This window comes from Bacteroidota bacterium (genome assembly GCA_035506275.1).
In the GTDB taxonomy this organism is placed as follows: domain Bacteria; phylum Bacteroidota; class Ignavibacteria; order UBA10030; family UBA8401; genus JAGVPT01.
This window is the reverse complement of record DATJPT010000003.1, coordinates 57,672-173,014: the sequence shown is the minus strand read 5'-3', so window position 1 is coordinate 173,014 and position 115,343 is coordinate 57,672. Positions and strand designations below refer to the sequence as shown.

96 protein-coding genes (2 of these 96 cut by a window edge) are annotated in these 115,343 nt (G+C 52.9%); 9 read left to right on the top strand and 87 right to left on the bottom strand.

The window, feature by feature from the left end; all coding sequences use genetic code 11:
* From VMF88_02050 to VMF88_01955, 20 genes are all read right to left on the bottom strand, one after another.
* Positions 1 to 800, bottom strand: partial view of a protein-glutamate O-methyltransferase CheR gene (locus VMF88_02050; protein HTY09830.1) — the 5' portion only. It extends 82 nt beyond the left edge of the window; only the first 800 of its 882 coding nucleotides appear in the window; it begins with the start codon at positions 798 to 800; the stop codon falls past the left edge of the window.
* A 9-nt stretch (positions 801 to 809) separates the two neighbouring features.
* Positions 810 to 2,252 (bottom strand): HEAT repeat domain-containing protein, encoded by a 1,443-nt coding sequence (locus tag VMF88_02045; protein HTY09829.1) that lies wholly within the window; start codon positions 2,250 to 2,252, stop codon positions 810 to 812.
* Between the two features lie 39 nt (positions 2,253 to 2,291).
* The gene (locus tag VMF88_02040) at positions 2,292 to 3,671 is read right to left on the bottom strand and encodes a FapA family protein (GenBank protein ID HTY09828.1); all 1,380 of its coding nucleotides are present in this window, start codon (positions 3,669 to 3,671) and stop codon (positions 2,292 to 2,294) included.
* A 212-nt stretch (positions 3,672 to 3,883) separates the two neighbouring features.
* Complete coding sequence (locus VMF88_02035) at positions 3,884 to 4,840, bottom strand: sugar phosphate nucleotidyltransferase (protein ID HTY09827.1); 957 nt, start codon at positions 4,838 to 4,840, stop codon at positions 3,884 to 3,886.
* Between the two features lie 153 nt (positions 4,841 to 4,993).
* On the bottom strand, positions 4,994 to 6,640 hold the full coding sequence (locus tag VMF88_02030; GenBank protein HTY09826.1) for a methyl-accepting chemotaxis protein: 1,647 nt from the start codon (positions 6,638 to 6,640) through the stop codon (positions 4,994 to 4,996).
* Between the two features lie 18 nt (positions 6,641 to 6,658).
* Entirely contained in the window at positions 6,659 to 7,219 is a 561-nt protein-coding gene (locus VMF88_02025) for a hypothetical protein (protein HTY09825.1), read from the bottom strand.
* A 110-nt stretch (positions 7,220 to 7,329) separates the two neighbouring features.
* A complete protein-coding gene (locus VMF88_02020; GenBank protein HTY09824.1) occupies positions 7,330 to 7,833 on the bottom strand; it encodes a chemotaxis protein CheW in 504 nt (167 codons plus the stop codon).
* Between the two features lie 22 nt (positions 7,834 to 7,855).
* Positions 7,856 to 9,601 carry a methyl-accepting chemotaxis protein gene (locus tag VMF88_02015; GenBank protein HTY09823.1) on the bottom strand — a complete coding sequence of 582 codons (1,746 nt, stop codon included), beginning with the start codon at positions 9,599 to 9,601 and terminating at the stop codon, positions 7,856 to 7,858.
* A gap of 219 nt (positions 9,602 to 9,820) precedes the next feature.
* Positions 9,821 to 10,033 (bottom strand): hypothetical protein, encoded by a 213-nt coding sequence (locus tag VMF88_02010; protein ID HTY09822.1) that lies wholly within the window; start codon positions 10,031 to 10,033, stop codon positions 9,821 to 9,823.
* 48 nt (positions 10,034 to 10,081) lie between these two features.
* Positions 10,082 to 10,351, bottom strand: a complete 270-nt coding sequence (locus VMF88_02005; GenBank protein ID HTY09821.1) for a hypothetical protein — start codon at positions 10,349 to 10,351, stop codon at positions 10,082 to 10,084.
* Positions 10,352 to 10,623: 272 nt separating this feature from the next.
* Entirely contained in the window at positions 10,624 to 15,012 is a 4,389-nt protein-coding gene (locus VMF88_02000) for a PAS domain S-box protein (GenBank protein ID HTY09820.1), read from the bottom strand.
* Positions 15,013 to 15,115: 103 nt separating this feature from the next.
* Positions 15,116 to 17,806, bottom strand: coding sequence for a PAS domain S-box protein (locus tag VMF88_01995; GenBank protein ID HTY09819.1), 2,691 nt, complete (start codon positions 17,804 to 17,806; stop codon positions 15,116 to 15,118).
* A gap of 8 nt (positions 17,807 to 17,814) precedes the next feature.
* Complete coding sequence (locus VMF88_01990) at positions 17,815 to 18,255, bottom strand: response regulator (GenBank protein ID HTY09818.1); 441 nt, start codon at positions 18,253 to 18,255, stop codon at positions 17,815 to 17,817.
* Positions 18,252 to 20,777: a PAS domain S-box protein gene (locus tag VMF88_01985; protein ID HTY09817.1), complete on the bottom strand. Its 2,526-nt coding sequence runs from the start codon at positions 20,775 to 20,777 to the stop codon at positions 18,252 to 18,254. Before VMF88_01985 ends, VMF88_01990 begins: the two co-directional genes overlap by 4 nt.
* Positions 20,778 to 20,897: 120 nt before the next feature.
* Entirely contained in the window at positions 20,898 to 22,313 is a 1,416-nt protein-coding gene (locus VMF88_01980; protein ID HTY09816.1) for a sigma-54 dependent transcriptional regulator, read from the bottom strand.
* Complete coding sequence (locus VMF88_01975) at positions 22,306 to 23,955, bottom strand: ATP-binding protein (GenBank protein ID HTY09815.1); 1,650 nt, start codon at positions 23,953 to 23,955, stop codon at positions 22,306 to 22,308. The genes VMF88_01980 and VMF88_01975 overlap by 8 nt, the downstream gene beginning before the upstream one ends.
* 266 nt (positions 23,956 to 24,221) lie before the next feature.
* Positions 24,222 to 24,911 carry a response regulator transcription factor gene (locus tag VMF88_01970; GenBank protein ID HTY09814.1) on the bottom strand — a complete coding sequence of 230 codons (690 nt, stop codon included), beginning with the start codon at positions 24,909 to 24,911 and terminating at the stop codon, positions 24,222 to 24,224.
* Positions 24,901 to 26,472: a histidine kinase gene (locus VMF88_01965; protein HTY09813.1), complete on the bottom strand. Its 1,572-nt coding sequence runs from the start codon at positions 26,470 to 26,472 to the stop codon at positions 24,901 to 24,903. Before VMF88_01965 ends, VMF88_01970 begins: the two co-directional genes overlap by 11 nt.
* 134 nt (positions 26,473 to 26,606) lie before the next feature.
* On the bottom strand, positions 26,607 to 26,915 hold the full coding sequence (locus VMF88_01960; protein HTY09812.1) for a hypothetical protein: 309 nt from the start codon (positions 26,913 to 26,915) through the stop codon (positions 26,607 to 26,609).
* A 4-nt stretch (positions 26,916 to 26,919) separates the two neighbouring features.
* Positions 26,920 to 27,186 (bottom strand): hypothetical protein, encoded by a 267-nt coding sequence (locus VMF88_01955; GenBank protein HTY09811.1) that lies wholly within the window; start codon positions 27,184 to 27,186, stop codon positions 26,920 to 26,922.
* 204 nt (positions 27,187 to 27,390) lie between these two features.
* Here VMF88_01955 and VMF88_01950 point away from each other — a divergent pair, with 204 nt between their 5' ends.
* A complete protein-coding gene (locus tag VMF88_01950) occupies positions 27,391 to 27,579 on the top strand; it encodes a hypothetical protein (protein ID HTY09810.1) in 189 nt (62 codons plus the stop codon).
* Positions 27,580 to 27,589: 10 nt separating this feature from the next.
* Here the strand turns inward: VMF88_01950 and VMF88_01945 are convergent, their stop codons facing one another.
* From VMF88_01945 to VMF88_01910, 8 genes are all read right to left on the bottom strand, one after another.
* The gene (locus tag VMF88_01945; protein HTY09809.1) at positions 27,590 to 27,919 is read right to left on the bottom strand and encodes a flagellar protein FlaG; all 330 of its coding nucleotides are present in this window, start codon (positions 27,917 to 27,919) and stop codon (positions 27,590 to 27,592) included.
* Between the two features lie 23 nt (positions 27,920 to 27,942).
* Positions 27,943 to 29,454: a flagellar filament capping protein FliD gene (fliD, locus tag VMF88_01940; protein ID HTY09808.1), complete on the bottom strand. Its 1,512-nt coding sequence runs from the start codon at positions 29,452 to 29,454 to the stop codon at positions 27,943 to 27,945.
* A gap of 21 nt (positions 29,455 to 29,475) precedes the next feature.
* Complete coding sequence (locus VMF88_01935) at positions 29,476 to 29,886, bottom strand: hypothetical protein (GenBank protein HTY09807.1); 411 nt, start codon at positions 29,884 to 29,886, stop codon at positions 29,476 to 29,478.
* A 120-nt stretch (positions 29,887 to 30,006) separates the two neighbouring features.
* Positions 30,007 to 31,152 carry a flagellin gene (locus tag VMF88_01930; GenBank protein ID HTY09806.1) on the bottom strand — a complete coding sequence of 382 codons (1,146 nt, stop codon included), beginning with the start codon at positions 31,150 to 31,152 and terminating at the stop codon, positions 30,007 to 30,009.
* A gap of 340 nt (positions 31,153 to 31,492) precedes the next feature.
* Positions 31,493 to 34,726: a glycoside hydrolase family 38 C-terminal domain-containing protein gene (locus VMF88_01925; GenBank protein ID HTY09805.1), complete on the bottom strand. Its 3,234-nt coding sequence runs from the start codon at positions 34,724 to 34,726 to the stop codon at positions 31,493 to 31,495.
* A gap of 39 nt (positions 34,727 to 34,765) precedes the next feature.
* Positions 34,766 to 35,725, bottom strand: a complete 960-nt coding sequence (locus VMF88_01920) for a ribose ABC transporter permease (GenBank protein HTY09804.1) — start codon at positions 35,723 to 35,725, stop codon at positions 34,766 to 34,768.
* Entirely contained in the window at positions 35,715 to 37,220 is a 1,506-nt protein-coding gene (locus VMF88_01915; GenBank protein HTY09803.1) for a sugar ABC transporter ATP-binding protein, read from the bottom strand. The genes VMF88_01920 and VMF88_01915 overlap by 11 nt, the downstream gene beginning before the upstream one ends.
* Positions 37,221 to 37,223: 3 nt before the next feature.
* Positions 37,224 to 38,156: a substrate-binding domain-containing protein gene (locus VMF88_01910; GenBank protein HTY09802.1), complete on the bottom strand. Its 933-nt coding sequence runs from the start codon at positions 38,154 to 38,156 to the stop codon at positions 37,224 to 37,226.
* A 245-nt stretch (positions 38,157 to 38,401) separates the two neighbouring features.
* On the opposite strand from VMF88_01910, the gene VMF88_01905 reads away from it, so the two are divergent.
* The 3 genes from VMF88_01905 to VMF88_01895 all read left to right on the top strand — a co-directional run bounded on the left by VMF88_01905 (position 38,402) and on the right by VMF88_01895 (position 41,774).
* Complete coding sequence (locus VMF88_01905) at positions 38,402 to 39,511, top strand: ATP-dependent 6-phosphofructokinase (protein ID HTY09801.1); 1,110 nt, start codon at positions 38,402 to 38,404, stop codon at positions 39,509 to 39,511.
* 110 nt (positions 39,512 to 39,621) lie between these two features.
* Complete coding sequence (locus tag VMF88_01900) at positions 39,622 to 40,566, top strand: PDZ domain-containing protein (protein HTY09800.1); 945 nt, start codon at positions 39,622 to 39,624, stop codon at positions 40,564 to 40,566.
* Positions 40,567 to 41,009: 443 nt separating this feature from the next.
* Positions 41,010 to 41,774 (top strand): phosphatase PAP2 family protein, encoded by a 765-nt coding sequence (locus VMF88_01895; GenBank protein HTY09799.1) that lies wholly within the window; start codon positions 41,010 to 41,012, stop codon positions 41,772 to 41,774.
* 51 nt (positions 41,775 to 41,825) lie between these two features.
* Here VMF88_01895 and VMF88_01890 read toward each other — a convergent pair whose 3' ends face one another.
* Positions 41,826 to 43,535, bottom strand: a complete 1,710-nt coding sequence (locus VMF88_01890) for an AMP-binding protein (protein HTY09798.1) — start codon at positions 43,533 to 43,535, stop codon at positions 41,826 to 41,828.
* 278 nt (positions 43,536 to 43,813) lie between these two features.
* Between VMF88_01890 and VMF88_01885 the strand changes: the two genes are divergently transcribed.
* Complete coding sequence (locus tag VMF88_01885) at positions 43,814 to 44,428, top strand: flavin reductase family protein (GenBank protein HTY09797.1); 615 nt, start codon at positions 43,814 to 43,816, stop codon at positions 44,426 to 44,428.
* A 12-nt stretch (positions 44,429 to 44,440) separates the two neighbouring features.
* On the opposite strand, the gene VMF88_01880 is transcribed toward VMF88_01885, so the two are convergent.
* From VMF88_01880 to VMF88_01845, 8 genes are all read right to left on the bottom strand, one after another.
* A complete protein-coding gene (locus VMF88_01880; protein HTY09796.1) occupies positions 44,441 to 45,526 on the bottom strand; it encodes a hypothetical protein in 1,086 nt (361 codons plus the stop codon).
* A gap of 7 nt (positions 45,527 to 45,533) precedes the next feature.
* Positions 45,534 to 46,634, bottom strand: coding sequence for a PorV/PorQ family protein (locus VMF88_01875; protein HTY09795.1), 1,101 nt, complete (start codon positions 46,632 to 46,634; stop codon positions 45,534 to 45,536).
* A gap of 17 nt (positions 46,635 to 46,651) precedes the next feature.
* Complete coding sequence (locus VMF88_01870) at positions 46,652 to 49,516, bottom strand: TonB-dependent receptor (protein ID HTY09794.1); 2,865 nt, start codon at positions 49,514 to 49,516, stop codon at positions 46,652 to 46,654.
* Complete coding sequence (locus tag VMF88_01865; protein ID HTY09793.1) at positions 49,516 to 51,210, bottom strand: hypothetical protein; 1,695 nt, start codon at positions 51,208 to 51,210, stop codon at positions 49,516 to 49,518. The genes VMF88_01870 and VMF88_01865 overlap by 1 nt, the downstream gene beginning before the upstream one ends.
* 200 nt (positions 51,211 to 51,410) lie before the next feature.
* Positions 51,411 to 53,714 carry a T9SS type A sorting domain-containing protein gene (locus VMF88_01860; GenBank protein ID HTY09792.1) on the bottom strand — a complete coding sequence of 768 codons (2,304 nt, stop codon included), beginning with the start codon at positions 53,712 to 53,714 and terminating at the stop codon, positions 51,411 to 51,413.
* A gap of 82 nt (positions 53,715 to 53,796) precedes the next feature.
* Positions 53,797 to 56,034, bottom strand: a complete 2,238-nt coding sequence (locus VMF88_01855; protein HTY09791.1) for a hypothetical protein — start codon at positions 56,032 to 56,034, stop codon at positions 53,797 to 53,799.
* Positions 56,035 to 56,198: 164 nt separating this feature from the next.
* A complete protein-coding gene (locus VMF88_01850; protein ID HTY09790.1) occupies positions 56,199 to 58,661 on the bottom strand; it encodes a LysM peptidoglycan-binding domain-containing protein in 2,463 nt (820 codons plus the stop codon).
* A gap of 134 nt (positions 58,662 to 58,795) precedes the next feature.
* Entirely contained in the window at positions 58,796 to 59,653 is an 858-nt protein-coding gene (locus VMF88_01845; GenBank protein ID HTY09789.1) for a DMT family transporter, read from the bottom strand.
* A 437-nt stretch (positions 59,654 to 60,090) separates the two neighbouring features.
* On the opposite strand from VMF88_01845, the gene polA reads away from it, so the two are divergent.
* Positions 60,091 to 62,892 (top strand): DNA polymerase I, encoded by a 2,802-nt coding sequence (gene polA / locus VMF88_01840; protein ID HTY09788.1) that lies wholly within the window; start codon positions 60,091 to 60,093, stop codon positions 62,890 to 62,892.
* Positions 62,893 to 62,927: 35 nt separating this feature from the next.
* Here the strand turns inward: polA and VMF88_01835 are convergent, their stop codons facing one another.
* The 18 genes from VMF88_01835 to lpdA form a co-directional block, all read right to left on the bottom strand.
* Positions 62,928 to 63,437 carry a DUF5668 domain-containing protein gene (locus VMF88_01835; GenBank protein HTY09787.1) on the bottom strand — a complete coding sequence of 170 codons (510 nt, stop codon included), beginning with the start codon at positions 63,435 to 63,437 and terminating at the stop codon, positions 62,928 to 62,930.
* A 23-nt stretch (positions 63,438 to 63,460) separates the two neighbouring features.
* Positions 63,461 to 64,120, bottom strand: a complete 660-nt coding sequence (locus VMF88_01830; protein HTY09786.1) for a PspC domain-containing protein — start codon at positions 64,118 to 64,120, stop codon at positions 63,461 to 63,463.
* Positions 64,121 to 64,332: 212 nt separating this feature from the next.
* Positions 64,333 to 64,890, bottom strand: coding sequence for a ribosome recycling factor (gene frr / locus VMF88_01825; GenBank protein ID HTY09785.1), 558 nt, complete (start codon positions 64,888 to 64,890; stop codon positions 64,333 to 64,335).
* 25 nt (positions 64,891 to 64,915) lie between these two features.
* Positions 64,916 to 65,650, bottom strand: coding sequence for a UMP kinase (pyrH, locus tag VMF88_01820; protein ID HTY09784.1), 735 nt, complete (start codon positions 65,648 to 65,650; stop codon positions 64,916 to 64,918).
* Between the two features lie 54 nt (positions 65,651 to 65,704).
* Positions 65,705 to 66,568: a translation elongation factor Ts gene (tsf, locus tag VMF88_01815; GenBank protein HTY09783.1), complete on the bottom strand. Its 864-nt coding sequence runs from the start codon at positions 66,566 to 66,568 to the stop codon at positions 65,705 to 65,707.
* Between the two features lie 41 nt (positions 66,569 to 66,609).
* Positions 66,610 to 67,395 carry a 30S ribosomal protein S2 gene (rpsB, locus tag VMF88_01810; protein HTY09782.1) on the bottom strand — a complete coding sequence of 262 codons (786 nt, stop codon included), beginning with the start codon at positions 67,393 to 67,395 and terminating at the stop codon, positions 66,610 to 66,612.
* Positions 67,396 to 67,545: 150 nt separating this feature from the next.
* Positions 67,546 to 67,938 carry a 30S ribosomal protein S9 gene (gene rpsI / locus VMF88_01805; protein ID HTY09781.1) on the bottom strand — a complete coding sequence of 131 codons (393 nt, stop codon included), beginning with the start codon at positions 67,936 to 67,938 and terminating at the stop codon, positions 67,546 to 67,548.
* A 26-nt stretch (positions 67,939 to 67,964) separates the two neighbouring features.
* On the bottom strand, positions 67,965 to 68,414 hold the full coding sequence (rplM, locus tag VMF88_01800) for a 50S ribosomal protein L13 (protein HTY09780.1): 450 nt from the start codon (positions 68,412 to 68,414) through the stop codon (positions 67,965 to 67,967).
* Positions 68,415 to 68,500: 86 nt separating this feature from the next.
* Positions 68,501 to 69,727, bottom strand: a complete 1,227-nt coding sequence (locus VMF88_01795; protein HTY09779.1) for a pyruvate dehydrogenase complex dihydrolipoamide acetyltransferase — start codon at positions 69,725 to 69,727, stop codon at positions 68,501 to 68,503.
* A 29-nt stretch (positions 69,728 to 69,756) separates the two neighbouring features.
* Complete coding sequence (locus tag VMF88_01790) at positions 69,757 to 70,734, bottom strand: pyruvate dehydrogenase complex E1 component subunit beta (protein ID HTY09778.1); 978 nt, start codon at positions 70,732 to 70,734, stop codon at positions 69,757 to 69,759.
* A gap of 22 nt (positions 70,735 to 70,756) precedes the next feature.
* Positions 70,757 to 71,782 carry a pyruvate dehydrogenase (acetyl-transferring) E1 component subunit alpha gene (pdhA, locus tag VMF88_01785; GenBank protein HTY09777.1) on the bottom strand — a complete coding sequence of 342 codons (1,026 nt, stop codon included), beginning with the start codon at positions 71,780 to 71,782 and terminating at the stop codon, positions 70,757 to 70,759.
* 22 nt (positions 71,783 to 71,804) lie between these two features.
* Positions 71,805 to 72,674, bottom strand: a complete 870-nt coding sequence (gene lipA, locus VMF88_01780) for a lipoyl synthase (GenBank protein ID HTY09776.1) — start codon at positions 72,672 to 72,674, stop codon at positions 71,805 to 71,807.
* Positions 72,675 to 72,679: 5 nt separating this feature from the next.
* Positions 72,680 to 73,954, bottom strand: a complete 1,275-nt coding sequence (locus VMF88_01775) for a dihydrolipoamide acetyltransferase family protein (protein ID HTY09775.1) — start codon at positions 73,952 to 73,954, stop codon at positions 72,680 to 72,682.
* A 263-nt stretch (positions 73,955 to 74,217) separates the two neighbouring features.
* Positions 74,218 to 75,195, bottom strand: a complete 978-nt coding sequence (locus VMF88_01770; GenBank protein ID HTY09774.1) for an alpha-ketoacid dehydrogenase subunit beta — start codon at positions 75,193 to 75,195, stop codon at positions 74,218 to 74,220.
* A gap of 39 nt (positions 75,196 to 75,234) precedes the next feature.
* A complete protein-coding gene (locus VMF88_01765; GenBank protein HTY09773.1) occupies positions 75,235 to 76,263 on the bottom strand; it encodes a thiamine pyrophosphate-dependent dehydrogenase E1 component subunit alpha in 1,029 nt (342 codons plus the stop codon).
* An 11-nt stretch (positions 76,264 to 76,274) separates the two neighbouring features.
* Complete coding sequence (locus VMF88_01760; protein ID HTY09772.1) at positions 76,275 to 78,371, bottom strand: dehydrogenase E1 component subunit alpha/beta; 2,097 nt, start codon at positions 78,369 to 78,371, stop codon at positions 76,275 to 76,277.
* A complete protein-coding gene (gene lipB, locus VMF88_01755; protein HTY09771.1) occupies positions 78,368 to 79,084 on the bottom strand; it encodes a lipoyl(octanoyl) transferase LipB in 717 nt (238 codons plus the stop codon). Before lipB ends, VMF88_01760 begins: the two co-directional genes overlap by 4 nt.
* Before the next feature lie 36 nt (positions 79,085 to 79,120).
* Positions 79,121 to 80,512 carry a dihydrolipoyl dehydrogenase gene (gene lpdA / locus VMF88_01750; GenBank protein ID HTY09770.1) on the bottom strand — a complete coding sequence of 464 codons (1,392 nt, stop codon included), beginning with the start codon at positions 80,510 to 80,512 and terminating at the stop codon, positions 79,121 to 79,123.
* A 346-nt stretch (positions 80,513 to 80,858) separates the two neighbouring features.
* On the opposite strand from lpdA, the gene VMF88_01745 reads away from it, so the two are divergent.
* Both VMF88_01745 and VMF88_01740 read left to right on the top strand, forming a co-directional pair.
* Positions 80,859 to 82,181: a nucleoside transporter C-terminal domain-containing protein gene (locus VMF88_01745; protein HTY09769.1), complete on the top strand. Its 1,323-nt coding sequence runs from the start codon at positions 80,859 to 80,861 to the stop codon at positions 82,179 to 82,181.
* A 39-nt stretch (positions 82,182 to 82,220) separates the two neighbouring features.
* Positions 82,221 to 83,822, top strand: a complete 1,602-nt coding sequence (locus VMF88_01740; GenBank protein ID HTY09768.1) for a hypothetical protein — start codon at positions 82,221 to 82,223, stop codon at positions 83,820 to 83,822.
* A gap of 82 nt (positions 83,823 to 83,904) precedes the next feature.
* Here the strand turns inward: VMF88_01740 and VMF88_01735 are convergent, their stop codons facing one another.
* From VMF88_01735 to VMF88_01590, 30 genes are all read right to left on the bottom strand, one after another.
* Positions 83,905 to 84,165: a hypothetical protein gene (locus VMF88_01735; protein ID HTY09767.1), complete on the bottom strand. Its 261-nt coding sequence runs from the start codon at positions 84,163 to 84,165 to the stop codon at positions 83,905 to 83,907.
* Between the two features lie 43 nt (positions 84,166 to 84,208).
* Entirely contained in the window at positions 84,209 to 84,775 is a 567-nt protein-coding gene (locus tag VMF88_01730) for a 2-oxoacid:acceptor oxidoreductase family protein (GenBank protein ID HTY09766.1), read from the bottom strand.
* A gap of 17 nt (positions 84,776 to 84,792) precedes the next feature.
* Complete coding sequence (locus VMF88_01725; protein ID HTY09765.1) at positions 84,793 to 85,557, bottom strand: thiamine pyrophosphate-dependent enzyme; 765 nt, start codon at positions 85,555 to 85,557, stop codon at positions 84,793 to 84,795.
* A 7-nt stretch (positions 85,558 to 85,564) separates the two neighbouring features.
* Positions 85,565 to 86,656 carry a 3-methyl-2-oxobutanoate dehydrogenase subunit VorB gene (locus tag VMF88_01720; protein HTY09764.1) on the bottom strand — a complete coding sequence of 364 codons (1,092 nt, stop codon included), beginning with the start codon at positions 86,654 to 86,656 and terminating at the stop codon, positions 85,565 to 85,567.
* A gap of 39 nt (positions 86,657 to 86,695) precedes the next feature.
* Complete coding sequence (locus VMF88_01715) at positions 86,696 to 86,950, bottom strand: 4Fe-4S dicluster-binding protein (GenBank protein ID HTY09763.1); 255 nt, start codon at positions 86,948 to 86,950, stop codon at positions 86,696 to 86,698.
* A gap of 204 nt (positions 86,951 to 87,154) precedes the next feature.
* Positions 87,155 to 88,207 (bottom strand): hydrogenase expression/formation protein HypE, encoded by a 1,053-nt coding sequence (gene hypE / locus VMF88_01710; protein HTY09762.1) that lies wholly within the window; start codon positions 88,205 to 88,207, stop codon positions 87,155 to 87,157.
* Between the two features lie 47 nt (positions 88,208 to 88,254).
* Positions 88,255 to 89,340 carry a hydrogenase formation protein HypD gene (gene hypD / locus VMF88_01705; GenBank protein HTY09761.1) on the bottom strand — a complete coding sequence of 362 codons (1,086 nt, stop codon included), beginning with the start codon at positions 89,338 to 89,340 and terminating at the stop codon, positions 88,255 to 88,257.
* Positions 89,337 to 89,624 (bottom strand): HypC/HybG/HupF family hydrogenase formation chaperone, encoded by a 288-nt coding sequence (locus tag VMF88_01700; protein ID HTY09760.1) that lies wholly within the window; start codon positions 89,622 to 89,624, stop codon positions 89,337 to 89,339. The genes hypD and VMF88_01700 overlap by 4 nt, the downstream gene beginning before the upstream one ends.
* Before the next feature lie 9 nt (positions 89,625 to 89,633).
* Positions 89,634 to 89,834, bottom strand: coding sequence for a HypC/HybG/HupF family hydrogenase formation chaperone (locus VMF88_01695; protein HTY09759.1), 201 nt, complete (start codon positions 89,832 to 89,834; stop codon positions 89,634 to 89,636).
* 18 nt (positions 89,835 to 89,852) lie between these two features.
* Complete coding sequence (gene hypF, locus VMF88_01690) at positions 89,853 to 92,183, bottom strand: carbamoyltransferase HypF (GenBank protein ID HTY09758.1); 2,331 nt, start codon at positions 92,181 to 92,183, stop codon at positions 89,853 to 89,855.
* Complete coding sequence (gene hypB, locus VMF88_01685; GenBank protein HTY09757.1) at positions 92,180 to 92,836, bottom strand: hydrogenase nickel incorporation protein HypB; 657 nt, start codon at positions 92,834 to 92,836, stop codon at positions 92,180 to 92,182. The genes hypF and hypB overlap by 4 nt, the downstream gene beginning before the upstream one ends.
* Positions 92,833 to 93,195: a hydrogenase maturation nickel metallochaperone HypA gene (locus tag VMF88_01680; protein ID HTY09756.1), complete on the bottom strand. Its 363-nt coding sequence runs from the start codon at positions 93,193 to 93,195 to the stop codon at positions 92,833 to 92,835. The genes hypB and VMF88_01680 overlap by 4 nt, the downstream gene beginning before the upstream one ends.
* A gap of 185 nt (positions 93,196 to 93,380) precedes the next feature.
* The gene (locus VMF88_01675) at positions 93,381 to 93,854 is read right to left on the bottom strand and encodes a hydrogenase maturation protease (protein HTY09755.1); all 474 of its coding nucleotides are present in this window, start codon (positions 93,852 to 93,854) and stop codon (positions 93,381 to 93,383) included.
* Positions 93,851 to 95,278, bottom strand: coding sequence for a Ni/Fe hydrogenase subunit alpha (locus VMF88_01670; GenBank protein ID HTY09754.1), 1,428 nt, complete (start codon positions 95,276 to 95,278; stop codon positions 93,851 to 93,853). The genes VMF88_01675 and VMF88_01670 overlap by 4 nt, the downstream gene beginning before the upstream one ends.
* A 72-nt stretch (positions 95,279 to 95,350) precedes the next feature.
* Positions 95,351 to 95,887: an oxidoreductase gene (locus tag VMF88_01665; protein HTY09753.1), complete on the bottom strand. Its 537-nt coding sequence runs from the start codon at positions 95,885 to 95,887 to the stop codon at positions 95,351 to 95,353.
* A 39-nt stretch (positions 95,888 to 95,926) separates the two neighbouring features.
* Positions 95,927 to 96,661, bottom strand: a complete 735-nt coding sequence (gene hoxU / locus VMF88_01660; GenBank protein HTY09752.1) for a bidirectional hydrogenase complex protein HoxU — start codon at positions 96,659 to 96,661, stop codon at positions 95,927 to 95,929.
* 12 nt (positions 96,662 to 96,673) lie between these two features.
* A complete protein-coding gene (gene nuoF / locus VMF88_01655) occupies positions 96,674 to 98,326 on the bottom strand; it encodes an NADH-quinone oxidoreductase subunit NuoF (protein ID HTY09751.1) in 1,653 nt (550 codons plus the stop codon).
* Positions 98,323 to 98,847, bottom strand: a complete 525-nt coding sequence (hoxE, locus tag VMF88_01650) for a bidirectional hydrogenase complex protein HoxE (GenBank protein ID HTY09750.1) — start codon at positions 98,845 to 98,847, stop codon at positions 98,323 to 98,325. Before hoxE ends, nuoF begins: the two co-directional genes overlap by 4 nt.
* 349 nt (positions 98,848 to 99,196) lie before the next feature.
* Positions 99,197 to 99,682 carry a hydrogenase maturation protease gene (locus tag VMF88_01645; protein HTY09749.1) on the bottom strand — a complete coding sequence of 162 codons (486 nt, stop codon included), beginning with the start codon at positions 99,680 to 99,682 and terminating at the stop codon, positions 99,197 to 99,199.
* A gap of 42 nt (positions 99,683 to 99,724) precedes the next feature.
* Positions 99,725 to 101,011 (bottom strand): Ni/Fe hydrogenase subunit alpha, encoded by a 1,287-nt coding sequence (locus VMF88_01640; GenBank protein HTY09748.1) that lies wholly within the window; start codon positions 101,009 to 101,011, stop codon positions 99,725 to 99,727.
* Complete coding sequence (locus VMF88_01635; protein HTY09747.1) at positions 101,004 to 101,777, bottom strand: oxidoreductase; 774 nt, start codon at positions 101,775 to 101,777, stop codon at positions 101,004 to 101,006. Before VMF88_01635 ends, VMF88_01640 begins: the two co-directional genes overlap by 8 nt.
* A 1-nt stretch (position 101,778) precedes the next feature.
* Positions 101,779 to 102,642: an FAD/NAD(P)-binding protein gene (locus tag VMF88_01630; GenBank protein ID HTY09746.1), complete on the bottom strand. Its 864-nt coding sequence runs from the start codon at positions 102,640 to 102,642 to the stop codon at positions 101,779 to 101,781.
* An 11-nt stretch (positions 102,643 to 102,653) separates the two neighbouring features.
* Positions 102,654 to 103,118 (bottom strand): cyclic nucleotide-binding domain-containing protein, encoded by a 465-nt coding sequence (locus VMF88_01625; protein ID HTY09745.1) that lies wholly within the window; start codon positions 103,116 to 103,118, stop codon positions 102,654 to 102,656.
* Positions 103,119 to 103,137: 19 nt separating this feature from the next.
* Positions 103,138 to 104,259, bottom strand: coding sequence for a 4Fe-4S dicluster domain-containing protein (locus VMF88_01620; protein HTY09744.1), 1,122 nt, complete (start codon positions 104,257 to 104,259; stop codon positions 103,138 to 103,140).
* Between the two features lie 117 nt (positions 104,260 to 104,376).
* Positions 104,377 to 105,045, bottom strand: coding sequence for a rubrerythrin family protein (locus tag VMF88_01615; protein HTY09743.1), 669 nt, complete (start codon positions 105,043 to 105,045; stop codon positions 104,377 to 104,379).
* A gap of 319 nt (positions 105,046 to 105,364) precedes the next feature.
* On the bottom strand, positions 105,365 to 106,246 hold the full coding sequence (locus tag VMF88_01610; GenBank protein HTY09742.1) for a DUF4340 domain-containing protein: 882 nt from the start codon (positions 106,244 to 106,246) through the stop codon (positions 105,365 to 105,367).
* Between the two features lie 15 nt (positions 106,247 to 106,261).
* On the bottom strand, positions 106,262 to 107,824 hold the full coding sequence (locus VMF88_01605; protein HTY09741.1) for a Gldg family protein: 1,563 nt from the start codon (positions 107,822 to 107,824) through the stop codon (positions 106,262 to 106,264).
* A 39-nt stretch (positions 107,825 to 107,863) separates the two neighbouring features.
* Positions 107,864 to 108,604: an ABC transporter permease subunit gene (locus tag VMF88_01600; GenBank protein HTY09740.1), complete on the bottom strand. Its 741-nt coding sequence runs from the start codon at positions 108,602 to 108,604 to the stop codon at positions 107,864 to 107,866.
* A gap of 109 nt (positions 108,605 to 108,713) precedes the next feature.
* Complete coding sequence (locus VMF88_01595) at positions 108,714 to 109,304, bottom strand: DUF3052 family protein (protein ID HTY09739.1); 591 nt, start codon at positions 109,302 to 109,304, stop codon at positions 108,714 to 108,716.
* Between the two features lie 49 nt (positions 109,305 to 109,353).
* Positions 109,354 to 110,301: an ATP-binding cassette domain-containing protein gene (locus VMF88_01590; protein HTY09738.1), complete on the bottom strand. Its 948-nt coding sequence runs from the start codon at positions 110,299 to 110,301 to the stop codon at positions 109,354 to 109,356.
* Positions 110,302 to 111,072: 771 nt separating this feature from the next.
* On the opposite strand from VMF88_01590, the gene VMF88_01585 reads away from it, so the two are divergent.
* Positions 111,073 to 114,276 (top strand): CHAT domain-containing tetratricopeptide repeat protein, encoded by a 3,204-nt coding sequence (locus VMF88_01585; protein HTY09737.1) that lies wholly within the window; start codon positions 111,073 to 111,075, stop codon positions 114,274 to 114,276.
* 5 nt (positions 114,277 to 114,281) lie between these two features.
* Here VMF88_01585 and VMF88_01580 read toward each other — a convergent pair whose 3' ends face one another.
* Positions 114,282 to 115,061 (bottom strand): hypothetical protein, encoded by a 780-nt coding sequence (locus VMF88_01580; protein HTY09736.1) that lies wholly within the window; start codon positions 115,059 to 115,061, stop codon positions 114,282 to 114,284.
* A 20-nt stretch (positions 115,062 to 115,081) separates the two neighbouring features.
* A protein-coding gene (locus tag VMF88_01575; GenBank protein HTY09735.1) for a sigma-70 family RNA polymerase sigma factor crosses the window boundary here: on the bottom strand, positions 115,082 to 115,343 show its final stretch. Its footprint extends 494 nt past the window's final position; 262 of the gene's 756 nt are visible here — the last part of the coding sequence; its start codon lies off the right edge, out of view; it ends in the stop codon at positions 115,082 to 115,084.

Genomic DNA, 115,343 nt, shown 5'->3' with positions numbered 1-115,343 from the left:
CCGATAAACAGCGACCCGCCGGGATTGAGGTTGTCGTACAGGTCGGACACAACCTGGATTTTCGATTGCTGGTCGAAGTAGATGAGCACGTTGGCGCAGAAGATTATATCGAACCGTCCCACGCCCCGCATCTTTGGACGGTCATAAAGATTCAAATGATAGAACCGGGCAAGCCGTTTCGCCTCCGAAGCAAGATGGAAACGTCCGTCCACGGCGTCAAAATACTTTTCGAGAAACAGCTTTGGGGTATTGCGCACCGAATACTCGCGGTAGATTGCCGCCCGCGCGGTGTCGAGCACCGAAGGACTGATATCAGTGCCGACGATTTCAATGTCCAACGACGGAAATTTCGGCCGGAGCCGTTCGAGGTAGATCATAGCGATGGTATAAGCCTCTTCACCGGACGAACATGCAGCGCTCCACACCCGCAGCGCTGTCTTACCGCCTCCTTTGGCAGCGATGAATTTGGGGACCAGGATGCGCTCGAACGCTTCGAATTGGGGCTCATTCCGGAAGAAAAAAGTCTCGTTGATCGTCACGGCGTCATAAAGAAACTTCATTTCAGCGCTTCTGTCGGTGCCGCACCGAACCATCCGGAGATACTTGTCGAAATCATCGATATCGAGCATCTGAAGCCTCTTGCCGAGCCTTCCTTCAAGCAGGTATTTTTTGTTGTCTTGAAAATAAATTCCGGTGTTCTGATAGATGAAATCCCGCATCGTCCGGAACATCTCGTCGGTCATCTTCGGCGCGGCCGGAACGCCCGGCAATTGCATTGTTGTCATCAAAGGTGCAGTCACAACAATCTCCTAACGGTGGTCAATTGGACTTGAGGCTGCGGACGCTAAACGGGGATTATTCTCTCTTGATGCTAACGTCGCCGCCGCCACCCCGCGGACAATTTCGTCGTCGTCGCCGAGAAAGCGGACGATGAAGTCGGAAATACCCCGGTTTTCGAGCGAAGCGACAAGTTCGATGACATGAATCCGCAGCCACGGGTCTGGCTCTTCGGTGACCTTGGAGAGATATTCGAATGCCCGGTCGCCGTCGAGACGGAACATCGTATCGATGACAGCGCCGCGGGTCTCTTCATTCCCATCCTTCCACGCGGTCGTAACGAAATCAAACGCACGCTGCAACTGGTCCAGCTGCTGGTCGAGTAATTGAGGAGACAGGCTGTGGTAGTCGACGCCTGCCGAGACCCTGCCGATCAGCGTGATGATTTCCTTCACAGGGACGATCCTGCCGCGGCGCGCAAGCTCTACAATGGCGCCAAAGGTTTCATTCCGCCGGAGAAGGATAGGGATAACAAGGTCATCGAGCTCCTCCGACAACCCGACAACGCCGGCAAGCGCCATGGTCACTTCCACGCCATCCATGTCGGCCAATGCCATCGCCGCGCTCATCTTCACCGCGATGTTGTCGTATTCAAGCGCGTGTACCAGATCGCCTTGAAGTTCCTCGAGCTCGCCGAATGGATGCCGGTACCGCTCGAGAATCCTCACCATCGCATGCACCAGAACATACCGGACGCTCCCTTTAACACTTGGCAAGCTCTTCCGGAGGATCGGAAGCGCGTCTTCGGACCCGATGAGGGCAATGGAATCGGCAACCGCATAGAGAACAAGGGGGTCAATATCCTGCCGGCTGACCATCGCTGAAAAATACTTCAGCAGGAATTCGCTCGCTTCGTCACCGCCGATTTTCCCGAGCGCTTCGGCGATCGTCGTCTTGGCAAAATCGTGCAGCTTAAAAATTCTCACAAGGTGGGGAACGGCACGCGTGCTGCGGATATTCCCGAGGGCTTCGGCGGCCGAGACGACGACATTTTCGTCGGCATCATCAAGCAACGGCAGAATATGGTCGACGGTCTGCTCGTTCCCGATGAGGCCGAGGATATCAACAGCGAATTTTCGCACATCCTGGTTGACATCGTACAGGTACGGGAGAAGAGCGCCGACAGAAGAACTTTTCAATTTAAGCAGCAATTCTGCTGCAAGATTTCGCGTTACAATATTCTCATCGGCAATATATTCGACGGCGGCGTGCGCAACGTTCTCGCTACCGATTATCGATAGAGAGCGTAGCGCAGAATCGCGAACTCCTTTATTTTCATCGCGCAACGCGGCGGCCAGCGCAGCGATCGGAGTGAACCCTTTCGTTTCCGCAAGTTCTTCAGCAGCCCGCCTTCGGAGCGACGGATCCTCGGCGGAGAGGAGTGCAGCGAGTTTCTCACGTAATTCATTTTTCATTGTGGATCAGAAGAATTGACATGTAAGAACACTTTCGAATCAGGAAACAGTGGCCGATTGCTCCTCAATTTTCCCATTTTTCTCGGTAAACATAACTTCCCTAAGCGCATTCTGAACGAGCTTTTTTGTACCGTTGATTTCCAGAAGAACGTTGACGTAGACCGTCCCGCGGGCGACAACGCGCGCCGACTCGGCCGCTTGCAACGCTCCTTCAACCTCCGTTTTTTCCTGTTGAAGATTTACGAGCGCAGACGGAAATTCGGATTGAAGTCCTTGCAGCTTCGTGAGAAGGGCATTTTGTTCTGCGCTCAAAGGAGCATCTAACTGCATGCGGATGAGCTTGAAGAGACATTCTTTCACTTCGCCCGCTTGCTTATGAATTTGTGCGACACTGTTGTTGATGGAATTGCATTTTTCCAAAAGCTCTCCCCGCCTTCCGACGCGGACAATCGCCTGCGTGTCATCGCCGTTCCCCAGGTCGTAGACTTCGACCCCGTTTCCTGCGCGAAGAACGCAGCCCACAAATCGCGCTTTCGGCGAAGCGATCACGTCGCCGGCGTTAATTTTAGCGCAGACCGCCTCGCGCTCTATGGTGACGTTTTTGCCGCTGAAGACGGTCTGGTTAAGAACATGCCGTATCGTGACACTCCCCTCCGCCGTGATCGATCCTTTGCCGTAGCCGAGGAAACCACTCTTCACGATCACGTTTCCCCCCGCCATGATCGTGGCATCACCAACATTTCCGCGAACCTCAATGTCTTTCTTAACTTTGAGCGTGAAATCACTCTTCACGTCACCAGTGACAATGAGCGATCCGATGAAATCGATGTCGCCAGTCGAAAAATCAACGTCCCCCCGTATTGTCAGGACAGGCTGCACTTCGATGGTCCCGTCCGACTTCACGAGGAAATGGCCATCTTCCGTGGCCGTCAAGACGTCCGGTTGGTTCGGATCGGAGGCGATACACGTCCCTCGGAATACTCTGGCCTTCTTCCCCGGCTTGGGCAGAATGGGAAACCCCCGGACTGACATCCCCGGAGTTCCGTCTTCGGGGGGATGGATGACCACAAGCCTCTCCCCTTTTTTTACATTATGGATCCGGTGGAGATTATGCATATCGACCACTCCCCCTTTTTCCTCCAGCAGTTCGGGAGTCTGAACGTCGATCAAACATTCAACCCAGCCGTCTTTTCCTACCACGGGTTCAATCCCTTCGGCGATGAGCACCGGCGTACGTTGTGCGGCGGACAATGTGACTGCCGAACACAATCCTTCTTTCAAACCGAACACGATTCCCCTCTCCCCAAAGAATTTGACAAGCTCTTCCTCGGCGGCGACGTGATTTTCTGACAGTTCATCATTTGTCACATACGCCCGGGTACCGTCATCGGAGACTGAAATTTTGAGATGTTCGTGCACCGTTCCGCCGCGATAGTAATGGATTCCTCGGCTCAACCCTGCAATGAACGCCTCGTTGCAGAGGAACTCTTCTTCATCCGTACTATGACAAGTACTGTGCCAGCGGATTTCATCGATTTTCAGCGCGTTTACCTTCTGTTGGAATCTGTATTCGAAATGAGATGGCTGAAATCGTGCAGCTGAGTATATTGGTGCAGAGGAGGCTTCAGATCTTAAGCGCGGCGGTGGGACAAATTCTTTTTGTGGTCGGTGATGATTTCTCCATCCCTCATCAGCAGCGAAAGGTCCATTTCAATACGCTCCGCTCTTCCCCAGTCGCTCCAGTATACGCCTCGGGCCGGGAGAACGACAAGGTCGGCAACCTCCGGCGCGAGGATCTCGGCGCTAAAATTGACGGGTTCAATCGACGAAAAAATCCGACTGATCAGTTCGTTTTCGCATGCGAATCCGAGACCATCAGCAAGGGGCATGAACGATTCAAAGAATCGGGGGGTAATTCGCTTAATTTTTTCGAGCAACCCCGTCACCGTACCGATGATGACCATGGTGTTCCAGAATGATCGGGCTTTTGCCAGCACACAGGCTCTTTCGAAAGAGGGCTTTTCCCAGAACCGGCTAATGCGGTACAGCTCTATTCCTTCGGCGGAAGAAACTGCATCGGAAACCTGAATCCAGCCGTAATCCGTTTCAGGATACTGCGCTTCGGCGCCAAGCAAGACAATATCGCCCTCATGCTGCCGGATATGTCGAACGGCAGAATCGACGTGGACCATGAACTGCGAGTCTTCGCGGACGAAATGATCTGCCGGAAAAATCGCCGCCACTGCATTCGGATCACGCTCATAAATATGCAACAGGCCGAGAAGAATAGCCGGCCCGGTCTCTTTGTTCAGAGGCTGCTCGATGACGTTCGCATCGGGGACATCCTCGAGCTGACCCAAAGCGTACATTCTCTGACTGCTGCGGACCGTCACGAAAAGCCGATCCCGCTCGATACGGCTCCTGACACGCGCAATGGTAGTTGTCAGCATCGAGCGCGTGCCGCGAAAAGCGCAAAACTGTTTGGGCAGCTCGGAATTAAACCGGAGCCGGACGAACTCCCTCAACCTCTTTCCATCTCCACCCGCGAGTATCAGGCCCCAGACATTATCTGTGGGGGGTGTCATCATGTCGGCTTAGTGCGCTGCGATCAAACTCCCTTCCCCCTCAACGCTTCTCTTGTCGCTCAATATCATTGTCTGACCTTTTTGGATGTCTCGATTGAACCTCGGCGAGCCACAAGCTCGATGCCGTCGTCTCCCCGGTCATCTCGTCTTTGAATGTTATGGAGCGGATGACCGATGATCGACGAGAGATCCGTTTGCCCGAACAGCGAGTAAAGATTTTTCCTGCGACGGAGTTTGAACAGCGTCTTCAATCCTGGTTTTTTTGTTGCCGGAATCATCAGCAATCGTGAAGTTCTCGACAAGATGCCTGAGTGCATCGGTAAGCCGGCTGAGATCTCCTGCTGCATGTGCAATTTGCCGTGTGCCGATCGCCGACTCATTGGTGACGGTATTGATCTCTTCTACATTCTTTGAAATCTGCTCACTCGCACTCGATTGCTCCTCGCTCGCAGCCGCAATCTGAGAAATCATGTCCGTCACCTTTTGAGAGATCTCGACGATGTCCCGAAGTGAAGCCCCTGCTTTATCCGCGCGTTCAATACCTTCACTGACTTGTCTCGTCCCCTCCTCCATCGAAAGGACGGCACCTTTCGTTTCGCTCTGGATTTTCTTTATCATCGCGGCGATTTCCTTCGTCGCTTTTGTCGTCCGTTCTGCAAGCCTTCTCACCTCGTCTGCAACAACGGCAAACCCCCGTCCCTGTTCCCCTGCCCTGGCTGCTTCAATGGCGGCATTCAACGCCAAGAGATTCGTTTGATCGGCTATATCATCGATGACCCCGATGATCTCGCCGATCTGGTCGCCTGATTTTCCGAGTGTCCTGACTGTCTCCGCCGATTTGTTGACGACGCCGGCAATCCTTTTCATGCCGGCAACGGTCTCTTCGACAACAACGCCCCCCTGTTCTGCAGAGACCTTGGCCCGTTTAGCCGTTTCGGCCGCAGCGCTCGCGTTCTTCGAATTTCCAATGATGGTCTTTGTCATCTCTTCAACAGCCGATGCTACTTCCGACGACCGTTCCGCCTGGCGGCGCATCCCCTCGTCCATGCTCCCCGAATCAGCGGTAATGTGCTCAACTTGCTTCGAGATTTCGACGGTCATCCCGCGGATCTGCTCCACCGTCCCGCGCAATCCGGCGACAAGATGGTTGAGACTGTTGACAAGATGCCCTATTTCATCATTCGTTTTCTGTTCCAATTGAATCGTAAGGTCCCCGGTCGAGACCAACTCGATCCCGGAGAGGAGAGGCTGCAAGATTCTCATGATAAGACTCACGACAAGAACGCCCGTCAGCGAGAAAACAATACAGATCACGAGAGACCAGAAGACGGAATTCCGGGTATCGGAGCGGAGATTTTCAAGAGTGATCCCCGCCTGGACAGACCCGATCGCGGTCGAATCCCCCTGCCGGGCGAATACCGAACTTCTGAAGAGCGCGATGGCATTACCTGATCCGTCCGAAGTGTCGACCTCCGACGGTTCCTGCCGTTCAAGTTTTCCGGGAACTCCGGTGTCGATCCCGCGCCGCACGATGAGCCGGGAGTTTTGGTCGAAGAATGAAACGGACCGCACTTCTTTGTCCATGAACGCCGACTCCATGATCGACGTCAATTGGGTGGAGTCTGCCATGAGAACTCCGAGCCTGCCGTTGGAGGCGAGGCTTGTCACAACGGAGGAACCGTGTTTATGAAATTGGTCATTCCTCGAGGACCCGACGAGCAGGCTGAGGAGAATACTGAGCGTCACTGTCTGGAATACGACCACGCCCAGAATTGCGATTAGTAGCTGTGTTCGAAGTTTCACAGTTGCGCCTTTGCAATATTATCGGGATACGAATGTTACGCTTTCGCTTTGCTCGGCAGGGACGCGAGCGCCGAGCAACGTCGCAATTTTCTGATTCACGTACACAGTGAGTTTTCCACTCTCCATCTGAACGCTGCAAAGCGCGCCGGACGGGAGGAGGTCAGGATTCGGGATATACAAGGCTATTTTATCCAGAAGGGTTGTGGAACGAAGATACTCAAAGCCAATCCCCATCATCATATCGTCGCTACCTTTCGGAACCCACAGAACTTGGATCTTTTTTTCATTTAACAACCTTTTATAGATATCGGATATTTCACGGGGATTCTGCGGGAGACCGACAACGATTTGCATCCCCTGAGCAAGTCCGGCCCGCGTGATATCTTGAACATCCTTCTCGGACAATGTTGCTCCCATAACGCCGATGATCTTCACGTCCGGCTGCAAGATCTTGATCACGGCAATTTGCTGCCCGTATGACGGTTTTGACTGAGCTTCGATATGGTGAGCGCCGCTGAGGATCAGGCCAAACAACATGAGAGTGATCGTCGGATTCTTATGAACGTGCTTTCTTTTCATAGCATTGTATTCTGTTCTAATAGATGATGAGTGCAAAAAGAACTGGAGCTGGCGAGAGGACCACGCCCTTCCTCCGAAAGCCTATTCAAGAATCTCCGCAAGAGGCCGAGCTATGCGGTTTCTTCCACAGCATGCAATTCCTCTTTGAGAAGAACTTTTTCCAGGTCGAGCAAAATCAGCAGTCTGTCCTCCAGCTTTCCGACGGCTGTGATATAATCTGTTTCTATCCCCGCGACGATGGGGGGCGGCGGTTCCGTCACGCTTTTGGGAATACGGAGAACTTCGCTGACGGCATCGACAACAAACCCGACGACTTTTCCCTCCAATTCCACCACGACAATGCGCGTGTTCTTGTCTTTTTCCCGGCGCTCCATGCCGAACCGGCGGCGTAAGTCGATAATGGGGATCACCTTGCCGCGAAGATTGATCACGCCGTCGACGTACTCCGGAGCATTGGGGACTCTTGTGACCTCAAGCATTCTGTTTATTTCCTGGACCTTGAGGATATCGACGCCGAATTCCTCTTCGCCGATCTTGAAGCTTACAAGTTGAAGCAGTTCGTCGCCGGCCCCGCTGTTCTGCGCTTTGTTTCTGATATCGATCGTGTCCGTCATAATACTTCCTTAGTAAAGAGTTTTAATGTCCATTGTGCACCAGCTTCCCGTTATGACGGACGGCCAGGTTTGATTTGACATGCGGTTTCTCGACGCTCGCGGTGACGTTCTGTGGTGGGCTCACTGCCTTTTTCCCGGTAAGTCTGAATTTACCAAGCATCTGTTGTAGATTTTCCGTCAAACGATTCAGGTCTTCGGCCGCACGCGCGATCTGCTGAACGCCGGAAGCAGTCTGATTTGTGACAGTGCTGATCCCTTCGACATTTTTCGAAATTTGTTCGCTAGCGCTCGATTGTTGCTCGCTTGCAGCGGCGATCTGTGAAACCATGTCGGTCACCATTTGAGAGACCCTGACTATTTCGTTGAGCGATATTCCGGCTTTATCGGCAAGTTTGATCCCTTCGCCCACCTGCTGTGTCCCTTCGGTCATTGAAGCGACCGCGCCCCCAGTCTCTGACTGAATCGCCTTTATCATCCCTGCAATTTCTTTGGTGGCCTTTGTGGTCCGTTCCGCGAGTTTCCGAACTTCGTCGGCTACGACCGCAAATCCCCTCCCTTGCTCACCCGCACGGGCAGCTTCAATGGCCGCATTCAGCGCCAATAAGTTTGTCTGATCGGCGATATCGTCGATCACCCCGATAATTTCCCCTATTTGATCGCTCGATCTGCCCAGCGCTCTGACCGTCTCGCTGGATTTGTTGACCACTTCCGCGATACGCTTCATCCCGATAATTGTCTCTTGCACTACGGTTCCGCCAAGTTCAGCGGCATCCTTCGCCTGCTTTGCCGTGTCGGCGGTGGTTCCGGCATTCTTCGAGTTCTCCACAATCGTCTTTGTCATCTCCTCGACTGCACTCGCAACTTCGCTGGCTTGTGAGGTCTGCTCTTCGGCCCCCGCCGCCATCTCTTCAGTGCTGCTGTTGATCTGGCTCGTGGCACTCGCAATGGAGGCCGAGGCTTCCGTGAGACTCGTCAATATTTCTCTCAAATTGAGAGCCATGCGCGCAAAGGCGCCGGTCAGAACTCCAATTTCGTCGCTGGTGCGCTGAACGACATCGATGGTCAAATTGCCCTGAGAGATCTCCTCCGCATTTTCCACCAGCTCTGCGAGGCCCCGTTTTATGTAACGGGCAATAAGCAATCCAAGAAAGACTGCTAGCGATAAACCCACAATAAGGGAGCTAAGCACGATAATGGTAGCCTTCGATGTTGCATCATTATTTGCCTGGACTGCGGCCCCGGCACTTTGACGCTTGAGTTCAACCAGCTTCTCGATATCCGCCTCAATCGCATGAGCGGCATCGCGCGCATCGCCGACAAGAAACAGCGTTTTCGCTTCCTGCTTTTTCCCCGCCACTGCTAATGCGACAATTTTTTCCTGAAGAGGAAGAAAGATATTTCGAGCCTGGTCGTATTTTGCCATCGTCTCTTTCATCTCTTCGCTTGAAAGGCTTTTCCTGAATGAGGCGCCCAGAGAATCCATTTCTTTTGTCAGAGCGACCACAACATGCTGATCATGCTCGACCTCCCCGTCTTCGGTGACGAACATCAGGAACGCCAGATTTGCACGCACTCGCTGAAAGTCCTTTGCGATCCGTCCGATCTCTCCGACCGGCACTGTTTCATTCTGATAGAGCGATTCGGCGGAATCGTTCACGGCGTAGATTCCTCGTAATCCTGAATACGCGATGATGCACGCTACAACCGAGGCCACAGAAAATCCCAAGAGCAGTTTCGTCGATATTTTCAGATTATGGAACCATGCCATCGAAAGACACTCCAGATTCGTTAAGAATATTGTGATATATCATGAGCAGCACTTGCTTTCATCGGGGCTCCACCGCAGCAGCAGCTCCGCAAGAAGCCATTTCAAACGCTGAGGGAGCCGAGAAGAGAAACAATCGGCCGAACAGGAATCATCACTGGGCCCAAACTTCCCGTCCACGAGGCTCGCTCCGCAGAAGACGTCGGTGCTTGCACACTTGGCCTATGCTGCAGTTTTCATTACGGGCATGTGTGCGTCATCGGGCGATCCTTCGAAGAAATATTCGTCCTCTTCACTGTCGCCTTCAACGAAGAAATAACGGCAGTCATGGTAATGAGCCGTCCCTTCGTCTGTCCATAGATGCCCGCATTCAGGACATTGCTCGCGGCCGTCCACCGTCAGCACAAATTCCGAAACCACCTCTTCAGATTGCATCGTAACCTCCTTGTAATATGTCGTCGGACAACATGAGTTGAGTGCTCGTCATTCATCAGTGCGGGAAGAAACTTTGAATTTTCTTGCCTCTATTCCCAACGTCGTAAAGCATTCTTCTTTCGCATGCGTGAAAATCAATAAGCCTGCGAGATTCTCTCCTGCGCGAAGCCTCTTCTTGTTCCACTGGTATCCGTTCAATCGGATCTCACTATCATCCAGAAAAGCGTCCTTCGTGGACCATTTTTTGCCGCACATCGTGCACTGTTTGAACACCCCGGCGCTTGATGACCGGTCAACTGTCTTCTTGCTTGTTCTCATTGTCCATTAGCCGCGAATCATGATTCTTTTGTCGCTGCAATGCAAGAATTCAAAGCGCGTGCCAGCTGGGAATAATGGGCCGAAAGTGAAATACTTACGAAATCCTTAGAGTTTTTAGCGATATCGAAGAGGGGAAATGGAATAAAGGGGGGGGCAGGCTGGCGGTTATTAGCCACATGTCCAATAGTGCAACGAAAAAAACCTGCAAATCGCGAAGAGAGGATTGTTATGCTGCTTTGACTCCTTACCGGAAAAAAATCCAGCGTAGAGAATTACATCCCGCTGTCCAAGACTTCTCTGATCTTCAGCAGAACGTCTGCAGGCTTATAGGGCTTCTCGATGACATCATGAATTCCGAGCGCCATCAATTCGGATCTTTTCTCCGGCTCGATCAAGCCGGTCAGTAGAATAAACGGTACCGACGGGCTGATCGCTCTCACGCGGCGATAGACCTCTTCTCCGTTGATTTTAGGCAGGCCGAAGTCGGACAACACGAGAGCGATGTCGCCGAGATGGGCTGAATACTGCTCAACGCCTTCGACTCCGTTCACGGCGGTGATGACTGTATACCCTTTATCCTGCAGGAATTCCACAGACATGTCGCGAATATTTTCGTCATCGTCAATGAACAGGATCGTTTCATTCCCTCCGGTCACATTGTCAAGCCCTTGGTCGGCCGTTGGCAACGCGAATCCGGGGCCGTCCATTCCAGGCAAAAATATTCTGAATTCCGAGCCGACGCCGACACACGAATCTACCTCGATCAACCCGCGATGGCTTTCGATGATCGCATGCGCCACGGAGAGCCCGAGGCCGGTCCCCTTGCCGATATCTTTCGTCGTGAAAAACGGGTCGAAGATCCGCTTCAGGACTGATTCCTCAATTCCTTCTCCCGTATCACTGACGATGAGTTCCAAGTAGCGGTGAGCTTCCGCTTCCGGGTGTCTCAAACGCAAGTCAGCTCCAAGAACCATCTTCGTTTCGAGCCGCAGCTCTCCCCCTTTCGGCATGGCATCGCGGGCATTAGAGCAGAGGTTCAAAACAACTTGGTGAATTTGGTTGGCGTCCACGTTAATGAGAGGGAGAGACGGAGCGAGGTTCAGCCGTATTTCAATGGTTTCAGGGAAGGTTTCATCAATGAGCCGGGCCAATTCTTCAAGCATCTCGTTCATGTCAGTCGTTTTGCGCTGGAGCGCCGTTTTGCGCGCCAACGTCATCAGCTGTTTGACGACCTGCGTACCCCGTTCGGCCGATTTCAGAACGCGCGAGATCCGTTGCCGGACCTTTTCGACCTGATCCGGACGTTCCTCGATAAGGCTGGCGCTCCCTACGATGGTGTTGAGAATATTATTGAAATCGTGGGCAATGCCTGACGCCAAGGTACCGATGCCCTCCATTTTTTGCGCCTGAAATAACTGCTGTTCAAGCTCGGCCCGCCGCGCTTCGGCTTTCTTCTTGTCTGTAATGTCCTCCTTGACCGCGACGAAGTGAACAATGTTCCCTTCTTTGTCTACGATCGGGGAGATCGACGCCGATTCCCAGTAGAGATCCCCATTCTTTTTCCGATTACAGAATTCCCCTTGCCACACCTCTCCGGACAAAATCGTTTTCCATAAAGCCGCGTACTCTGCCTGTGGAGTCGCACCCGTCTTTAGAATGCTTGGACGGCGTCCTACCGCTTCATCGAGATTGTATTGGGTCACCTCGGTAAACTTGGGGTTGACGTATTCGATAACGCCGTTGATGTCCGTGATGACAACGGATGCTGGGCTTTGCTCGACCGCTCTCGAGAGTGTCCTCAATCTCTCCTCTGCTTCCATCTTGTCCGTGATGTCTTGCGAGACCGAGAGGAGACAGTCTTTCCCGCCCACGCTGACAATTCTCGCTCCATAGCTGCAGAAGAATGCCGTACCGTCTTTCCGATGCAGAACAAGTTGGATATCATCGACCGTGCCATTTTCCCTCAGTACCCGCGCAATACGATCCCTATCCATTTGAGAGATCAGACCGATCTCGGTTGAGCTTTTGCCTATGACCTCATCGCGGCTGAATCCGCAGAGTCTGACCGCAGTTTCATTGACTTCCAAAAATCTCCCCTCTTCAACGGACGAAAGGCTGACCATCAGGGGGGCAGCCTGAAATATTTTTTCGAATTTTTCGTTGCTTTCACGGAGAAGCTGTTCGCTATTGATTTGTTTGGAAATATCCCGGATAACCACTATCACTCCTGCGGGATAACCTCCTGGCCCCCTGAGGAGCGATCCGCTCATCTCAGACGGGAACGACGTTCCGTCGGTTCGGCGCAGGCGATGGCGTACATTCTGGATACTCCCCTTATCAAAAACTGTTCTCACCGTCCCCATCACGTCCTCCAGATCGGCGGGCTCGACGTAGTCGAGCGAGTTGCGTCCTACGCTTTCGGCTTCGGAGTGAAATCCGAACAGATGGACCGCGGCAGGATTCATCCTCACGACGTTAAGATCATTATCAAACTGGCTGATCGCGTCCGGCGACATTTCAAAGAGGAGGCGATATCTCTCGAGCGCATCGGAAAGCTCTTGCTCTTTGCGCTTCCGTTCGTTGATGTCGAGGAGAACGGAGACACGAACCATTTTCCCTTTCAACTTCATTGTGCGTGCGTGCGAATCTACCGGGAGGGTCGATCCGTCCTTCCGCAACAGCGAGTGCTCGTATTGCCCCACATAATTGTCGCGGATATGCTTCATGACCAGGGGACGATCCTCTGGAGCAATGAATCCGCTCACGGGGAGCCCAATCATCTCTTCCAGGTCATAACCCAGCATCTCGGCAAGACGCCGGTTGCCGTTCACAAAAACGCCGTTCTCAGAGAATCCGATGCCCTCCACCGCGGCATCCGCCAGTTGGCGGAATCGTTCTTCGCTTTCTCGGAGCCTTTCTTCCGCCTGCTTCCGCTCGGTGACGTCCCTCAGCACAACAAGAACCTGCTGACGTCCGTCCAGGACATATGTCGCCAGGGAAACTTCCATATCAAACATGGACCCGTCCGCTTTCAAGCCTCTCGTGATGTACGATGTTGGCGCATCAGCCATGCCTCCACGGCTCCTGACAAATTCGTCGATTCGCGAGCGTTCTTCCGGTGCGATAACACCGAGAATGGATTGTCCGATCAACTCCTTCGGCGAAGAAACTCCGAACAACCGGATAGCGGCGGCATTGCACTCTTCCCATACGCCGTTCACGTGGACTCCGATCGCTTCGCTTGAGTTGTCAAGGATGGCGCGAAGCTTGGTTTCACTCGCCGCCAATGTTTCCAACCATCGCTTCTTATCTGTGATGTCCTGAACCCATCCGATCGTATGAATTATGGTTCCATTCTTATCCCTGACCGGCGTGATGTGTGTGTCCGACCAAACAACTGCCCCGTCTTTCCGGACATAGCGCTGCTCCAGATGGAAGAGGGGGATGCTTCCGTTTCGCAACCGATCGCTCATTGCAAGGGACGGCTCCCAATCGTCCGGGTGGAGCAGGCCCTTTGGTCCGAGGCTCCGAATCTCCGCTTCAGTGTAACCGAGAAAATCCCTGTAGCGCTGGTTGGTCAGAAAGATCTCGCGTTCCTGGCCAAGGAAGGCGATCCCGATCGGGGACTCTTCAAAGAGTTTGCGGAACCTCTCTTCACTGAGGCGAACGTTCTCATCCGCTTGTTTCCGCGCCGTGACATCTTCTGAAAGCCCCAGGATATATTTTTCTCCCGCCACCTCGATCAACTCTGCGATAACTCTGACGTCTTTTATGCTGCCGTTCTTAGTCCGAAATCGAGATTCAAAGCGATCTGCCCTTCCGTTGGTGACAAGGTTGTGGACCATGTTGGCTCTGTCCCCCTCGTCAACCCACATTTTCAGCGCCAGCGGATCGCTCCCCAACACCTCTTCGCGTTCGTACTCCAATAACGAAAGGAATTCTTGATTGACGTCGAAGAATTTTCTGTCCGCCATCCTCGTCAGGCTCATACAAATTGGGTTAGCGTTAAAGACCGTTGCGAAACGCTGTTCACTTTCTCTCAATTCCCTTTCAGCACGAAGCTTCTCGGTGACATCAATTGCCAACGCGTGAACATACTCATTCTCATCCAATGAAACGAGCTCGAGCCAGCGGAGGATGTTCCTCGTCTCTCCCGATTTGGTTCGGAAGAGGCCGCTTGCCGAATGCACCCTTCCCTCAGTGTTCAGTTTCTTCAGCAGAGCGTCGCTATTTTCATCATCGGGATAGATTCCGAGTTCAGAGGCCGTGCGGCCGATAAGTTCCTCTCGGCTGTAGCCGCTCAAACGGATGAAACTGTCGTTGGCATCGACGGTTTTTCCGTTCGAGTACGAACTCACGACGATCGGAATGGGGCTGGAGTCGAAGAGTGCCCTGTACGCCGATTGAGAGTTCGAAATTCTCTTTGCGTTATGGGCCATCAGGCTGTGCCATAACAGAGCGGTCACGGCGACGAAAAGGAAACCCTTCACCGTAGAGAGAAGAGTGATGAGACTGGGGGTTGAGACGGTCCAGAAGAGCACGCGGTCGGAAAATCCTATCCAAAGACAGGAAAAGACCACATACATCAAGGTGTACCGGAAAATAGAGTACTTGCGAAAACTGCGGTAAGAGCCGGGGCGGAACTTTATGGTGGTATCCATCTTCTTATTTCCTCATCCCAGGACCACGAGATCACTCCCCCATCAGCGCTCGGTGATTCTTCCAGCTCCTCGAGATACGTCAGAGGTTCCGTTGTAGGATATTTTAGTTACTGTGCAAGGTAGTTTGAACCATTCTGATGAATTCCGTCGGATGGAAAGGTTTTTTTATCGCCTGCAAATGCTCTTCTTCCAACAGCTGAGTAATAACTTTATCCGACGTAAATCCGGAACAGAAAAACGCCTTAACGCCGTTGTTCATTTTTTTCAGCTCCATGTAGGTTTGTCCGCCGTCCATGCGGGGCATGACAAGGTCCAGAATGACGAGAGAGATTTCGCTCCCCCGTTGTTGGTACATCTCCACGGCTTCAACGCCGTCTTTCGCGACAAGGACTTTATAGCCGTTGTCCTCGAGCAATTCCCTCCCAAGCTCCTGCATCATCTCTTCGTCATCGACGAGAAGAATAAGCTCGCCGTGTCCCTCCGATGGAACAGCATCCGACACATTCGCGGCGGGTTCAAGAGAAGGGAGGTAGACCTTGAATGTTGTCCCTTCTCTTTCTGCGCTCTCGACGAGGATTGCGCCATGATGTTCTTTCACAATATTGTAGACGATCGACAATCCCAGACCGGTCCCTTTCCCCTGCTCTTTTGTCGTGAAGAACGGGTCAAAAATCTTCTCCCGGACCGCTTCCGACATCCCGATGCCGGTGTCGGAGACCGTCACCTCGACGCATCGAACGACGTCCGGCGGAAGAAGCCGGGGATTGACCTCTTCTCCCACTGTGCACGTACGGGCTGCGATGGTCAGCGTCCCGCCGCTCGGCATGGCATCGCGGGCGTTCACTGTCAAGTTCAACAGGACTTGATACAACGATCCTCGGTCTCCTTTCAGATGGAGAAGATCCTCCCCCAGAATCTTCTTCACCGTGATGGTCCGAGGGAATGTCTCGGAACAGAGATTTGTGATCTCGCCGATGAGCGGTCCGACATCAAATTCCGAGTCTTCGCGTTTTTTCCTCCTTGAAACCGAGAGGAGGTGCGAGGACAATTCGGCCCCGCGCGTGGCGGATTTTTCGATTGTTTCGGTATATTTTGCGACCTTCACGGGGTCGTGGGCATACTTCTTCAATTGCATGACAAATCCAAGAATATTGTTGAGAATGTTGTTAAAATCGTGAGCAATCCCTCCGGCCAGCGTGCCGATGCTCTCCATCTTTTGAGACTGACGCAGCTGCTCTTCGAGCAGCCGCCGTTCCGTGTCGTCGAACATGTACCCTTTGATCTGAACCAATTCGTCGTTTTCGTCGAAGATCCCGATTTCGTTCGAAACGAGATAGATCATTTTTCCGTCTTTTCTCCGGGCCGTCTCCTCGTGGTACTCAAGCTTTCGCTTTTTACGAAGGAGATCGATGAAATTCTCCCTGTCTTCGCGGGACAAATAAAACGACTCCGCATTCGTGTTCAGGACATCTTCGACCGAATCAAAACCGTAGATACGCGCAAAGGCCGGATTGCACGAGAGAATTTTTCCTTCAACGGTGCTGATAAAGTCTCCGGTGAGGTCGTCCTCAAAAAACTGGCGATACCGCTCTTCGCTCTGACGAAGCTGCTCCTCGGCCTTTTTTCTTTGGGTGATGTCTTGATTGACTCCGTATCGGCGGATGGTCCTTCCCTGTTCGTCTTTCACGATGAAAATGCTCGCCTCAAGGTAGCCAACGCCTCCGTCGGCGTACAGCATGCGATGTTCGAGATGATGATTCGTCTGATCTTCGGGTGATTTGCTTGCTTTTGCAATTTCGCGCAGTACGAACGGCGCATCATCGGGGTGGACAAAGCGGCGGACATATTCGGACGAAGGCATCGTGTAGCCCCCTGCTTCCTCTGCGGTCGTGTGAAAAACCTCGTAGAAATGGTCGTTGAAGGTATACATATCGCGGGCGATGTCGTATTCCCACGGGGCAAGTTTTGCGATCCTCATTGCATCGGAGAGGAGCGCTTCGTTCCTGCGCAGCCTCACTTCGGCCTCCCTCCGCTCGGTGACGTCGCGCGCAATGCCGAGGAGCTCTATCAACTCTCCGTTCTGCAGATGCCTCGTGACGATAAGCTCTGCATGGGTCGCGCCGCGATCCTTTGTTGTAATGCGCAATTCAGTGACGATGTTCGGTTCCCCCTTGACAATCCTGTGCAGTCGGTCGAGCGCTTTGGGAACGTCCTCCGCCACGAGCAGCTCTTCGAACGACCTTCCGACCCACTCGGCGGTCGGCCAGCCTGTGAACGTTTCGAACGAAGGGTTCAGGGAAGTAAATATTCCGTCAGGAGTCATCGTGAATATTACATCGCGGGCAGTGTTGATGAGCGTGGTGAGCCGCGCCTCGCTTTCCCTCAATGCCCTCTCCGTCAACCTTCGCTCTCTGCGGAGCCGGGCGTCGTCGATCTCCCGTTTCACGATCTGGGCAAGCCGCGCCAGTTTGTCTTTCATCAGATAGTCGTGCGCACCGAGCCTCATAATTTCCACGGCCGTTTCTTCATCCAGCGTCCCGGAGACGACAACGAACGGGATGTCCAGTTCTGCCCGTTGGACCACCTGCAAAGCTTCGAACGCATTGAACTGAGGCATCGTGTAATCGGACAAAATCAGATCCCATTTTTCGCCAACAAGAGACGCCTCCATCTGTGAACGCGTCTCGACTCTTTTGACATCGACCGTAAAATTCGCTTTCTCGAGCTGACGCACGATGAGCGCTGCATCGTTCTCAGAATCCTCAACCATGAGTATTCGAAGTGTGTTGTCCATGAGAGACCTCAAACGATTGGTGGCGGTTCGTTGATGACAAGCCAGTATAGGCCGAGGCTCTTTACCGCATCGGCGAACTGAGAAAAATCGACGGGCTTGGTGATATAACTGTTGACTCCCAGATCGTAGCTTGTTGCGAGATCGCGCTCTTCTTTGGAAGAAGTGAGCATGACGATCGGGAGACGGTGCGTCTTCTCGGCATGCCGTAAGCGCCGAAGCACTTCGAGCCCGTCGACCTTCGGTAATTTAAGGTCTAAGAGGATCAACGCGGGCATTTCCGTTGACATGCGCTGCTTGTATTTTCTTTCACAGAAGAGATAGTCAAGGGCATCCTGGCCGTCCTCGGCGACGACCAAGGTGTTGGTGATCCTTCCTTTTTCGAACGCACGCTTTGTCAGTTCGACGTCGCTTGGATTGTCTTCCACGAGCAGAATTGTTCTTGTGTTCATGCCGGTTCCTGTAAGGTGAAGAAGAACGTCGCCCCGTTTCCAACGGCCGCTTCGGCCCAGATCTCGCCCCGGTGGCGCCGGATGATCCTCTGGACCGTCGCGAGGCCAACGCCGGTCCCCGGAAACTCAGAATTCTTATGCATCCGCTGGAAGGCGCCGAACATTTTTTGGGCATAGGCCATGTCAAATCCTACGCCGTTGTCCTTGACGTAATATACGCGCCTCCCGTCCATATCTCTTTTCCCGAATTCCACTTTCGCCTCCGAGCGGTGTCCGGTAAACTTACAGGCGTTATCAAGAAGATTGGTCATGGCGATCTCAAGAAGATGCGCATCCCCGTCCACCAGCAATCCATCTTCTATGCTGAACTCGATCGAACGCGTACGGTGAAACTCTTGTAACCGCGCGGCGACCGTCCGGACGAGGGCGGAAATATTCAACCGCGTTAAAGAAATATCGGCCCGGGTCACCTTCGATAGCTGCAGGAGGTCGTCGATGAGCGCTCCCATGCGCTGCGCCTCGTTGCGAATCCGTACGACATATTCATTTGCCTTCGCGTCGAGCGCGGGCCCATAATCCTCGGCCAAAGCGAGGCTCCATCCGTCGATGCCGCGCAGAGGGGCGCGGAGGTCGTGAGAGACGGAATACGAAAATGCCTCGAGCTCCCGGTTAGCGCTTTCCAGTTCAGAGGTCCGGTCGCGCACTCTTCGCTCGAGCTCGGCGTTAAGGCTGCGGATTTCCGCCTCGGCTTCCTTGCGATCCGTAATATCCTGTATCGTTCCAACCATAGCTGTCAGCACGCCGCTTGTGTCGAAGCTCAGTTCCCCGCGCCCCCAAACCCAGCGGACGGCTCCGTCGTTTCTCCGCACGATCCGGTATTCCTTATCGAAGGGCTTTGCCGCACGAATCACCTCGTTGGTAAAATACCGGAGCATTTCCTCTCTTTCATCGGGATGAACAATATTCAACCAACCGTTAATGGTCCTGTCATCCTTAGGTCCGATGCCGAAGATGCTGTCAAGAACGCCGGAACTTGTCCAAGAATCTTTTCGGAAATCAAATGCATACGAGCCGATGTGCCCAACGCGCTGCGATTCCTGTATCCAGTATTCTCTTTCCCGTAATTCCGCTTCAGCCCTTTTTCGTTCAGTGATATCGCGCGAGATGGTCTGATAATAGACCGTCCCCTCAATGGTGATGACACGGGCGCTCACTTCGACGGGAAACGTGGTTCCGTCTTTCTTCTGATGCATCGATTCGTACGTGGCGCCGAGAAATAAATTGAGAAACCTCAGTTGTTCTGAAAACTGGTCTGCTCGCTCGGCCGCTTCCAACGTCGCCAGGTTCGATCCGATCAGCTCTTCTCGCAGGTAGCCATAGACCTCCATCGCCTTGTTATTTGCCTCTACGATCTTGAGGTCTTTGTCGGCGAGAATGATAATGTCGTTTGCGAATCGGACGAGATACTCGAAATGCTGGACGAGTGCGCGCCGCTCTTGTTCCGCCGACAATTGGGACCGGAAAAAGCGGACCCGCTGATGTCTCCACCAGAAGCCTGCGATCGCAAGGGTCGCGAGGATGAAAAGGACGCCGACCAGCGAATCCATCAATCCTTGTTGGCGGAGAATTTCGTCGACCTCATCCCGGTCTACTTTAGCAATGAAGTACCAGGAAGTACCGGGAACTTTTTTTACGGCAGCGATGACGTTGACGCCCCGATAGTCGATTCCGGAAACGGCCCCTTCGGCGCCGTTCACCGCAAGGGCAGCGGTGAGTTCTTTTGCCGACGCGGGCTTCCTCAACTGCATCGCAGGCCCTCGCAGATGACGGAGTTCGTTAAGATAAACCACTTCGTCCCCTTCCCTGCGGATCAGCAGCGATTCTGAAGTTCGGCTTTCCGACGGCCATGACCGGACCAGCGGAAAAAGATACGCCCGGGGATCTATATGGAAGAGATATGATCCTACCGGCCGTCCACCGGCCGAATCCCCCATGAGCAAGGGGACCACAAGATCGGCAGCAGGCTGTCCCGAATTTTCTTCGAGATGGAGATCGGATAGCACGACCTCTTTCTTCGTTAAGGATTCATCAATCAGTTCATGGTCCTCCTTCCCCACCTTTTTCCCAAACATGCCGTATGACAACCGAAGCCTGCCGGTGCTGTCATAAAGGCCGGCACCTGAATAGTCATTGTGCGTACACATGATCTTCACCCACTGAAGGATCTCTCCGGCTGAGCGCTCGTCGTCGAAGAAGGCCTTCGCCTGAACGGCGAATGCGCTGTTGTGGGCAATGATAAGGCCGTCCCCTTCGCGTTCAAGACGCCATCGTACAATCTGACCGACTTTGAGGTCTGCGATCGAAGAGAGCTCCGATTGGTGTTCACGGATATTCCAAGCCTCCTGATAACGATAATAGACGAGCGCTGCAGCGACGATCCCGACGACAATGGTAAGCAGTAAAATAGTTATTGTGAGCGGGAGCGATCGGATGACTTCCCATCCCCTTTGGAAAAATCCCATAGCCGCTGCAACAATACCCGCGGACTTTTCGCCTCTGTTATTTCCGTGACGCTCCATCACCGTTTGTCGTAGTGCAAAAATTCTTCCTTCGACCTTGAAGGATGCCGCTGTAATGCCCTCTTATGCCGAATAAACCCGCTGCCCCGATTTGATCTTAAGCTGGTCCATTTTGTACCGGAGCTTCGAACGAGTGATCCCCAAGACCTTCGCCGCCTGCACCTGATTGCCGTCCGTGATCTCAAGAGTCTTGAGGATAAGATCTTTAAGCACCTCGGACATGCCGATCCCCTTCGCGGGTACTTTCAATATGAATTCACCGTTCTCAGGCCGCGCCGATCCATCCCCCTTCCCCTCGTCCCCCGAAAGAAAGGCAATTTCGTTCCTCGTGATCACGGGGGTGTCGTTGAGCAGAACGATGCGTTCGATGGCGTTTCTCAGTTCCCGCACGTTGCCTTTCCACGGAAGCCTGAGAAGTACCTCCTTGACATCGGGATCGATCTGAGGAACCTGTTTGTTGAATTTTCGTGCGAATTCCTGGACGAATGCGTAGGTCAAGGCTTCAATGTCCTCTTTTCGTTCGCGCAAGGGCGGGATCTTCACGACGGCAACATTCAACCGGTAGAAGAGGTCTCCCCGGAATCTGCCAGCCTCGACCTCGTTGGCAAGATTTCTGTTCGATGCGGCGATGACCCGGACGTCGACTGAAATTTCCCTTGTTCCTCCGAGGCGATAGAACTTCCGTTCCTCGAGAACCCTGAGGAGCTTCACCTGCATGTCAAGCGACAACTCGCCGACCTCGTCAAGCAGGATCGTTCCTCCGTTCGCCATTTCAAATTTCCCCTGCTTCATCCTTTCCGTAGCGCCGGTGAAAGCTCCTTTTTCGTAGCCGAAAAATTCGCTCTCCGCGAGGTCTTTGGGAATCGCGGCGCAGTTAAGGGCGATGAAAGGCTGGTTGCTGCGGACCGCGCTCTTCTGATGGATGAACCGCGCGAGAAGCTCCTTTCCCGTTCCGCTCTCTCCTTCGATAAGCACCGTCGTACTTTCCCCAGAGGCGAGCTTTTCCGTCACTTCGAGGACGCGCCGGAGGGCGGCGCTGCTGCCGATGATGCCGCTCCGCGACCGCTGCTTTTCAAGCTCCTCCTGCAGCATGGAAACTCGGCTTTCGAGGTGAGCGAACTCGAGATTCTTCTCGATGAGAACGATAAGGTGGTTGAGGTCGAAGGGTTTCACGACAAAGTCCGCCGCCCCTTCCTTCATCGCCTGCACCGCCAGCGAAACGTCGGAGTGTGCCGTCATCATGATCACCGGGGCCTTCCATCCGTCGAACTTGATCTGTTTAAGGATCTGGATACCGTTTGCCGCCCCGAGATAGATGTCGAGCAAAATGACATCCGGGTTGAACGAGGAGAGCTGCGCGAGGAACTCATCCCTGTTGGAGCTCACTCCAACCGAATATCCAGCATCGGCGAGAACGTTCTTCACCGAAACTGTCAACGACCTTTCATCGTCTGCGACTAAGATTCTGCCTTTATCCATTCCACGCTCCGTTGCTTGTTGGCTGTGATGGTAAAATAATGCGAACCAGTGTTCCCCCCTCGGACGGCGACTCGAGCGCGATGTCGCCGTGATGACGTCCGATGATGTACTTTGATAATGCCAGGCCGAGCCCGGTCCCTCCGGATTTTGTCGTACGGAACGGCTCGAACAGCACTGCTTTCATTTCGACCGGAATCCCGACGCCGGAATCCTGGATGGTCGTCTCGACGCAGGGCAGAGCCGCTTCTCCTGCATGCATTTCTCCAGTTTTCGTCGAGACCGATATCGCTCCGTTCGGCGGCGTTGCGTCGATCGCGTTCTGCAGAATGTTCAGCATTACCTGCTGAATCTGTTTTTGGTCCACCATCACATCGGGAACGTTTTCATCGAAGGAGGTCGTGAGGGCAATCGCTTTTTGCTGAAGCGCCAGAGAGACAAAATGCAGCGAGCGGGCGATGATGGCGTTGATCGAGTGCTGCTGGAGCGACGGCGGGGTCACCCTGGCAAGGCCGAGAGTATCTTCGATGACATGCTGGATTCGTTCTGCTCCTTCGAGCGCAGCGGCGATCGATTCAAAATCGGGGGATGTCTTATCGATTTTCCTTTGAAGATACTGGAGGTTAAGAGTCACCCCTGCCAACGGGTTGCGGATCTCGTGGGCGATGCCGGCGGCCAATCGTCCCATGAGCGACATTTTCTCCATTTGCATTAGCGAGTTCCGGATCTTTTTCTGTTCGGTAATGTCTCGGACGAATAACATGACTCGTGAATCATTCAATACCGAGACCGATCCCGCGCTCACGTCGACGTCAATCGAATCGCCGTCCTTTGTCTTCATCGCCGCTTCCTGTGCGACGATGTCTTTGCTCTGAGAGAGCGAAGCGTTGAAGGGATCGCCTTCAATGAACGGGAGCGAGGGAAGGCCGAGCAGTTCATCCTTTGAGTACCCGAGCAGCGCGATCCCCTGGTTGTTGACGTCAACGATCGACTCTGTTTTGCTGTCAACGACAAAGATCGCGACGCTTGCATTCTCGAACAGCGCGCGGTAGCGGAGCTCGGATACCTGCAATTCCCGGTTTTTCCGGGCGAGGGTGGCGGCGTACATCTCAAGCTCTTTCATCTTTTCTTCGAGTTTTTTCGTCACGAGCGTGTGGTGCTTCTCGAGAAACGATTGATCGTCGATCGACGCCGAGCTTTCCGGAACCTGTTCCGGCTGAATGCCGTAATTCTGGAGGGTGACATCGCGGACCGCTTCGATCAAGGAACCCAGGCCTGCATATTTCATCACGTACCGATCCACGCCGACGTTGCGGGCCAATTCCTGATCCTCCTCATCGACATAGTTCCCCGTGTAAATAATGAAAGGGGTCTTGGCGTTCTTGGGATTTTCTTTCACCTTCCTGCAAAGCTGAAACCCGTCCATCCGCGGCATCATCGCATCGGCGATGATGAGATGGACCGTTTCGCGGTTGAACACCTCAAACGCCTCGACGCCGCTGCGGGCGGCGATGACATTGTATCCGCTTTCGGTGAACAAATCCTGCAGCAGCTCAAGGTTTTCTTCGACGTCGTCGACGACGAGAATTGTCAATGCGCTTGGCTGTTTCTCTACCGGAATACTGGCACTTGGAGATGTCGACATTGGATGCTCTGTGTTTTAGTGAATCGTCTGATGCCGCTATTGTGCAAATGGCTGAACAACGGTATGCAACGTTACAGCATTAGCCATATGAATGCAATCCGCGCCATCGTGTATTTTTTTATTAAGTTATACCGCGTAGAAATTGCGTCGTTTCTTAGGTGGATCGGTGTGATGCGTAGGTGTGGATAAGTTTCTGTGGGGCGAGAGCAGGCGTGTCCACAGTGGCGATGAGCTTTGGAAGGAACCGGTTGGAAGCGGCGAAAGAACTACTTGGGGATGACGGCTATTCCATGTTTGATAGCGTACGTTACAAGACTTGCGGTATCGTGTAAGTCGAGCTTTTTCATGATGTTATTGCGATGGGTGTCTACCGTGCGTATGCTGATATACAAGAGCTCTCCGATTTGCTGGTGCGACCTTCCTTCAGCGATCAACTGGAGGATCTCTCTTTCGCGCGTCGTCAACGGTCCGGCATAGGAAGGGATGATTTCATCCGGTCCGGCTGGCGGTGCTTGAGCGGTCCGCTTGAGATACCCATCCAGCATGATTTTAGAAATCGACGGGCTGAAGAAGGCAAGCCCCTCCGCAACGGCTTTGATCGCCGCATAGAGATCGTCCGGGGCGACATTCTTAAGGAGGTAACCATTGGCCCCGGTTTGGAGGATTTGAGAAACGTATTCTTCGTTGTCGTACGCGGAAAGAACGAGGATCTTCAGGTCGGGGAGCTTTTTCTTGATAAGCCGGGTTGCATCCAGTCCGCTCAATTCGGGCATGCTGATATCCATCAACACAACGTCGGGCTCCTTTGCGAGCGCGAGCTCGACGGCGATCTTGCCGTTTGCCGCCTCGCCTACAACCTCGAAATCCGGGTTGAGCGAAATGAGGGAGACGATGCCCCTCCTGACGATGACATGATCATCGGCGACGACGATCCTGATTTTTTTCTTATCGGCCATTCAAAGGAACTTCGATATGGATGGATGTTCCCTTCCCTTTTTCACTCGCGAGCCTGAACTTTCCCCGGAGCCCTTCGACACGGTCCCGCATATTCACGATGCCGAGTCCGGTCGGCCAGAGTCCCGATTCCCCAGCCGCATTTTGATCGAACCCCTTGCCGTCGTCGGAGATCATCACATGAAGCGTCGCCTCGGGTTTCTCAATCTCAACTTTCGCATTTTTGGCGCCGGAGTGCTTTGCCACGTTGGTCAGCGCTTCCTGAATGATGCGGTAGATCGTGGCCTCGACCTTGGGGTCGAACCGCTTGAGGTCATCGGGGCACGAGAGCGTAAGAAGGATCTTTGTGCGCTCTTGAAAACGGTCCAGATAGATTCTCAGCGCCGACACCAACCCAAGGTCGTCAAGAATCGGAGGACGAAGGTCGAAAGCGATTTGGCGAATCGTGTTCAGCGACTCGTCGATCACCTGTTTCATGACCGCAACCTGCTCGACCGCATCAGGATCGGTGATCGAAGCCTGCCTCACCAACGCATCAAGGTTGAAACGCAGGCCGGTGAGGGCCTGGCCGATGCCGTCGTGCAATTCACGCGTGATTCTCCGCCGCTCTTCCTCCTGGATCATCGTCAAGCGCGAAGAGAGTGCGGCCATCGTTTTCGAATATTTTACGCTTTCCTGATAGAGCATCGCATTTTCCAGCGCGAGTGCGGTCTGATTAGCGAGGTTCGAGACGAGCTGTACATCCTCCTCCGGGATCTCGCGGAAGTTCCGGTAACCGACAACAAGCGCGCCAAACTTCCTCTCCTTGTTCGTGATTGGAACGCCGAAAGCTGAGACAAGCGATTCAGCTTCGACCAGCGGAAATTCCTTCGGCTGAACAAAAGGTCTCTCCGGAAATTTCTCTATAATAAACGGGGCTTGCGAAGCGATCACTCTTCCTGCGAGTCCGCGGTCTTTGCCGGCTGCAACTGAGGGGGTAACATCCGTCCGATCGCCGATCTTTTCACGGTATTCAATCCTCGACGTTTTGCTGTCCAGCAGGGCGACAGCGACAAAATGGCTTTCCAGCAGCCACGCCGTGTTCTTGACGACCAGTTTCAAGACCTCCTCAACGTCAAAGCTGGAGGTCATCTGGCGGCCGATCTCGTACAAAGCCAGGGCAAACCTATTCTTGCGTCCAAGCTCGGCGGCAGGATAATGTTCGCCTGCGGTGCCGATCATGGTCGTCCGAAACTCTCCGGGCTTCACGAGCTCCGATTGAAACCGGGCGTGCAATGTAAATTCGCTCTTCGTCCGAAGCCGCGCGGCGACAGCGGAGGTCCCGGTCTGCGCAAGGAGGTGCCAGTGCTCAGCAAATTTATCCCGGTCTTCCGAATGGAGCAGGTCCGTTAAAAGAATTCCCCTCAATTCGCCGCGCCCATACCCGCTCAAGAAAAGGAAGCGATCGTTGACATCCACTATCTTCTGGTCGGCATCGGTCATGATCTGAGGATGCCCGCCGTCTTCCAGCGTGATATTCGGTTTCATAAAGCCCCCCGCCGGGCTGTGCACTTCTCCATCCATCTCGCCTCCGGCACGATAAGTGACAGAAATTCAGGGGTAATATACAAAACGCATTTTACAATGGAAAGACGGAGCTGCTTGACGGACTGGTATGAGGCCGCGGTTCAGAGAGCGTGAAAAACTGGGGGCGATCGTTACCGGACGATAACGGTATTGGCGGGGAGAAAGAAATCAACATTGACTTCGAGCTGGCGGTTTGGGGTCTCGAACAATAGGTCGTCGCAAACGATCAATTCTTCGATGGTATTCGGGTTGGTATCGCTGAGTCCCTTCAGGTAGAAAGTGTACTCGAGCAAGAGACAATAAAGGTCGAACGAGAGAACGAGTTTCTTTTTCCCCTTCCCGTCGTCGCCATACGATGCGCTTATCGTATTGATGTATGTGCACAGCTCGAGCGCTTTGGTGAGCAGTGCTTCGGTTCCAGACACGGCACGATGTCCCATGCGGTTATTGCGAAACTTGTTTTTTCAGGTCTTTGAGCATCGCATCGGCGACTTTTTCGATCACGTCCTTTTGCGAATAGAAACCTTCGTCGACCTTCTTTTCAATTTGCGACAGCTTATTCGCCTTTTCTGTCTCATACAGCGATCGCGCAGCGTCGGAGACGTTCACTTTGTCTTTCGAGGCTGCTTTTGCTTCTTGTTCGTCCTTCACTTTTTTGGAAACCGACGGTTGAACAGGAGCGCCGCTGCCGGTAACTTCACTGATTCCCATGACCTCCTCCTAACGTAGATAATGAAAAACGTGCCGCCTGTTTTGAACCTCTGTCATCTTCGTCAGCACGATCTTCTTCCTTTCTTGAAGAAGTTTTAATATATGAATATTTTCTTGTAGTGTCGATTCCAGCATGGTTCGCAGCTGGCATCTTAAGCTCTCGCTTATCGGACGATTCTCCGGCCTGCTTCCAGCGGTCAGTTCATGAACACGGTCGAGGATGTGCCGCCGTTGTTGAAGCAGTTCCCGGATGCAGGAGAAGTCTCCGCCCGACGTCTGTCCGTTTGCCGCGGATGTCGCTTCAAAAAGCAGCTGGAAAAGACCTGCGAGCTCTTCGTCGCGTCCGCACGAAGACTTGTCATTCTGAACACCCGCTGCTATGGCCCGGTCTGAGCCTTGTCCTTTATCCTGCGTGGTCAAACAAAACTCCTAATAACTCAGCGATGCGCTCGGAGACTTTCAGCATTTCTTCCGAAGGGATCTGACGAATGACCTCATGGGTCTGGTCATCCGTCACTGTGACAACCGTTTGCTTGGTGATGCTGTCGATCGAAAACGAGAGACGTGTGTTCACAACCTTCATTGCCGCATTAAGTTCCTGTACCGCTGCGGTCATTTCCTCGGCCGAAAGTGAACTCTTCTGCTTGCTGGAAGCTTGGTTTTGATTGTCCGATCCTGTTATGTCCAGCGGCATTGCTCCCGTGGGAGCGCCGACTGGTTGTGTTGTTGTCATGGATCCATCCTGAAACATCATCTCTACCCTGTCGTCGATGTTGACGATGTGCTCGTGGTCGTGCCGGTCGTCGTGTCAGGGTACAGGCTGCCGGTTAAAATACTCGCCATCTCATTTTGCGTTGCAAGCATATCTTCATACTCCGCCTGCAGTTGCACAAGTTCGTTCTGGTACTGCGTTGTCTGGTTCGCGATCTGGGCGTTGAGGGTTTTGATCCTGTCATTGAGGCTCGACACCTCGCTCGTGTCCACGTTATTCATCGAGTCTATCCTGCCCGTCGTCGGTGTAACAAAGGGTTTCAGAAGATTGTTCATCTGCACGGCAACGCCGTTCGACGAATTGAAAAGATCCGTGATCTCGGTCGGATCGGCCGCCATGGCGGCATTGAATTTCGATGTATCCGAGATGCTGAGCGTACCGTCGGCGCCCGGCGTGATCCCGATCTGAAAGAGGTTCTCAGGATTGCCCGGTTTCGCCGAGGTCACTTGATTCCAGATCACGCTCTGAAGATTTACCTTCAGCATCGTGAACGTCGGGTTCCCGGCAAAGATCTGCGGTGTCACGGTTGCAGTGCTCCCCGTCGTGCTGGCCCCGGATATCATCGCAGTTTCATTATTGACGTATGAGAGGGCTGCATTATAGTTTGTGATAAACTGCTGAACCATCGTTTGGATCTGATTCGTGTTGATGCCAACATTGATCGTAGCGGGCGTGTCTGTCGGGCTCTGAAGGCCAGCGAGCCCTAAAGTCACCCCCGTAAGTGCATCGGTGACCGTATTGCTGGATCGGACCATGTCGATGCCGTCAAGCTTGAAGTTCGCATCGAGTGCCGATGTACTCTGGTTCATGAACCCGGCGGTCGTCGAGTTAAAAGCGGTTCTGGCTGAAATGACTGCCGACGAGAGACCGAGATTGGAAAGAAGCGTCCCGGCGGTGTCGGACAGCGTAATAGCGTTCGCCGAGCCTGTCTGAGTCGATTGAAACACCAACCGGCTTGTCGAGGAAGTATCCGTTACGACGGATGCGGTCACATTCCCTTTCATGGCATTGACTGCATTCGCGATATTTGTCAATACCGTGCTGTTGGAATCACCGCTGGAAAGAGTGACGTTGACCGTCTGATTGCCCACCTGGATCGTTTTCACCCCCGTCCCCTCGGCCGTCACAATGCTTCCAGAAGAGCTATTGAGCTGATTGGAAAGCGCCACGTCTGTCTTTGCAAGCTGCGTGACAAGTATTGAATGGTTTCCCGAAGCGGCGGTTGCCGTGGCGGTCGCCGAAACGATATTCGGCATCGAGCTTGTCGCAATGAGGGTCAAAAAAGTAGACGATCTATTTGTTACCGCCATCGCAGTGGACGTGTTATACAGGGTCTGCAGGTTGTTCTTCATGGTCCCAAGGGCGGAAATCTGGGCGTTGATCGCCGTTACCTGAGTCTGCAAAGGCGAGACTTCTTCAGTCTGCAGGTCCGTCTGAAATTGTTGAACAGCAGACAGTATAGTCGATGATACTTGTGTCGCTGGTCCGGTTGCCATTGTCCTGTCCTCACTCCCACTCTAGAGATTAAATGCTTGGGTCCATGCGGAACGTAACTCCTCCAGCACGGTTGTCGCTTCGGCGATTTTGCCTTTGCGAATACATTCTTTTGCGTACATATATAATCCCATCAATCCCCCCGCCATTTCCTCGTAGTCGAAATTCAAACCGAGCATCAGCTGAGTGATCGCCCGGTGCGCAAGGTCATAATCCTTTTTCTTCAGGGCGAAGATCGCCGTGTCGTACAGTTTCTTGATCACTTGAACCGGCATCAGATTCACCAGGTGCTCTCTTCTGTATGAATTCGCAGCGATCGCAATTGCGTGCTGACTGCCGGCCTTCATCATTTGTGCATGCTGTTCAGCGGAAGGTGTTTGCTGCACCTCTTCAGCTTCGAGCGTCGTAATCAAGTTTACATTTGCAGTTTCCATGTCTTCCTCGCCGTTCATGTTCGATTATGAGTAACAGGCTCTTCTCCTCTTTCAACACTCTGCTAAGAACGTGAGGGGCTCAAGCCAGCCGGCCGGAGCCCCTCGCTCGTTCATGGGCTGTTACTTGAACAACGACAAGAAGACTTGCGGTGACTGATTGGCCTGGGCCAACTGTGCCGTCGCAGTCTGTTGCAGGATCTGATCTTTCACCGACGCGATCTGTTCGACCGCAATGTCAGCATCCGTGATCTGGCTCTTCGAAGCCGTAATGTTCGTGATCATGGTCGAAAGGTTAGTCTGCTTCGCCATAAGGCGGTTTTGCTGGGCACCAATACTGCCGATCGCATCGAGAACGGTCGTCATACCGGTGTCAACGGTCAGCCCGGCAACTTGCGCTGCCGTAATGGAGCCAGCTGCCGTTCCGAGGAGAGAGGTGGAATCTACGGCTGTCGTAAGCGACATACCGAAATTCGCGCCCGTATCGCCAACCTGGAACGACGGTGTCGAGCCTGCATTTGTGGTGATCGTAGTGCCGGCACCGACCAACGCTGTCGCACTGGCTGCGCCCGTGGCGGCCGCAGTTCCCATGTAGCTGATCGAAACGCCAAGGTTAGCAAAATTGAGCGTTTGCGCTCCGCCTACCGTCGATGCACCCATCGTCACTGATGCGGTCGCATTATCGCTCGACCGGGTCAATGTAAGCACGGCGCCTACGTTGCTCAGGGTGTAAGTGTCAGATGCTTTAGCTCCTGAAACGTCGACACCCGTTACTGTTCCGTCTGCTGAAGCAACGCCAGACGTGAGACTGCCGCCCGACTGACCGACACCAGCCACAAAGGACCCGTTGATAAGGTTTATCCCGTTGTACTGTGTCTGGGCGATCGTCGAATCGATTTCCTTTGCAAGGTCCGAAATCGTTGTCGCGATTGCGTTCTGCTCGTCTGTGCCGAGTCCGCCGTTATTGAACTCGGTTTGCTGAGCTTTGATCTGCGTCATCAGGTTGGCGATCGTCTGATATCCGCCTTCTGCGACGTTATAGATGTTCTGCGCAGAGCTGACGTTATCCGACGCTGCACTCAACGCGGCGAGGGTTCCGCCCATTTTGCTGGAAATAACGAATCCTGACGGATCATCCGCTGCGGTATTGATGCGTTTACCGGACGCTAACCGCAATTGGTGGACTTGAAGATCCGCGTTCACTGAATTCAACGCGTTGAGGGCGTTCAATGCAGCGATGTTTGTGTTGATTCTAGCTGTGGATGCCATAACTACCTCCTTGTAAGTATGGTTTGTGGATTGAAGTGGGCTTCCGTGCCCGTCTTTTGTGAAAGCCTTGTGAGCTTCTAAGACTATTATCGGCATGTACCGGCCAAAAATTAGAGAGAATAGGATATTTTTTGAGGGGAGATGCCGATCGCGAAGCAAAATGAAGGGGATGAATCGCCCCCGGGTCTAACTGCTTTTATTTGAACTAATTAGAGCGGGGAATGCGGATGGAAATAAACCTGAACGATAACGGGGTTTCATAGCAGCGCCCTTTGCGGCCGGCAGTGTTGCCCGCAGCGGCAAAGGGCGCATTGTGGAGCGTATGTTTCTATTGTGACCTTTAGAAGGTGATCTTCAACGTCACCACTGAATTTTTCTTCGTTTGAACTCTCACCATTCTTCCCTCGACGGCAATTGGCGTGCCGTCCTCTTCGAGGAAATTTGACCTCACGACTTTTTTCGGCGCTGCAGGAAGCGACAGCAACGCTTCGGAATCCTGGCCGCTTGACTCGTACCATTGAACGATCCATGCGTCGGAATCTTCGGCTTTCTTCAACACCGTCAGTATGAGATTCGGCGAATTGAGCTGCACGAGTGAGCCCGAGGAAGCCAGCCTTCCTTTTTGTACTCCGGTCGAGATGACGATCAGCGGATTGTTGTAGTCGTACGCCGCTCCTACCGTGTTTGCCTGCCGCCATGTGCCCGGATGAGGATACAGACTGTATTCGATCGAATGTTTTCCCCGGTCAGCCGTCGGGTCCGGCCACAACGGAGAACGCAGCAGCGACAGTCTCATTGTGCGTCCTTTGATGTCGTATCCGTATTTCGACCTATTCAAAAGGCTCAGGCCGCACAATGCTCCCGACACATCCGCCCATCGGGCAGCGGGAACTTCCACCTTCGCTTTCTCCCAGCTATTCCGCAGTTGCGTGGACCGCTGGATCGTCCCGTATGGAATTTCGTACGTCGCGACAGTGTCTGTCACCGCCAGCGGAAACGCGACCTTCAGCATCGTATGTTCTTCCCACCAATCAACGTCGGTCTTGAAATCGACGCGGTAAATTCCGTTGTAGAGAATGATGTCCTGCGTGAAAAAGGAACTGGGGAAATCGGGCGTCGGGTAATCCCGCCGAAAACTCGGGCCGAGACAATCGTGAGTAACCCGGATGACGGTTCGGACAGGACCTCGTTCGACCACTTCGATCGTGCGGAGCGTGATGGGATTTTCCCTCCCCGTCAAGCCGATGTTCCATGCATCCCATTGTTTCGGTTTGTCTTCGAGGAGCTCAAGCTTGTTGCCGTTGCCCCCAAGGAATTCCCGCCCCGTTACTTTGTCGACGATGCTTCTGACCCAGCCCGAATCACGCCCAACAGTCACCTTGAAGAACTCATTCTCGATCGTCAACGAGCTATCGAGCGGAGTCCGCGCCTGAATAGCGGGCGTCTGTCTGCGCAGTTCATATGTTCTAAATCCGACCGATGGAATGTTCGACGCGACAAAAATTATTTTTCTTTCCAGCAGCCCCGTGCTGATGATCTGGGAAGGGATCTCTTTGCCGTTCGCCTCGAACACTGCGTACTGGTTCGTATCCCCCTCAGCGAGCTTGAACGCGGCAACGTCAGTCCGGTCCCACGACAAGGGGTTGAACACCACCAACGGAGTTCCCTTCGCCATCTTCGCCGTGTTGATAGAGGAAGCAATCGCATCCAGAGAATTTTTCAAAACATACGAACCCTCTTTTTCGGCAGCCTTATGCCGCTCCGTCGCATCGATGTAGTTCTCCCGTATCCCGGACCCGGGAAGGATATCGTGGAACTGGTTGAAGAGAACGTCCTTCCAGGCGTCATTGATCAGCTGGTGCTCGTAACTCTTGCCGTACAAGGTCGCAAGGGTTGAAAATTTTTCGGCGGAGGTCAGCAGCGCCTCGTTCTGCCGGTTATACAGCTTCATCTTGGCCTGGGTGGTGAACGTCCCCTGATGATATTCAAGATACAACTCGTCATTCCATGTCGGAATATCTCGGGGGTTTTGTTTCTTGAGCCAGCCAAGGTACTCGGCCGCCGTGCAGTATTGGATCGAAGGATAGATATCGAGATGTTTCAAATGTTCTATCCGGTCCAGCATTTCGACCGTCGGCCCGCCTCCGTGGTCGCCCACCCCGAACAGAACCATCATATTCAGGAACCCGGTATTGGCCTCGAATTGGCGCATCCATTCCGCGAGCTGGAACGGGTCAGCGATCTCATTCACGTAATCGTACGGGAAATAGGTAAGAATGCGCGACCCGTCCGGCGCCTCCCACCAAAAGACACGGTACGGGAAAATGTTCGTATCGTTCCAGCCCAATTTTTGTGTGATGAACGCATCGATCCCGGCATTGAGGTAAAATTGCGGCATGTTCCAATTGTAGCCGAAGGAATCCGGGTTCCAGCCGATGGTGACGTCGGCATCCAGCTTCTCCTTGAAATATTTTTTAGAAATGAGCAGATGGTGCATCCAAGATTCACCGCTCGGCAAATTGCAATCCGGCTCGACCCACATCCCGCCCACGACCTCCCACCGTCCGTCCTTCACTCGCTGCTGAATTCGTTTGAATACGTCAGGATATTTATCTTCCATCCACTTATAATAGAGCGCAGCGCTTTGGGTATAAGAAAAGTCCGGGTGTGAGTCCATCATGTTCAGCACCGAGGTAAAGGTGTTCTTGCAGACCTCGACCGTCTCTTTGTCGCGCCAGAGCCAGGCGGCATCGATATGAGCATTTGCGTCAAACAAAAGAGTAAAGCGTTTGGCGAATGTTCCGACAGGTTTCAAGTGAGAACGGACATCATTGAGAGAAGCGACAAACTTGTCCATCGACATCGCACGGAGGGCGTCGAGGTCGAGGCGCCCCGCCTGCTCCTGAAGCAGACCGTTCAGTTTTATCTTCTCTCCTTTATCAAGTTTCGATTTATCGATGCCGAAATCCTGCACCTTGTTGTCATAAGGAGTGGATTGCTTTGTATCAAGGCTTAGGAGTTCCTGACCGACGCGAATGCTCAACGAAAAATCCTTGATCACTTGACGGATCGTATCGGTGCCCGGTGTCTCTATCTCTGCACGCCGTAATGTGAGCCTCCCCCACGTCGTGACGGCGCGGATGGCGATAAGAAATCTGTCGCCTGGCTTTGCATCGGTCGAAAGAACGAAAACTCCGTCCCCGGGAAAATATCCTTTGCTTGCCCCGTTGATCCACACGTAACCGTATTCGTCGACCGCCACGACAAATTTTACGGTGCCCCCGACCTTTTTGCCGAGGATATACTCGGGAACCACAATCTCCCTTCTCAGCCAGCACGAATCGACGCGCGCCCGCTGTGAGACCTTCAGGGTTTGCCACTGCGAATCATCGAACCCTTGTTGCGTCGGATCTCCGGTGACCTCGCCGTACTTAAGGTTGGAGCTCATCTTCCAGTCATTCATCTGGAATATCGCCATTGAATCGAGCGCACGGGCAACCCTATCGACGGTTGTCTGTCCCATAAGAACGACCGGGAAAATCAACACGGCACAAAGAGAGATCATTTTTTTCATAACGACTCCTTTAGAATCAAAGTGACACCATGGTGCAGCTTATTTTTTTCTCGTCTGGTCGATCATGACCGTTATAAGAATAACAAATCCGACAACAACTTGCTGGACGTACGAATTGACGTCGAGCAGATTCAATCCGTTCCGGAGCACTCCGATCAGGACAGCGCCGAGCAATGTTCCGACGATCGATCCCCGCCCCCCCGCCAAGCTCGTTCCCCCGACGACAACGGCAGCAATGACGTCCAGTTCATACATGAGCCCCGCGTTCGGCTGCCCGGAATTGACTCGCGACGCCAGCAAAATTCCGCTCAGCGATGTCAACACACCGCAAATGACGTACACTCCGATCAGAACTCGGTCCGTGTCGATTCCCGCGAGCCGGGCCGCTTCTTTGTTTCCGCCGACTGCGTACACATGACGGCCGAACCGTGTCCATTTCAAGACGACATATGCCACCGCAAAAACGACAGCCATGATCAACGTCGGATAGGGAATTCCGTACACCCTCCCGCCGGCAAGCTGGCTGAATTGTGAGGGGAGTTCCCAAATCGGCCTCCCGTCCGTGAAAATATAAGCAGCGCCCCGAAAGATCGTCATGAGCGCAAGCGTGGCGATGAACGGCGTGATGGAAAAGCGGGTGACACATACGCCGGCAAATGCCCCCGAGAGCGCCCCGATGGTTAACCCTGCGGCGATCGCAAGAGGAAGAGTAACACCGACCGGAAGGGAGATTTTCGCAATGCTGGCGGAAACAACTCCCGTTAAAGCGACAAGAGCTCCCACCGATAGATCGATGCCTGACGTGAGGATCACGAATGTCATCCCGGCGGCAATAATAGCGGTGATTGATAGCTGCAGAGAAACGTTCAGGATGTTTTCAGCAGTAAAGAAATACGGGGAAAGCTGGGAGAAAATGATCACTTCGACGGCCAATGTCAATCCTATACCGAACTTTGCGGCCATCGATGAAAACAAATTGCGGCGCGGATCAGCGGCCATACGATACCTCCGCCAACCCGGTTGCCATCGCCATGATCTTTTCCTGCGTTGCCTCACTCCGGCCAAATTCACCGGCGATGGTCCCGTCACGCATGACAATAATTCTTGTGCAGATTCCGAGAAGTTCAGGAAGGTCGGATGAGATCATCATAATGCCGACTCCTTCCTGCGCCAGGGCATTGATCAGCGAGTAGATCTCATACTTTGCGCCAACATCGATCCCGGCGGTGGGTTCATCAAAGATCAATACTCTTGACCGCTTCAGCAGCCACCGAGCGAGGATGACCTTTTGACGATTACCTCCGCTCAAGTTTTCAACCGGTTTATTTCCTCCCTGCGTTTTTATATGGAGCTTTTCTATCAGACGTTGAACGTCTCTGTTTTCTTTGGCAGTATCCAGGAACGGGCCGCGCACCAGATCTGAAAGGCTTGAAAGAGTGACATTCTCGATGACATTCATCTCGGGGATGAGTCCGAGCCGGTTGCGGTCTTCGGTGAGAAGTCCGATGCCGAGATCGATCGCTTCACGCGGCGAGCGGGGGCGAATCTCTTCTCCGTCGAGGAAGATCCGGCCTGATCCTTTCGCGTCGGCTGCGAAGATCACGCGCGCGAGCTCCGTTCGTCCGGCGCCAACCAGTCCGGCAAAGCCGAGAATTTCCCCGCGATGCAGCGAGAAGTTTATGCCCGCGAGAATCCCGGCGTGAACATCTTCGACCCGCAAGAGCTCCTCTCCGGTTGTCAGCGTTGCGGGAGGGTATTCGTCTTCCAGGTCGCGGCCGACCATCCATTGGATGAGCGTGCTTTTCTCCGTTTCTGCGACGGGACAGCTGGCAACGACCTTTCCATCGCGGAGCACGGTGACACGATGCCCAATTTGGAAAATTTCTTCAAGCCGATGCGAGATATAAATGACACCGACCCCTTCCGAAGTCAGTCTTCGAATGATGGCAAAGAGCTTGACAAGCTCCTTGCCGGTAAGAGGGGCCGAGGGTTCATCGAGCGCGAGGATCTTCACCTTCTGGGAAATGGCCTTGGCAATTTCGACGATCTGCTGTTGGGCGACGCTCAGCATCCGAACCGGAAGGGCAGAGTCAAACTCTTCCCCCAATAGGGCGAGTTGAGCCCCCGCACGATCGCGCATGGCCGCCGAATCGATAAAGGGAAAACCTGCACGGAGGGGCTCCTTGCCGAGATAAATATTTTCTGCAGCGGACAATTCCGGGACGAGCTTAAAATCCTGATAGATGATGCCAATGCCGTGCTTGAGTGCGTCCGAGGGGGAATGGATTTGAACGGGAATGCCGTTGATCGCGATCTCTCCGCTGTCCTTCGCGAGGGCTCCGGAAAGAATTTTCATCAGGGTCGACTTGCCCGCCCCGTTCTCTCCGACCAGGCAATGAACCTCTCCCGGACGCAATTCAAAATTGACCTCGCTCAACGCGCGGACGCCGGGATAGCTTTTTGAAACGCATTGCAAACGGAGCAACGTGGGCATGTGCTACGGCGAGGTTGTCCTCTGTAATGCTTCCCTGTCAACGATGCCGACTTCGACGGCATACCGCTTTTGAACCGGGGCGCCGGAAAAATAGTCATTGATCGCGGAGATCGTCGCAGCTCCGATCTTTTTCGGATACTGTATAATGTCGGCTTTCAACGGGGTATCCTTCAGAATGGCGTCGACTGCCGGGGGCGTTGCGTCGTATCCGACGATGACGATATTCATCCGCTTGAAGGCCATTACGGCGTCAAGCGCGCCGAGGGCAGACTCATCGTTGATTCCGAATATCCCGTTAAGGTCGGGGTGCGCCTGGAGGATATCGGATGCCGCTTCGAGCGATCTATCCCGGACACCGTCGCCGTTGACGTCCGACACAAGCTTGATGTCCGGATATTTGGCAAGCGCATTCTTGAAGCCGGCAACTCGGTCGAGGACCGAGGTAAGGATCGGCTGGTCGATGATCGCGACCTTCCCCTTGCCGTGAAGAAGGTTGGCGATATATTCACCGGCCCGTCTTCCGCCTAACTCATTGTCGGAAGCAACATGGCTGACGACATTCCCTTCCATTGCAGTGATATCGGCAGTGAACACGGGAATCTTTGCGTCGTTGGCCCTTTTGATCCCGCTGCCGACGCCTTTAGAATCGACCGGGCAAACGATGATCGCATCGACTTTACGTGCGACGAAATCCTCTATTTGTGCGATCTGCTTTCCAAGATCGAACTCGGCGGCCGTTACGATCAGTTCGTAATCATCCTTCGCCGCTTCCGAGCGAAGGCCTTCTTCAAGGTCTTTGTAAAACATATGGCCGCGCGTCAGAAGCGTTACGCCGATGACCTTCGCGTGCTTCTTCTCGTCCGCTTTTTTCCCGCACGACGAAAATGCAAATAGACAACCGATGACGATCAATCCTGCCGATATACTCTTTTTCATTCTCGACCTGTTTATGCTCCGATCACCACACGCGGCGCACAACACCGCGTCAAAATAATGTGGAAGAATGTAAATAAAGCAGCATCGATATTCAAGGGCTCCGGGCCGTACTCCCTTTTTACCGTTGCAATTACGGCAACGTATTGATACATTCTCACGAACCTATGCTGTCCGCAGCATCGGTGCACCGTCGAACCAAAAGAATCCGCTGTGCAAAGCGACGTACCTTCTCCGGAGAATTCACCATGAGTAAAAACAAGATCAAACGCATTGCAATCAACACGGGGGGCGGCGATGCCCCCGGGCTTAATGCTGTCATTCGTGCCGCGGCGGTTGCCGCGGAAAAACGCGGCTGGGAAGTGTTCGGCATCCGCGACGGATACAACGGATTGTTCCTTCCCGAGCGCTATCCCGACGGAGGTTTAATTCATCTCACCCACGACAAAGTCAGGGGTATCACCCATCTCGGCGGGACCATTTTGGGGACAACCAATAAAGGAAATCCGCTGAAATATCCGACCCAAAGAAAGGACGGGACGTGGTATGAACGGGACCGCTCCGATGAGATCATGAAGGCGTTCAAAAAGAACAAGATCGATGCGTTGATCGCGATCGGCGGCGACGGATCTCTGACGATAGCCAATGAATTCAAAAAGAAGGGACTGCAAGTCATCGGCGTGCCGAAGACCATCGACAACGACCTCGACAGGACGGTCATTACATTTGGGTTCGATACGGCCGTTTCGTTCGCAACTGAATGCATCGACAGGCTCCACTCCACGGCGCAGGCGCATCAACGGGTCATGGTGGTGGAAGTGATGGGGCGTTATGCCGGCTGGATCGCTTTGAACAGCGGCGTTTCAGGAACCGCCGATGTGATCTTGATTCCGGAAATTCCCTACGACATCGCAAAAGTCGCCGCAAAGGTCAGGGACAGGGATAAACAGCATCGTTACTTTGCCATCGTCGTCGTCGCCGAGGGGGCAAAGCCGATAGGCGGAAAAACGTCGGTGATCGAAAAGCAATTGGGGCGCGCAGAGCGGCTTGGCGGGGCCGGCGAAACGGTCGCTCACCAAATCCAGGAGATCACCGGAAAAGAAACCCGGCTGGTCGTTCTCGGGCATCTGCTGCGAGGCGGCACTCCGACAACATTCGACCGGCTCATCTCGCTCCGATTTGGAGCCGCTGCGGTGCGGGCGCTGGAAGAGGGAAAATCAGGAGTGATGGTCGCACTCGACCCGCCGACGGTCCGGTATGTGCCGCTGGCTGAAGCAACCAACCGGATGAAAACAGTCCCCCTCGACTGCGACACCGTCGTGACCGCCCGGGACCTTGGCATATGTTTCGGCGATTGAATTTCCCGAATATTGTTCTTAACAATGGAACGAACGCCCAGCGGGCTCGTCTATATGATTAACGATGGGCCCAAACGAGTTTGTTTACCAAACATCATAAGGAGTGTATCATGAAAAAATCGATGCTCTCTCTTGCATTGATGGCGTGCGTTCCATTCCTTTACTACGGCGCGTCCGCTTACGCGGGAGAACACAACGGTAATATCCAGGTTTTCAGCACCGGCGGCCATCAGCACGGCGGATGGCTCGGAGTTTCGATCCAGGACATTACACCAAAATTGGAAAAGAAGAAGAATCTGAAGGACAACAACGGAGCATATGTCAGCGACGTTCTCGACGACAGCCCGGCAGATTCTGCAGGAGTTAAAGCGGGAGACGTTATTGTCGAGTTCAACGGCAAGGCGATCGACGATGCCGGCGAGCTTTTACACATTGTACAAAAGACTAAACCAGGCACAAAGACCACAGTTGTCGTATTGCGAGATAGTGAAAAGAAATCGCTCGCAATTTCAGTCGGGAAACCCCCTCATGAGAGACACGCGGAAGCATTCGCCTTTGCTCCCCCCATGGCACGGCGCATGAACATTTTCGGCATGGAAAAAACCTGGGGTCTTCAGCTCTCAGAATTGAACGAGCAGTTGGGTGAATATTTTGGAGCGCCGAACGGAAGAGGGCTGCTGGTCGAAGCGGTGGACAAGAAAAGTGCGGGAGCCAAAGCCGGGTTCAAGGCGGGAGATGTCATCACGAAGGTCAACAAAAACACGGTGGAAGAACTGCGTGACCTTTCTGATGCGCTGGAGGACGTCGATACCGGGGATAAAGTCGACGTGCAGGTCATCCGAAAAGGAGCCCCCACGACATTGACCGTGGAGATTGAGGACAACGATGCCCCTTCTTCCTTTAATTTCCGTTTCGAGAATGCTCCCGGCATGGAAGGCTTTGGACCTGAAGGAATTCAACTGAGAGTTCCGCGTCCCGACATTATGCCGGATATGCGCAATCTGGAATTGCAGATCGACCGGATGCGAGACACGATGTCCCGTGTGAAGGTTTAGGTCTATCATTTCAGGAAGAAAAGGGCGGCGTACCATCGCCGCCCTTTTGCTTTCTACCATTCTTCCCGCCTCTCCTTCGCCAACACCATGGCCGGCCCGGGCTGACCGATTTTTTCCCCCTTGCCTTGTACATTCAAACCGATCGACAAATATTGTGTCTAACGAAATTATTCAGTACTTTTACCGATGTACGTTATTGATTTTATTGCAATTTCGCTCTAATTTTTCGGGTCAATTTGAGTAGAACGTTCTTGGGATCGAGTTTTATTGTTAGAACTATTGCGGTGTTGTTCTCCTCTGCTCTTCTGATCTCCATTGCATCGGCCGGCCAGCCTTCGAGCGATCGTCCAGACACTTCTTCGAGTCAACCACCCCGGGCAGATTCCGCCGACTCTTCACTGCCATTCCCGCAAAACCCAAACGGAAAACCGCTCTGGTATTCGATGGTGACGAATGTCCCTGGTGACTGGGCAAAATTCTACAACATCACCTTTCGCAGCGACAAGATTGGCGAGTATTCGGCGATTGCGGCGATGACCGGAATTCTGATGGCAACGGATAACGCGACGTGGCAGGCGCAAAGAAAATGGGACAAAGAATCTGCAACGGTAAGTTCTGTCAGCAATTTCATTACAGAGTTCGGTCAGGGGGATGCACAGGCCGCGCTCGCCAGCGGCTATTTGCTGTACGGCTTGGTGCTGAACGATAACCGTGCTTTGCGAACGGGAGAGGAAGTCGTGCAGGCGATCCTCTCCGGAGGCATCGTTGTGCAGCTAGTAAAACATGTCACCGGGAGAGAAAGCCCATTCGTGTCATCCGCTCCGGCGGGGGTCTGGCGGTTCTTTCCGAATCAGTTCGATTACGCCAAAAGAGTCCCGCATTATGACGCATTTCCAACCGGCCACCTCTGCACTTCGATATCGACCGTCGTCGTCATCGCGGAAAATTATCCGCAGATATCATGGATCCGCCCGGTCGGTTACGCTATCGTGGGAGCGATCGGCGTTACCATGGTCAATATCGGAATCCATTGGTACAGCGATTACCCTCTCGGTCTCGCAATCGGATATACATTCGGGATGATCGCGGCACATCCGGAGGGATACGATGTTGCCGCCTTCGGAAAGGACGGCTCCAACGCTTTATCGATCCAGCCAACCCTTCTGCCGGGGGGTGCCGGCCTAAAAATGAGCCTCAGTCTGAATTAGTTCTCCCGAGATATCCCTTCGTGATCTTCCTTCAGGGGCGCCCCTTCAACGTTAGTTCTTCCCGACGAGATAGCGTTTGATCTTCTGGGTCGTGGTTTTCTCAAATTCCTGCTCGCGGATCTTGAACGTTTTGATCTGCTTGAACCCCGGAAGTTCCGCGTTGGCCTTCTTCACCTCGTCAGCGATCACCTCGTGAATAAGTTCGGGAGTGATCCTGACATTTTTCAGTTCGGAAAGCTCAATGAAAGCCTCCGCATCGACGACGATCTGGGCGGCAATGATCTCATCCAGCTTTGCATCCTCTTCGCCATACACGTATGATTCAAGGACGTACGGGCTCCGGTTCAGGACGTCCTCAACTTCTTCGGGATAGACATTCTTACCGCTTTTCGAAATGATGACGTTCTTTTTTCTGCCGCAGATATGCAGAAAACCCTCTTCATCGATGCGCCCAAGATCTCCCGTCTTGAACCATCCGTTATCGAAGGTCTCCTTTGTCGCCGTTTCATTCTTATAGTATCCGACCATGATGTTTTCCCCCTTCGCCCAAACCTCGCCGACCCCCTCGGCATCCGGGTCATGAATAAGGAGTTCAACGCCCGGCAAGGGGAGGCCGGCAGCGTCATCTTTGAATTGATCCAAACGGTTCAACGTGAGGATGGGAGACGCCTCAGTAAGGCCGTATCCCTGGACAAAATTGAACCCGAATTCACGCAGGCCTTTCGCGACCATCGGATCCTGGGCGGCCCCGCCGGCTATGAAGCAGCGGATCGAACCGCCGAACCGGCGGTGAATTTCCTTGAAGACAATCTTCTTAAAGCTCTTCCACCCGACGCGCTCAACGACGTCGGTGACCTTGATAAGCGGTCCTATCACGAGCGACGTAATTTTCTTTTCGTTGATCGTCTTATAGATCCGCTTGAACATTTTATCGAAAAGGAGCGGGACACCGAGGAGCATTGTGGCCCTCACCGATTGCAGATCTTCAACGACGGTCTTGAGCGACCGGGCATAGTGCGCGGACGCGCCGCCGTACAGCGGGCATAAAAAGCCGCAGGTGCATTCGTACGTATGGTGCATCGGAAGAACCGACAAGAACCTGTCCTCGGAATAGATCCGGAACATCCGCACCATGGCCATTAGGTTTGACGCGAGGTTCTTCTGGCTCAGCATCACCCCTTTCGCCCTTCCGAGCGACCCGGAGGTAAAAATGATCTCAGCCGGTTCATCCGGATGGATGGCCGGCATGTCGTCTTCCCTGCAGCCGGGGCTTTTCTCGATCAGCTCTCTCATGGAATGGAAGCCCCCTTTTGCAAGCGGCAGATCCATGCTGATATAATATTTGAGGTTCTTCAGGGATGACTTCCGCTCCCGGAAGACCGAATCGAACGCATCCGAAAAAATAATGGCCGTAACGTCCGCTTCATGAATGATGTTCAGCACTTCATTGATCGGGAGGTTTCTGTCGATCGGAACGATAATGTAGTTGAAGCACATCGCGCTGAGATACGAGATCCCCCATTGCACTCTGTTCTCGCTGATCACCGCAACATGGCTCCGCTCTTTAAGCCCAAGGTTCTGGAGCGCAATGCCAAATTTGAGAATGTTCTTTAGAAGCGAGCGGTAAGTGACCTTTGCGATCGGAGTCTCTTTGAGGTCTTCAAGGGCGATTTTTTCGCCGTAGCGCGATGCGGCGTCGACGATCATCTGTTGGACGGACGCAATATCCGGCGATTGATAGAGTTCAAAAGCAGTTTTCATAGTGGAGTATTTTAGGAGAGAGATTTTTCCGTGAGCTAATAACGTTGAAGGATTGAATATCGGGGAGGGACCGGCCCTCACGAGTAAAGCAGTGTGATCCTGATCGTTCTCTAATCCGAATATACTAAAAGTTTTTCTTTTAATCTGTCAACTTTTTTATCTATCTTCTGCCATGCCGTTGTATGGTCTGAGGAACTCTTTTCTGTCCGTTATACTCCATACGATGCCGTTCGCCGTCCATGATTGCTGGAGCATCATTTCCATTACCATAAAAAGCCATGATTCTTGACCCAAAAAAACTTTCTCCGAAGGAAGTGTATCATCTTCTGACCGGCGCCATTGTCCCCCGCCCGATCGCCATCGTCACCACGATGAACGCCGACGGCAAGGTCAATACTGCCCCGTACAGTTTCTTTAACGCCGTCACTTCGTCCCCCCCGTTGTTGATGATCTCAGCGGAACGGAAAAACGGAGCGATGAAGCACACGGCGGAGAACATTCTGCGGACGAAAGAGTTTGTCGTCAACATTGTGACGGAGCGATTGCTGGGGTCGATGACCGCCGCATCGGCAGACATTCCTCCGGAGGTTGCAGAGCTTGAGCAAGGCACACTTCCCTACGCTCCAAGCACAAGCCTCAAGACGCCGAGAATTCAAGAAGCGCCGGTAAGCCTCGAGTGCATTTTACATCGTCACCTCGAATTAGGGGACGAACCTGCTGACGTTATCATCGGGGAAATTGTCAGGTTCCACGTAAGCGATGAGGTGTATCGAGATGGGATGATCGACCCGCATGTCTTGCGGCCGATTGCGCGGATGGGGGGAAATTATTACGCAGAGATCGAACTTCTGTTCGAGAGTAAGCGGTTCAGGATCGCGAAGAAGACGCCGTGACCCGCGGCGCCGTCAGAAGCTGGTCGACAAGGTATAAATCACGATTCTATTTTCGTCGGTATCGCAGACATACAGCACGCTTTGCGCAACGGCGATGCCGTGGGGGTGAACAAGGGTGATCTGCGGGGAATGGCCGCCGAACGACGAGCTTTGAAAGAAGCCGCGTGCATTGAACCGGGCAACGCTGTCCTGCTGTGCGTCAACAATAAAAATATCGGACCTGGACGGGTCGATGGCAACGCCTTCAGGGTCGATAAATCGGTTCGGCAGGATAAAATCAATTCCCCCCTGCCCGGCCGCAGGGTCGAACTTCGGAAGCCATCCTTCAAAATCCACGGTCTTTGAGTAGACCATCCACAAGGCCTCGTACTGCACGCCGCTCGATTTTTGGACAACGACAAAATCCGATTTCCCCGGGAATGTCGCGAGCCCGGTCGGGTGATTGAGGGACGTGATCGAACTCCCGATCCCTGTCTGCAAGTCACCCAGCGGCGTGATAAAAGAATCTTTGCGCGCGGTCTGACTTTCATGCACGTACTGAAAGAGCAGAATGCGGGCATCGGGATCGACGGGGCTGCTGTTGTCCGGTCCGTCCCGGGCAACGAGATATTCGTCTCCCGGTATGATCCCTACCCCGACGAATTTCCTCTGGGGATGAGCGCTCTCCCGCCATATCGTGTCGATCGCTGCTGAAGAGAGAACTCCCAGCGCTTCCGAGAGCTTCACGCGGACAATAATGGCGATGGTATCATGGATGACCGGGTCGATGGCTGAAGCACCAACGATTAGGTCAAGCCTGGTATCTTCGGCGGCCGAGAGCGGCTGCAGAATCTTCAGCTCGCTCAACTCGCTCCCCGCCTGATTCAACATGACGATCCGATTGTTGTAGGTGTCCATGACATAGAACAACTGATCGCGTCCATACAGAATGGCGTTCGGCTTATTGAAGCCCGTCCATGCCCCAGTTTGAATGTACGTGGTATCGCCGGTGAAATGGAAGCTGCCGGTTTGCGGCAGGTCATTGATGTCGTACGGCGTTTGGCATCCGGCGACCAGCGCAAGAAGCAAGAGAATTATGGCCGAACAAAATGTTTTCATCAGGCAATCAATACGTGACGGAAACAGTGATACGGTTCACTGCGCCGAGGTCGTTGTAGTTCGCAAACGCATAATCAAGAGATGCGGTCGTGATCCCAAGCGGGATCAGCACGCCGGCTCCCGCAGAAAAATCCTGTGCGGTCGAAGTCGAAGCGCCGAGGAACGATTCGCCGACGGTTCTTTTGACGCCAACGCGCACGAAGAACATCCTGTCGTACGCGTACTCCGCGCCGAACGAGATATTCTCGGCATTGTCGTTCGGATGGTTCAGCTGCAGGGAAACCGTCAGCCGGTTCTGTGCGTCTAGCCACGGTTCCACAGCGTAGCCGAGACGGAACATCGTCGGCGGCGAGAACGACTGGAAGTTGTTGACGGTTGTGCCGTCCTCGCGGGTGACCATGCCAACCGGATGAACATTCGCGCCGAAGTTGGAGACGACAACGGCGAACCGCGAAGTGCCGAGTCCGAGATAATAAAAAGTCCCAAGGTCGATAAGGACGCCGTCCATATGCAGCACGTCGATCGTTTCGCGCACATACCGAACGGTCGCACCGAAGCTGAATTGATCGGTCATCCTCCGCGAATAAGTGGCGGCGATCGCCACGTCGCCGTACGTAAAATAGTTCCCTGTACCGGTCGGTTGCGTCTCGGTCGTCACGCTCATGGGGTCGGTGTGGAGCGAGGTTGCCGCAATTCCGACCGCATCGTTCGTCGTAAGGAAATAACTGGCGCCGAAAAATTCGTGTTGAACGCCGACAAGCCAGTCGGTGTGAGAAAAGATCGCCTGTCCCCGGTACGCAAGGTCGTTCGCCGAGGCGGCGGTATCCCGGACGATTGCCGGGTTCGTTTCAGAATTCACGAGGGCTGCCGGGTTCCAGAAAAGCGCCGACACGTCGTTGACAACCGCGACGTAGGCCTCTCCCATGGACGAACCCCGCGAGTCAGCGCCGATCTTCAAGAATTGATACGCCGATATCCCGACACGCTGCCCCCCTAAATTCGGGACGAGCTGCGCAAAGGCCGCAGAAGACCCAAGCACCAATGCGAAGACCAGCGCGCTTGGTGAAATCCGGTTTTTTTTGTTCTGTGCGATTCTACATTCTCTCATTTTTTTGCAGCATCTCTTTAAAACTGGATCCCCAATCCGACTTTCGCCGTCCGCGGAGCGAGGTAGCGCGAGGGGTCGTACGGGTACGGCGAGATCGGCGCCTGCACCTGCGGAAACAACGGGTTGTTGCCGGTGGTATTGTCTCCATATTCGTACGCGCGCCCGGTCACCGGGTTCACGATCTGCGTATTTTTGTCGTTGAAAAGATTTTCCACCTCAAAGCTCAACGTCATCTTCATGCCCGCCAGATCGATATTCTTATCGAAGTTGAGGTTGATATAGAACCAATTTTGCCCGACCGAACCGTCAATGTTGTTGTAATCGGTAACGTACAGAGGACGGCCCGTATCGTCGTAGCCGGCAGGCAAAAGAGGAGTGTACCGCATGCCGGACTCATAAAAGAACCGGATGAAAAAAGTATAATCGTCCAACACGCCCGGGGCAAACCCGAATAATGGATCGTTTTTCAGGACCTTATACGTAAGGTTGAGCGAAGCTTGTACCGGCCTATCCCACGGCATGTAGCTTTCTTTAATTGTTGTTTCGACGCCGGTTGTGACGAGGTCGTAAAGCGCCTGGTTCGACGCCGAACTTTTTCCGGTCGCGATGGAATATGAACCCGATAACGTCGCGTTGAAGTTATTCGAGATCCTTTTGTCATACTCGAGCTCAATACCGCGCGTTCTCGCATAATCCGAATTGATATACGTCGTATAGGTTCCGCTCGAAAACCGGACGCTCGTCGCCTGGACCGTGCGAGCGGTGATATAATCAAAGATGTCCTTGTAGTACGCGGTCACCGTCAGCACATCGTCCTCGGTGATTTGATTGCGCAGCCCGAGCTCGTATGCAACGGTCGTTTCGGGGTTCAGGTTCGGGTTGCCGACGGTCTGTTCCGTCGTTTGTGCGCTGCTAGAGGTCAGCTTCGAATAGACATAGGTCGGCTGCGGAAGCTTTGAAAAATGGCCGTACGAGAAAAAGAGGGTCTGGTTGTCGGATACAGGGTGCGAAATTCCGAGACGCGGACTGATCCTCCCCTTCCACCGGTGGCCGAAGAACGAAAACGTGCTTTGAAGATATTGCTGCCGAATCTCGTCCGACGCCAGCGGAACGTTCGGGTTGTTGACGGCGTCATCAACATATTTGCCGGGGAACCAGTAGTCGAACCTCATCCCGAAATTCAGGATCATGCCGTGGATCGTAATGTTGTCCTGGGCATAGAGATCGCCCGAGGCCGGATTGACATTATAGATATCGTTGTTCAGGCCCAGCGGCTTGATCCACGGGTCGGTGATGTCGATCATCTGCAGGTGCTGGAAATGGGTTTCGATGCCGGTCTTGAATTTATTCTTTTCGGTAAAATGATTCGTGAAATCCACCTTTGCGCTGTAGTCGCTGATGTAATGGTCCCGCCACTCGAACGGCCCGCCGGTGTCGTAGAACCCGTCTCCCGGTATGACGCCGACCGTATCCTTGCCAAGATTATAGTATTGGATCGGATAGGTGACAATGTCTTTAGGAATATTATACTGCGTGTAATCTTTGCCGTTGGCATCTCCGCGAACATGGGCGGTGTAATGGCTCAAACGAATTTCGTAGAATGCTTTTTGACTCAGCGTATGGGTCCACGACAGCGTCTGCTGAATGTTGACCTGAGTGAACACGTTTGCACTGTCTAAAATATTCTTAAAGTCGTACTGGTATCCAGGCGTCGGCTCCTGGTATTCCAATGCAGTTTGTATCGTGGACGAATTTTGGTCGATCGTCACCGATTGGTTGTACGCGTAGGAGAGTTTCTCGGTCGGTTCAGGCTTCCAGGTTGCCTTTGCCGTCCACGAATAGTCGTTTGCATCGCGCGGTGTAAAACGAGAGCCGTAGAAGATCGACGACTGCAGGTCATGCGGCGCGACGGTTTCATAGCCGATCGGCCTCCCGTCGCCGCCAATCACCTGAACCCAGCGGGTGTAGCCGTCGGAAATATTTCCGTTGAAGGTTCCGAAAAAGCTCAAATCCCCCGGAAGGAGAGCTGTAGCAAACGGGACTGGACCGCCGAGAGTTACGCCCAGTATATCCGTATTAAAATTAGCCCGCGAATCCCCCCAGATACGGTCGGTCTTGTATGACGCCCCGCCATGATACGACGTCGAGCCTTCTTTGGTAGTAATGCTGATAACGCCGGACGTCGCCTGCCCGTACTCCGCGCTGTATCCGCCGGTGATGACCTCCATTTCCTGGATCGCATCCGGGCTCAACTGCAGGCCGAATCCGGTCCCGCCGAGAATATCCTGCACCGGAACACCGTCAACGAGATAGGCATTTTCGTAGCCACGGCTTCCCCGGATGTGAATCTGATTATCGCTTTGAACAACGCCGGTCTGCAATCCGACAATATCCTGAACCGATTGCACCGCCGCAACTTTAATGTCATCGCTGTTCACGGTTTTTGAGCTGGATGTCTGCTCGATGTCGAAGAGAGGCTTCTCTCCGACAATGACCACCTCTTTCCCGAGCGTCAGCTCGGTCTCTTCCATTTTGACGTCGATTTCTACCGGCTTCCCCTGCTCCACTTTGATTCCGGTATACTCGACAGCTTTGTAGCCAAGGAGCGTAAACGAAACATTGTATGTCCCCGGATTTACCTTTGGGATCGTAAATTTTCCGTCAATGTCGCTCGAAGCCCCGTAGTACGTCCCTTTCACAAGCACATTGACGCTCGGAAGTCCTTCCCCTGTTTTTGTGTCGACAATTTTTCCGGTGATCGACCCCGTCGTTTGTGCTGCGGCCGTTGAGACAATGAAGAGGGCGATCAGGAACGGCAAAAGAATCTCCCGCCCCCTGAGGCTGAAATGTAACGCTGCGCTATGTTCCAGAACATGTTTCATCAATGCAGCCCGAATTGATCAACGATCACTTTGCGGAAAAAAGCCGTGAGTGCTGGAGTATCGCCGTTCAGCAAATGGACGGGCAGAGCGATCATCACAAAGGTGTTGTTATTATCGATGACGGCCATCTCGGGCGTTCCCAAATACCTCTCGTTCTTGATTTGCGGCGGAGATGATGAGCTGTCGACATAGACGGAATCCATTTGATAAATATATTGCGCGTCAACCCGCTTATAGATACGCCGCCAGTCGAGCGTGAACACCTGCGTCGGTCCGGCGGTACGCGGCCCGAAGGTCAGGACAGGATATCCGCTTGTCGGATCAACCGGAAGAAGAGTTGTTCCGACCGGCACGCGGTTGTCGGCATTTGTCGGCATCGTTGGAGTCGAGACAGGGTCGGTTGTGATGCTGTCAATCGGCGCAAAGTCGTTCAACGCACTTACGTTGGGGAAAGAAATGTTGTTGGGAAAAGTGGTGGAAAAGATGACTTTTCCACCCCGTTGAGTGTAATTGAACAATCCTATCTGGGCCGCGGCAAAACTCGGGTAAAGGTCGCTGTACCAATATACAAGGTCGTAGAGCTGAAGAGTTAAGATGAAGGCGGGATTGAGATTGTTCGGCACAAGGACGCCGTATTTCTGGTTGGCGATCTGATTTGCCTTGTCGGTAATCGACAATCCGAGCCCAACATCGAAAAGGTCGAAGTTGCCGAATACCCCGCCGTCAATGCTCGGATCGGAAAAGATCTTTTGGTACAGCTGCAACGCGGCAGTGGAATCGGATTTATTATAGTCCTTAACAAGCAGCAATCGCCCCCTGGGCTTCTTCACATACCAGCTTCCCGCCGGCAGCGAGGGCATACGCGCGGCTTTGCTGTACTCGCCGGCGATGTCTTTGTCCTGAAGATAGAGAACGTTTTGCGCGTTGAGCCTCAAGCCGGAGATGGTCCCCTGATATTGGAGCCCCGGGAACGTTCCGGTGTAGACCGAGGCGCTGACGGTCCCGTTGTCCGGAGCCGCATCGCTGACAGAGCGGGGAACCGCCAGCGTTACGAGCGTTGACCTGTTGGTAAGCGTCATCCAGCTTGACGGGGATGAGGTGTCGTTCAATGCGATCCGGTACGAGACGATCGTGTTGTCCCCGTCGGCATCATGCCCGACCCAGGAAAATGTTGCAACGGTAAACGTCGTCTCAGGCTGCTGGATCGTCGATGAGTCAACAATATTGGCGGCAAACTGGATCGTCGGCGGAGTGTTTCGAATTGGAAAAAGGAGGATCGCTCCCTTTGGGTCGGCCGCCGATTCAATATTACTCAGAGCGATGTCCCCGGGATCGAAAACTCCGTTGGTATCTCTGTCCCAATATGGATTCGGCGTCATCCGTATGATCGCTCCCGACGGAAGCATTGGTGCCTGCTTGAACGTGTTATCGACCGCCCGGACGACGACGGTGAAACTATCCCGGATGGCCCGGAGAGGAAGTGCGACAAGGCTATCCGTGACTGTCACCCACGTATACGTCATGGTATCGGGGAAAGGAATTTTCGTCGGCGAAGGCTTAAAATTTCCGATCGCCAGAAGATATCCTTTCACCATTCCGTCGGGGTCTTCACCATACCAGTAAAAATGCTCCCTCGACGTCGATTCCGAGAGCGTCGTATCCGGCGTCAGCCAGAGCCGCGTCGAGGGGGGCATGTTTGTCTTAGGCTCGTTCGTGAATTGCTTGGAACAGCTCCCGAACAACACAACGCCCGCAAAAAATAATACCAGTCGGAAAATATCTCTATTCATTCTCTGAAGTGTAAACCGCAGATCGGCATCAGTGCCTTTTCGCTGCAGTGTGCCGATCTGCGAAATCTGCAATCTGCGTTAAATCCGCGCCATCAGCGTAATCATTATTTTATAAGCATCATCTTCTTCACCTGCGTGAACTTTTCCGAAGAGATCCGGTAGAAATAGACCCCGCTGGCTAGCCTTGATGCATCAAAGGTGACCTCGTACATCCCGGCCTGCTGTTGCGCGTTCACGAGCGTGCTCACTTCCTGCCCCAACACGTTATAGACTTTCATCTGCACTCTGCCTGCCGCCGGCAATGAATACCGGATGGTCGTCGACGGATTGAACGGATTGGGGAAATTTTGATCGAGGCTATACTGCGTCGGGATCGCCGATTTGACCTCCGCAACCCGAGTTGTAACGAGCCCGATGTAGTCTGCGTTGGTCCTGGGGACAACCATGTAATTGTTGTTATTGTAATAGATGATCCCGATAAGAGAAGGAATCTTATCGCCCGTAGCAAGGATCTTGTCGCCATACGAGGTGTCGCTCACTTCGTTGGAGATCTTGTTCCGGCCGTCTCTCCGAACGAGAACTGCCGCGGTACTGTTGGATACTTCAAATTCCGACGGGTCGACAAAGATTGGATAGGTTTGTTCGACGGTACAAGAATCGAATTGCACCAGCATTCCTTCATACGGCTCCGCTCCTAGATTCCCGTTGCCAACTCCCGGGCCGAAGACCGACGTGAGCAGCTTCACCGGAGCCGGTAGAGGATTACCGTGCGAGACGACTCGGACGGAATTTACCAGCTCCATCTCCGTTACGTCAAAGCTCTCGTTGACTTCGCCTTTCACGACAACGCTGTCGCCGTTCCTGACCACACCGAGAATTGAATCGGGTCCTGTCACCCACAAGCCGCTCCACGGCTGGTTCGAGCTCTGGATGTAATAGGTATTCGTCCCTCCGGTGGAGTACGGCGATGTCAACAGACTCGAGGTGTCGGCAGTGACGATGCCCCCGGTCGAGTCGATCGCGCCGACATACGGGCCCCGCCCGTTAATGTACGGCGTGTATTGAATATCATGGATGGTCAACAACGGCTGCGTCGACCGGTCAAGCGACTTATAGAAGAAAAATCCCTTTGAAGTATCGGTCTGGTCCAAGGTTTCGGCGTTCGCTAGGATTGCTTTAATTCCGGCGGTGTCAGCAGCCTGAATAAAGTAGCGGACGAACGACCCGGCAGGTTGAGCAGGAATGTGAGCCTGGTAGGTCGAGTCAACCGCTGCCTGAGGCGCCGTCATTGCCACCGACTGCCAGGCTCCGTTGTTGACACTGTAGTACAACTGCACGGAGGCGATCGGGTTTGTCGGAGCTACCGGATTCGTCAATTGATATGCCTTCACGGTAATAAGCGGCGTACTGTCCTTCGCAACTACAACCGGATAACGTCTTTCGGTGGATATTCCGGGCTGAGCAATTCCATAAACGATGTCCCCCGGAAACATCGGACAGATCCGGTACCCTCTTGCAGATTCCCCCCCCGACGACGTAGAGACATAACCGCGCAGGGTATCAATGATCGTGCCTGCCGGCGGAACATGGTATGCTGTGTCTGCGGGAGTGGTCGGCTGAGCCTGGGCGCTAGGGCTCTTCGTAAAATGATACGACCAATCGTAATCGGAAAGCTGATTCCCGTTTTGATCGGTGAACATGAAAGTGCCGCGGCCCGTATTCACGTTCGCGACGACTGTAAGGTTGGTCAGATAGACATACTGCGATTCCCATTGTTCTCCCGTGGAAAACTTGATCGTGCCGCCGGGATTCGACCCGACGTTGAAGTCGGTCACATTAAGGTGGACAGGCGGGGGGAGCGGGTTTCCGGACGAGAGAATATTTACCCCGGCGCCGACAATAGGGGCAAATTGTGTGAGGCTGTTCATCTGGGTCAGCGGAAACTCAGTTACGACACCGAGCATCTGGATGATATCCCCCTGCTCAACATCGAAAAACCCGTCTGCGGCGAAATCATCGCTGTCGTTGGCGTTAGGATAGCGGACAAGGATCCCTCCCCACGGCTGAGTACCGAGAACTCCCGTGTCCACCACTGCGAGTGTTAACCCATCGTTGGTGTAGCTTATTACTCTCGGAGGCACAGTGACAAGCACCGTGACATTCACGGTATCGTTCATATACGGCGACGTCTGCAGCGTCCAAGAGGAACCGGTATTATAGCCCAGGGTGTCCGCCCTGAGCAATGAATCAAAGGGGACAAGCTGGATATCATGGATCGTCACCGTTGGAAAATCTTTGATCCTCTGCGCAGAAAGCCGGTGAATTAACTTCCTCGGTCCCGGCGTGCGGGCCAGAGCAATGCTCATGCAGAGCACGGACATTATTCCAAGTAATAGAAGTTTTCTCATAACACCGCTTCTCCTTTCCAAAAAAGTTAATTATGATTGAATGAATGAAAAAAAATCAATGCTTTCGACAAAACGGCTGCGCCTACTTTATCACGACAAACTTTCCTCGTTTGATCGTCCCCGTTGTCAAATCTTTTACGGTGAAGAGGTACAAACCTGTCGCGATCGCCTGATCGTACTTCGAGATCAAGTCCCACGCATGCTCGCCGCCGGCGAACTGCGGCGAAACGCCGAGTCCGGAAAAGTTCTGGAACCATTTGATATCCGACCCGGTGTACGTGGCGGCATCATGCGTGATCTCGGTAACCAGATCTCCGCTCAATGTGTAGATCTTGATGTCGGCCCGTGCGGGAAGATTATAAAAATAAATTTTCCGGTCACGTTCCCCCGATCCGTCCCACGCTGCTCCGGCATAGTACGGGTTCGGATAGACGCCGATTTCCGCAGATTTTTCGGAGGTGGGCGGAGTTCCGGGAATGACCCGGACGATCACCTTGGCACTCTCAAGACTTGGCAGCTGATTTGCCGAATCCCCCTGATTGTAGGCGCTGATCCCATAGAGATATTGCCAGCCGTTCAAGCTGGTGATGTTGTCATTGACAGGCGGAAATCGGTACCAATACTGCACCGTGTCTCCGGGGAACATTTTCGGCGATGAAAGTTTGATCGCTGAAAACCCGGTATTGTAGCCGATATTGTCGTCGGCCCGGTCGAAATCTCCGACAAGGTCCATTGAAAGAATGAAATCCGTCGGATCTTTGATGTCAGCGCCTGCCGCAGAACGATAGATCCTGTATCCTTCAAAATCGTATCTTCTGCTGATGGGGTTGAAGCTCTCCTCAGCCTGCGTTCGGTCCCAGTAAATGATCGCCTCCTGGTTTTCCACCACCGCGCGGACCCGCGGCTGGCGCGGCGGCTGCGGAAGAACATAGCGCGTCAGTTTCCCGTCGCCGTTGATGTCCTCACCCGGGTCGAGTTTGTTGTTTCCGTTGAGGTCCTCGCCGTCGTACGCTTGCTGGGCCCAGGATGCGTTGGAGTAAAAAGTTTTTCTGAGCGAAGCATTGTGATAATCCTCGCTGGGTGCCAGGTTGGTGCTTTTCTTTGCGCAGACCACTCCAAAGACAACTTTCATGCTGTCGCCGGGAGCAAGGGAAGGAAACGGTCCGACAGAGATCAAATCGACCGTATTCGAGGGAGCAATACCGGGCGTAACTCCGTCGGACAAGACCGGAGTGTTCAACGGCGTTCCGAAGGATTGAATGAAATTCTTCGGTTGCATCGTCGACATGCGCTGGTATTTTCCGCGCAACGGATCCGATGGGTTATTGTCGACATCCGGATAAAAATATTGCTCCGTTCCCGAGGTGGTGTTGTTGTATTTCCATCCGTTGTAATATGTGTCCAGATGAAGATCGCCGAGCGAGTCGATCGAATGCGAGCCGAACGCGCCGGAAGAATCCCGCTTCAGGGGAAATGGATCCGTCCCCAGCAATTTCATTCCCCAATAACTGTTCGCGGGGGGGCCGTATGGCTGGCCGTTCACATCGAACGTGTACGCGAGCCTCAAACTGTCGATGTACCCCTTCCCGCTGCTGAAGAACGCGGAGCTGGCCTGATAGCCCGACAGGTTCATATTGCGGACCACGCCTTCGTCCCTCATCCCCACGTATATCGCATCGATGGTATCGTTGCTGACATTTTTGATTGTATAATTGAGGATGACAAAGAAATCGGAGAAGGGAAAATTCCACGCATACGTCTCCAGGTGTACACTCACGCCGAGCGGCGTGTGCCCCTGGATCGAATCGCCAGTCTGCGGATCTCTGGTATATCTGTCGGTGAAATCCATCACGAAATCCTGATGGCTCACCGCATTGATGTTAAAATACGTATCCCCCGAAAGCGAAGATCGTTGTCCGATTTGCGATCCCGGTTCATTCGTAAACTCAAACCCGGCTCCCAGGATGAGAGGATTGCCGCCGTCCTGGCATGCGGTTGACACTGTCGCATATCCCAGGCTTCTTCTGATGCCCCCGATCCACAAGCCGCCAAGGGCGAGATTCTCGATCCGGGACCCTTTCGGGTATTCGCACGAAGGCTGTGCCGGCCAGTTGTTAAAATTCGTCCCTAACGTCCCAAAATTCGTGATCGTCATCCGGACATTCCCGATGTCGGTGAATTTTGTCGCGTCGTCATCGGCGAGTTTTTTAAGCCGTGAGGGAGGGAACTGGTCAGAGTTGGTCTGTGAGAAGCTCGGTCCGGAGAAGAAGAAAAAGACTACCAGGCCGAGGATGATATTTCGACGGGGAAAAATGTGCAAGGGGTACCAAAAAGTATAAAGTGAATCTCTCCGTAAGAGTTCTTAACTGAAGAGCGGCGACTTCCGAGGGTCCGCTGAACCACGGGTCAAATATACGCGCAACTTAAAAAAGAAGCAAGGCAGGAAATATTAATTAACAAAAGAAAAATATTGCGGTAACAGGATCAATGATAGATGACGAGCTTGTCCCCGACCTTGATGTTGTCGGCGAGCGGGTTCCAGCGCTGAATGTCATTAACGGAAACCCCGAATTTTTTTGATATGTCCCACAGCGTATCGCCGGTGCGGACGCGATAGTAGTCGATGTTCTCCGACGTCAGCCGAATTTTCAGGCGCTTGCCGGAATAGACCCGCGATGAGGTCAGACGGTTCCATTTCTTGATGTCGGCTATGGAGACATTGTACATGCCGGCGATCTTCTCAAGAGTTTCTCCCCGTCTGACTTTGTGGCGGATGGTTTTCTGCTTAAAAACAATGGCTTTTGCCGGCGCTTGTTTCGGCGAGTTCGACGGGGAAACTGATTCCCGGGCTGACGGTTCGACGTAAACCTCGAGTGCCTGCCCCGCGTAAATCCTGTTTCGACGCAGCTTATTCCAGCTCTTCAGGTCTGCGATGGCAACGTTATAGTCGCCGGCTATCTTCTCGAGCGTTTCTCCCCTTTTGACAACGTGCTGTACCCAATGATTCTGTTCATCAACCTGCTCATGAACGGCAGCGGTCGCCTGGAGTTGAGCCTGCGGCTGAGCTTTGAGGGCGTTCTTCTCTTCAAAACTCAGCGCTAAAACCTTTGTGTACTGTGCCAATTTTTCGGTCGGCACCCACACATTGATCGTCTGGCCGATCTGAATTGAACGTCCGTACGGAATATTGTTCCAGTTGCGCAAATCGCTGGCACGAACGTCAAACCACTCTGCGATATGCCCGAGAGTATCCTTCTTCTTGACGACATATGCGATCTTGTCGCGCCCTGCAGGGACCACCGTCTGCCTCCGATGGAATCTGTGCGCAACCACTTTCGGTTTTTGAACCGGTTCGGATTCCTGCTGCGCAGCCGGCTGACTATTGGCGGCAAGCAGTCTCTTCTTTGAGACCGGAATGATCAGGTAATTTCCGATCCTTAACCTGCTGTGACGATTGAGTTTGTTGACTTCCAGGAGCACGGAGGTCGCAATGCCGTACCGTCGGGCAATCGCGCCCGGAGTGTCTCCCCTCCGGATTTTATGCTCGGCCCACTGGCGCTTTTGATCGTCCGGGATCTGAGCATACTTTTTTTGGAAAGCTTCAGCGGCGCCGACGGGAATTCTCAGTTTATATCCATGATAATTGGGCGGAGTGCACCACTGGATCAATTCCGGGTTCAGTTCCCTCAACGTTTCGGCAGTCGTTCCCGCGCAATCCGCCAGCACATCCAGATCGACACAATCGTCCACTGTCACGTATTCGTACGTCAGGCTGTCCGCTCGGGGCACTCCCTTAAACCCGTAAGCATCCGGGTTCATCGCCATCAGCGAAACTGCGATGTACTGCGGCACATAATTCCGCGTTTCGCGCGGTAAATAGCGGCGCATCGACCAATAATCGCCGCCGTGGCTCCGCCTGATTCCTCTGTTGATCCTCCCCCCTCCCGAATTATACGCGGCGATCGCAAGGTGCCAGTCGTTATATTCATCGTGGAGATCTTTCAGATACCGCGCGGCGGCCCGGCTTGCCTTTTCATAATCACGTCGTTCATCATACCAATAATTCCCCCGTAAGCCGTACAGCGCTCCCGTTCCTTTCATGAACTGCCACATGCCCACGGCTTTTGCCCACGACCTTGCCGACGGGTTCAACCCGCTTTCCATCATGGCAAGGTACATCATTTCTTTGGGAACCCCCTCTTCGGTGAAGATCTTGCCGATGATCGGAAAATATTTACCCGACAAATACAGCCAACGCTCAAAATGGTCACGCCCCTTGTCGATGAAGAACATGATATTCTTTTCGACGAGGTCGTTCATCTCCATTGGGATTGTGGTCGGAGGAATCGGGACATTCGGTATTTTAACGCTCGAAATGTCGATGTTTTCGACTTCGAGATTTAATTTTTCACGCAGCGCAAAAATGGAGCTTTGCGGACCCACATCGTCAATGCTTGCAATGTATTTCTCATAATCTTCAACAACGCTCCGGCTGAGGTCGTTGTATTCCTGATTATTTTCAATATCGGGAAAATAGCTGATCTCGTTCAAAATGCTGATCGCCTCTTCAAATTCGCTCGATGAGAGGACGGAATCGCCGGCTGCTTGTGCCTGAAGCGCAGAGAGATAATGCTGCCGCGCAGATTCGAGGCGCACTGCAATGACGGTCTCATCCCCCTCGTCTGCCGAATCGGGCGATGCAGCCGTCAACGTGTCAACGCCAATTTTCGCAGTCCTAGACTCGGTCGGAATAGCCTTTGGTGAAAGAGAAGAAGAAGTGTCCTTAAGAGCTAAGTTCGAGTGAGATGAATCAGGCTGGGGAGATGCTGACGCATGGAGGGATGAGTTGGGAGAAGAATGATCAAGGGTCTGTGCCTGTACATGGGCCAAACCCGACCAGGCCGTAATATCGATCAATAACAAGAACCACCAAGACCGCCTTACCATCGCTCCTCAACATAGGTGCATAAAATCCTATCTATATAGAAATATAGCAATCAATGGAAAAAAGTCAAGGGGAAATTTTAAGGGATTGCTGGAAGCCATTGATAAATCAATACAAGCGAGACAACCTACGGAAGTCAACCTAACTCTGTAAGAACAACACCGACAAGAGTAACAACAGCCCCCACAGCAAAGCGGACAGTAATGAATTGATGAAAGAAGAAATATGAAAAAATGCTCGTTACGATCGGCTGGGCATTTGCGAAGATGGCAACTTTGGTTGTTTCCATCTTTCCAAGGGCATAGTACCAAAGGAAGTATGACGCGACAGAAGTGCCTAGCCCTAGATACAGGATTCCTTCCCAGTGCGCAGCCGTCAGGGTGGAGAGATCGAACCGGCTGAGGCCGTAAATTCCCAGCGGAAGAAAAAGGATCATTCCTCCGATCATTGATAAAGAGGCGACATGAAATGCCCCGTACTTCACCACCATCGGCTTCCCTTGAATCGTATACAGCGACCAGGCAATCACCGCAACAAACATGATGATGTTTCCAAAAGTATAGTCGGACGAAAGGCTGACTCCGTGTTCAAAGATCACAAGAGTTACTCCGCAGAATGCCGTCAACACTCCCCCGATCTTCATGCTTGTCAATTTTTCCCGGAGGACAAAATGAGAAAAAACAAGCACCAGCACCGGTGTGGTTGCATAGAGGAGCGATGCGTTCGCAGCCGTCGTGTACTTAATTCCATACAGAAATAGAAATTGGTTAAGCGGAATGACAATGAATGAGAGCCACAGCATCATTCCATAATCCTCTTTGCGGATCTTTATTTTCTTTTCTCTGACGATGAAAATAAATGCGAGCGCCGCGGTTGAGACACAGGTTCTCAGCAACGTGAGGGCTACCGGCTCGACGTCGCCCACGACAGCCTTTGCGACGAGGTGAGTCCCGCTCGCCAACAAAACTTGAATAACGATGAGAAAGTAGATCATACGAATTTTCTTAGGAGTAAAATATACGACAGGATGGTGTATTTTCCAAAACACAGCTGGGTTTAACCGTGTTACAGTTTGCCTCTCCCTCGCAAACTCAGTTTGGGAGCTGCTTCGGTACCTTGTCTTTCGGGAAGATATTCACTCCGCTCCCAATCGGAGATTGGGTACGAGAGAGGGAGACATGCTGCAGCCCTTCGATTCAGCTACGACGGCTCATCCTGTCCTCAAAGGTCCCTTAGGGGAGTAAGCGATCCTGCCCGAAGTGCGGGAGAGCGCATCCTCAACGATCCTGCGTAGCGCAGACCCGTTGGGAAGGATGAAGTGATACATTTTTGAGACAGCTTCCCGTCGACGTGGTCCCCCTCCCCGGTTTTGCAATTGGAGCTGGCTTTGGGTATATTTTCTCCATATCCACCCATCACTCTGAACTCTCAATGAAACAAAGACCGACGTTGTACCTCCTGGACGGTATGGCGCTTGCCTATCGCTCGTACTTCGCCTTCATCAGAAATCCATTGATGAATTCAAAGGGGGAAAATACCAGCGCCGTTTTTGGTTTTGTCAACTACCTCAACAAGATCCTGGACGAGAGAAAGCCCGACTACATCGCCGTGGTGTTCGACACCATCGAACCGACATTCCGGCACAAAGCATACCCAGAGTATAAGGCGACGCGCCAAAAAATGCCGGAAGATATGTCCGCAATGATGGACACATTGAAGGATGTCGTCCGCGCGTTCAACGTCCCCGTGATCGAACTGCCCGGCTACGAGGCGGACGATGTCATCGGAACTCTGGCCAAACGGGCCGAAAAAGAAAAGGTGGATGCTTTTCTCGTCACCAGCGACAAAGATTTTATGCAGCTTGTTTCTTCATCGGTAAAATTATACCGTCCCGGCAAAGGGGGGAACGATGACGAGGTCGTCGACGAATCGGGAGTTGTCGAAAAATTCGGCGTCCCGCCGGGACAGGTCATCGAGATCCTCGGCCTCATCGGCGACCAATCGGATAATGTGCCGGGAGTTGCCGGCGTCGGGCCCAAGACCGCCGAGCCGCTGATCAATAAATATAGAACGATCGAGAATCTCCTCGCTCATGTCGACGAAATTCCTCAGAAGGGATTGCAGGAGAAACTACGGGCACACAAAGAGATGGCCCTGTTGTCCAAAAAGCTCGTGACGATCGATACCAATGCTCCGGTCTCGGTCGATTTCCATAAACTGAGATCGGCTGAAAAAAACGTCCCTGTCCTCTATGAATTGTATACAAAGCTGGAATTCCGAAGTCTTGCCCGGCGTCTGAAAGAGGATGCCCCCGGGCCTGTTCCCGAAGTCAGCGTTGAACCAAAAACGGCCGCGGCAACCGACATCAAAACCTCGAAGCATGAATACATCATCATCGATTCGGATGCCAAGTATTTGCGCTTGATCTCCGAGCTCAAGAAAGCCAAAGAGTTCGTTTTCGATACCGAAACAACTTCAACCGATGCGCTGCAGGCGCACATTGTCGGCCTTTCGTTCTGTTTTGAACCGCACATAGCGTATTATCTGCCTGTTGAGGTTGAGCGAGACCCGGAATCCGGCGGCACGTCCTTGTTTGACGCGGCAAAGCCAGCCGCAAAGCGTCCCGCCGAAAAATTATTCCCCTTGAAAAAAGTTCTCTCCGACATCAAACCGATCTTTGAGAATGAAACGGTCAGAAAATACGGACAGAACGCGAAATATGACATGCTCGCTCTCTCGCGCAAGGGCGTATGGACGAGGGGAATAGCATTCGACACTATGGTCGCAAGCTACGTGCTCCGGTCGGAAGGACAGCACAACCTGGACGCACTTGCCAGCGAGTATCTGAATTACACAATGGTGTCGTTTGATGAGTTGACGGGGACCGGAAAGGACCGAAAAGATATCCGTGATGTACCGGTGGCCGAGGTGGGAAATTATTCTGCTGAAGATGCCGACATTACGTTTCAGCTATCGAATGTCCTGCACGATAAACTCGCCGCTCAGGGAATGATCGCGCTGTGCAATGACGTTGAATTCCCGCTTATTGGCGTTCTTGCGGAGATGGAATTTGCGGGGATCACGATCGATGTGCCCTTCCTCTCGGGGATGTCGAAGGACCTAGAACGTCAGCTCGATACTCTCGTTTCGAAGATCTACGATGATGCCGGCGAAAAGTTCAACATCAACTCGACGCAGCAGCTCTCTGTGATCCTCTTCGAGAAGCTGAAATTATCGCCGGTGCGGAAAACGAAAACCGGGTTCTCGACGGACGTTGCTGTCCTTGAAGCGCTCAGGAGAGAACATCCGATCGTTGAACGTATGCTCGAGTACCGGCAGCTGTCGAAGCTGAAATCCACCTACATTGACGCCCTGCCAAGGCTGATCCATCCGGCGACCGGGCGCGTACATACATCGTTCAACCAAACCGTCGCGGCCACCGGCAGGCTCTCGAGCAGCGACCCGAATTTGCAGAACATCCCGATCCGCTCCGATATCGGAAGAGAAATCCGCCGGGCATTTGTTCCGGGGGGCAAGGACATGGAGATCCTGTCGGCAGACTACTCACAAATTGAGCTGCGCATCATGGCCCATATCTCGGGAGATGAAGGCCTGCTCGGAGCGTTCATTTCGGGGGAAGACATTCACGCCACGACGGCGGCGAAAGTGTTCGGCGTCTCACAAAAGGATGTTACGCGCGACATGCGCCGAAAAGCAAAAGAAGTGAATTTTGGAATTATGTACGGCATCGGTCCGTTCGGACTGGCATCGAGGCTCGAGATCACGCAGGCCGAGGCAAAGGAGATCATCGCTAGATATTTCGAACGGTTTCCCAAGGTCAACCGGTACATCGCAGAAACGATCGCGAAGGTGCGCCAGGAGGGCTACGTCTCGACGCTCCTCGAACGCCGGCGCTATCTGCCGGATATCCACAGCAAGAACGCGAACCTCCGCGCGAACGCGGAACGGCAAGCGATCAACATGCCGATCCAGGGGACGGCCGCGGATATGATCAAGCTGGCGATGATCAAAATTCAGGGGGAGCTAAAAACAAAGAACCTGCAGAGCAAAATGCTCCTGCAGGTTCACGATGAACTGGTGTTCGAAGTGCTGAAGAAAGAAGAAAAGGTTGTGCAAGAACTTGTCGAACGGAATATGAAGAATGCTCTTCAACTCAACGTCCCGATTGAGGTCGAGATCGGGGCCGGGAAGAATTGGCTCGAAGCGCACTAAGATACCTTCCCCCTCAGCGCCCCGGCTCAACGCCGTCACGTCTTCCACCGTCTTAACAGCATCGTTGCGCCGATCAGAATAAGCAGCAGCGGCCAGTACGATCCTATCGTATGCCAGACGTCCCTGCTGTACCAATAGCCGAGATGCGTCAGCATCAATGCCGCGCCGAGTCCGAGAAAAATGACCGACGGGATCAGGAGATGCCAGTCCTTCATGTTGAAGACGAACAGCATGAAAAACGCGATCCCGACGATGATGATGAACGCGGGAAAATAGATCGAGAATGACCCGTGGATAAAGCCTCCCTTCCGCAGGAAGAAGAGAATCCCCGCAAGAAAGCAGAGGGTCCCGAAGAACACTTTACTCCTGTCGTTGCTGATGAACGATCGAAGAACAACCGCCGCGCCGTAGACGATCAGCCCGAGCCAGATCAACGCCCAGCCCCCGATATGAATGACGCTCATCTGATTCAGCAATAGTGCGACTCCCAACAGAACGAGTACCAGGCCGATGATAGGAAACCGATTGAAATTATTCTGTTCCATGATCTTTCCCTGTCAAGAAGTTCTTAGAGGTTAGGTTGAGGTTCGTACGGTACGAGCAGCACGAGCGTTATGTACAGGACGATACCTGCGCCGAACGAAGCCAGGCATAAAATAATGTAAAGCAACCGGAGGAGCGTCGAATCGATGGAAAAATATTTTGCCAGTCCGCCGCACACCCCGCCGAGCTTCTTATCGGTCCTCGAACGCCTGAATACCCTGTAGGGGGCCGAAGGAGGGGGCATTTCGGTCTGCACATCGGCAGGCGGTTCTGCCGGACCCCGTTCCGCCTGACGATAGTAAATGATCGCCATGCCGAGCAGGATCAGGAGGATCGGGAAAATGAAGCTCCACGAGAAATCAAACAAGTGAAGGAATGAAAACATGCCGAGATTTGAGAACAGCACGATCGCGCCGCCGACGATGAGGGCGATCCCGAACAGTTTTCTTGCGTTCGTCGACCTCGATTGAATCGGCGCCTGCATCCCTGCGATGTCGATCATTTGCTTCGGCATGATGATCGCGCAGGCGATATAAAGTATAAACCCCGAGCCGCCAAAAAATGCCAGCAAAACAAAGAGCACCCTCATGATGACCGGGTCAACATCAAAGTACTCCGCAAGCCCGCCGCATACGCCGGCGATGATCTTGTTGGTTCGCGATTTGAACAATCGTTTCGGTTCCATAAACACCTCAACCGTCTAAGTGCCGCTTCTGGAGATTTCCGACCTCACACTGTATTACGAAAGTTTTACCGCAATGTTACAGGGCAAAACATGCCTCTTTTCGCATGACTCGGAAAAGAATAGTATATCTAAAGGGATTTGTCAAGCCTCTGCCGCATAAACAAAAAAGCCTCATTCAAACGATGAGGCTTTGCGTCCGGTGACCAGGGCGGTTAAACTTCCATGATCTCTTTTTCCTTGGCGGCAAGAAGGGCGTCGACTTCCTTGATATGATTGTCCGTGGACTTCTGCACCTCTGCCTCCCCCCGTTTTCGCTCGTCTTCGGAAAAGTGCTCGTCCTTTTCGGCCTTCTTCAGATGCTCGATCGTATCGCGGCGGACGTTGCGGATCGCAATCTTCCCTTCTTCCCCGAATTTTTTTACGAGCTTCACAAGCTCTTTGCGCCGCTCCTCGTTGAGCGGCGGGATCGGAACGCGGACGACCGTGCCGTCCGTCCCGGGGTTCAGTCCCAGGTTGGCGGCGATGATCGCCTTTTCGATATGCGTCAGCATCCCTTTATCCCACGGAGTGATGGTGATCAGGTGGACGTCCGGAACGCTGACGCTCCCCACTTGATTCAGCGGCGTCATGGTGCCGTAGTAATCTACTTTCACCGAATCGAGAAGCGCCGTTGTCGCTTTTCCCGTCCTGATTTTTGTCAGTTCAACGCGCACGACATCGACGGCCTTGTGCATTCGCGCCGAGCTGTCGCTTAAGATTTGTTTTAGCATAGCCTCACCCAACGATAGTATTGGATTAGTTGATGGCAGCAGCGCTGTCGTTCACCGCGGTCCCGACTTTTTCACCGAGCACCAATCTCCGCAAATTCGAAGGAATGTTCATATTGAAGATGGCGATCGGAAGATGATTCTCTTTGCAGAGGGTGATCGCAGTCATGTCCATAACGCGCAGATCTTTCCGGAGCACATCCTGGTAAGAAATTTGGGGGAAGTGTTTGGCCGATGGATTCTTCTCCGGGTCGGAATCATAGACTCCGTCGACGCGGGTTCCCTTGATGATCACATCGGCTCCGATCTCGATGGCTCGGAGAACCGCGGCGGTGTCCGTCGTAAAATACGGATTCCCGGTGCCGGCGGCGAAGATCACCAGCCGTCCTTTTTCAAGGTGGCGGATCGCGCGGCGCCGGATGAACGGCTCGGCAATCCTCTCCATGTTGATGGCGGTCTGGCAGCGCGTGAACACGCCGTGGTGCTCGAGCGCGCTCTGCAGCGCTAGCGCGTTGATGACCGTCGCAAGCATGCCCATGTGGTCGCCGGTCACTTTGTCAATGCCGTCCGACGAGTTCTCGATGCCGCGGTAGATATTGCCCCCTCCGATCACGATCCCGATCTGGACGCCGAGCTCCTGCACGCTCTTGATCTCCTCGGCATAGCGCCCGATAACCTCTGAGTCGATCCCGTATTCCTGTTCGCCCATCAGCGATTCACCGCTGAGCTTGAGCATGATCCGCTTGAACGCTGCCTTCGACATGTGTTTCCTCTGCAATAAAAAGAAAGGTCTCGCGCGAGACCTTTCTTTTACCGGTTATTTTTCTTCGCCGAGTTGATAACGCTTGAATTGGCGGACCGAAAGTTTGTCGTTGTGCTTCGACGACGCTTCCTGCAGAACGTCCTTGATGACCTTGCTGGCGTCCTTGATGAAACTCTGCTCCAGAAGCACGACCTCCTGGAAATATTTTTCGAGGCGTCCGGTGGCGATTCGGTCGACGACCTGGTCCGGCTTCCCTTCGTTTTTCGCCTGCTGGCGGTAAATATCGAGTTCCTGGTCGACCACGTGCTTCGCCACCTGTTCGCGGGAAACGACGCTCGGGTTCATCGCGGCGGCCTGCATCGCAACATCGCGCGCTACCAGTTTGACCTCGGGAGACGCCGTGTTCGTCTCGAGCTCGACCAGAACGCCGATCTTGCTCCCCATATGCGTGTATGCTTCGATGACGCTGTTCTCGGCCCTGATGATGTCGAACCGTTTGATCTCCAGCTTTTCGCCGATCTTTCCGATCAGGTCGGACAACGCGTCCCCGACCGTTTTCTTGTCGCCGTATGGAAGGGCGAGCAACGCGGCGATTGACGACGGCGTCTTCTGTTCGACAATGGCGGCCACATCGTTCGCGAATTGAATGAAATCCTGGCTCCGCGCCACGAAATCGGTTTCGCTGTTGATCTCCACGATCACGCCGAGCTTCCCGCCGTTCGCAACTCTCGTCACGATGATCCCCTGGTTCGCAACCCGGTCAGCACGCTTCTCGGCGGTGGCAGCTCCCTTCTTCCGCAGAACTTCGATCGCCTTTTCCATGTCGCCGTTCGTCGCTTCGAGAGCTTTTTTGCAATCCATCATGCCGGCGCCGGTTTTTTCGCGTAATTTTTTTACTGCTTCACTCGTAATAGCCATACTGCTTTTTCTCTTCTCTGCTTTGGAGGATAAAATGAATGTTATTCTTTCTCTTCGATCTTCGCCGTTTCTTCTTTGCTGACGGGAGTTTCGGGTTCTTCATGCTTCTCATGTTCTTCAGCCACTTCCTGCTGGCGCGCTTTTGCTCGTTCCGTTCCTTCCAGAATCGCATTGGCAACCGCGTGCGTAATCACCTGCACCGTCTTGAGCGCGTCGTCGTTCGCGGGGATGATGTAATTGATCTCGTCCGGATCGCAATTCGTATCGACAATGGCAAAGACGGGGATCCCGAGCCGCCGCGCTTCTTTTACTGCGATCGCTTCCTTCTTCACGTCGACGACGAACAGCGCCCCCGGCAAACGCGTCATCTCGACGACGCCGGAAAGCGTCTTGCTCAGCTTATCTTTTTCGCGCGTAAGGAAAAGCCCTTCTTTTTTCGTGATCTTCTCGAACGTGCCGTCCGATTCCATCTTTTCGATATTGGTCAGCCTCTTCACGCTCTTTCTGATCGTCGTGAAATTCGTCAACGCCCCGCCGAGCCAACGCTCGCTGATATAGTACTGGTTGCAGCGCTTTGCTTCTTCGAGGATGACGTCCTTGGCTTGTTTCTTCGTCCCGACAAAGAGGATCTTTTTCCCTTCGGCGGCGATGGTGGCAATGGCGTTGCACGCCGCTTCCAGCAATTCCTGCGATTTCTTAAGGTCGATGATATGAATCCCGTTGCGCTCCATAAAAATGTACGGCTTCATCTTGGGATTCCAGCGGCGGGTGAGGTGCCCGAAATGGGCGCCCGCACCGAGGAGGTCGGCGAGTTCTACACGTGGCATGGTCTTCCTTTATGGTTAGTTTTAGTCTTCTACTTTCGTCATCCTCGTCCGGGATGGCGCCGAAGCGCCACACTTCCGTATAAGTCGGAAAGTATGCTTGATAGAGCGGCACAGAGGAGGGCGGACAGAAACCGGTCCGCCGGCACCCTGCTACCGTTTAGAAAATTGAAATCGTTTACGGGCTTTCTTCTGTCCGTATTTTTTTCGCTCGACCATGCGCGGGTCGCGGGTCAGGAGCGAATGGGTCCGCAGCGAACTGCGGTATTCATCGCTGGCCTCGACCAGGGCGCGCGCAATGCCAAGGCGGACTGCGCCGGCTTGGCCGGCTGCTCCCCCTCCTTCAACGGTCACTGCAGCATCGTACTTGCCGGCGGTTTCAGTAACGGCGAACGGCTTCGTGATATTCGCCCGGTAAATTTCCTGCGGAAAGTATTTTTCAAACGGCTGTTTGTTCACAACGATCACCCCGGATCCGGCTTTCAGGATCACCCGGGCTACAGAAGTTTTGCGTCGTCCGACTGCGGTAATATTGTGCTGAGGCATTCTCTTCCTTCAATCTCGATAATGAATTAATTCTTCACCGCCAGAGCTTCAGGCTTCTGCGCCCCGTGCGGATGCTCGGTTCCGGTGTATACCTTCAATTTCTTAATGATGCGTTTCCCCAACCGGTTGTGCGGAAGCATCCCTTTCACGGCATGCTCAATGACCCTCTGAGGATTCTTCTTCAAGACATCTTTGAAGCTCTCAAAAACGGCGCCGCCGGGATAGCCGGTGTAATGGAAATACTCCTTCATATCGGTGCGCTTCCCGGTCACTTTGACTTTCTCCGCGTTCACAACGATGACGAAATCGCCCGCATCGATATTCGGCGTGAATGCGGGTTTGTGTTTTCCGCGAAGAATTTTTGCCACTTGCGTCGCAATTCTTCCGAGCGTTTGCCCCTGAGCGTCGACAAGATACCACTTTTGTTCGATTTCGCTCTGTTTATAGAAATACGTGCTTTTATCTCCGAAAGCCACAAAACCTCCACGGTTCAATGTTCAAAATTATGAAGCTTTTAAATTTACGCCAAATACGTCGAAAAAGCAAGGCTTTTTTTGGAAAATCACAGGACGAGCTTCCAGGGGTTTTCGAGGTTGGCCTTTACTTCCTGCATAAACTCTGCGCCGATTGCCCCGTCCACGACACGGTGGTCGCACGAAAGGGTCAGCTTCATCCGGTTCCCGACAACTACATGCCCGTTTTCCGCTACCGGCGTTTCAGTGATCGCGCCCACCGCGAGAATGGCCGCTTCGGGGGGATTGATGATCGCAGCGAACTCTTCGACTCCGAGCATGCCGAGGTTACTCACGGTAAATGTCCCACCGCTGAATTCTTCGGGCTTCAGTTTCTTTTCGCGAGCCTTCGCCGCCAGTTCTTTCGATTCGCCGGCGATCTCGAAAAGAGTTTTCATGTCCGTGTTGCGGATCACCGGCGTGATCAGACCGTCGTCGATCGCAACGGCGACGCCGACGTTGATCGCTCCATGTTGGATGATCTTTTCAGGCGTGAAGGTCGAATTGACCTTAGGGTGATTGCGAAGTGCGTACGCGCATGCCTTGACGATAATGTCGTTGAAACTCACTTTCACATCGCCGCCGGTGTTCAGCGAATTCCGAAAATCGATCGCCCGTTTCATATCAACGTCATACGTCACATAGAAGTGCGGCGCGGTCGTCTTGCTCTCGACCAGCCTTTTGGCGATCGTCTTGCGCATCAGCGAAACAGGGAATTCCTTGGTCGTGCCCGGAGCGTACGTCCGCGAAGGACGTCCGGAGAGTCTGGAAAGGGATGCTTCGAGGTCTTTCTTCACAATGCGTCCCATCGGACCGGAACCGTTGATGGCGTGCAGGTCTATTTTGTTCTGCGCCGCAATGGCCTTCGCCAACGGAGAAACTTTTATCCGTCCGTCTCCCCCTCCCGGCGATGCAGAAGCGACGGACGGCGCAGCGTGCATCTCCTCTGCTGGTTTCGGAGGCGGCGGAGCGCTTGCAGGCGCACCGTGCCCCGCGCTTGGAGCTGGACTTTCCACGAGCAGCGCGGAGATGTCTTCCGAAGCAGAGCCGATAATCGCGATCGGCTTGCCGACGGCGGCTCCTTTCCCTTCGGGGATAAAGATCTTTCTCAACACGCCGGTATCGTAGGCTTCGAGTTCCATGTCGGCCTTATCGGTCTGGACCTCGGCGATGATCTCTCCTTGCTTGACTGGATCGCCTTCCTTCTTCAGCCACTTGAGAATGATCCCTTCTTCCATGGTGTCGCTGAGTTTCGGCATTGCTATTTTGGTCGCCATCTTTTTGCTTTCCCGTTGTGAAATTGCTTTTACCGATAGAGAACTTTTTTAACAGCCGCGATGACCTTTGCCGGACTTGGCAGCGCCTGCCTCTCGAGGTTCGTCGCATACGGCATCGGAATGTCGGCTCCGGTTAATCGCTCGATCGGTGCATCGAGATAATCGAAGGCCTTGGTGTAGACGCGGCTCGAGATCTCGGCTCCGACGGACGCGAACGGCCATGCTTCCTCAACGATCACGCATCGGTTTGTTTTCTTGACCGAATTGATGATGAGGTCTTCGTCCAGAGGACGGATGGTGCGAGGATCGATGACTTCGGCTTCGATCCCCTCCTTCATCAATTCGTCGGCCGCGGCAAGAGAGACGTGAAGCATCTTCGACCACGCGACGATCGTCACATGCTCTCCTTTGCGTTTGATGTCTCCGACGCCGATCGGAATCGTATACTCTTCTTCCGGAACTTCTCCTTTATGCCCGTACATCATCTCGCTTTCCATGAACATCACCGGGTTGTCGTCCCGGATCGCCGACTTCAGCAACCCTTTTCCGTCCGCGGGCGTCGAAGGCATGATCACGATCAAACCGGGAACGTGTGCGAGCATCGATTCGAGCGATTGCGAGTGCTGCGATGCCAGCGCATGCGCCGCGCCGGACGGGCCGCGGACCACGATCGGAACCTTGAATTGTCCGGCGGACATGTACCGGATCTTGGCGGCATTATTGAACAGCTGGTCGAACGCCAGGATGGCGAAATTCCACGTCATCATCTCCACGATGGGCCGGAGGCCCACCATCGCCGCTCCGATGCCGAGACCGGCAAAGCCGGCTTCCGTGATCGGGGTGTCGATAACTCTTTTCTCGCCGAACTTCTGCAGCATTCCCTGGCTCACCTTGTATGCGCCTTGATACTGTCCGACCTCCTCCCCCATCAAAAAGACGTTGGAGTCGCGCTCCATTTCTTCGCACATTGCCTGGTTCAACGCTTCACGAAATGCAATCACTGCCATACTTCATTCATCCTTTTCAAAATTAAACGTAGACGTTTTCATACAAAAAATCGGCCGGCGGCTCGGGGCTGTGCTCGGCGAATTCGACCGATTCATCGACGATCTTCTTGATCTCCAACTCCATCTCATCGATGACCGATTGGCTGAGGATCCCCGCATCAAGCAACTCATGGCCGAATGCCGGAATCGGGTCGCTTTTCTTTTGCTCTTCGACCTCCTCTTTCGTCCGGTAATGGCCGTGGATCGGGTCGGACATCGAGTGCCCTCTGAATCGGTAGGTCCGGGCCTCCAGCATCGTCGGAAGGCTTGATTTGCGGGCGCGGTCAACTGCTTCCTTTACGACGCGGTACATTTCCAGCACATCCATGCCATCCACCCACTGCCGTGTCATGTCGTACGCCGATGCCTTCTGATAAATGTCCCACACCGCCGTCGATCGTTCGACCGCAGTCCCCATTCCGAAACGATTGTTTTCGCAGATGAAAACAACGGGGAGCTTCCACAGGGCTGCCAGGTTAAGTGTCTCATGAAAGACCCCCTGGTTCGCGGCCGCCTCGCCGAAGAAACAGATTGTCACCGAATCTTTTCCGAGATACTTGGATGCAAAGGCTGTTCCCGATGCGAGCGGCACATGGCCCCCGACGATTCCATAACCTCCCATAAAGCCTTTTGCCGCATCGAACATGTGCATCGAACCGCCGATGCCTTTCGAACAGCCGGTGAACTTGCCGAACAGCTCTGCCATAATTGCCTTCGGGTCCATCCCCCGTGCGATCGCATGCCCGTGGTCGCGGTACGCGGAGAAAATATAATCGTCCTCGCGAAGCGCAGCAATGGCGCCGACGCCGACCGCTTCCTGACCGATATACAAATGGCAGAAGCCGCCGATTTTACTTTTTCCATACTCCTGCGCCGAGCGCTCTTCGAACCTGCGGATGAGAAGCATCTGACGGTACAAGTCGATGAGCTTTGCGTTGGATAATCCGAGATTCTTCCAGCGATTCGCCTTACCTTCCTTTGATTCTTTTTTCAGTGTTGCCGTTGCCATTCATTCTCCTTATGATAAAATATTACACTTGGTCAGCCGCATGGTAGGAACTGCGGACGAGCGGCCCCGATTCGATGTAGCGGAATCCCATTTCGAGCCCCTGTTTTTTCAGCCGCGTAAATTCTTCTGGATGGACATAGCGCTCAACGGGGAGGTGCGCCGCCGTCGGCTGCAGGTACTGGCCGAGCGTCAGGATGTCGCACTCGACCCCGCGGAGATCGCTCATCGTCTCGACCACTTCTTCCATCGTTTCCCCGAGCCCGAGCATCAAGCCGGATTTCGTCAGGAATCCTTTCTGCTTCGCGCGAAAAAGCAGCTCGAGCGAGCGATTATAGTGGGCTTGAGGACGGACTGTCTTATAGAGCCGCGGAACCGTTTCCGTATTGTGGTTGAGTATGTCAGGCTGAGCGTCGAGGACGATGTTCAGCGCCGTTTCGTTTCCCATAAAATCCGGAATAAGCACTTCGATGCGGCATGCCGGTACGCGGCTCCGGATCTCCCGGATCGTGTCGGCGAAAATCTGCGCTCCACCGTCGAACAGCTCGTCGCGATTGACCGACGTGATGACCGCATGCCGGAGGTTCATGACCTCGACCGCCTCGCCGACGCGGCGCGGCTCATCCTTGTCAAGAAATTCGGCGCGTCCGGTTTTCACGGCGCAGAAACCGCAGCTTCGCGTGCACGTGTCGCCGAGGATCATGAACGTTGCGGTCCCCGAATTCCAGCATTCCCCCATGTTCGGGCAGCGGGCTTCCTCGCACACGGTGTGCAGGCGGTTTCCGTCGATCAAACTTTTCAACCGCGAATAATTTTCTCCGCCGGGTACGCGGGCCTTCAGCCATTCCGGCTTCCGGGGACGTTTCACTTCTATTTCATGGATAATCGTTTCCATCGCGCTTAAACACCTTTGCTCACGTCAAAATTCTCCAAATGCTCCACGAGCCGCTGCAAAAACATCCCCCCAAGGGCGCCGTCGATGATCCTGTGGTCGTACGACATGGAGATATACACCATGGAGCGAATGGCGATCGCATCATTAACAACGATCGGCCGCTTCTTAATGGCACCCACACCGAGTATGGCAACTTGCGGCTGGTTGATGATCGGGAACCCGAACAGGTTACCGAAAATGCCGGGGTTGGTGATCGTAAACGTTCCCCCCTGGACATCTTCGGGCAAGAGCTTTTTCGTCCGTGCGCGGTTCGACAGATCGTTCACCGCACGGGCAAGTCCGATAAGATCTTTACCGTCCGCATGCTTGACGACAGGAACAATTAAGCCATTTTCCAGCGCAACAGCAACTCCGATGTTGACGTCTTTTCGGATCAGGATCGAATCGCCGTCAACCGAAGCGTTGAGCATGGGAAAATCTTTGATCGCTTTGACGACCACATCGACGAAGAACGGCGTGAACGTAAGCTTGAAGCCTTCCCGCCGTTCAAACTCGGCTTTGTGCTTTTCCCTGAATGCGACGATCTTTGAAACGTCCGCTTCTGTGACCGAACCGACATGTGCCGAAGTATGGACGCTTCGCACCATGTGCTCGGCGATGGCCTTCCGCATCGAATCCATCTTGATGATTTCAATCCCGGTTGAAGGCGAGGAGGGCGTTGAGGTCCTTGCCGCAGCCGGTGCCCGGTTCGATTTCTTCCGTTCGACGTAGTCTAAGATATCTTTCTTCGTGACCCGGTCGTTTGCTCCGGTTCCGGAAATCCCCTCCAACTCACTTAATGAGATCCCTTCCGTCCGTGCTATGTTCAGGACAAGGGGTGAAAAAAATCTGCCGGCGTCGGTCGAGATGTGCTGTCCGACCGCTGCCGGTTGGGTTCCAGACTGAGCATGAGTCGATTGAGCCGATCGAGCAACTTCAGGCTTGGCGCCCTGGCTGCCTAACTCGATGTTTCCATGACCTTGCACCAATGGAGCATGGACATCGGTTTGAATTCTCGCAATGACAGTATGAACATCGACGGTCTTCTGTTCTGGAAAGAGGAGTTCCGCAACGAGTCCTGACGAAGGCGAAGGGATCTCAGAATCGACCTTATCCGTGCTGATCTCGAGCAAGGTCTCATCCTTGGCGATCTTGTCCCCCACCTTCTTATACCATTTGGTGATCGTCCCCTCGGCAATGCTTTCCCCCATTTGGGGCATGATAACGTCGACTATGGCCATACGTGGTCTCGATTCTGTTCGATGGTCTTGCTAGAAACTATCTCAACAATGAAATTAGATTGACCCTTCGGCACGTCCCCTCAAAGAGTCGCTTTTGTTCGGCGACCGTTGGGGGACTTGCTCAGGGTGAACACATCGGCGGTTCATCCTGTCCCCAAAGGACCCCTTCGGGGAGCAAGCGAACGAAGTGAGCGCATCGTCAACGACCCTGCGGGTCGCAGACCCGTTGGGAAGGATGAAGCGACATAATACTGAGATAGCTTCTAATATGCCGCTAACTCTTTCAGAGCCGCCAGAATTTTTTCTCTGTTTGGAAGAAAATACTCTTCGAGCGTCGGTGCAAAAGGCGTCGGGGTGTCGATCGCGCCGATCCGCTTCACCGGCGCATCCAGATGGTCGAACGCAAACTCTGCGACAAGCGCTGCGATCTCTCCGCCGATGCCGCCGGTGACCGAATCTTCGTGCACGATCAAAACTTTTCCAGTCTTTCTCACCGACGACAAGATCAGATCTTTATCGAGCGGCGCCAAACTCCGCAGGTCGATCACTTCGACCTCGACCCCATCCTGTTGCTCGATCAATGCCGCTGCCTCGATCGACGGATGAAGGGTCGCGCCATAGGTGATCAGGGAGCAATCGCTCCCCGGGCGCTTGATATCTCCTTTTCCGATCTCGATCACATAATCGTCATCGGGGACTTCACCTTTGACATGCCGGTACAATCTTTTGTGCTCAAAATACAGAACGGGGTTCGGGTCGCGAACCGCCGCTTTGATCAATCCTTTGGCGTCGTACGGCGTCGCCGGCGCGACAAGCTTCAATCCCGGCTGATGAAAAAACCATGCTTCGGGATTCCGCGAATGGAACGGCCCGCCGTGAATCCCGGCGCCCGACGGCAGCCGGACGACCATCGGCACGGGAAGATTCCACCGGTAATGGATCGAGGCGGAATTGTTGATAAGCTGATTGAATCCGTTGGTGACGAAATCGGCGAACTGCATTTCCGCAACGGGCTTCATTCCTGCCAGCGCTGCGCCGGTCGCGGCTCCGAGAATTGCGGACTCGGCAAGGACTGTGTCGATCACCCGATCGTTCCCGAAATGCTTGAGAAATCCTTTGGTGACCTTAAACGCTCCGCCGTATTCGCCGATGTCCTCTCCAAGGAGAAACACCGACGAATCGCGCTCCATCTCTTCCCACAATCCCTTGCTGATAGCTTCAATATACGAGATGACTGACAAATGACTTTCGTAATGGAAAAAACAGCTTTCTAAAGAACATTATTCCGCAAAAACACCGACCGTCGCCTCCTGCGGCGCCGGATACGAACTCTTCACTGCAAATTGAGTCGCCTCATCGAGCTCGTCCGAGATCTTTTTCCCAAGTTCTTCCTGGATGCTTCTGGAAAGAATTCCCTTCTCGATCAACTGCTTTTCGAATTTAACGATCGGATCCTTCTTCTTCCAGCCGTCCAACAATTTTTGAGGGACGTATTCAGCGTTGTCGTTCACCGAATGTCCGTGCATTCTCATCGTAACAGATTCGATGAGAGTCGGGCCTTCACCCTTGCGGGCGCGGTCAACCGCCTGTTTGCATACCGTATAGACTTCCTCGACGTCCGTACCGTCGATGGTAAACCCCGGGATCCCGTAACCGGCCGCCCGGTCCGACAATCTCTCGACGATGAACTGCTTGGCGATCGGCGTCGAATAGGCGAACTGATTGTTCTCGACGATCAGCACAAGGGGAAGCTTCATAACCGAGCACATTGCCAGCGATTCGTGAAAATCGCCCACATTACTCCCTCCGTCCCCGATGTAGGTCATCACAACCGAATGCTCTTTCCGCAGCATGCACGCAAGCGCGACGCCCGCAGCGACCGGTATCATTGCCGCAAGATGGCTGATGTTGCCGTAGATCCTCAGCAACGGGTCTGCGTAATGTCCAGTTCCATCGCGGCCGCGCGCCGGGGAGTTTTCCCGCCCTAAATGCTGCAGCATCAGATTCCGAACGGTCTGCCCTTTAACGAAATGAGCGCCGAGGTCCCTATGCATCGGAAATATATAGTCTTCCTTGTTCAGACAATACGCGCTGCCGATCGCGGTCGCTTCGTTGCCGTTTCCGCTGAACGCTCCTCCGACAATTTTTCCCTGCCGGTACAACGTGACAATCGTGTCCTCAAACTCACGCGTCAGGCGCATGTAATAATAAAGCTGAAGCAGATCGTCCTTTGCGAGATGAGGCTCTGCGCTTTTGCGGGAACGCGAAACCGCCGATCTTTCTCTTTTTGATTTAACGGCTGCGGCCATTGGGTTACGGATCAAAATTCCGCGATCTTTTTCAGCGCTGATACGATATCACTCTCCTGGGGGAGAATCGCGCTCTCAAGCGCGGGGGCAAACGGAATCGGCGCATCCTTTGCCGCTACTCTCGTCACCGGCGCGTCGAGCCACTGGAAACATTCTTCTGCGATCACGGCCCCGATCTCGGCGCCGAATCCGCCGGTGCGGGTGTCTTCATGGACGATCAGCGCTTTGCCGGTCTTCTTCACGGATGTCATCACCGTTTCTTTATCCCACGGGCAAATCGTGCGCAGGTCGATCACTTCGACGCTCGTTCCCTGTGCCTCAAGTTTTTTCGCCGCATCCAACGAGCGCTGGACCATCATTCCCCATGTAATAATGGTAATATCATCCCCCGTTTTTTTCACGCTCGCAAGGCCGAACGGCAAAAGATAGTTTTCATCCGGCTCCGGGCTGGACGCGAATCCCTGTCGGTATAATCCCTTGTGCTCGCAGAACAATACCGGGTTATCCTCGCGGCAGGCGGTCTTCAGCAAACCTTTTGCGTCCGCGGCATTGGACGGCATCGCAATCCACAAACCGGGCATGTGAGCAAAAAAACCTTCGATGCTTTGGCTGTGATACAGTCCGCCGCGAATGTATCCTCCGACGGCAACCCGTACAACAACGGGACAAGAGAAGTTGCCGTCCGAGCGGTAACGGAGCGTCACAAGTTCGTCTTTGAATTGCATGAACGACGGCCAGATGTAGTCGCCGAACTGGATCTCGACCACCGGTTTGTAGCCGAGGATGGACAGGCCGATCGCCGTTCCGACAATGCTCGCTTCCGCCAGTTGGGAGTTGAAGGCGCGTTCTTCGCCGAAAGCTGCCGTCAATCCTTTTGTTGCCGTGAACACACCCCCCTTGCTCCCGGCGACATCCTCGCCGTAGACCAGCATCTTCGGGTTGTGCTTCATCTCTTCATGGAGCGCATGGTTCACTGCGTCAACCATGACGATGTTTTTGCCCGAGTGCTTGGGCTCGGTGAAATTGTCCTTTGGAACAATGATGCTTGGAGAAAAGACATTTCGTTCAGCGGTGTCGGCCGACGGACTCGGCTGCGCCTCTGCCCGTTCTGCAGCTTCTTCTACTTCTCTTTTAATTTCGGTTTTAAGACGATCGAGCTCAGCGTGGTCGAGAACTCTTGAATCGAGAAGCATCTTCTCAAACTTCGGCAGCGGATCGGCCTGCCGGTTCTTTTCAATTTCTTCCGGGGTCAGGTATTTCTTCGGATCATCGGACGATGAATGAGGAAACAATCTGACAACCTTTGCCTCGATGAGGCTCGGTCCCTTTCTTGCGCGCGCGTACCCTACGGCCTCTTGCGCTGCATGGTATGAAGCAGAGAAATCGGTGCCGTCCACATGAAGCCTGCAAAAATCGGGATAGCCTTGGGTCAGTTCATAGACGGAACCGCCGGCAACCTGATCCTTCACCGGAACCGAGATCGCGTATCCGTTATTCTGGATCATGAAAATCACGGGAAGCTTATCGCGGCTAGCCCAGTTCAGCGCTTCGCTGAATTCACCTTCGCTCGTCGCCCCCTCGCCAGATGAGACATAGACTACTTCGTCCCCCCCGCTTTTCACGAGGCCGATGGCTGTGCCGACTGCCTGGAGAAATTGCGTACCGGTCGGACTCGACTGTGCCGGAATATGCAGGACCTTGTTGCCGTAATGCGATGGCATCTGTCTTCCGTTGGAGCTTGGTCCTCCCACCCGGTGCATCGATTCTAGAAAAATTTCATACGGCGTCGAACCGTATTGGAGAGCAAAGCCGAGGTCGCGGTAGTACGGGTATGCCCAATCGTAGCCCGGCTTCATCGCCATCGCGGCAGCAACCTGACAGGCTTCGTGCCCCGGTCCGCTGATGTGAAATAATATCTTTCCCTGCTTCAGAAGCATCATCGATTTTTCGTCGATGCTCCTCGATAGAAACATCGACCGGAAAACCTGGACAAGCTGCGCGTTGGTCAATTGACCGTTGGAGGTATGTGCAACCTTCACCTGTTTCCCGCTCCAGTGAGGTGAGGTCTCCAATTTGTGCACGGTCATAACATTCTTCTTCACTGTCATGAAATCTTCTCCTCAACAGTAAACACATTTTCGAGACGATCGTTCGAGCAAAGCTCGTCGAGCGTCATCGATTGTGATGCGACTGAGAAAACAGATTCAAAATTACGAACGACCGCGTTTTCAACTTCCGACATCGGAACGTCGCGCCCTTTGAGCGCGCGAAGCGACGTTACCCCTTTATGGAAAATTCCGCAGGGGATAATTCTGTCAAAATAGGAAAGGTCGGTGTTCACATTAAGCGCAAACCCGTGCATCGTTATCCAGCGGCTTACTTTTACCCCGATGGCCGCAAGCTTGTCGTTCCTCACCCACACGCCGGTGTAACCTTCCGAACGGTCGCCATTGATAGTAAAGTCTTTTGCCGTGCGAATCAGGACCTCTTCAATGTCGCGCAAATATCGATGGATGTCGAGATAATGTTCGTTCAGGTCGAGGATCGGATATCCGACCAACTGCCCCGGACCGTGGAACGTGACGTCGCCGCCGCGGTCGATCGCGAACACGTCGATACCTTTTTCCCGCAGTTCACGGTCGCCGGCAAGAAGATGATTCCCATCAGCCCCTTTGCCGAGCGTATACACCGGTTCGTGCTCCGTCAGGAGCAAAACATCGGGAACACGATGGGCAAGACGTGCAGCGAAGATTTTTCTCTGCATATCCCACGCATCGGCGTACCGCGTGCGTCCAAGGTTAATGGTAAGAAGTTGATTCATGAGCAACGCTGGGCAACGATGATCAAACAATGGACTCTATATGTTCAACGCCTCGCCGTAGGCATCCAACGCCGCCTCGCCGACCCCTTCCGTCAGTGTCGGGTGGGCGTGGATGGTCTGAATGATCTGCTCACGGGTCGTTTCGAGCGTCCGGGCAACGGCAAGTTCGGCGATCATTTCGGTCGCTTCAGACCCGATGATGTGCGCGCCAAGAAGCTCGCCGTACTTCGCGTCGAAAATCAATTTGACGAAGCCTTCCGGTTCGTTGATCGCGAGCGCCTTGCCGTGAGAGCGGAACGGATACCTTCCGATCTTCAACTCGTACCCTTTTTCACGGGCCTTTTCTTCAGTGAGCCCGACGCTGGCCACCTGGGGCTGGCAGTATGTGCAGCCCGGGATATTATCATAATTGATCGGATGTGGATTTTTCCCCGCGATCCGTTCGACGCAGGCAATTCCTTCTGCCGAAGCGACATGAGCGAGCCACGGCGGCCCGTTGACATCGCCGATGGCGTAGATGCCGTCGACGTTGGTCTTGTAGGATTGATCAACCTTGATGAAGGTGCGGTCTGTCTTCACCCCCAGAGCTTCGAGTCCGAGGTTTTCAATATTTCCCTGGACTCCAATAGCCACCAGAGCGATGTCTGCTTTCAGGTCTTTCTTTCCTTCCTTATTGCTGACAGTCACAGTGACCTCTTTCCCGGTCGCAACGCCTTCGACTTTGGTCTCCGTGAGGATTTCAATGCCGTTCTTTGAAAAAACCCGCGCAAGCGTTTTCGTGACCTCTCGGTCTTCGATCGGAAGCAGGCTCGGCATCATCTCAACGATGGTGACTTTCGTACCGTATGCGTTGTAGAAATAGGCGAACTCCACTCCGATCGCACCGGCGCCGATGATCACCATGCTTTTCGGCGGAGCGCTCAGCACCATCGCTTCGGAGCTCGTGATCACCTGTTTGCCGTCGATCTTGATTGTCGGGAAGGTCTTCGGCCGGGCTCCGGTAGCGATGATGATGTGCTTCGCATTGATCCTCTCGGTCTTGCCGGCCTGAGCAACTTCAACAACTCCTTTTGAGGCGATCTTTGCCGTTCCCGGCAGATATTCTACCTTATTCTTCTTAAAAAGAAACTCGATCCCCTTCGACGACCGTCCCGCAATGTCCCTGCTCCGTTTCACGGCGACCGAAAAATCGGCCTTCAAATTATCGAACGAGAAACCGAACTCGTCCGCATGATGTAAAAGATTGTAGATCTCCGCGTTCTTGAGAAGCGCTTTGGTCGGAATGCAGCCCCAATTGAGACAGATGCCGCCGAGCTTATCCTTCTCGATGACCAGCGTTTTCAACCCGAGTTGCCCTGCACGAATGGCTGCGATGTATCCGCCGGGACCGCCGCCGATGACAACAACATCATATTGCTTCTCTGCCATGAATTCCTCTTAAAAAAGAAAAGAGGGAATAACAATTCCCTCTTTCAAATGAAAAGATTCATCACCCTCTACCCATAGAATTTCGACGTTCATGGGACCACAACTTCTCTTTTATAACGGCAATAAGGGAAAATGCGGCTAAAATATACTCAAACTGATTAGAAAAGTCAATCGAACTGAAGCAGCGGAAAGTTTCGACCCGCCAAGGAGCAAATTTCGCTGACAATATTTCCGGGACTGCTGTCGTTGTTTTCTCTGGCACTTTTATCGAATTCTTGATACTTTGATGCCTGATCGTCCAATCGCTGAGACATGCTTCTCGATTATTTTTGCTGAAAGGTACCGCATGGAAATTTTTTCGGTCGTCCGCGGTTTGATCGGCCTCGTCGTTGTTACAGGAATCGCTTACCTCTTCTCCCCCGAAAAATCATCGATCAACTGGCGGCTCGTCATCATCGGCATTGTGCTTCAGTTCGTCTTCGCTCTCCTCGTCCTCAAAGCCGCCCTGGGACAGATCATTTTTGGAACGATCAGCAAATGCTTCGTCCGCCTGTTCAGTTTTACCGCGAACGGTGCACAATTCGTCTTCGGTCCTCTTGCGACGTCGGTCGGCTCTCCCGGCAGCTTTGGATTCTTCTTCGCATTTCAGGTATTGCCGACGATCATTTTTTTCGCCTCGTTCATGGGAATTCTGTACCACCTCGGCATTATGCAGCGGGTCGTTCAGGCGATGGCGTGGGTAATGGCAAAATTCATGCGTGCGAGCGGAAGCGAGTCGCTGTGTGTTGCTGCCAATACATTCATGGGGCAAACGGAGGCCCCTCTGGTCATCCGTCCGTATTTGGCCACCCTCACCCAATCAGAGCTCATGACCATCATGACAAGCGGGATGGCGCATATCTCCGGCGGCGTCATGATAGCATATTACACAATGTTGGGCGCTGCTTATGCGGCGCTCCGGGGAACGTCGGTCGACGCTTCCCAGGTATATTTTGCGGGGCATCTCCTTGCGGCTTGCATCATGGCCGGTCCGGCGACGATCGTCGTTGCAAAAATTCTTTTCCCCGAAAAGGCCGAGCCGCTGACGATGGGAACGTTGAAGCTCAAGATCGAAAAGGCGCATTCGAACGTTATCGAAGCTGCAGCGTCGGGCGCATCGACCGGCGTCCAGTTGGCGCTGAACGTGGCAGGGATGCTGATCGCATTCATCGCGCTCATCGCATTGTTGAATTACGGTCTGGGATGGGTAGGAAAAGCGACCGGGTGGAGCGATATCACCCAGGCCCGTTTCGGCATGCCGGTCTCGTTCGAGCTCATCACCGGCCTCGTATTCCAATTTATCGCCTTCGCGATCGGCGTTCCGTGGAGCGATGCGCTGAGCGTGGGAAGCCTGATGGGGATCAAGGTCGTGCTGAACGAGTTCGTGGCCTATTCAAAAATGACCGATGCGATCACGGCCCACCAGCTCTCCCAAAAAGCAATCGTCATTGCCACGTATGCGTTGTGCGGTTTTGCAAATTTTTCTTCCATCGCGATCCAGATCGGTGGCATCGGACCGCTTGCGGAAAACCGCCGAAGCGACATCGCGAAGCTCGGTCTTAAATCGCTGCTCGGCGGAACGATCGCAACGTGGATGACCGCTTCCATCGCGGGGATGTTCGTCAATTGAACTTCTGAATCGCTGAATCATCTTTCACAGGCAGCAATCGTGGAAAAAGATCAAAAAAAATATTCCTGGTTCGCCCTCGGCGACATCAACGGATTCTTCGGCTTGATGTTCGACAACCTGACCGTCCTCTCTTTTCTCGCTGGGATCCTGATCTTCGCGTTCAAGTTCCCGGCTGACATTGTTTATACCAGAATGTTTCCCGGAACCGCGTTCGGCGTTCTCTTCGGCGATGCGGTGTATACCTGGATGGCGTTCCGGCTTTCCAAAAAAAACGGCAACACCAAGGTCACCGCGATGCCGTTGGGGTTGGACACCCCCTCGACCATCGGCATTGCGCTTGTCGTCCTCGGCCCCGCGTTCATCGGGCTGAAAGCCGAGGGCTTAAACGAGCGCGACGCCGCAATGATGACGTGGTACATCGGCATGGCAACGATGGTGATGATCGGATTGATCAAGGTCGTTTTTTCGTTCCTCGGCCAGTGGGTCCAACGAGTGGTACCGCAGGCCGGACTTCTCGGATCGCTCGCGGGTATCGGATTGGCGCTCATCGGGTTGGTTCCGCTGGTGGATATATTCAGCATGCCCGTGGTCGGATTGATTTCGCTCGGCCTCATTTTTTACTCTCTTGTCGCGCGCATCAAATTGCCGAAGAATTTTCCGGGAGTCTTCGCCGCGATTCTCGTAGGAACGTCCATCTATTACGCCCTTGGACCGACCGGCTGGATCGGTGGAACGTACTCCGGCATGCCGGCTATGGACCTGCATTTCGGCCTCCCGATTCCGACGCTCGGTTTTATAGAAGGATTGAGCCACGCATGGAAGTATATGCCGATCGCGATCCCGTTCGGATTGCTGACCGTCGTCGGCGGAATCAACGTCACTGAAAGCGCGCGCGTCGCGGGGGATGATTTCAACACACGCTCGATCCTTTTAACCGAAGCTTTTGCAACGCTCATTGCAGGGTTATGCGGCGGCGTTGCACAATCGACTCCGTACATCGGGCAGCCGGCATACAAACGCATGGGTTCACGCGCAGGATACACCTTATTGACAGGCGCTTTCATCGGCCTTGGCGGAGTCCTTGGCTACGTCTCGTTCTTCGTTGAACTCATCCCGCGGGCCGTGCTCGCCCCGGTATTGATCTTTGTCGCCTTGGACATTGTGGTACAGTCCTTCCACGCATGTCCCGTCCGCCATGCTCCGGCTGTCGCATTCGCGTTCTTTCCGACCGTGGCCCGGCTTCTGTCAATAAAATTTTCGAACCCGGACATCGTTCCGAGCGAAAATTTCCAGAAGCTCCTTGAAACGCCGGGAAGGACACTTCCGGAGATGCTCGTGACGATCGCACTTGGGAATGGATTTATCCTGACGGCAATGTTATGGGGAGGATTTTTGGCCGAATTGATCGACCGGCATTTGAAGCGGTCCTCGTTGTATCTGTTCCTCCTCGCAATCCTTTCGTTCTTCGGCATCGTCCACTCAGCGTCGCCGGATGGAATGATGTATCTGCCGTGGAGCCTTTCCGGCATGGCTCAGAAGATCCCGTACCAATTTACCTCGGCATATATTGTCTTAGCCGTCATGCTATTGGTTTTCTCTTTCACGAAGGAATCGCGCGAGCCGGCGCCGGAAGGAGAGTAGCTTTTCGGAGGGGTGGAAAAGGAATTTATCGAGACGCCTTGTCATAGCGTTGAGTGCGGCAAGGCGTTTTTCTTTTGGGTAATCAGGGCTGAAAACTGGACTGAATGCCGTCCATCGTTTGGGAGCGGGCTTTGATTTCGTTGAGCTTCTGCATGATCCGGATGACCGATGCGCTCCGTTCTTCAACGATCGAGCGGACAAAGCTGTGGACCTCCGGTTCGTCGCACTGCGAAAGCACTTGTTGATAAAAGCGAACGGTCATCGTCTCTTGCGCAAGGGCAGCCGTGAGCATCGCGCAGGTATTCCTGCACTGATGATCGCAGCGAAGATTGTCAAGGTTCATAATGGTCCTCCCTGTTCCTCTTTCTATGTGCGTCCGAAAAAGATCAATGCACTGCTTCATGAACCGCTTCGATCGCGGCGTGTTTACCGAGCTTCAGCGCTTCTTCATTCAGCGGCAGAAGATGATGATGGCGTTCGGGCAAGACGTCTTTCAGCGCCTTCAGAACATTTTCCGTGGAAACGATCGGACGCCGTTCGAGAAATGCCCCGAGCATGATCATGTTGGCAACCTGCTTTTTATTCAGTTTCAGCGCCTCTTCCTGCGCATCGATGCCGAGCGACTCTACATCCGTTCGGGGTGACGGTGCAATGACACTCGACGACTCGAAGAGAATCAGCCCCCCCGGTTTAACGGCCTCGGCGAATTTGTCGAGTGATGGCTGATTAAGAAGTATGGCCGAATCGTACTTCGAAACGATCGGCGAGCTGATTTTCGTCGGGGAGACGATAACGATGCAATTTGCCGTGCCGCCTCTCATCTCCGGACCGTACGACGGCATCCAGCTTACTTCTTTCCCTTCTTCCATTGCCGCGTACGCAATAATCTGTCCCATCGAGAGAACGCCTTGTCCGCCGAATCCGGCGATGATAATTTCATGGGGCGTATTCATTGTTCACCTTCTCCGAATTAATTTTGTTTCGGAACCTTCAAATCGCCGAGCGGATACAGCGGGAACATATTCTTCTCCATCCATTCATTCGCTTCCACGGGAGTCATCTTCCATCCTGAAGGACAATTGGAAACGACCTCGATAAAGCATGTCCCTTTTCTCAACGGCTGATACCTGAACGATGCTTCGATCGCCTTCTTCAATTTTCTTACCGCTCCCGGGGTGTGAACTGCTTGCCGCGTCACGTAGTATGCCCCCGGCAATTGGGCGACAAGCTCCGTTATCTTCAACGGGAATCCGATAAGATCGGAATTCCTTCCGTACGGCGTTGTCGAGGTCACCTGCCCGAGGATCGTCGTCGGCGCCATTTGACCGCCGGTCATTCCATAGATGGCGTTGTTGATGAAGAGCATCAGAATATTCTCGCCGCGGTTCACGGTGTGGATCGATTCCCCCGTCCCGATCGCGGCAAGATCGCCGTCGCCTTGGTACGAGTACACATAGTGATCGGGAAGGACGCGCTTGATTCCCGTCGCAACGGCGCTTGCCCGTCCGTGCGGAGCCTCCTGCATATCGACGTTCATGTAATTATACGCAAAGACGGAACAACCGACCGGAGCGACGCCGATAGTTTTATTCTGCAATCCCATTTCTTCGATCACTTCCATGAGCACCCGGTGAACGACGCCGTGTCCGCATCCCGGGCAATAATGCATCGTCGTCTCGGTCAATGTTGCCGGCTTCTCATAGACAAGCTGCATCGGACTTACTGCGGTGTCCATAGTTTCCTCACGATACTTTTGTTGTTTGATGCTTCTCCGCGATCGCTTCGATCTCGAAGAGGATCTCCTCCGGAGTCGGGATCATCCCTCCCATACGTCCTTTGAAATATACCGGCCGTTCGCCGTTCACCGCCAATTTCACATCTTCCACCATTTGCCCGGCGTTCATTTCAACCGCGAGAAATGCGTCTGTCGACGCCGCCAGCGCATGAATTGCATCGGAGGGGAATGGATAGAGCGTGATCGGCCGCAGCAATGCTACTGAAATGCCTTTTTCCTTTGCGAGCTCGATCGCCTTTTGACAAATTCTCGCGATCAAACCGAATGCGACAAGGACAATCTCCGGCCTCTTCTCCCCGGCCAGCTCATAGCGAACGTCTTGCTTCATGCGCCGGTACTTGTCCTGGAGCTTGAGATTGATCTCCTCCATCTTCTCCGGCTCCATATGAAGCGATGTCAGAATTCTCCTTTCGCCGTTGTGCGGTTTTCCCCTTGTCGCCCACGGCTTCTCCGGATACGGAAGGGATCCTTCCTGCGGCAACAGAACTTTTTCCATCATTTGACCGAGCGCGCCGTCTGCCAGGATCATAACGGGATTGCGGTACTTCTCCGCGAGACGGAAACCTTCAAAAACGAGATCAGCCATCTCCTGCACGGAAGCCGGGGCAAGCACCAGAAGTCGATAGTCGCCGTGTCCTCCTCCTTTCGTCGCCTGGAAGTAATCTCCTTGCGACGGTTGAATCGTTCCAAGTCCCGGGCCGCCCCGCTGGACGTTGACGATGAGACACGGAATTTCTGCCGACGACATGTACGAAATCCCTTCCTGCATCAAGCTTATCCCGGGACTTGACGATGAGGTCATCACGCGGGCGCCGGCCCCTCCCGCGCCGTAGATCATGTTGATCGCCGCCAATTCGCTCTCAGCTTGGAGGACCACAAAATTCCGCTTCGGCGATTCGACGGTGAGGTATTCGAGAATTTCGGATTGCGGAGTGATCGGGTAACCGAAGTACGCATGCATCCCCGCACGGATCGCCGCTTCGGCAAGCGCTTCGTTTCCTTTCATGAGGAGAGCTTCTGATCGTGAATCAGTTTGCATGAGGTCTACTCCCTAAACGGTCGGTAACTGAGACAAACATTACGCAACGGGAATTGCTTGGGCGGGGGATTTCACTTTTGCTTTCGGCTGCTGGTAAACGGTGATCGCGCTGTCAGGACAAACGAGCGCACAATTGATGCACCCGGTGCAATTGTCCTGCACCAGCAACGCGTACCGATATCCGTGCCGATTGATTTGGTCCGATAATCCGAGGCTATCTTGCGGACACGCTGCGATACAAAGCTCACATCCTTTACAGACATCCCGATTGATGAGAACTGTTCCACGTATCATGAGCAACTCCTGCGTGATGTTGTCTGCTTCTTATGCGTCGCTGTCGTTCAACTACTATGCCATCGGGATCGAGATCAAAGCCGTTGATTGACGCGGCTTTTCGAACAACATTGAAAGAGGTTTGGCAAGATTAAGAAGCCAACCGCAAGGGCTTCTTAATTCCAATAAGCTGGCCGTTGAGTATTTCAACGCCATAGATCCCTCTCAGCAAATTCTCGGCAGTTGTTCTCCAGAGAGCATATCAACGACCCTTGTCCCGCCAATGCGGCTTTTCATAAGGACCGTCTTGGGATGATCCGTCGCAACAGTGCCAATGATTGCCGCATATTTTCCCAGCGGATGGGAATGCATCACACGTAAAATGTTTTCAGCATCGTCTGCCGGAACTATCGCAATAAGCTTCCCTTCATTCGCGACATACAGGGGATCAAAACCAAGAATTTCGCAGGCACCGGAGACAGAATCGTCGACCGGAATTTTGTCCTCCTCGATCAGCATTCCGACGCCGGCGGTTTCAGCGATCTCGTTCAGAGCGCTTGCAATTCCGCCGCGTGTTGGGTCCCGCAGCACGTGAATGTGCCGGCTTGCATCCAACATGGTCCGAACCAAACCGTTCAAAGGCGCACAGTCGCTCACAACCTCTGTTTCGAATTCCAATCCTTCTCTCACCGACATAATGGCGATTCCGTGGACGCCGATATTTCCGCTGACGATGATCTTATCGCCGGCACGGGCCTGTTTCGGATTGATATCGATCCCGCTTTCAATTGTCCCGATCCCTGCCGTCGTGATGAAAATTTTATCCCCTTTTCCCTTATCAACGACTTTTGTATCACCAGTGACAAGCTTAACGCCGGCGTGTTCTGCGGCCGACTGCATCGAATTGACGACGCGCCACAATTCGTCCATCGAAAGCCCTTCCTCGATCACAAAAGCGGCAGAAAGATAGAGCGGTGTCGCCCCGCACATTGCCAGGTCGTTGACCGTTCCGTTCACTGCAAGCGTTCCGATATCTCCCCCGGGGAAAAAGATCGGATCGATGACGTACGAATCAGTCGTAAATGCAAGCCGCGCTCCATTGAGCGGAATGATCGCACCATCGTGGGATTGGTCAAGAAATTCATTATGGAACCGGGCGACGAACATTTTTTGGATCAATTGCTGCGAAAGTTTTCCGCCTCCGCCGTGCGCCAGCAGGACATTTTTGTAATCTTTGATCGGCAGAGGGCAAGACAGCTCTATCTTATTGCGTTCCATCGTATTTTGCTCTTTTTTCTGCTCTGTCAACGTTGGCCGTCGTTCTTCTAGACATTTCTATAATGATAATATGCCGCGCAGGCTCCTTCTGAGGAGACCATCGGCGCGCCTATAGGATGTTCTGGAGTGCACTGCGAGCCGAACACCGGGCACTCGTTTGGTTTCTTGAGGCCGCGAAGGATTGTCCCCGCAAGACAATCCGCCGACTCCCGCGCGTGAATTGTTGTCACCTCAAAAATTCTTTCAGCATCGAATTCTGCAAATTCTTTTCGCAATTTGTAGCCGCTTGCCGGAATTTCGCCGATGCCCCTCCAGGCCCTGTCGGTTATTTCAAACACCTCGGCGATGAGTTTCCGCGCCGGCCGATTTCCTTCCCGCTGAACGGACCGGGAATATTGGTTCTCCACTTCCGCCCTGCCTTCTTCGAGCTGCTTCACCGCCAGGTAAATTCCCTGAAGAATATCGACAGGTTCGAACCCCGTCACGACGATCGGAACACGGTACTTTTTGGCGAGCGGAATATATTCCTCGTACCCCATCACCGTGCAGACGTGGCCCGCTGCGAGAAACGCTTGGACATGATTGTCTTCGGACGACAATATCGCCTCCATCGCAGGCGGGACGAGAACGTGTGAACAAAGAATGGAAAAATTGTTCAGGCCTAGTTTTTTTGCCTGCCGCACGGACATCGCGTTGGCCGGAGCAGTTGTTTCAAATCCGACCGCGAAAAAAACGACTTTCTTCTCGGGGTTTTGCTGGGCGATCTTGACGGCATCGAGCGGCGAGTACACCATGCGGACGTTCCCCCCCTGCGCTTTCACGGCGAGGAGATCGTTGTGCGAACCGGGAACTCTCACCATATCGCCAAACGACGTGAATATCACGTCAGGCCGGGCTGCAATGGCAACGGCTTTGTCGATCATTTCCAGCGGAGTGACGCAGACAGGGCAGCCGGGACCGTGAACAAGAGAGACTTCTTTTGGCAAAAGAGATTCCAGTCCGGACTTGACGATGGTGTGTGTTTGTCCGCCGCAGATCTCCATCAATGTCCACGGGTGGACGAGGGTTCTTTTGATAAGGTCGGAATATTTTCGGGCGGCAGATTCGCTCCGGAATTCATCGACGTATTTCATTGCAGTCCGTCCTTTTCGGACACGTCGACATTCAATTCATCCAGCCCTCCGCTCATTTGGTCGAACAGCTTCAATGTTTCACGCGCTTCTTCTTCATCGACCTTGCTGATCGCAAACCCGACATGGACGATGACGTACTCGCCTATTCTAATATCGGGAATCCAATCCAGACAGACGGATTTCCTTATCCCGCTGAAATCGACGGTCCCCATGAGGGGCGCATCATTTCGGCCGTCGCGGATAAATTCAATGCCGACAACTTTGCCCGGAATTGCGAGGCACATTGCATTACCCTAAAATTTTTCAAGAACTTCATTCCCCTCGTTGACCTTCGAAAGAGCGATGCCCGACTCGATCACTACGCGATCATGGACCTTCGCGTTCATCAACAGCATCAACGGAACGTTCGTTATCGCCCCTCCGACGCGAACTTTTCCCACTGCCCGGCCATCTTCAATAAAAATTTCCACGATTTTCCCTGTCAGCACATTCATTGTATCCGCTCCTTCCGACTATGTGAGAGATTCTGTAAGCATTGATTCGATGTTAGAGTACTTCTTCGTTTTCAGTGTTCGATGTGCGGCATAAATTTGACCGAGCGCGATCCCCCCGTCGTTCGGCGGCACCCGCTGATGCCAGTATGGGCGAAACCCTTCTTGCTCCAACCGGCCGACCGTTCTTTCCAATAGATATTTATTCTGGAAACATCCCCCCGTCAAGACAACACGCTTCTCGCCGATTCTCCCGGCAACATCAATGATCATCTCGGCCATGGTATTGTGAAACTTGGCAGATGTCTCCGCGACTGGAATATTCTTCTTCACGTCGTCCAAAATTTGAAATACCGTCGGCGCCCAATCAATGGTCAGCGGCAAATCGGATCCTGATACGGCAAATGGATACGATTTCTCGGTCGCGGTTTTGCCGATCGCCCATTCCAACTCCATCGCTGCCTGCCCTTCGAACCTGGTGACCTCACGAACGCCGGACAGCGATGCGATTGCGTCGAACAATCTTCCGGCGCTCGAGGTGAGCGGCGAGTTGATATTCTTCGCCAGCATTTGCCGAAGAAGCAAAAGCTCGGCATCGGAAAAGGTCTCGAGGGGATGAGGAGTGAGATGATCGAAAAGCGTCTCGCCGAATAGTTCGAACAACAGGCCGACCGCTGAACGGCGCGGCTCGCGGATCGCTTTGTCTCCGCCCGGGAGCTTAAATTGACGAAGATGCGCAACACGGGAAAACGATTCATCGTCTGTCAGCAAAAATTCTCCCCCCCATATTGTCCCGTCAAGGCCGAGGCCGGTGCCGTCCCATGAAACGCCGAGCGCCCGTCCATCCAATTGATTTTCAGCCATACAGGACGCAACGTGGGCATAATGATGCTGGATCTGAATGACACGCGCATCCATTTTTTTTGCAAATTGTGTCGAACGATAATCCGGATGCGTATCGGACGCCACCGTTGCAGAGTCCACATCGTAGAGTGTTCTGAAGCTCTTGTTCACGTGCTCGAAGGCTTGCGTCGCTGCATTTGTCTCGAGATCGCCGATATGCTGGCTGATGAAGACATTTTCCCCTTTTCCCAAGGCAATGGCATTCTTCAGATGAGCACCGACCGCAATGATCGGAGAGCCGAGCGAGAACGTCGTCATGATCGGAAGGGGCGCATAACCGCGGGCGCGGCGAAGGACGAGTTCGCGCCCCATCATCACGCGAGCAACCGAATCATCGACGTGGCGGACAATTTCCCTGTTGTGGACAAGGAAAATGTCTGCAACCCCCTTTAGCCGTTCCAACGCTTCATGTTCGTCCGTAGACATCGGCTCGTCGGAGAGATTTCCGCTGGTTGCGACAACCGGAAAGCCGAGCTCGTTCAGGAGGAGATGATGGAGGGGAGAATACGGCAACATGACGCCGAGATAAGGATTCCGCGGTGCGACGGAAGAAACTACTGACGAATGGCAAATCGCGAATTCCGAATGACGAGCCAGAAGTACGATGGGGGCAGCGGCGGTCAGAAGCAGCCTCTCCTCCAACTCAGACATCTCACACTCCGACTTTACAGCTTCGAGCGCTGGGAACATCACCGCAAACGGTTTTTCTTCCCGATGCTTTCTTCGGCGAAGCGACATCACCGCGCGTTCATTTCTTGCGTCCGCGATCAGATGGAATCCGCCGATTCCTTTCACGGCGACAATTTTTCCCTCCCGGACAGCATCGACGGCATGAAGCAACGCGTCCTCGCGCGCCGAAAGAATTCCTCCCGCTGCATTCCACAACTCCAAATGGGGTCCGCACACGGGACATGCGTTCGGCTGCGCATGGAATCTTCGGTCAGCGGGGTTTTCATACTCCTTGCGGCATTCCGGACACATCACAAAGCTCTTCATGCTCGTATTCGAACGGTCGTACGGCAGACGCTCGACGATCGAATACCGCGGGCCGCAGTTTGTGCAGTTCGTAAAGGGATATCGATACCGCCGGTTCGACGGGTCGGAAATATCGCGTAAACAATCGGGACAGGTCGCAACATCGGGAAGGACCATCGCAGTGGAATCGCCCGAGCGATCGCTCTCCCTTATTTCGAATCGTTCATATCCCGCCACGTCGAGGAATGTCGGGTCAAGGCTCTGGATAAATGAAAGAGGGGGTCGTTCTTTTTCGATGCGGACCAAAAATTTTTCCAGCAGCGGTTTCTCCCCCTCGACCTCCAGGAAAACTCCCTGCGGAGAATTCGAAACCCACCCGTGCAGTTTCAGTTCCGCCGCAAGCCGGTAAATGAACGGACGGAATCCGACTCCCTGAACTGCTCCCCGGATCGTAATATGTAACCTGGCCTTCATATTTTTTGGGAACTGTTCCTGACGAGCCACTCAGACCATTCGGCAATGCCCGTTCCTTTTATGCATGACGTCTCAAAAACTCTTAAGGATGGGTTTATGCTGAGCGCATTGCGCTTCAGCGCCTCAACGCTGCTGTTCACGTACGGGAGCAAATCAATCTTGTTGATGATCATGACGGCCGCATTCCGGAACATCGTCGGATATTTGAGCGGCTTATCGTCTCCCTCCGTGACGCTCGCGACAACAACTTTCACCGCTTCTCCGAGATCATAGTTTGCTGGACAGACCAAATTGCCGACATTTTCTATGATAAGCAGCTGCACGCCGTCCAACGGCAGAGAAGCAAGCGCTTCGCGCACCAAAGGGGCTTCAAGGTGACATCCCCCCTTAGTCACGATTTGAACCGTCGGAACGCCGAGCGCCGAGACTCTTTGCGCATCGAGGTCTGTCTGGACGTCCCCTTCGATGACCGCCGCGTTGATTTTGCCCCCGAGCTCTTTCAGTGTGCATTCGAGAAGAGTCGTTTTTCCCGCGCCGGGAGAGCTTACAATATTGATGGCAAAAATGCCATGGCGAAGGAAAAGGTCGCGGTTATGGCTCGCGACTTCGTCGTTCTTTTCCAGAATCTTCCGTTCGATCGTAATGACGCTCATACCATCCCCTCTTTCTCATCGGCAAGCTCAATGGCAGAAACCTCAAGCTCATCTCCCGAAACCAACGCGACATCGGATCCTTCACAGAAGGTGCAGAAGAAAAATTCGCTCTCATTCGTCGATGTCCTGCCGCAAGCACGGCAACGGACGATAAACGGAACGCGGTCTATTTTAAGCGCAGTCTCCTGCATCGGTGTGCCCGCTGTGATCGAATTGAAACAAAACTCCAGCGAGTCTTTGACCACGCCGGCCCCGTCCCCGACTTTGATAGTGACAGCTTTTACCTTTTGCATCTTTCCCGGAGGCAGGTGGTCGCTGACTATTTCCAAAATATTTTGTGCGATGGAAAGCTCGTGCATAACGCCATCTCCTGCAGGATATTATTCAAGTACCATGCCGCACGAAATAACGGATTTCCAACGCATTCCGTATGAATTGTTCCAAGAAATGAGAAACGACAGGGGTGATTCGCAACGATGGAAAAGAGGGGTAAAGAGGTTCGATGGAATTGCAGCGAACAGATAAGGGAAAGCGAAGGATGGTGTTAGTTGAGGAAGAATCCGGCGCCCACTGCCCCCAAGCGGGTTTGCTGAATTTGCGATGCAATTAGAATTACCGTATCTGCCGCGCGTTTTTCGACTGCCGGAGATAGAGCGGATCCGAATTCAAAGTTCTCGCCGCGTACAGTATAGACCTGCAAATTAACGACCGCGTCGTACATCGTCCACGCGAGTTGCTGAAGCAGTTCGGGGCTGATGTTGTGATTTGATGACGGCCATTGATCGGAGGGTGAGATCGCCTTGCGAACGGCGGTCGGCTCGCCGTCAGCCGATGCATCAACAAAAATGACCGTCTTGTACGGAGGCATGTCCGCCGCGAGGTCAGGATAAAGCTGGTGAAAGGTCTTTACATCCACATCGGGAAGACGGAGAGCCGCGAGGCGTTCCGCGATCCAGACTCCGACGCCGTCATCGGAACGGAGCGTATTGCCGTATCCTATGACAAGAGTCTTTTTCACCTGAGCACTTCGTCAATGACGCGATTGTCTGCGTCCACAAGCTGAACCTGGAGGGGCATGTGACCGATCGCATGGGTAGAACAAGAAAGGCACGGGTCGTAGCACCGGATGCCTGCCTCGATGCGGTTCAGAATTCCTTCGGTGACCTTTTTCCCGTCGACGTACCTCATCGCCAGCTGACGGACGGTCCGGTTCATCGCGAGATTATTTTGTGCGGTCGCGATAACGAGATTCACTTTCTGAATCACGCCGTCGTCATTCACCCAGTAATGATGGAAGAGGGTCCCGCGCGGAGCTTCGCTGGCGCCGACGCCCTCACTCCTGTTGATTTCTGCTTTCGAACGAATATGCGTTCCGAGGATCGCTGGGTCCTTGAGGAGCATTTCCGTTTTTTCGACGCTGAAGAGAAGCTCGATCAAGCGGGCATAGTGAAAATAAAAAGAATTATTCACGGCTCCGGCCTCGCCGGCGATCGCTTTGAACAGCACTCTTTCGGCCTCGGCGAGCGGCGTGTCGATATAGTCGCAGATATTCACACGGGCAAGCGGTCCGACGCGGTACATTCCTTCCGGATAACCGAGCGGTTTGTAATACGGGAATTTCAAGTAGGACCATTGTTCCGAAGCTTCGCCGAAATGTTCACGGTATTTACGCGGATCGATCTTGTCGGCTATCGCATTTCCCGCCGCATCCATGACCCGCAGCTGCCCGTCATAATACTCCAGCGCTCCATCCTTACCTACAAGTCCGACGAACAACGAATGGAAGTTGCCGAAATTCGGGATGTCTTTTTTGAACTTTGAGTGGATCTTCTTCAGCTCGCTGAGCGCCAGCAGCGCAGTCTCTTTCGCTTCCGGAATCCAGTTGAGCAGATAATCCTTTTTCGAGGATTCAAACGGCTCCCGCACGCCGCCGGCCACCGCCCACGGCGTGTGTATTTTCCTCCCACCCAGGACCTCAATGATCTCCTGCCCGAACTTCCGCAGGCGTATCCCACGTTTCGCTATCTCCTTATGATTTTCCATCAACCCGAAGACATTGCGCTTCGCCGGTTCCGAATCGAACCCGAGCAAGAAGTCCGGTGAAGAGAGGTGGAAGAAACTGAGCGCGTGCGACTGCATCCACTGTGCGAGGGTGATCAGCCGTCGAAGTTTCTCGGCGGTCTCGGGAATCTCGATCGCCAGAATGTCGTCGCCAGCTTTTGCCGAAGTGATGAGATGGCTGGTCGGGCAGATCCCGCAGATCCGCGATGTGATGCCGGCCATTTCCGACATCAATCTCCCCTCACAAAATTTTTCGAAGCCGCGAAACTCGTTCACGTGGAACCGGGCATCTTCGACCGTCCCCTGTCCGTCGAGATGAATTGTTATTTTCGCGTGCCCTTCAATCCGTGTTACCGGGGATATCGTGATAGTCTGAGACATACTTTTCGTTTAGCCTTTTACCGTCGTTTTTGTTCGAACAATCTCTAAATTGTGTCGTGACCAACAATGCTCTCAACCGTACCGCAAGTAGACAGGGGCGAACGCGGGCATCCTCCCCTGAAGGAGCTCGTTGATAGCAAACCAAATTTGGTCCGCCGTCGGCGGGCATCCATGGAGAAACGCATCGACCTTGATCAATTCGTGCACAGGGCGAGCCTTCGCCATCAACTCTGCGATCGTCTGGTATTCACGGGGAACCTGCGGGTTCACGTCGGCCAGTTCCACATACGCTCGATCGAGGACCTTGTTCACATCGCATTGGTTCCGCATCGCGGTCACATTGCCCGTCACAGCACAATCGCCGAACGCCACCACGCACTTTGAATTCCGCCGAATGAGCTTCGCAAATTCTTCGTGTTCGACGTTGGCCAGAGCCCCTTCCACAAGTGTCACATCGACATCCTTTGGAAACTCCTTGACATCCGCGATGGGCGAATAGACCAGCTCGATTTTGTCGGCGAGCTCGATGAGCCGTTCATCGAGGTCGAGAAAGGACATGTGACATCCGGAACATCCGCCGAGCCACACCGTTGCTACTTTTGGTTTCATAGAGAGTTCCAATTGTTCTTTGTTGCTTTCGAATTGTTCTTACTCGTCGTCGCTTTCGACGTTGATCCACTCTTTTTTCTGCCGGGCCGTGACGATATATTTGAGGAAGTTCCTGTCCTTTTTCATCTCGGACACCGACGACCCTTTTTCAAACAAGGCTCCGGTCGGGCAGACGAGCACGCATTTTCCGCACGATGTGCAGGCCTCGACATTGCCCCACGGCTGATTCAATCCGGCAACGATCTCGCAATTGACTCCGCGGTATGCAATATCCCACACATGGGCCCCTTCCACTTCATGACAGACTCGCACGCACCGCGTACAAAGGACGCAGCGGTTGCGGTCCATGACGAAATCTTTGTGCGAGGCGTCGAGCGTCTTTTGAGGATAGAGATACGGAAACCGCACGTATGTCAGCCCCGTTTCGTAGGCGAGGTTTTGCAATTCGCAATTGCCGTTCACGACACAGACGGAGCATTGATGGTTCCCTTCCGAAGCGAGGAGTTCGATGATCGTGCGGCGGTACTTTTGCAGTTGCTCCGTGTTCGTCCGGACGATCATTCCTTCCTGCGGCTTTGTGGTGCACGCGGGAAAAAGCTTCGGCGAGCCTTCTATTTCGACGAGGCAGAGCCGGCAGGCGCCCACATCGGAAAGCCCGTCGAGATGGCAGAGCGTCGGAATGTGAATCTTGTGCTGACGGGCGATGGTAAGTATCGTGTCATTATCGTTCGCGCTTAACTGTTCGCCGTCGATTGTTAATGTGATAATTGCCATGAAAAATTCCTGTTACAAATGATTGTCTGTAGTTCTTCCGTCCGCCGATGGAACATAGTCGACCGGTTTGGAAAGAAGCTGTTCATATTCCTGCCGGAAATAGCGAAGCGTGGACCTGACCGGATTCGGCGCGCTTTGCCCCAAGCCGCAAAGGCTCGTCTTCATCACGGTAACGCAGAGCTCCTCAAGAAGCGCAAGGTCGTCTTTCGTCGCTTCTCCTCTGGAAATCTTGTCGAGCAGGCCGTGGATGTGTACCGTTCCTACTCGGCAGGGAATGCACTTGCCGCACGATTCATCTTTGCAGAATTCCATAAAATACTTCGCGACATCGACCATGTTCGACGTCGAGTCCATTACGATCATTCCCCCGCTCCCCATGATCGATCCGACCGTCGCAAGGGATTCGTAATCGACCGGAAGGTCCAAATGCTCCTTCGGGATACAGCCTCCCGACGGGCCGCCGGTTTGCGCCGCCTTGAACTCCGTGCCGTCCAGCGTCCCTCCGCCGATGTCGAAAATGACTTTGCGGAGCGGGATACCCATCGGCACTTCGATGAGGCCGGTATTTTTGATATTCCCGGCGAGCGCGAAGACTTTCGTGCCGGCACTTTTTGGAGTTCCGATCGAAGCGAACCAGGCGTTACCGCGGTTGATGATCGGAGCTATGTTGGCGTACGTCTCGACGTTATTGATGAGCGTGGGCATTCCCCACAGGCCTTTTTCCGATGGGTACGGCGGACGCGGTCTCGGCCGTCCGCGGCGTCCTTCTATAGAGCGAAGGAGCGCCGTCTCTTCGCCGCAAACGAAAGCTCCGGCGCCGATGCGCAGGTCGATCCTAAAATTGAACTGCGATTCAAAAATTCTGTTGCCGAGCAAGCCCTGGCGCTCCGCCTGTTTAATGGCGAGCTTCAATCGTTCGATGGCGAGGGGATATTCCGCGCGAATGTAGATGAAACCCTGATTCGCGCCGATAGCGTAGCCGGCAATTGCCATCCCTTCGAGAATCCTGTGCGGATCTCCTTCAAGAACGCTCCGGTCCATGAACGCTCCGGGGTCTCCTTCATCGGCATTGCAGATCACGTATTTTTGTTCGCTCTTTGCCTTGTGGACGATGCCCCATTTCAAGCCAGTCGGATAGCCGGCACCCCCTCTTCCACGCAATCCGCTTTTTCGGACCTCTTCGATCACTTCGATCGGTTGGAGTTCCGTCAGGACCTTTGCCAGCGCTTCATAGCCGCCGACAGCGATGTATTCCTCAATGCTTTCGGCATTGATCTTGCCGCAGTTTTCAAGAACGATCTTTTGCTGGGATGAAAAAAACGGCGCGGTGGTGTCGACGAGATTTTCTTTGACTTTCGCCCCGTGAAGCAAGTGCTCTTCGACAATTTTCTTTGCCGCTCCTTCATCCACTTTTTGATAGAGAGTATCGTCGCTCTGAAGCTTCACCAAAGGGCCTTCGCCGCACAACCCCATGCAGCCGGTGCCGAGGACTTCACAGCTGCCGTCGAGTCCGTTCTCTTTGAGCGATCTGGCAAGCGCCGCCTTCGTCGCATCCGCGCCGCACGAATTGCACCCTGCCGCAGAGCAATACAGGATCCGATTCTTGTGTTCCTGTTGACGCGTCTTTTCTTTTTCTGCGAGTTCCCGCAGTTCTTCAACCGTCATGCGGTCACCTCCTCCGGTTCCGACTGCCATTGTTTAATCCGCTGCAACGCATGTTCACCCGTCAGCTTTCCCGCAACGTTGTCGTCGATGACTGCCACGGGAGCCAAACCGCACGAACCGACGCAGCGCGCCTGAATGAGGGAAATTTTGTTGTCCGCCGTCGTCTCGCCGAACTTGCACTTGCAGTGCTCTTCTATTGATTTCTGAATTCCTGAAGCGCCTTTCACATAACACGCCGTGCCCATGCATAGGACGACCGTGTGCTCCCCTTTCGGCTTCAATCTGAAGAAATGATAAAACGTCGCAACGCCATACACGGTGCTAAGGGGAAGCTTCAGCGAGCGGGCGATATAAACGAGAAGATCGTTTTCAAGAAATCCAAAAATTCCCTGCGCCGCGTGGAGCACTTCGATGAGTGCGTCCCCGCGTGATTGATTTTTCGTGATTGCGCGGTCAAGCAGCTTGAAACGATTGTCGCCGCTTGGATGTCCGCCTTTTGTAGTTGTGGGTTGTTGAGACATGAAATTAACTAAGAGTTTGTGTTACGAAGTACTGTCTTCCGCGGGAGTGAAACGTAACGTCAACAAAGCATGAGAAGAAGAACTTTTCTGGCCCTCTAACCTATGCCACATAAAAACGCAGCGGAAACTGATTCATAAACTACATAAAGGAGTGCAAGCATCATACCAAAAAAAATTGACCAAAGCTGAAAATCCTAACAACAAGAGGAAGACATTTCTTACTTCTGAGAGTTTAGTACTCTTTTTCTGCGAAAAGGTATATCAATTTCAATGAATAAATTCTCAACATTGAATTAATATACAATCGTTCAAATACAAACATCCCCTCTCTTGTTTCCGCAATGAATGCTTAAAGCATCAGTTCTGAATTGTTGTTTGCGAGTGAGAGTATTTCGCTCGACAGAAGTGCAGTCACTTTTTGAATTGCTGATGAAGTTTCACTCGACAAATGTTCCCCCTGCTCGAAATTCTTCCCTTCAATTCCGATGAAAATAAATCTTGCCGGCAGAATATTCATCGTTCGTGCAAGGTTGACTGCCTGAGCGACACCGAAGGCATGAGTAGAATAACAATGAAAAGATCTAGGAAACGGTTCACTGTGGGCGTGGATCCGATGTACTGTTCCCGCCCGAGCGCCGGATGAAACGGCGTCCACCAGGTACACAGCGTCTGCCCCGGTCATGGCTTCCATCAATACTGTCCCCTCCCCCGATTGCTCGATGACGTTAACGCCGGGAAGATGCATTTGACGCAAGACCCGCGCAACGGCAACACCGGCACAGTCGTCGGAGCGGAATTCATTCCCAATACCAATGATCAACGTTGATGCGTTCACGATGTAATTCACAGTAATAAATGGGACGCCGTGTAACGGGACTCACGGTTCAAAATCTAATTTGACGATGTGCGTAGCGCAAGAAATGCAGGGATCGTAGTTGCGTACGCTCTGTTCGCAGAGCCAGGTAAGTTGTTCTTTCGGCATGGCGATGTTTTCGAGAACCACATGCCTGAGGTCAAGCTCTATCGAGCGCTGATTCTGTGATGTTGGGGGGACGATTTTGGCGTCCGTGATCACCCCATTTTCCCCGATCCGGTAGCGATGGTATAAGATGCCGCGCGGAGCTTCGGTGCAGCCGAAACCGAGTCCCTGCCGGGGCTGGACTTCCACTGCGGGTTTCTCCGGCTGTTCGTATTCGTCGATAATACGCAGCGCTTCCTCGCTGGCATAGAGCGTTTCAATCGAACGTGCAACAATGCTCTTGAACGGGTTGCGGACTATAGGGACAAAATGAATTTCACGCGCGAGTTCTCTTGCGATCGGCGATAGCTTCTCAAAATTTATGTTGAACCGGGCCAAGGGACCAACCTGGTAGGATTCGCGCTCCTTCAACACCGATTGTAAGGCATTTGAGTACGGAAGGTGCTCTTCACGAAAATAGAATTCGTATTCCTTCACATTGATATCCACTCCGTTGGTTGAGACGAGGCGCCCTTCGTTGAACGGATATTCATCCGGGTGAGAGAGCGCGACGAACTCATACTCCCGCTCGAACTCCGGAAATCGAAGCGTCGCGCTCCAGCGGACCATCTCTACCGCCGCATCGCGCAGCCATTTCAATTTTTCGGCTATCGGAAGCAGTTCTTTTTTGGCCGGAACGCGGTAGAATCCCCCGACACGGACATTGATCGGATGGATCTCTCTGCCGCCGAGCAACGCGACAAGGTCGTTGCCGATCTTTTTCATCTTCAACGCCTTCTGAACGACGGCGGAATGGTCCTTTGCTAATTCCAGAACGTCCTGATATCCCAGGAAATCCGGCGCATGAAGCATATACGCATGGAGGACATGACTCTCGATCCACTCGCCGCAATAGAGGAGCCGGCGGAGCGACCGAAGCTGCCCGTCCACACAAGTGCCGAACGCGTTCTCCATTGCATGGACCGAGCTCATTTGATAGGCAACCGGACAGATGCCGCAAATACGGGCGGTGATATCCGGGGCTTCTGAAAAATTCCGGCCCCGCAAAAATGCCTCGAAGAACCGCGGCGGCTCGAAGACTTTGAACTTTACATCCGCAACTTCGTTGTTCTTGATTTTCACAAATACTGAACCTTCACCTTCGACCCGGGCAAGATAATCGACCTTGATCGTTTTATCATTCATGAGCGTCACTCTCCCTTCGGAAAGCTTCCGCATACGCGTTGAAGCTTCGGAATGCAAGCTTGATGTCCACGTCCGTCGAACCCGATTCAATGAAATGCCTGCTGAGGGACTGTGTATTTGCACTGTCCATTGGGCCAAAGCATCCGTAGCACCCGCGATGGTACGACGGGCACAACGCACCGCAGCCTACCTGCGTCACGGACCCGAGACACGGCGTTCCCTCGGCAACCATCACGCACACATTTCCTTTCAGTTTACACTCGACGCACACGCTGTGGGTGGGAACGTTCGGTTTCCGCTTATGAAGAAAAGCGACCACCACTTCGATCAACTGAAACTTGTTGATCGGACATCCGCGCAGCTCGAAATCGACATGGACAAAGGAACCGACCGGGAGAGAACGGTCGAGCGTGGAGATGTACTCCGGGTTCGCGTACACGATACGCGTGAACTCTTTGACATCTTTCCAGTTGCGGAGTGCCTGAATCCCCCCCGCGGTTGCACACGCGCCTATTGTGATAAGCGTACGGCATTCCTTTCTGACCGCACGGATGCGCTCAACGTCGTGCGGCGTCGTTATGCTCCCTTCCACAACGCCGATGTCGTACGGACCGCGCACCATCTTTCGGCTCGCTTCGGGGAAATACGAAATATCGATCGCACCGGCGACGGCCAGGAGCTCCTCCTCCGCATCCAGGAGCGAAAGCTGACATCCATCGCACGAAGCAAATTTATAGACCGCGACTTTGGGTTTGCGGGGATTCATCTTAGATCTCCTTTTTGCCGAAGAATCCGCTGATCTGGGGGAGCCCGAAGACCGGACCGTCCTTGCAGATGAATTTTGGCCCGTACTGGCAATGACCGCAGAAACCGACGGCACATTTCATATTGCGTTCCATCGATAGATAAATTTGCTCTGGGGGAACCCCTCGGCGCAGGATCTCGGCGATGGTGTATTCCATCATCACTTCCGGGCCGCAGACCATTGCCAACGTCGCGCGCGCATCAAGCTTGATGTACGAGAAAAGGTTCGGCACAACGCCGATGTATCCCTTCCATGTGGAATCGCTCCTGTCGACCGTCACCAGCACCTCAACGTCGTACTGTTTGCTCCATTGTTCAAGTTCGACCCTGTAGAGCAGGTCGAGGGGACTCCGTGCGCCATATAAGAGCAGCACTCTGCCATAATCTCGTCGCCTTCGAAAAAGCGAATACAGGACGGGGCGAAGCGGCGCGAGCCCTATTCCCCCCGCTACAATGCAGACGTCCAGGCCGTTGGCAGTTTCAATCGGCCAATTGCTGCCGAACGGTCCGCGCAATCCGATGATATCGCCTCGCTTCATCGAAGCGAGCGCGTTCGTCACCGTTCCAACGCGGTGGATCGTGTGGGACAGCATATTCGTTTTGGACGGATCCGAGCTGATGGAGATCGCTGACTCGCCAATTCCGAAAACGTACAGCATATTGAACTGTCCGGGCAAGAACAAGAACTTCCTGGCGCCGTGATTCAGATTCTCGAGCTGAAGAGTAAATGTATCGTCTGTTTCCCAGACAATTCTCCGAATGATCTGGAGTTCCGGAAGCATGGGGTCGGCTAGGACGTCGACTTCAGCACTATAGGGTTGACTCATTGGACTCCTCCTTAGCGTGAGCCGTAGACGTCGAGCAATTGAAGGCGCGTTGCCTCCATACGGCTTTGGAAAACATCGGAGAGACGCTTGAGCATCTCATAACCAAAATCATGGTCCTTGTCGCATTTGGTACGGAGACATTTCCCGTCGAGCGCGAGCGCTCCGACCTCGGCAACCGCGCAGCCGTCGAAATGCCAGCGGTAAGGGGAGATCAGCCATGACCAACCGAGAACTTCGCCGGGGCCGATTGTCTGAACCCTTCTCTTTCCTTTATGTCCGGCATGAATTTCAAGCGCAATTCTCCCGCTCCGAATCAAGAAAAACCAATCCGCTGCCTCCCCCTCATGGCAAAGATACTCCCCTTCCTTATAGTGCACGTTCTTTGCGCATCCGACCAGCGTCTGGAGATATTTTTCGCCAAGGTTTCCCACGAAGGGATGTTTCCTGAGCACCTCACCGAGATTTTCTTTTTGCATATCTTCCTCCTGCAAGAGCCTATGTGTCACTTTTGACGCCGTTGTTTCGGATCGCCTGTACCTCGGCGGTGATATCAATGCCGACCGGACACCATGTGATACAGCGTCCGCATCCGACACACCCCAATGTTCCAAACTGGTCAACCCATGAAGAGAGTTTGTGAGTAATCCATTGGCGATATCGCGCTTTCGGGGAGAACCGAAAGTTTCCGCCGGTCACTTTTGCGAAATCCATCGTGAAGCAGGAATCCCACCGTCTCCACCGTTCGGCCCGTTCTCCGCTGAGGTCCGTGACATCATCGATCGCCGAGCAGAAGCAGGTCGGGCATACCATAGTGCAGTTCGCGCACATCAGACAGCGGCGCGCAACGTCATCCCAATGAGCGCTCTCAAGATTGTCGGCGAGGAGTTCTTTCAACCCCTCGGTATTCATCGTCCGGCCCATGGTTTCCTGCGCGGCCGAGAGCAAAGTTTCAACGGTGTGGACCTCATGAGCGTCAGCCTTTTTCTGGGGAATCTGCTTGAGGAGTTCGCTCCCTTTTTCACTCCCGGCATCTGCTGCAAAATAATGTACTCCCTCCGCGACAACTTCCGTGAGCACAACGTCGTATCCGCCGGTTGCGGCCGGACCGGTGTTCATCGAAACGCAAAAACAGGTTCCGGCGCCTTTCGTACAATTGACCGCCACAATGAAAACATTTTTGCGACGGACGCTGTAAGCCGGGTCGGCAAACTGTTGATTCAAAAACACTTTGTCCTGGATCATGATGGCGCTCAATTCGCACGGCCGCACGCCCAGAAAGGCATAGCGCGGTGCAACTTCCTTCGTTTCGTCCGGGTTCATTTCAAGCGCTTTTCCTTTTCTTACTGCCGTCAGGACCTTTGTGGCGGGAGGAAAAAGAAATTTCTTCCACGACTGCGGACCGACGGTATAGCCGAACAGCGCTTTGTCGGCCTGATGCGCTAACCGATACCGTGAGTTCTCCCGGAGGTCTGTCCAGCCTTCAGGAAGCTCGGCGGCGGAACGGATCTCGCCGACCACGATCGCTCCGTCGCTCACCCGCGGCCCTACTACGTCATAGTTCCGCTCTACGAGAGCGTCGATGAAAGAGTCGAAATCTTTACGTTGAATGATGACCATAGGAATGTGCTTTCAGTAGGAGACAAACGATCTGTTTGTCAAACAATGAAGCATCGACCGTGGAAAGGATACCGCCATCCCCATCGGGCGATGGAAAGTCATCGCCCTCTTGCCGTCTTAAATTTTTTCGAACTTCTCCCTTTTCTCATGACAGTCCGGACATTCTTTCGTTGTGTCCGATGTTATGATGTAACCGCAACAGGGGCAAACATAGTACTGAATCCGATCGATATATCCGCTCCGGTCGGCTGCATACTTAAAAAGGGCTCCGTGCTGTTTGTCGGCGAGGAGTGCGCGCCGGAATGACTCTGCTGCTTCCGGGAATTTTTCAGCATCCGCCGTTCGCGCGAGGCTGGGATACATTGATTCTGTTTCGAGAGATTCGTCGCTGAGGGCAAGACGAAGCGTCTGCATCACGGTGCCGACCGTGATCGAATCCGCAACGTACGGAGAAACTGGAATGCCTTTGCTCCGAAGAAGTGTCGCAGCCATCTCCGCATGGATCTGTTCGGCGCGCGCGGCGGCTTTGTAGAGGTTCGCGATCGCGCTGTAACGCGATTTTTCAGCGTTCTTTGCGAACAGGGCGTACTCTCGGCTGATCCGTGATTCGCGGCTGTAGGCGGTCTGGAGATTCTGGATCGTGATTTCCGGCTTCTGTCCCTTTGCATCATTTTTTTTACAGTCGGTGAGAAGCAACGGGAACGCCGCGGTGAGCGTGAGAACGGTAAGGGTGGAGCTGAATAAACTTGTGCGGATTCTTCGCAGGAATGATCTGTTGATTTTCACTTTGAACCCTCCTTAGATGAAGAGCTTCTGAAAATTCTCTGACGAGTCAGAAGAAACATGCCGGGAGGCATGCCTTCAAAAGTGTTTTTAATGGACGGAGAAAAAAGCGCATCCATTCATTAAAAGCCTTATGTCAACTAGCAGGTACTCAACCTTCATTCCATAAAAAATCAGGAAAAACGCTGATAATGGGGGTCCTTCTTGCCCTTCTTTCTCAATTATTCAAAAGAGATGTCTGTATTTATTAGTTCTGGAAAAAATAATAAGCCCTGGTTGGCGTCGCCAATCAGGGCCAGTGGATTTTAGGGGAACTATTTATTTACATCAAATCCTTTTTGTGCTTCAGGATCTGTTTCGCGTGCCATCCCTGGAGTTCAAACCACTGTGGAGAAGCGGAGGATTGCACCATATACTGATCCTTGTCCTTCATTTCAGAGAAGCGCAGCTGCAGATCGCCCACTGAAACCGTTGCGGTTATTTTCGGCATCGTGGAGAACGCTGAATCGACGAAGTCGTCAGCCTGGAGGTTGGATAGCGATGAAAGGAGCGAATTCACTTCCGCTGCTTTCGGCTGCGCGCTGCCGATCATCCATATGCTGTCGTGCAAAGCAAGAGAAAAGGACTCTGCGGCATACTGGTACGAAATTGCTTTGATGTTTTCCTTGGGGATGGCCAACACGGTTTTATCCCGCCAATCTTTTGCGGCTTTGCTGAATATGAATGCAAGCGCTCCTGCAACGACAACGACGTCGTTCGATTCGGCTTTTCGTACATATGTTTCTGAATAGCTTTGCGTTGGCTTGCCGACAACGAAGGCCGAATGTTGCAGGCCGTTCTGAAAGATCTTCACGATCGTTCCGGTCGAGTCGACCTGAAATATCGAGCGCTTGTCCGGGTTGCTTGAGACAATTTCTTTTACAGCAAGATTTTTTGCCTGATGGATGAGCGCCGTGACGTTCGATTGATTGGCTCTGTACGCCACCGGTTCAATGAGGAACCATTCTCCCCCCTTTTTCTCGAGAGCAACTTTCCCGTTCGCCGATGTGATTTCAATCCTATCGACCGCGAGAGAATCGATGTTCAGAAGAAACTGGGAATTGCCCGCCGCGACATCGCTCTCTCCAGGACGATTCATCAAATAATACGCAACGACAATAAGGGCTGCGAAGATACCGACAAGAACGTAGATATTCTTTTTCATTTCACTCTCAGTGAATTACAGTGAGGCTTCGATCGCTTTCTTCTTTGCCGTCCTGGCCCGCCACCGGAGGAGTCCGAAGCCGATCACGGCGATCGGCGGAAGAAGAAGGTCCCCGTATTTGAGCAGCTTCTTCGTGCCGTCGGAGATCTGATCCAGAGGAGGCATCGCAACATTTTTCGAGCGAATAGTGATGAGCCCGGCATCGTCCGCCAGATAATCGACCATGTTGACGAAAAACGTCATGTTCCCCGGATTGCGCGCGAAATCGTCCTTCATGAAATCGCCGTCTCCGACCACGATCATTCTAGTCTCGGGGCTCGCTGCGAGGGGCGACGCGGAGCCGATCAGCCCCGGCATTTGTTTCCCCGCATAGAAACTCTTAAACGAGCCCTCCACAGCGACGGCCAGCGGAATACCGGACTCGGCAAGTTCGTTCGCAGTGTAACGGTGGAATGCGTCGATCATGATAAATCCGGACTGACGGCCGCTGCGCTTTGACGAGCTGACGAGAACCTGTTGTTTCAATCCTTTGCTCCCCGCGAGGGTGGTGTCGATCGAGCTGGCAAAATAAAAGATCACGTTCTGCAGGTCTTTGACGACCAGGTTGTCCTTGTTGAAGGCTGAAGCCATCGGCATGTACGGAAATGGAACCTGGCTCTGCATCGTGAATCCGGCCTGCTGCTGCACGACGTTCACACTCGCACACTGCGCATCCCGAACCAGGTCGGCATTCACCCGCGTGCCATACTGAGCAAGCTGGTCGTCGAGGTTCAACTCGAGCGGCTGCGCATATTGCGACTGGAGGGATGCGCTTTCCTCATTCAGCAGGAATGCAATTTTTCCGCCGCGCATCAGATACTGGTCTATCTGATACTTCGATGAATCATTGAATTTTTTTTGCGGTGCAATGACAAGCAGTGCGGCAAGGTCGGACGGCACGCTCGCCCCGCCGGTCAAGTTCACCGGCGTCAATTCATATTGAGAAGAAAGAGCTTGATATGCCTCCTTCATCGTGGACAAATCGGCCTCATCGTGCCCGAGCGTATAACCGATCTTCTTTTTCTGCCTCGTGGTCAGACGCTTCAGGGCGCTGCTGATATCGTACTCCAGCGAGCCGAGATTTTGAATGACAGGGAGCGTTTCCTTCTTATCTTCGTACATCATCACCAGCCCAAGATATGCCCGCTTGACCTCAAACTTGTCTTCTTTGACCACCTGCACATCGACTGGAGGAATCCCCTGCTGCTGAGCTTCCTGCTCCCCCTTTTCTCCTTCGGGATTGATGAACTCGTACTGAAGGTTGCCTCCGGCATACGCCTTGTATTCATTGAGAATGTCGAGAACTTCGCGCCGGTTGTTGTTGTATGGCGCGGGAAGGTCTTCCGTAAAGTAGGCGCGCACGGTCACCCGGTCGTCGAACGAGCGGACAAGCTTCTTGCTTGCATCCGAAAGCGTATAGACCTTTTGCTTGGTAAGGTCGAGGCGGTCGAAAAGGCGGACCGAGATGACGTTCACAACAACGAGGATGCCGAGCACGAGCAGCACCCGGATGATTGCCTGATTTCGTTTTGCGTTCATTCTAGTATTCTACCGTTTCAAAAGTCATGTTCAATTTCATCACCAATTTCTCCGCTGGAGCGACCCGACAGAAAGCAAGAGCGTGAAACCGAGCATCGAGAAGAAATAAATAATGTCCCGCGTGTCGATAACTCCACGCGCGATATTGGAAAGATGGAAATCGATGCCGAGAAATTCGACGGTGGTCGTCATCCACTCGGGCACATAGAACAACACCTTATCCAGCATATAGATCGCGAACACAAAGATAAACCCGAGGATGAATGCCACTACTTGATTATCCGTCAAACTTGAAGCGAATAATCCGATAGCGACGTACACTCCAGCCATCATCATCAACCCGAAATATCCGCCGACCACGGGGCCGTTATCGATGCTGCCAAGGAACGCGATCGTTATATAGTAGAGAAGGGTCGGCAGAAGTGCGATCCCCACCAGCGCCCATGCCGCCAAAAATTTACCGAGGACGATCTCCGTATCAGAAAGCGGCTTTGTCGTCAGAAGTTCGATCGTGCCGTTCTTTTTTTCTTCCGACAGCAGCCGCATCGTGACCGCAGGAATGATAAAGAGAAAAACCGCCGGCACGACTTCGAACATCATCCGCATCGATGCAACGTTCATCAGGAAGAGATTGCTGGTGAAGAACCATCCGACAATTGCCAGAAAAACGACGATCACAACATACGCTACTGCCGAATTAAAATACGAACGCAATTCCTTCCGAAAGATCGGACCGACATTCGAGTAATTATCAAGAAACTTTTTGAGGTCGAAGTTCATGGCTTAAGCATAAGGGATAATTAAGTTTTACCATCGATGTGAAGTTTTGGGTATCAGTCTTCACCATCTTCGAATGAATTCTTTGATCTCTCCTGATTATCGTTTACCACTACTTCCTTCCGTCCACTGGAACAACAAACTTCAACGCCGTCTGTGTCTCCGAGAATGAAACAACTTTAACGTCAACCAAACCCGCTTTTTTCCCTGCTGACATGACGTCGGTATCTTTGATCTTCGCCCGCTTACCCTTAAGGGAGACAATCCATAGCGCTCCGTTGCTTTTGAGGTGACGTTTCAGATCATTCAGCTTCTCTAAATCCTTTTTATTATCCGCCGCATAAAAAATAATGTCCGAATCTTCTCGAAGATCTTTGACAGAAACGCTCTTTGCCCGCGAGGTCAATTGATTCAAAAAATCCTTATCGGTTATCCCTTTCACGCTTACCAGCGAGTCCTCTTTGACCCCGAGTTTATCCAGGACGCTTTTCGGGTGTAAAATTTTATCCTGCCATTGCTCGGCCCTTTTCTCGATAGTGAAGGAAGCCGTACCGCCGTCGAAGACCACCGTCAACTCACTCTCGTCTGCGTCGACGGATTTCATTTTCTTGAAGGGAATCGTAAGCCGGTGATCACCGCGGAAGATGAGCTCATTGGTTTCAAGGAGAGCTTTCCCCTTGAAGACTTTCCCTTCATATTTCATAGAGCAGTTTATTTCCGATCCCACAATCAGCCACGATGAAAAACGGTGATCAGTTAACAGTCGTCAACTTATGGAAAACTTCTTCCAGGCTTGTCGCCTCCCTGTGAATTTCCAACAAAAGCCATTTCTCGCTCACCGCTTGGCGGAAAAGCGCTTCGCGAATATCCGACCCTTTGGCAGCGTTGATAATAAGACGGTGCAGGCCGGGCGACGGATTCTGATACTGGACATTTTCGACATTCGGAAGAGCTTTAATCTTGGGGAAAATATCCGTCATACCGTTGGCGACATCGGCTTTGAGTTCCAACGAAATAATATCCGAACCGCGAAACTCATTTTGCAGATGGTCCGGAGTTCCGTCTGCGACAATTTTTCCATCGTTGATGATAATCACTCTATCGCACGTCGCCTGGACTTCGGAGAGAATATGCGTGGAGAGGATCACCGTTTTCGCGCTGCCGAGCTTCCTGATGAGGTTCCGTATTTCGACGATCTGGTTCGGGTCGAGTCCGCTCGTCGGTTCATCCAGAATGAGGACTTCGGGATCGTGGATCATCGCCTGCGCCAGCCCGACACGTTGCCGGTAACCTTTCGACAATTCGCCGATATCTTTATGCCGCACGTCCGACAACCCGCACACATCCACCATCTCGCGCATCCGCTGGCGGATTTGCGGCTTGGTCATTTTGTGGAGTTGGGCGGAATATTCCAGGTATTCCAGGACGTTCATGTCGAGATAGAGCGGATTCAATTCGGGCAAATATCCGATCTTGCGGCGGACTTCGAGCGACCGGCTGGCCACATCAAGATCGTCGACGGTGACCGTTCCAGCGCTGGGGGGCATATAGCACGTAATGATCTTCATCGTCGTTGTTTTGCCGGCGCCGTTTGGTCCGAGGAATCCAAGAATTTCTCCCGTCTTCACATCGAACGAGATATCGTCGATTGCTTTTTCTTCGCCGTATAATTTTGTCAGGTTGCGGACAGTAATGGACATTAGTTCTCTATCTAAATAATATTTCCAGAAAAAGAGGCGATAGCGTCAGGAACGAAATAAACAGCATGCCACTTTGCTTCAATCAGTTTGGACGAAACGTCAGAGTACTTTGTTCCATGGCATAAATTCTTCCTACTGATGAGACGGGAACAAAAATAATAAAAAAACAAATTTCAGTCAATATTTTGGCTGGCGCAATGATGGGTGAAGTGTAAAGGAACAAAAAACTATCGGGCATTTTTGTGGCTGTTCGCTCGTCGGATCGACATCAAGTAAGTTCTTATCCACATGAGAGGCCGCTGCTTTTAGGAGCAAAGCAACAATATCTTTGCTAAGCGCTCATTTTGTTATGGCGCCGTTATTTTAAAAAAGGCAAAATATTTTCAAAAGGAATCTCCAGAATTGCCTGTCAACGGATATATATAGGTAAATAAAACAACCCAATCAGCGGACGGTGCGTTCCAAGTGGGGAGACAGAAGCGCTCGGGACCAACTCAGGAACGACCTGGACGAAAAATTGTGCAAGTCGTCTGCCACTGGGGGAGAGCGGCTGCGGCTTGCGCAATTGATTGGGGAATGTGACCAAAGGAGTCAGGGGGATGAAAATCCGTCCTTTTGTCTTCTATTATTCTTATCATGAGCCTCAATTTTGATAGCGAGTCAATGTTGCTATAACAAACAGCATTAGGCATAATCCCCTCGTAGTAATCACTTGCCTGAACGATGAGTCTTCTACCCACCTTTCGGATGCATTTGTACATTCTTATTGGAATGTTAGCCTTTCCTCTCTATAGCTATGCCCAGACCGGATGTGACACCGTACAAGCAGAAATTATTCTGAAGCATGCAATGGATTGTCATCTCAATGCGGAATATGATAGTGCATTAGGGGATCTCCAAAGAGCCGGCGATATTTTTCTGGTGGCAAAGAGATGGGAGAGATACGTTCATTGCTTGAATATGATGGCCGATTGCCTATCAAGAAAAGCTAATTTTGACTCAATGGCAGCGGTGTTACGCCTTGCGCAAAGTGTAAGTATGCGTAATTTGGGGAGCGATAATATTGAGAATGCTTCTACGCTTAGCTTACTCGGTTTATTAAATATTTATAAAGACGAATTAGAATTAGCGGTTCACAATATTGAAGATGGAAAAAGAATACGTGAAAAAAGATTGGATTCCCGCGATCGTCGCATAGCGGACAGTGATTATCTGCTCGGAAGCGCAAGTATCAGAAAAGGTGATTTCAACAGTGCTCTCGATCTCTTTTCTAAGGCATTGAGCATCTATAGATTAAACGATAGCAGCGACAATTTTAATCGTTGCCTTACTTTGTTGGGAATGGGATATGCGCTTTTTCTCCAAAGCAATTTTGATGCAGCTCTTGATTATTTTTTACAAGCGTATGACATCGTAAACTGTGGAGAAAGAAAATATATGTCCATTCTTGCTGATTGCGACGTGTATCTCGGATCGACTTATTATGAAAAGGGAGACATCGAACGTTCCGCTAATTTTCTCAATGCAGCTATCAAGATTTACAGAAAGCTCTTTGGCTGCGACAATTTGTTTTTGGCATCCTGCTACTCGAGGCTTGGTCTAATTTCTGAAGCGGAGGGAGATTTAGAGAAGGCTATCGATTACTATGAAAAGGCAATTTCATTGAACAAGCAATATGTTGGCGATAACCACTTATTCATTGCCATCGATCTCCGGCAATTGAGCCATGCATATGCGGAAAAAAACGACCTAGATCATGCGTTGGCATTTTCTAAAAAAGCATTGTCCATTCACCAAAGGGTATCCGGCAAAAATCATCCGGAACTTGCCTATACGTACGAAATTCTGGCCAATATCTACAAGAAACGGCATCAATATTCTCTTTCGCTGAGAAATTTCAATAAAGCTCTTAAGCTGCGTTCTCAACTTAAGGACTCGAATGACCGGAACGACATCGCGAACCTCTATTCGGAAATTGGTTCGGTATTTTCAGCAACAAGGAATTTTGGACAAGCCCTGGCTTATTACAATAGGGCCTTGTACCTCCACAATAAATTGCCGGAGCCGAATCGACCCAATAAAGCCGCAGTACTAAAAGGAATCGGTGATGTCTACGAATCCCTGAAACAACCTTCTACTGCACTTAGATATTATCAGCAATCCTTGAGCATACTCGTACCTGGATTCACTGACTCCTCCGTATACGCCAACCCATCAATAATCACATTTCCAAACAGTAGAGATCTTATTGGAATCCTCACATCGAAATCTTTGGCTTTTGAACAACTCTATAAGCAAAAATCTCACGACGCCCGCGATCTCCGCTCGGCCCTTGCAACCTATGAATACATTTCCGGTCTTCTGGATGCTATGAGGAAAACAATCGCGACGGAGAACTCGAAGCTCTTTCTTCAAGAACAGAGCTATTTAATGTATCAAAACGCAATCCGGCTGTGCCTCACATTGTCTGGTTTGACAAAAGAGCGGACATTGAAAGAATCTGCTTTTCATTTTGCTGAGAACAGCAAGGCCAACGTTTTATTGGATGGCCTGTTAGATTCCGAAGCAAAGCGATTTGCCGGTGTTCCCGACTCAATTATCCAGGCAGAAAGATCTTTGAAAGTCAGGCTCGCCTTTAACACGACTCAACTTCAGAAGGAGGAGGAAAAAAGGGGGTCTATTGACACGGCAAAAATCATGTTCCTGCAAGACCAATGCTTTGCTTGCAATAATGAAGAAGAAAACCTGTATAGGTTTCTTGAAAATAATTATCCTAAATATTATGATCTGAAGTATGAGAACCATATCGTATCAATTGACGAAACACAAAACGCGATCGACGATCAAACCGCAATTGTTGAATATTGTCTCACACAGAAGGATCTTGCGGTCTTTGTAATCACAAAGACTTCATGCAAACTATTTTCCATCGCCCTCCCGCCAGCTTTCAACAGTCTCGTATCAAGCTTTTACCGTTCGATAAAAACGGTTGAAGAGCTTGCGTACGTTCAAAACGGCTCCAAGTTGTACAATTCTCTCATTCAACCGATCAAAAAGGCTATTGTCGGGAAGAAACGGTTGATCATTATTCCGGACGGCGTTTTGTATTACATCCCTTTTGAAGCGCTCATCGCCAATTCATACGCTAATGCAAAAGGATCAATTGATTTTACAAAAATACACTACCTCCTCAATAATTACGAGATTTCCTATTCGTATTCGTCTTCGTTCTACGTAAATCATATCAGACAAAAAGCGCTGACGGTCGGACAGCAGAGTTTCGTCGGTTTTGCCCCCGTGTTCCGGGACAGCGACAGTAACGGGGTGTTTTCATCCAATACTTTACGAGAATTCGAAAAAGACAAATCGGCCTATCGGTCCATCACCGTCGACGGCAAAAAATTCAACGAGCTTAAATATTCGGCCCAGGAGGTCTCCGCTGTTGCTCAGGATTTTCAAAAAACAGGACTGCTTGGATTGAGCTTCCTGTACAACGGCGCCACCGAGGAGAATTTCAAATCGAACGTCGGCAAGTATTCGTGCATTCATATCGCGACGCATGGCTATATCAATGAAGAGCATCCCCAACTTTCCATGCTTCTCTTCTCACAAACACAACGAACACCGGCGATCGAAGACGGGGTACTATACGCAAGCGAGACGTATAATTTGAACTTAAAAGCGGACCTGGTCGTCCTGAGCAGTTGCGAGAGCGGACTCGGAAAATTAGTTAAGGGGGAGGGAATGATGGCAATGACGCGCGGATTTTTTTATTCGGGGGCGCGCAACGTCATCTTCTCTTTGTGGAAGGTCTACGACAGACCGACCAACAAGCTCATGAGAGATTTTTATAATCATGTGCTCGATGGAGAAACGTTCACTTCGGCATTAAGAAAATCAAAGCTCCGATTGATCGCGGACAGAACAACGGCCTTTCCGACAAAGTGGAGTGGGTTTATCCTCGTTGGAGATTAGACGCATCACCGGACGATAAATTTGCCGACATGCTGTAATTCCCCCCGACGTTCAAGTTTCCAATAGTATAGTCCCGGTGGGAAGTTATGCGATAGACGATAGGCCGACCTCTGCAGCGTGATAATTCTCAAAACCCTTTCGCTATTTGAAACGATTGTCAGCCTCGTTGATCCAGGGGGAACAATCCTCCATTTAAAGAGGATTTCCCTGCCGACGATTGCATTGTTTGCGGGTGATAGCACAAGCGGCGATTCCGACCGAAGGGATGCATTCACAAGATTATCGAGATTCGGTGACGGCGAGAAACTGTCGGCAAGGTTCTTATGTTCTTCAGGTCCTCCGTTACGCTCCGGCGAATTTTTGGGTACTTCAGGCGCATGAGCGCGTTCAACTGCCCCCAGATCTGTCGGCAAGGCGTTTTCACTCTTTGTCGATACAAAATGATTTGCTAGTATTCCGACACCGGCTCCGATCAGAACCACTGCGGCAATCCGATAGATTATTGAGAAGCGGAAACCAACTGCCGCGCCCTTTTTGACTATCCTTAGTTGCGGGCTTACAGGAGTGACGGCGGCCGGTCCCGCAAGCCATGCCACCTCAACAATGTCCAGCTTGCATTCTTTGCATTCTTCTACATGCTCGAGAATCCCACCTGGCAACGAATAAACTTCCCCTGCCTCCAGCGCATCGACATACATCGCAAGGGCTTCCTCACTTAAATGGGACCGGCTGTCAAAAAGGTACTTCTTCCCCGTCATCTCTATTCCTGGGATGTTCTCAACCAATGGCGCTTGTACTATATATATCATTCATCAAGCAAAAATGGAGAAAAGAAGTCATCGACGAGCGTTTTTAATGTTTCGTCGTCGTAATTACTTCTCTTGCAAACTCCATTCATGAGATCAATGATCTCATCAATCTTCGAATCGATCCATTTCCTTACGGCATCGGGCGAATTATTTTTGTTTTCGCGCCTGTTCATGATCGGCGTGATGATCCTAAAAATTTCCGCGTAGTCTTTCGCATCGAAATTGGATCCGAAATTCTCTATGAGCTTGGCGTGGTCC

Bases quoted from the DNA above. Each gene is read 5' to 3' on its own strand.
- VMF88_02045 (HTY09829.1), bottom strand. From the start codon at position 2,252: ATGAAAAATGAATTACGTGAGAAACTCGCTGCACTCCTCTCCGCCGAG.
- VMF88_02035 (HTY09827.1), bottom strand. From the start codon at position 4,840: ATGATGACACCCCCCACAGATAATGTCTGGGGCCTGATACTCGCGGGT.
- VMF88_02025 (HTY09825.1), bottom strand. From the start codon at position 7,219: ATGAAAAGAAAGCACGTTCATAAGAATCCGACGATCACTCTCATGTTG.
- VMF88_02020 (HTY09824.1), bottom strand. From the start codon at position 7,833: ATGACGGACACGATCGATATCAGAAACAAAGCGCAGAACAGCGGGGCC.
- VMF88_02015 (HTY09823.1), bottom strand. From the start codon at position 9,601: ATGGCATGGTTCCATAATCTGAAAATATCGACGAAACTGCTCTTGGGA.
- VMF88_02010 (HTY09822.1), bottom strand. From the start codon at position 10,033: ATGCAATCTGAAGAGGTGGTTTCGGAATTTGTGCTGACGGTGGACGGC.
- VMF88_02005 (HTY09821.1), bottom strand. From the start codon at position 10,351: ATGAGAACAAGCAAGAAGACAGTTGACCGGTCATCAAGCGCCGGGGTG.
- VMF88_02000 (HTY09820.1), bottom strand. From the start codon at position 15,012: ATGGATACCACCATAAAGTTCCGCCCCGGCTCTTACCGCAGTTTTCGC.
- VMF88_01995 (HTY09819.1), bottom strand. From the start codon at position 17,806: ATGGACAACACACTTCGAATACTCATGGTTGAGGATTCTGAGAACGAT.
- VMF88_01990 (HTY09818.1), bottom strand. From the start codon at position 18,255: ATGAACACAAGAACAATTCTGCTCGTGGAAGACAATCCAAGCGACGTC.
- VMF88_01985 (HTY09817.1), bottom strand. From the start codon at position 20,777: ATGGGATTTTTCCAAAGGGGATGGGAAGTCATCCGATCGCTCCCGCTC.
- VMF88_01980 (HTY09816.1), bottom strand. From the start codon at position 22,313: ATGGATAAAGGCAGAATCTTAGTCGCAGACGATGAAAGGTCGTTGACA.
- VMF88_01975 (HTY09815.1), bottom strand. From the start codon at position 23,955: ATGTCGACATCTCCAAGTGCCAGTATTCCGGTAGAGAAACAGCCAAGC.
- VMF88_01970 (HTY09814.1), bottom strand. From the start codon at position 24,911: ATGGCCGATAAGAAAAAAATCAGGATCGTCGTCGCCGATGATCATGTC.
- VMF88_01965 (HTY09813.1), bottom strand. From the start codon at position 26,472: ATGGATGGAGAAGTGCACAGCCCGGCGGGGGGCTTTATGAAACCGAAT.
- VMF88_01960 (HTY09812.1), bottom strand. From the start codon at position 26,915: ATGGGACATCGTGCCGTGTCTGGAACCGAAGCACTGCTCACCAAAGCG.
- VMF88_01955 (HTY09811.1), bottom strand. From the start codon at position 27,186: ATGGGAATCAGTGAAGTTACCGGCAGCGGCGCTCCTGTTCAACCGTCG.
- VMF88_01950 (HTY09810.1), top strand. From the start codon at position 27,391: ATGAACACGGTCGAGGATGTGCCGCCGTTGTTGAAGCAGTTCCCGGAT.
- VMF88_01945 (HTY09809.1), bottom strand. From the start codon at position 27,919: ATGACAACAACACAACCAGTCGGCGCTCCCACGGGAGCAATGCCGCTG.
- fliD (HTY09808.1), bottom strand. From the start codon at position 29,454: ATGGCAACCGGACCAGCGACACAAGTATCATCGACTATACTGTCTGCT.
- VMF88_01935 (HTY09807.1), bottom strand. From the start codon at position 29,886: ATGGAAACTGCAAATGTAAACTTGATTACGACGCTCGAAGCTGAAGAG.
- VMF88_01930 (HTY09806.1), bottom strand. From the start codon at position 31,152: ATGGCATCCACAGCTAGAATCAACACAAACATCGCTGCATTGAACGCC.
- VMF88_01925 (HTY09805.1), bottom strand. From the start codon at position 34,726: ATGAAAAAAATGATCTCTCTTTGTGCCGTGTTGATTTTCCCGGTCGTT.
- VMF88_01920 (HTY09804.1), bottom strand. From the start codon at position 35,725: ATGGCCGCTGATCCGCGCCGCAATTTGTTTTCATCGATGGCCGCAAAG.
- VMF88_01915 (HTY09803.1), bottom strand. From the start codon at position 37,220: ATGCCCACGTTGCTCCGTTTGCAATGCGTTTCAAAAAGCTATCCCGGC.
- VMF88_01910 (HTY09802.1), bottom strand. From the start codon at position 38,156: ATGAAAAAGAGTATATCGGCAGGATTGATCGTCATCGGTTGTCTATTT.
- VMF88_01905 (HTY09801.1), top strand. From the start codon at position 38,402: ATGAGTAAAAACAAGATCAAACGCATTGCAATCAACACGGGGGGCGGC.
- VMF88_01900 (HTY09800.1), top strand. From the start codon at position 39,622: ATGAAAAAATCGATGCTCTCTCTTGCATTGATGGCGTGCGTTCCATTC.
- VMF88_01895 (HTY09799.1), top strand. From the start codon at position 41,010: ATGGTGACGAATGTCCCTGGTGACTGGGCAAAATTCTACAACATCACC.
- VMF88_01890 (HTY09798.1), bottom strand. From the start codon at position 43,535: ATGAAAACTGCTTTTGAACTCTATCAATCGCCGGATATTGCGTCCGTC.
- VMF88_01885 (HTY09797.1), top strand. From the start codon at position 43,814: ATGATTCTTGACCCAAAAAAACTTTCTCCGAAGGAAGTGTATCATCTT.
- VMF88_01880 (HTY09796.1), bottom strand. From the start codon at position 45,526: ATGAAAACATTTTGTTCGGCCATAATTCTCTTGCTTCTTGCGCTGGTC.
- VMF88_01875 (HTY09795.1), bottom strand. From the start codon at position 46,634: ATGAGAGAATGTAGAATCGCACAGAACAAAAAAAACCGGATTTCACCA.
- VMF88_01870 (HTY09794.1), bottom strand. From the start codon at position 49,516: ATGAAACATGTTCTGGAACATAGCGCAGCGTTACATTTCAGCCTCAGG.
- VMF88_01865 (HTY09793.1), bottom strand. From the start codon at position 51,210: ATGCCCCCCTCGACGCGGCTCTGGCTGACGCCGGATACGACGCTCTCG.
- VMF88_01860 (HTY09792.1), bottom strand. From the start codon at position 53,714: ATGAGAAAACTTCTATTACTTGGAATAATGTCCGTGCTCTGCATGAGC.
- VMF88_01850 (HTY09790.1), bottom strand. From the start codon at position 58,661: ATGGTAAGGCGGTCTTGGTGGTTCTTGTTATTGATCGATATTACGGCC.
- VMF88_01845 (HTY09789.1), bottom strand. From the start codon at position 59,653: ATGATCTACTTTCTCATCGTTATTCAAGTTTTGTTGGCGAGCGGGACT.
- polA (HTY09788.1), top strand. From the start codon at position 60,091: ATGAAACAAAGACCGACGTTGTACCTCCTGGACGGTATGGCGCTTGCC.
- VMF88_01835 (HTY09787.1), bottom strand. From the start codon at position 63,437: ATGGAACAGAATAATTTCAATCGGTTTCCTATCATCGGCCTGGTACTC.
- VMF88_01830 (HTY09786.1), bottom strand. From the start codon at position 64,120: ATGGAACCGAAACGATTGTTCAAATCGCGAACCAACAAGATCATCGCC.
- frr (HTY09785.1), bottom strand. From the start codon at position 64,890: ATGCTAAAACAAATCTTAAGCGACAGCTCGGCGCGAATGCACAAGGCC.
- pyrH (HTY09784.1), bottom strand. From the start codon at position 65,650: ATGTCGAAGGCAGCGTTCAAGCGGATCATGCTCAAGCTCAGCGGTGAA.
- tsf (HTY09783.1), bottom strand. From the start codon at position 66,568: ATGGCTATTACGAGTGAAGCAGTAAAAAAATTACGCGAAAAAACCGGC.
- rpsB (HTY09782.1), bottom strand. From the start codon at position 67,395: ATGCCACGTGTAGAACTCGCCGACCTCCTCGGTGCGGGCGCCCATTTC.
- rpsI (HTY09781.1), bottom strand. From the start codon at position 67,938: ATGCCTCAGCACAATATTACCGCAGTCGGACGACGCAAAACTTCTGTA.
- VMF88_01795 (HTY09779.1), bottom strand. From the start codon at position 69,727: ATGGCGACCAAAATAGCAATGCCGAAACTCAGCGACACCATGGAAGAA.
- VMF88_01790 (HTY09778.1), bottom strand. From the start codon at position 70,734: ATGGCAGTGATTGCATTTCGTGAAGCGTTGAACCAGGCAATGTGCGAA.
- pdhA (HTY09777.1), bottom strand. From the start codon at position 71,782: ATGGCAACGGCAACACTGAAAAAAGAATCAAAGGAAGGTAAGGCGAAT.
- lipA (HTY09776.1), bottom strand. From the start codon at position 72,674: ATGGAAACGATTATCCATGAAATAGAAGTGAAACGTCCCCGGAAGCCG.
- VMF88_01775 (HTY09775.1), bottom strand. From the start codon at position 73,954: ATGGCCATAGTCGACGTTATCATGCCCCAAATGGGGGAAAGCATTGCC.
- VMF88_01765 (HTY09773.1), bottom strand. From the start codon at position 76,263: ATGGCCGCAGCCGTTAAATCAAAAAGAGAAAGATCGGCGGTTTCGCGT.
- VMF88_01760 (HTY09772.1), bottom strand. From the start codon at position 78,371: ATGACAGTGAAGAAGAATGTTATGACCGTGCACAAATTGGAGACCTCA.
- lipB (HTY09771.1), bottom strand. From the start codon at position 79,084: ATGAATCAACTTCTTACCATTAACCTTGGACGCACGCGGTACGCCGAT.
- lpdA (HTY09770.1), bottom strand. From the start codon at position 80,512: ATGGCAGAGAAGCAATATGATGTTGTTGTCATCGGCGGCGGTCCCGGC.
- VMF88_01745 (HTY09769.1), top strand. From the start codon at position 80,859: ATGGAAATTTTTTCGGTCGTCCGCGGTTTGATCGGCCTCGTCGTTGTT.
- VMF88_01735 (HTY09767.1), bottom strand. From the start codon at position 84,165: ATGAACCTTGACAATCTTCGCTGCGATCATCAGTGCAGGAATACCTGC.
- VMF88_01730 (HTY09766.1), bottom strand. From the start codon at position 84,775: ATGAATACGCCCCATGAAATTATCATCGCCGGATTCGGCGGACAAGGC.
- VMF88_01725 (HTY09765.1), bottom strand. From the start codon at position 85,557: ATGGACACCGCAGTAAGTCCGATGCAGCTTGTCTATGAGAAGCCGGCA.
- VMF88_01720 (HTY09764.1), bottom strand. From the start codon at position 86,656: ATGCAAACTGATTCACGATCAGAAGCTCTCCTCATGAAAGGAAACGAA.
- VMF88_01715 (HTY09763.1), bottom strand. From the start codon at position 86,950: ATGATACGTGGAACAGTTCTCATCAATCGGGATGTCTGTAAAGGATGT.
- hypE (HTY09762.1), bottom strand. From the start codon at position 88,207: ATGGAACGCAATAAGATAGAGCTGTCTTGCCCTCTGCCGATCAAAGAT.
- hypD (HTY09761.1), bottom strand. From the start codon at position 89,340: ATGAAATACGTCGATGAATTCCGGAGCGAATCTGCCGCCCGAAAATAT.
- VMF88_01700 (HTY09760.1), bottom strand. From the start codon at position 89,624: ATGTGCCTCGCAATTCCGGGCAAAGTTGTCGGCATTGAATTTATCCGC.
- VMF88_01695 (HTY09759.1), bottom strand. From the start codon at position 89,834: ATGAATGTGCTGACAGGGAAAATCGTGGAAATTTTTATTGAAGATGGC.
- hypF (HTY09758.1), bottom strand. From the start codon at position 92,183: ATGAAGGCCAGGTTACATATTACGATCCGGGGAGCAGTTCAGGGAGTC.
- hypB (HTY09757.1), bottom strand. From the start codon at position 92,836: ATGAGCGTCATTACGATCGAACGGAAGATTCTGGAAAAGAACGACGAA.
- VMF88_01680 (HTY09756.1), bottom strand. From the start codon at position 93,195: ATGCACGAGCTTTCCATCGCACAAAATATTTTGGAAATAGTCAGCGAC.
- VMF88_01670 (HTY09754.1), bottom strand. From the start codon at position 95,278: ATGTCTCAGACTATCACGATATCCCCGGTAACACGGATTGAAGGGCAC.
- VMF88_01665 (HTY09753.1), bottom strand. From the start codon at position 95,887: ATGAAACCAAAAGTAGCAACGGTGTGGCTCGGCGGATGTTCCGGATGT.
- hoxU (HTY09752.1), bottom strand. From the start codon at position 96,661: ATGGCAATTATCACATTAACAATCGACGGCGAACAGTTAAGCGCGAAC.
- nuoF (HTY09751.1), bottom strand. From the start codon at position 98,326: ATGACGGTTGAAGAACTGCGGGAACTCGCAGAAAAAGAAAAGACGCGT.
- hoxE (HTY09750.1), bottom strand. From the start codon at position 98,847: ATGTCTCAACAACCCACAACTACAAAAGGCGGACATCCAAGCGGCGAC.
- VMF88_01640 (HTY09748.1), bottom strand. From the start codon at position 101,011: ATGAATGATAAAACGATCAAGGTCGATTATCTTGCCCGGGTCGAAGGT.
- VMF88_01635 (HTY09747.1), bottom strand. From the start codon at position 101,777: ATGAATCCCCGCAAACCCAAAGTCGCGGTCTATAAATTTGCTTCGTGC.
- VMF88_01630 (HTY09746.1), bottom strand. From the start codon at position 102,642: ATGAGTCAACCCTATAGTGCTGAAGTCGACGTCCTAGCCGACCCCATG.
- VMF88_01625 (HTY09745.1), bottom strand. From the start codon at position 103,118: ATGCAAAAAGAAAATCTCGGTGAGGTGCTCAGGAAACATCCCTTCGTG.
- VMF88_01620 (HTY09744.1), bottom strand. From the start codon at position 104,259: ATGGTCATCATTCAACGTAAAGATTTCGACTCTTTCATCGACGCTCTC.
- VMF88_01610 (HTY09742.1), bottom strand. From the start codon at position 106,246: ATGAAAAAGAATATCTACGTTCTTGTCGGTATCTTCGCAGCCCTTATT.
- VMF88_01605 (HTY09741.1), bottom strand. From the start codon at position 107,824: ATGAACGCAAAACGAAATCAGGCAATCATCCGGGTGCTGCTCGTGCTC.
- VMF88_01600 (HTY09740.1), bottom strand. From the start codon at position 108,604: ATGAACTTCGACCTCAAAAAGTTTCTTGATAATTACTCGAATGTCGGT.
- VMF88_01595 (HTY09739.1), bottom strand. From the start codon at position 109,304: ATGAAATATGAAGGGAAAGTCTTCAAGGGGAAAGCTCTCCTTGAAACC.
- VMF88_01590 (HTY09738.1), bottom strand. From the start codon at position 110,301: ATGTCCATTACTGTCCGCAACCTGACAAAATTATACGGCGAAGAAAAA.
- VMF88_01585 (HTY09737.1), top strand. From the start codon at position 111,073: ATGTTAGCCTTTCCTCTCTATAGCTATGCCCAGACCGGATGTGACACC.